At 65.0% G+C, this 114394-nt stretch carries 107 protein-coding genes and 3 tRNA genes (2 of these 110 only partly in view); 28 read left to right on the top strand and 82 right to left on the bottom strand.

All coding sequences use genetic code 11. The annotated features are described in order from the left end of the window. A protein-coding gene (locus QX051_RS03215; protein ID WP_315775028.1) for a ComEC/Rec2 family competence protein crosses the window boundary here: on the bottom strand, nucleotides 1-548 show its beginning. Its footprint begins 1744 nt before the window's first position; 548 of the gene's 2292 nt are visible here — the first part of the coding sequence; its start codon is at nucleotides 546-548; its stop codon lies beyond the left edge, outside the window. A 139-nt stretch (nucleotides 549-687) separates the two neighbouring features. Here QX051_RS03215 and QX051_RS03220 point away from each other — a divergent pair, with 139 nt between their 5' ends. Continuing rightward, nucleotides 688-900: a hypothetical protein gene (locus QX051_RS03220; RefSeq protein WP_315738219.1), complete on the top strand. Its 213-nt coding sequence runs from the start codon at nucleotides 688-690 to the stop codon at nucleotides 898-900. Nucleotides 901-921: 21 nt separating this feature from the next. On the opposite strand, the gene QX051_RS03225 is transcribed toward QX051_RS03220, so the two are convergent. Further along, entirely contained in the window at nucleotides 922-2610 is a 1689-nt protein-coding gene (locus QX051_RS03225; protein ID WP_315775030.1) for a glutamine--tRNA ligase/YqeY domain fusion protein, read from the bottom strand. A 136-nt stretch (nucleotides 2611-2746) separates the two neighbouring features. Here QX051_RS03225 and gltX point away from each other — a divergent pair, with 136 nt between their 5' ends. Next, nucleotides 2747-4171: a glutamate--tRNA ligase gene (gene gltX, locus QX051_RS03230; protein WP_315775032.1), complete on the top strand. Its 1425-nt coding sequence runs from the start codon at nucleotides 2747-2749 to the stop codon at nucleotides 4169-4171. Between the two features lie 303 nt (nucleotides 4172-4474). Next, entirely contained in the window at nucleotides 4475-5779 is a 1305-nt protein-coding gene (gene gltA, locus QX051_RS03235) for a citrate synthase (protein WP_315738222.1), read from the top strand. Nucleotides 5780-5893: 114 nt separating this feature from the next. Here gltA and QX051_RS03240 read toward each other — a convergent pair whose 3' ends face one another. Then, complete coding sequence (locus QX051_RS03240) at nucleotides 5894-6259, bottom strand: response regulator (protein WP_315775033.1); 366 nt, start codon at nucleotides 6257-6259, stop codon at nucleotides 5894-5896. A gap of 136 nt (nucleotides 6260-6395) precedes the next feature. Between QX051_RS03240 and QX051_RS03245 the strand changes: the two genes are divergently transcribed. Continuing rightward, complete coding sequence (locus QX051_RS03245) at nucleotides 6396-7634, top strand: GAF domain-containing sensor histidine kinase (protein WP_315775034.1); 1239 nt, start codon at nucleotides 6396-6398, stop codon at nucleotides 7632-7634. On the opposite strand, the gene lpxB is transcribed toward QX051_RS03245, so the two are convergent. From lpxB to QX051_RS03345, 20 genes are all read right to left on the bottom strand, one after another. Next, on the bottom strand, nucleotides 7635-8822 hold the full coding sequence (lpxB, locus tag QX051_RS03250; protein ID WP_315775035.1) for a lipid-A-disaccharide synthase: 1188 nt from the start codon (nucleotides 8820-8822) through the stop codon (nucleotides 7635-7637). Beyond that, complete coding sequence (locus QX051_RS03255; protein WP_315775305.1) at nucleotides 8819-9676, bottom strand: LpxI family protein; 858 nt, start codon at nucleotides 9674-9676, stop codon at nucleotides 8819-8821. Before QX051_RS03255 ends, lpxB begins: the two co-directional genes overlap by 4 nt. Nucleotides 9677-9681: 5 nt before the next feature. Then, nucleotides 9682-10491, bottom strand: a complete 810-nt coding sequence (lpxA, locus tag QX051_RS03260) for an acyl-ACP--UDP-N-acetylglucosamine O-acyltransferase (RefSeq protein WP_315775036.1) — start codon at nucleotides 10489-10491, stop codon at nucleotides 9682-9684. Nucleotides 10492-10520: 29 nt separating this feature from the next. Beyond that, entirely contained in the window at nucleotides 10521-10979 is a 459-nt protein-coding gene (gene fabZ / locus QX051_RS03265; RefSeq protein WP_315775037.1) for a 3-hydroxyacyl-ACP dehydratase FabZ, read from the bottom strand. Continuing rightward, a complete protein-coding gene (gene lpxD, locus QX051_RS03270; RefSeq protein ID WP_315775038.1) occupies nucleotides 10979-12046 on the bottom strand; it encodes a UDP-3-O-(3-hydroxymyristoyl)glucosamine N-acyltransferase in 1068 nt (355 codons plus the stop codon). The genes fabZ and lpxD overlap by 1 nt, the downstream gene beginning before the upstream one ends. Nucleotides 12047-12163: 117 nt before the next feature. Beyond that, a complete protein-coding gene (gene bamA, locus QX051_RS03275) occupies nucleotides 12164-14710 on the bottom strand; it encodes an outer membrane protein assembly factor BamA (RefSeq protein WP_315738228.1) in 2547 nt (848 codons plus the stop codon). A 174-nt stretch (nucleotides 14711-14884) separates the two neighbouring features. After that, nucleotides 14885-16036, bottom strand: a complete 1152-nt coding sequence (gene rseP / locus QX051_RS03280; protein WP_315775039.1) for an RIP metalloprotease RseP — start codon at nucleotides 16034-16036, stop codon at nucleotides 14885-14887. A 39-nt stretch (nucleotides 16037-16075) separates the two neighbouring features. Beyond that, nucleotides 16076-17299: a 1-deoxy-D-xylulose-5-phosphate reductoisomerase gene (gene dxr, locus QX051_RS03285; protein WP_315775040.1), complete on the bottom strand. Its 1224-nt coding sequence runs from the start codon at nucleotides 17297-17299 to the stop codon at nucleotides 16076-16078. A 42-nt stretch (nucleotides 17300-17341) separates the two neighbouring features. Further along, nucleotides 17342-18208 carry a phosphatidate cytidylyltransferase gene (locus QX051_RS03290; protein ID WP_315775042.1) on the bottom strand — a complete coding sequence of 289 codons (867 nt, stop codon included), beginning with the start codon at nucleotides 18206-18208 and terminating at the stop codon, nucleotides 17342-17344. Further along, the gene (locus tag QX051_RS03295; RefSeq protein ID WP_315775043.1) at nucleotides 18205-18963 is read right to left on the bottom strand and encodes an isoprenyl transferase; all 759 of its coding nucleotides are present in this window, start codon (nucleotides 18961-18963) and stop codon (nucleotides 18205-18207) included. The genes QX051_RS03290 and QX051_RS03295 overlap by 4 nt, the downstream gene beginning before the upstream one ends. 12 nt (nucleotides 18964-18975) lie before the next feature. After that, on the bottom strand, nucleotides 18976-19539 hold the full coding sequence (frr, locus tag QX051_RS03300; protein WP_315738233.1) for a ribosome recycling factor: 564 nt from the start codon (nucleotides 19537-19539) through the stop codon (nucleotides 18976-18978). A 159-nt stretch (nucleotides 19540-19698) separates the two neighbouring features. Continuing rightward, a complete protein-coding gene (gene pyrH / locus QX051_RS03305; RefSeq protein ID WP_315775044.1) occupies nucleotides 19699-20415 on the bottom strand; it encodes a UMP kinase in 717 nt (238 codons plus the stop codon). A gap of 72 nt (nucleotides 20416-20487) precedes the next feature. Then, entirely contained in the window at nucleotides 20488-21411 is a 924-nt protein-coding gene (tsf, locus tag QX051_RS03310) for a translation elongation factor Ts (protein ID WP_315711597.1), read from the bottom strand. 128 nt (nucleotides 21412-21539) lie between these two features. Further along, entirely contained in the window at nucleotides 21540-22532 is a 993-nt protein-coding gene (locus tag QX051_RS03315; RefSeq protein ID WP_315738235.1) for a 30S ribosomal protein S2, read from the bottom strand. A gap of 154 nt (nucleotides 22533-22686) precedes the next feature. Beyond that, nucleotides 22687-23070, bottom strand: coding sequence for a hypothetical protein (locus tag QX051_RS03320; protein WP_315775045.1), 384 nt, complete (start codon nucleotides 23068-23070; stop codon nucleotides 22687-22689). Nucleotides 23071-23296: 226 nt separating this feature from the next. Beyond that, nucleotides 23297-24259 (bottom strand): FHA domain-containing protein, encoded by a 963-nt coding sequence (locus QX051_RS03325; protein WP_315775046.1) that lies wholly within the window; start codon nucleotides 24257-24259, stop codon nucleotides 23297-23299. Beyond that, on the bottom strand, nucleotides 24256-25548 hold the full coding sequence (locus tag QX051_RS03330) for a S1C family serine protease (protein WP_409998056.1): 1293 nt from the start codon (nucleotides 25546-25548) through the stop codon (nucleotides 24256-24258). The genes QX051_RS03325 and QX051_RS03330 overlap by 4 nt, the downstream gene beginning before the upstream one ends. Nucleotides 25549-25728: 180 nt before the next feature. Next, on the bottom strand, nucleotides 25729-28038 hold the full coding sequence (locus tag QX051_RS03335) for a caspase domain-containing protein (RefSeq protein ID WP_315775047.1): 2310 nt from the start codon (nucleotides 28036-28038) through the stop codon (nucleotides 25729-25731). A 171-nt stretch (nucleotides 28039-28209) separates the two neighbouring features. Beyond that, entirely contained in the window at nucleotides 28210-31740 is a 3531-nt protein-coding gene (dnaE, locus tag QX051_RS03340) for a DNA polymerase III subunit alpha (RefSeq protein ID WP_315775306.1), read from the bottom strand. Between the two features lie 465 nt (nucleotides 31741-32205). Further along, complete coding sequence (locus tag QX051_RS03345; protein WP_315770845.1) at nucleotides 32206-32919, bottom strand: outer membrane protein; 714 nt, start codon at nucleotides 32917-32919, stop codon at nucleotides 32206-32208. A gap of 268 nt (nucleotides 32920-33187) precedes the next feature. Here QX051_RS03345 and QX051_RS03350 point away from each other — a divergent pair, with 268 nt between their 5' ends. Beyond that, nucleotides 33188-33523 carry a DUF3551 domain-containing protein gene (locus QX051_RS03350; RefSeq protein ID WP_315738242.1) on the top strand — a complete coding sequence of 112 codons (336 nt, stop codon included), beginning with the start codon at nucleotides 33188-33190 and terminating at the stop codon, nucleotides 33521-33523. 106 nt (nucleotides 33524-33629) lie between these two features. Here the strand turns inward: QX051_RS03350 and QX051_RS03355 are convergent, their stop codons facing one another. Then, the gene (locus tag QX051_RS03355) at nucleotides 33630-34403 is read right to left on the bottom strand and encodes an outer membrane protein (RefSeq protein ID WP_315711586.1); all 774 of its coding nucleotides are present in this window, start codon (nucleotides 34401-34403) and stop codon (nucleotides 33630-33632) included. Between the two features lie 57 nt (nucleotides 34404-34460). Between QX051_RS03355 and QX051_RS03360 the strand changes: the two genes are divergently transcribed. Next, complete coding sequence (locus QX051_RS03360; RefSeq protein WP_315738243.1) at nucleotides 34461-34598, top strand: hypothetical protein; 138 nt, start codon at nucleotides 34461-34463, stop codon at nucleotides 34596-34598. A gap of 250 nt (nucleotides 34599-34848) precedes the next feature. Here the strand turns inward: QX051_RS03360 and QX051_RS03365 are convergent, their stop codons facing one another. Beyond that, on the bottom strand, nucleotides 34849-35619 hold the full coding sequence (locus tag QX051_RS03365) for a helix-turn-helix transcriptional regulator (protein ID WP_315775048.1): 771 nt from the start codon (nucleotides 35617-35619) through the stop codon (nucleotides 34849-34851). 141 nt (nucleotides 35620-35760) lie between these two features. On the opposite strand from QX051_RS03365, the gene QX051_RS03370 reads away from it, so the two are divergent. After that, nucleotides 35761-36840, top strand: a complete 1080-nt coding sequence (locus tag QX051_RS03370) for a zinc-binding alcohol dehydrogenase family protein (protein WP_315775050.1) — start codon at nucleotides 35761-35763, stop codon at nucleotides 36838-36840. A gap of 12 nt (nucleotides 36841-36852) precedes the next feature. On the opposite strand, the gene QX051_RS03375 is transcribed toward QX051_RS03370, so the two are convergent. From QX051_RS03375 to QX051_RS03420, 10 genes are all read right to left on the bottom strand, one after another. Continuing rightward, nucleotides 36853-37554 carry an ABC transporter ATP-binding protein gene (locus tag QX051_RS03375; protein ID WP_315738246.1) on the bottom strand — a complete coding sequence of 234 codons (702 nt, stop codon included), beginning with the start codon at nucleotides 37552-37554 and terminating at the stop codon, nucleotides 36853-36855. 7 nt (nucleotides 37555-37561) lie between these two features. After that, nucleotides 37562-38845, bottom strand: a complete 1284-nt coding sequence (locus QX051_RS03380) for a lipoprotein-releasing ABC transporter permease subunit (RefSeq protein ID WP_315711581.1) — start codon at nucleotides 38843-38845, stop codon at nucleotides 37562-37564. Nucleotides 38846-38939: 94 nt separating this feature from the next. Continuing rightward, on the bottom strand, nucleotides 38940-40274 hold the full coding sequence (gene proS / locus QX051_RS03385) for a proline--tRNA ligase (protein ID WP_315775052.1): 1335 nt from the start codon (nucleotides 40272-40274) through the stop codon (nucleotides 38940-38942). A 209-nt stretch (nucleotides 40275-40483) separates the two neighbouring features. After that, complete coding sequence (locus QX051_RS03390; RefSeq protein ID WP_315775053.1) at nucleotides 40484-40981, bottom strand: TlpA disulfide reductase family protein; 498 nt, start codon at nucleotides 40979-40981, stop codon at nucleotides 40484-40486. Further along, nucleotides 40978-42159, bottom strand: a complete 1182-nt coding sequence (locus tag QX051_RS03395) for a sialidase family protein (protein WP_315775307.1) — start codon at nucleotides 42157-42159, stop codon at nucleotides 40978-40980. The genes QX051_RS03390 and QX051_RS03395 overlap by 4 nt, the downstream gene beginning before the upstream one ends. A gap of 53 nt (nucleotides 42160-42212) precedes the next feature. Further along, the gene (locus tag QX051_RS03400) at nucleotides 42213-44603 is read right to left on the bottom strand and encodes a TonB-dependent receptor family protein (RefSeq protein ID WP_315775054.1); all 2391 of its coding nucleotides are present in this window, start codon (nucleotides 44601-44603) and stop codon (nucleotides 42213-42215) included. A 91-nt stretch (nucleotides 44604-44694) separates the two neighbouring features. Further along, nucleotides 44695-45138 carry a DUF2946 family protein gene (locus tag QX051_RS03405; RefSeq protein WP_315775055.1) on the bottom strand — a complete coding sequence of 148 codons (444 nt, stop codon included), beginning with the start codon at nucleotides 45136-45138 and terminating at the stop codon, nucleotides 44695-44697. A gap of 63 nt (nucleotides 45139-45201) precedes the next feature. Further along, nucleotides 45202-45720 (bottom strand): copper chaperone PCu(A)C, encoded by a 519-nt coding sequence (locus QX051_RS03410; RefSeq protein WP_315738252.1) that lies wholly within the window; start codon nucleotides 45718-45720, stop codon nucleotides 45202-45204. A gap of 138 nt (nucleotides 45721-45858) precedes the next feature. Continuing rightward, nucleotides 45859-46224, bottom strand: coding sequence for a DUF2946 family protein (locus QX051_RS03415; RefSeq protein ID WP_315775056.1), 366 nt, complete (start codon nucleotides 46222-46224; stop codon nucleotides 45859-45861). A gap of 533 nt (nucleotides 46225-46757) precedes the next feature. Next, nucleotides 46758-47603, bottom strand: a complete 846-nt coding sequence (locus QX051_RS03420) for a metallophosphoesterase family protein (protein WP_315775058.1) — start codon at nucleotides 47601-47603, stop codon at nucleotides 46758-46760. A gap of 197 nt (nucleotides 47604-47800) precedes the next feature. Here QX051_RS03420 and QX051_RS03425 point away from each other — a divergent pair, with 197 nt between their 5' ends. The 3 genes from QX051_RS03425 to QX051_RS03435 are packed head-to-tail and all read left to right on the top strand — an operon-like array spanning nucleotide 47801 to nucleotide 51388. After that, nucleotides 47801-48823 (top strand): sugar ABC transporter substrate-binding protein, encoded by a 1023-nt coding sequence (locus QX051_RS03425; protein WP_315711569.1) that lies wholly within the window; start codon nucleotides 47801-47803, stop codon nucleotides 48821-48823. 11 nt (nucleotides 48824-48834) lie between these two features. Beyond that, entirely contained in the window at nucleotides 48835-50340 is a 1506-nt protein-coding gene (locus QX051_RS03430) for a sugar ABC transporter ATP-binding protein (RefSeq protein WP_315775059.1), read from the top strand. A 10-nt stretch (nucleotides 50341-50350) separates the two neighbouring features. Then, nucleotides 50351-51388, top strand: coding sequence for an ABC transporter permease (locus QX051_RS03435; protein WP_315775060.1), 1038 nt, complete (start codon nucleotides 50351-50353; stop codon nucleotides 51386-51388). A 231-nt stretch (nucleotides 51389-51619) separates the two neighbouring features. Here the strand turns inward: QX051_RS03435 and mtnK are convergent, their stop codons facing one another. The 21 genes from mtnK to QX051_RS03540 form a co-directional block, all read right to left on the bottom strand. Beyond that, nucleotides 51620-52921, bottom strand: coding sequence for an S-methyl-5-thioribose kinase (gene mtnK / locus QX051_RS03440; RefSeq protein WP_315775062.1), 1302 nt, complete (start codon nucleotides 52919-52921; stop codon nucleotides 51620-51622). 102 nt (nucleotides 52922-53023) lie between these two features. After that, nucleotides 53024-53299: a DUF1467 family protein gene (locus tag QX051_RS03445; RefSeq protein ID WP_315738259.1), complete on the bottom strand. Its 276-nt coding sequence runs from the start codon at nucleotides 53297-53299 to the stop codon at nucleotides 53024-53026. Nucleotides 53300-53314: 15 nt separating this feature from the next. Beyond that, nucleotides 53315-53719, bottom strand: a complete 405-nt coding sequence (gene mce / locus QX051_RS03450) for a methylmalonyl-CoA epimerase (RefSeq protein ID WP_315738260.1) — start codon at nucleotides 53717-53719, stop codon at nucleotides 53315-53317. Between the two features lie 45 nt (nucleotides 53720-53764). Next, nucleotides 53765-55435, bottom strand: a complete 1671-nt coding sequence (locus QX051_RS03455; protein ID WP_315738261.1) for a ribonuclease J — start codon at nucleotides 55433-55435, stop codon at nucleotides 53765-53767. Beyond that, the gene (locus tag QX051_RS03460; RefSeq protein ID WP_315775063.1) at nucleotides 55436-56239 is read right to left on the bottom strand and encodes a biotin--[acetyl-CoA-carboxylase] ligase; all 804 of its coding nucleotides are present in this window, start codon (nucleotides 56237-56239) and stop codon (nucleotides 55436-55438) included. Beyond that, nucleotides 56240-57667: an NADH-quinone oxidoreductase subunit NuoN gene (gene nuoN / locus QX051_RS03465; RefSeq protein ID WP_315775064.1), complete on the bottom strand. Its 1428-nt coding sequence runs from the start codon at nucleotides 57665-57667 to the stop codon at nucleotides 56240-56242. It lies immediately after the preceding gene. Between the two features lie 25 nt (nucleotides 57668-57692). Continuing rightward, complete coding sequence (locus tag QX051_RS03470; protein WP_315775065.1) at nucleotides 57693-59201, bottom strand: NADH-quinone oxidoreductase subunit M; 1509 nt, start codon at nucleotides 59199-59201, stop codon at nucleotides 57693-57695. Then, nucleotides 59198-61270, bottom strand: coding sequence for an NADH-quinone oxidoreductase subunit L (nuoL, locus tag QX051_RS03475; protein WP_315775067.1), 2073 nt, complete (start codon nucleotides 61268-61270; stop codon nucleotides 59198-59200). Before nuoL ends, QX051_RS03470 begins: the two co-directional genes overlap by 4 nt. 65 nt (nucleotides 61271-61335) lie before the next feature. Beyond that, a complete protein-coding gene (gene nuoK, locus QX051_RS03480; RefSeq protein ID WP_284418728.1) occupies nucleotides 61336-61644 on the bottom strand; it encodes an NADH-quinone oxidoreductase subunit NuoK in 309 nt (102 codons plus the stop codon). Then, nucleotides 61641-62279, bottom strand: a complete 639-nt coding sequence (locus tag QX051_RS03485; RefSeq protein ID WP_315738266.1) for an NADH-quinone oxidoreductase subunit J — start codon at nucleotides 62277-62279, stop codon at nucleotides 61641-61643. Before QX051_RS03485 ends, nuoK begins: the two co-directional genes overlap by 4 nt. A gap of 9 nt (nucleotides 62280-62288) precedes the next feature. Next, the gene (gene nuoI / locus QX051_RS03490) at nucleotides 62289-62777 is read right to left on the bottom strand and encodes an NADH-quinone oxidoreductase subunit NuoI (RefSeq protein ID WP_006611003.1); all 489 of its coding nucleotides are present in this window, start codon (nucleotides 62775-62777) and stop codon (nucleotides 62289-62291) included. A gap of 7 nt (nucleotides 62778-62784) precedes the next feature. Continuing rightward, a complete protein-coding gene (nuoH, locus tag QX051_RS03495) occupies nucleotides 62785-63855 on the bottom strand; it encodes an NADH-quinone oxidoreductase subunit NuoH (RefSeq protein WP_315738267.1) in 1071 nt (356 codons plus the stop codon). Nucleotides 63856-63865: 10 nt separating this feature from the next. Beyond that, complete coding sequence (nuoG, locus tag QX051_RS03500; RefSeq protein ID WP_315775069.1) at nucleotides 63866-65935, bottom strand: NADH-quinone oxidoreductase subunit NuoG; 2070 nt, start codon at nucleotides 65933-65935, stop codon at nucleotides 63866-63868. A gap of 103 nt (nucleotides 65936-66038) precedes the next feature. Further along, entirely contained in the window at nucleotides 66039-67364 is a 1326-nt protein-coding gene (nuoF, locus tag QX051_RS03505; RefSeq protein WP_315738269.1) for an NADH-quinone oxidoreductase subunit NuoF, read from the bottom strand. Between the two features lie 22 nt (nucleotides 67365-67386). Next, the gene (locus QX051_RS03510) at nucleotides 67387-67602 is read right to left on the bottom strand and encodes a hypothetical protein (protein ID WP_257165730.1); all 216 of its coding nucleotides are present in this window, start codon (nucleotides 67600-67602) and stop codon (nucleotides 67387-67389) included. Then, entirely contained in the window at nucleotides 67599-68210 is a 612-nt protein-coding gene (nuoE, locus tag QX051_RS03515) for an NADH-quinone oxidoreductase subunit NuoE (RefSeq protein ID WP_172236403.1), read from the bottom strand. The genes QX051_RS03510 and nuoE overlap by 4 nt, the downstream gene beginning before the upstream one ends. 14 nt (nucleotides 68211-68224) lie before the next feature. Further along, on the bottom strand, nucleotides 68225-69184 hold the full coding sequence (locus QX051_RS03520) for an FkbM family methyltransferase (protein WP_315775071.1): 960 nt from the start codon (nucleotides 69182-69184) through the stop codon (nucleotides 68225-68227). Continuing rightward, the gene (locus QX051_RS03525; protein ID WP_315711546.1) at nucleotides 69184-70380 is read right to left on the bottom strand and encodes an NADH-quinone oxidoreductase subunit D; all 1197 of its coding nucleotides are present in this window, start codon (nucleotides 70378-70380) and stop codon (nucleotides 69184-69186) included. The genes QX051_RS03520 and QX051_RS03525 overlap by 1 nt, the downstream gene beginning before the upstream one ends. A 14-nt stretch (nucleotides 70381-70394) precedes the next feature. Continuing rightward, nucleotides 70395-71000 (bottom strand): NADH-quinone oxidoreductase subunit C, encoded by a 606-nt coding sequence (locus QX051_RS03530; protein ID WP_315756759.1) that lies wholly within the window; start codon nucleotides 70998-71000, stop codon nucleotides 70395-70397. Between the two features lie 13 nt (nucleotides 71001-71013). Next, nucleotides 71014-71598: a NuoB/complex I 20 kDa subunit family protein gene (locus QX051_RS03535; RefSeq protein ID WP_284418856.1), complete on the bottom strand. Its 585-nt coding sequence runs from the start codon at nucleotides 71596-71598 to the stop codon at nucleotides 71014-71016. After that, a complete protein-coding gene (locus tag QX051_RS03540) occupies nucleotides 71595-71960 on the bottom strand; it encodes an NADH-quinone oxidoreductase subunit A (protein ID WP_008964559.1) in 366 nt (121 codons plus the stop codon). The genes QX051_RS03535 and QX051_RS03540 overlap by 4 nt, the downstream gene beginning before the upstream one ends. Nucleotides 71961-72561: 601 nt before the next feature. Here QX051_RS03540 and QX051_RS03545 point away from each other — a divergent pair. Beyond that, nucleotides 72562-72759, top strand: coding sequence for a hypothetical protein (locus tag QX051_RS03545; RefSeq protein WP_315738273.1), 198 nt, complete (start codon nucleotides 72562-72564; stop codon nucleotides 72757-72759). A 189-nt stretch (nucleotides 72760-72948) separates the two neighbouring features. Here QX051_RS03545 and QX051_RS03550 read toward each other — a convergent pair. Then, nucleotides 72949-73025 (bottom strand) — tRNA-Asp (locus tag QX051_RS03550). A gap of 489 nt (nucleotides 73026-73514) precedes the next feature. Between QX051_RS03550 and pepT the strand changes: the two genes are divergently transcribed. Continuing rightward, complete coding sequence (gene pepT / locus QX051_RS03555; RefSeq protein ID WP_315775072.1) at nucleotides 73515-74771, top strand: peptidase T; 1257 nt, start codon at nucleotides 73515-73517, stop codon at nucleotides 74769-74771. 6 nt (nucleotides 74772-74777) lie between these two features. On the opposite strand, the gene QX051_RS03560 is transcribed toward pepT, so the two are convergent. Both QX051_RS03560 and QX051_RS03565 read right to left on the bottom strand, forming a co-directional pair. Further along, a complete protein-coding gene (locus QX051_RS03560) occupies nucleotides 74778-75635 on the bottom strand; it encodes a class I SAM-dependent methyltransferase (protein ID WP_315775073.1) in 858 nt (285 codons plus the stop codon). 64 nt (nucleotides 75636-75699) lie between these two features. Further along, the gene (locus QX051_RS03565; RefSeq protein ID WP_315775074.1) at nucleotides 75700-76302 is read right to left on the bottom strand and encodes a hypothetical protein; all 603 of its coding nucleotides are present in this window, start codon (nucleotides 76300-76302) and stop codon (nucleotides 75700-75702) included. A 206-nt stretch (nucleotides 76303-76508) separates the two neighbouring features. Here QX051_RS03565 and QX051_RS03570 point away from each other — a divergent pair, with 206 nt between their 5' ends. Further along, entirely contained in the window at nucleotides 76509-77336 is an 828-nt protein-coding gene (locus QX051_RS03570; RefSeq protein ID WP_315775076.1) for a metallophosphoesterase, read from the top strand. Here the strand turns inward: QX051_RS03570 and QX051_RS03575 are convergent. The 7 genes from QX051_RS03575 to QX051_RS03605 form a co-directional block, all read right to left on the bottom strand. Continuing rightward, nucleotides 77275-77760: a cyclic nucleotide-binding domain-containing protein gene (locus QX051_RS03575; protein ID WP_315738278.1), complete on the bottom strand. Its 486-nt coding sequence runs from the start codon at nucleotides 77758-77760 to the stop codon at nucleotides 77275-77277. The genes QX051_RS03570 and QX051_RS03575 overlap by 62 nt on opposite strands. A gap of 337 nt (nucleotides 77761-78097) precedes the next feature. Further along, nucleotides 78098-78174, bottom strand: a tRNA-Val gene (locus QX051_RS03580). Between the two features lie 185 nt (nucleotides 78175-78359). Continuing rightward, nucleotides 78360-80783 (bottom strand): endopeptidase La, encoded by a 2424-nt coding sequence (gene lon, locus QX051_RS03585; RefSeq protein WP_315738279.1) that lies wholly within the window; start codon nucleotides 80781-80783, stop codon nucleotides 78360-78362. 328 nt (nucleotides 80784-81111) lie between these two features. Beyond that, the gene (clpX, locus tag QX051_RS03590) at nucleotides 81112-82386 is read right to left on the bottom strand and encodes an ATP-dependent Clp protease ATP-binding subunit ClpX (protein WP_012044595.1); all 1275 of its coding nucleotides are present in this window, start codon (nucleotides 82384-82386) and stop codon (nucleotides 81112-81114) included. A gap of 444 nt (nucleotides 82387-82830) precedes the next feature. Then, complete coding sequence (locus QX051_RS03595) at nucleotides 82831-83463, bottom strand: ATP-dependent Clp protease proteolytic subunit (protein ID WP_315738280.1); 633 nt, start codon at nucleotides 83461-83463, stop codon at nucleotides 82831-82833. A 298-nt stretch (nucleotides 83464-83761) separates the two neighbouring features. Then, nucleotides 83762-85120, bottom strand: a complete 1359-nt coding sequence (gene tig / locus QX051_RS03600; RefSeq protein ID WP_315759189.1) for a trigger factor — start codon at nucleotides 85118-85120, stop codon at nucleotides 83762-83764. Nucleotides 85121-85292: 172 nt separating this feature from the next. After that, nucleotides 85293-85377 (bottom strand) — tRNA-Leu (locus QX051_RS03605). A gap of 174 nt (nucleotides 85378-85551) precedes the next feature. On the opposite strand from QX051_RS03605, the gene QX051_RS03610 reads away from it, so the two are divergent. After that, a complete protein-coding gene (locus QX051_RS03610) occupies nucleotides 85552-86856 on the top strand; it encodes a multicopper oxidase domain-containing protein (protein WP_315775308.1) in 1305 nt (434 codons plus the stop codon). A 27-nt stretch (nucleotides 86857-86883) separates the two neighbouring features. Further along, the gene (locus QX051_RS03615; RefSeq protein ID WP_315775077.1) at nucleotides 86884-87966 is read left to right on the top strand and encodes an enolase C-terminal domain-like protein; all 1083 of its coding nucleotides are present in this window, start codon (nucleotides 86884-86886) and stop codon (nucleotides 87964-87966) included. Between the two features lie 144 nt (nucleotides 87967-88110). On the opposite strand, the gene QX051_RS03620 is transcribed toward QX051_RS03615, so the two are convergent. Continuing rightward, entirely contained in the window at nucleotides 88111-89610 is a 1500-nt protein-coding gene (locus QX051_RS03620) for an NAD(P)H-hydrate dehydratase (RefSeq protein WP_315775078.1), read from the bottom strand. A gap of 539 nt (nucleotides 89611-90149) precedes the next feature. On the opposite strand from QX051_RS03620, the gene QX051_RS03625 reads away from it, so the two are divergent. From QX051_RS03625 to QX051_RS03635, 3 genes are all read left to right on the top strand, one after another. Further along, nucleotides 90150-90488 carry a P-II family nitrogen regulator gene (locus QX051_RS03625; protein WP_009027873.1) on the top strand — a complete coding sequence of 113 codons (339 nt, stop codon included), beginning with the start codon at nucleotides 90150-90152 and terminating at the stop codon, nucleotides 90486-90488. 222 nt (nucleotides 90489-90710) lie between these two features. Then, nucleotides 90711-92120, top strand: coding sequence for a type I glutamate--ammonia ligase (gene glnA / locus QX051_RS03630; protein ID WP_315738286.1), 1410 nt, complete (start codon nucleotides 90711-90713; stop codon nucleotides 92118-92120). Between the two features lie 219 nt (nucleotides 92121-92339). Continuing rightward, on the top strand, nucleotides 92340-92732 hold the full coding sequence (locus tag QX051_RS03635) for a hypothetical protein (protein ID WP_315738287.1): 393 nt from the start codon (nucleotides 92340-92342) through the stop codon (nucleotides 92730-92732). 426 nt (nucleotides 92733-93158) lie between these two features. On the opposite strand, the gene QX051_RS03640 is transcribed toward QX051_RS03635, so the two are convergent. The 3 genes from QX051_RS03640 to QX051_RS03650 all read right to left on the bottom strand — a co-directional run bounded on the left by QX051_RS03640 (nucleotide 93159) and on the right by QX051_RS03650 (nucleotide 95255). Next, nucleotides 93159-93758: a hypothetical protein gene (locus QX051_RS03640; RefSeq protein WP_315775309.1), complete on the bottom strand. Its 600-nt coding sequence runs from the start codon at nucleotides 93756-93758 to the stop codon at nucleotides 93159-93161. A gap of 34 nt (nucleotides 93759-93792) precedes the next feature. Beyond that, nucleotides 93793-94401, bottom strand: coding sequence for a hypothetical protein (locus QX051_RS03645; protein ID WP_315775079.1), 609 nt, complete (start codon nucleotides 94399-94401; stop codon nucleotides 93793-93795). An 83-nt stretch (nucleotides 94402-94484) separates the two neighbouring features. Further along, nucleotides 94485-95255, bottom strand: coding sequence for a gamma-glutamyl-gamma-aminobutyrate hydrolase family protein (locus QX051_RS03650; RefSeq protein WP_315775081.1), 771 nt, complete (start codon nucleotides 95253-95255; stop codon nucleotides 94485-94487). Nucleotides 95256-95489: 234 nt separating this feature from the next. Here QX051_RS03650 and QX051_RS03655 point away from each other — a divergent pair, with 234 nt between their 5' ends. Further along, nucleotides 95490-96638, top strand: a complete 1149-nt coding sequence (locus QX051_RS03655) for an AI-2E family transporter (RefSeq protein ID WP_315775082.1) — start codon at nucleotides 95490-95492, stop codon at nucleotides 96636-96638. A gap of 18 nt (nucleotides 96639-96656) precedes the next feature. On the opposite strand, the gene QX051_RS03660 is transcribed toward QX051_RS03655, so the two are convergent. From QX051_RS03660 to QX051_RS03675, 4 genes are all read right to left on the bottom strand, one after another. Next, nucleotides 96657-97826, bottom strand: a complete 1170-nt coding sequence (locus QX051_RS03660; RefSeq protein WP_315775083.1) for a M20 aminoacylase family protein — start codon at nucleotides 97824-97826, stop codon at nucleotides 96657-96659. 161 nt (nucleotides 97827-97987) lie between these two features. Beyond that, a complete protein-coding gene (locus QX051_RS03665; RefSeq protein WP_315775084.1) occupies nucleotides 97988-98536 on the bottom strand; it encodes a phosphohydrolase in 549 nt (182 codons plus the stop codon). A gap of 35 nt (nucleotides 98537-98571) precedes the next feature. Next, nucleotides 98572-98874: an antibiotic biosynthesis monooxygenase family protein gene (locus tag QX051_RS03670; protein ID WP_315711517.1), complete on the bottom strand. Its 303-nt coding sequence runs from the start codon at nucleotides 98872-98874 to the stop codon at nucleotides 98572-98574. Nucleotides 98875-98942: 68 nt separating this feature from the next. Next, the gene (locus QX051_RS03675) at nucleotides 98943-100160 is read right to left on the bottom strand and encodes a GGDEF domain-containing protein (RefSeq protein WP_315738293.1); all 1218 of its coding nucleotides are present in this window, start codon (nucleotides 100158-100160) and stop codon (nucleotides 98943-98945) included. A gap of 390 nt (nucleotides 100161-100550) precedes the next feature. Here QX051_RS03675 and QX051_RS03680 point away from each other — a divergent pair, with 390 nt between their 5' ends. Further along, nucleotides 100551-102650: a LamG-like jellyroll fold domain-containing protein gene (locus QX051_RS03680; protein ID WP_315775086.1), complete on the top strand. Its 2100-nt coding sequence runs from the start codon at nucleotides 100551-100553 to the stop codon at nucleotides 102648-102650. 95 nt (nucleotides 102651-102745) lie between these two features. On the opposite strand, the gene rpsI is transcribed toward QX051_RS03680, so the two are convergent. From rpsI to QX051_RS03695, 3 genes are all read right to left on the bottom strand, one after another. After that, complete coding sequence (gene rpsI / locus QX051_RS03685) at nucleotides 102746-103228, bottom strand: 30S ribosomal protein S9 (RefSeq protein WP_172109671.1); 483 nt, start codon at nucleotides 103226-103228, stop codon at nucleotides 102746-102748. 1 nt (nucleotide 103229) lies between these two features. After that, a complete protein-coding gene (gene rplM, locus QX051_RS03690) occupies nucleotides 103230-103694 on the bottom strand; it encodes a 50S ribosomal protein L13 (RefSeq protein WP_315711511.1) in 465 nt (154 codons plus the stop codon). A gap of 158 nt (nucleotides 103695-103852) precedes the next feature. Next, nucleotides 103853-104281 (bottom strand): PaaI family thioesterase, encoded by a 429-nt coding sequence (locus QX051_RS03695; protein WP_315775087.1) that lies wholly within the window; start codon nucleotides 104279-104281, stop codon nucleotides 103853-103855. Nucleotides 104282-104365: 84 nt separating this feature from the next. Here QX051_RS03695 and QX051_RS03700 point away from each other — a divergent pair, with 84 nt between their 5' ends. From QX051_RS03700 to QX051_RS03710, 3 genes are all read left to right on the top strand, one after another. Next, complete coding sequence (locus QX051_RS03700) at nucleotides 104366-105187, top strand: enoyl-CoA hydratase (RefSeq protein ID WP_315775088.1); 822 nt, start codon at nucleotides 104366-104368, stop codon at nucleotides 105185-105187. Between the two features lie 317 nt (nucleotides 105188-105504). After that, nucleotides 105505-106089 (top strand): CoA-binding protein, encoded by a 585-nt coding sequence (locus QX051_RS03705; RefSeq protein WP_315738297.1) that lies wholly within the window; start codon nucleotides 105505-105507, stop codon nucleotides 106087-106089. 225 nt (nucleotides 106090-106314) lie between these two features. Beyond that, nucleotides 106315-107598: an O-acetylhomoserine aminocarboxypropyltransferase gene (locus QX051_RS03710; protein WP_315775089.1), complete on the top strand. Its 1284-nt coding sequence runs from the start codon at nucleotides 106315-106317 to the stop codon at nucleotides 107596-107598. A gap of 329 nt (nucleotides 107599-107927) precedes the next feature. Here QX051_RS03710 and QX051_RS03715 read toward each other — a convergent pair whose 3' ends face one another. Beyond that, entirely contained in the window at nucleotides 107928-108200 is a 273-nt protein-coding gene (locus QX051_RS03715) for a hypothetical protein (RefSeq protein ID WP_315775090.1), read from the bottom strand. 240 nt (nucleotides 108201-108440) lie between these two features. Between QX051_RS03715 and QX051_RS03720 the strand changes: the two genes are divergently transcribed. Then, nucleotides 108441-108779, top strand: coding sequence for a hypothetical protein (locus tag QX051_RS03720; protein WP_315738300.1), 339 nt, complete (start codon nucleotides 108441-108443; stop codon nucleotides 108777-108779). A 111-nt stretch (nucleotides 108780-108890) separates the two neighbouring features. Here the strand turns inward: QX051_RS03720 and QX051_RS03725 are convergent, their stop codons facing one another. Further along, complete coding sequence (locus tag QX051_RS03725; protein WP_315775091.1) at nucleotides 108891-109523, bottom strand: RraA family protein; 633 nt, start codon at nucleotides 109521-109523, stop codon at nucleotides 108891-108893. 129 nt (nucleotides 109524-109652) lie between these two features. Between QX051_RS03725 and QX051_RS03730 the strand changes: the two genes are divergently transcribed. Then, a complete protein-coding gene (locus tag QX051_RS03730; protein ID WP_315775092.1) occupies nucleotides 109653-110552 on the top strand; it encodes a LysR family transcriptional regulator in 900 nt (299 codons plus the stop codon). A 172-nt stretch (nucleotides 110553-110724) separates the two neighbouring features. Then, a complete protein-coding gene (locus QX051_RS03735) occupies nucleotides 110725-111633 on the top strand; it encodes an amino acid ABC transporter substrate-binding protein (protein ID WP_315775093.1) in 909 nt (302 codons plus the stop codon). A gap of 268 nt (nucleotides 111634-111901) precedes the next feature. On the opposite strand, the gene QX051_RS03740 is transcribed toward QX051_RS03735, so the two are convergent. From QX051_RS03740 to QX051_RS03750, 3 genes are all read right to left on the bottom strand, one after another. Beyond that, nucleotides 111902-112138, bottom strand: a complete 237-nt coding sequence (locus QX051_RS03740) for a transcriptional regulator (RefSeq protein WP_409998057.1) — start codon at nucleotides 112136-112138, stop codon at nucleotides 111902-111904. Nucleotides 112139-112255: 117 nt separating this feature from the next. Beyond that, nucleotides 112256-112456, bottom strand: coding sequence for a hypothetical protein (locus QX051_RS03745; RefSeq protein ID WP_315775095.1), 201 nt, complete (start codon nucleotides 112454-112456; stop codon nucleotides 112256-112258). Nucleotides 112457-112525: 69 nt separating this feature from the next. Continuing rightward, nucleotides 112526-112747 (bottom strand): BrnT family toxin, encoded by a 222-nt coding sequence (locus QX051_RS03750; protein WP_315775096.1) that lies wholly within the window; start codon nucleotides 112745-112747, stop codon nucleotides 112526-112528. A gap of 1202 nt (nucleotides 112748-113949) precedes the next feature. On the opposite strand from QX051_RS03750, the gene QX051_RS03755 reads away from it, so the two are divergent. Both QX051_RS03755 and QX051_RS03760 read left to right on the top strand, forming a co-directional pair. Next, nucleotides 113950-114351 carry a helix-turn-helix transcriptional regulator gene (locus tag QX051_RS03755; protein ID WP_315775097.1) on the top strand — a complete coding sequence of 134 codons (402 nt, stop codon included), beginning with the start codon at nucleotides 113950-113952 and terminating at the stop codon, nucleotides 114349-114351. Further along, on the top strand, nucleotides 114348-114394 hold the beginning of the coding sequence (locus QX051_RS03760; protein WP_315775098.1) for a DUF6941 family protein. The gene runs 409 nt beyond the window's last position; only the first 47 of its 456 coding nucleotides appear in the window; its start codon is at nucleotides 114348-114350; its stop codon lies beyond the right edge, outside the window. The genes QX051_RS03755 and QX051_RS03760 overlap by 4 nt, the downstream gene beginning before the upstream one ends.

Here is a 114394-nt window from a genome sequence, read left to right on the forward strand (position 1 = left end):
ACCGCGAGCCTGACACGCGCGATGGTGACGGCGTTGCGCGGGCTCTCCATCGACGTCACCCGCAGCACGATCCGATCGCTGCGCTCGCGGACGTCGCGCGCCTCGACGAAGCCGGACAGCGCCACGGAGTACAGCGGCCGCGCCAGCACCGGATGTGCGACACGCGCGGTCTTGATGGTCGCCGCGGCAAAGCCGCACGCTGCAGCCGCGATCATCACGGCAGCCGGAAACATCCGATGCCGCCGCATCATGATGGCAACGATGCAGAGCAGCGCCGCGGTGGTGGCGGCGATCCAGAGCACCGGCTCGTGATCGGCGGTGAAGTACAGCGCGATGCCGGCCCCGAACGCCACCGGCACCCAGGGCAGCAGCCGGCCCGCCCCGGCCTCCTCGACCGCCCAGCTCTTCAGGCGGGCGGCGAATGCCGACGACGCGCCGGACCCGATCGCGGGCCAGCCGCCGGCCAGCGCGCCGCGCGGCGGCCAGACATCGGCCATCGCGCCCGCGATCCCGCGACGCCCTCCCGGCGGCCTGACCGGCTCCGCCATTGCCCACACCACCCGTTACTTCACGGGCATGGAGGCTAGCGAAACCACGGGGAATCCGACTAGCGGAACGGAACGAGAATCCAATCCCGGTGCCGGGAACGTCATTGGAACTTTCGGCACCGCACGGGCTTATGCGGGTATGGACCACCATGACAATGACGATCCCTTTGCCGACCTCGCGCTCGACACGGCGATCCACCTGCGCTGGACGTTGCGGGACATCAAGGCCCACCGGCTCACGCTCTCCCCCGTCGCCGACGATGATCTCTCGCTCCTCGCGGAGCGCGGCCTGGTGGAGGTCAGCGATGGCGTGCCAACGCTGACCGAGGCCGGCCTCGCAGCGATCAATTGAGCTGCGGCTGCGGTCCCCATCTCATCCCTTCGCGACCTCCTTCGCAAAGGTGTCGCGCAGGCCGATGGTGCGGTTGAACACGAGCTTGTCGGGCGTCGAATCCGGATCGCGGACGAAGTAGCCCTGGCGCTCGAATTGCATCGGCGCGTCCGAATTGCTCTCGGCGATCGCCGGCTCGATGCGCGCGTCGGTCAGGACCTCAAGCGAGTTGGGATTGAGATCGGCGGTGAAGTCGGCCGCATTGGGGCTCGGATTGGCGAACAGCTGGTTGTAGAGGCGGATCTCGGCGGTCAGCGACTGCGCAGCGGGCAGCCAGTGCATCGTCGCCTTGACCTTGCGTCCATCCGGTGCGTTGCCGCCCCTGGTCGCCGGATCATAGGTACAGCGCAGCTCGACGATCTCGCCGGCGTCGTTCTTGATGACGTCGCGGCACTTGACGAAATAGGCGTAGCGTAGCCGCACCTCGTTGCCCGGCGACAACCGGAAGAACTTCTTCGGCGGGTTCTCCATGAAGTCGTCCTGCTCGATATAGAGCTCGCGGCCGAAGGCGACTTTGCGCGTGCCGGCTGCGGGATCGTCGGGGTGGTTGATCGCCTCGAGCTCCTCGACCTGGCCTTCCGGATAATTCTCGATCACCACCTTCAGCGGCCGCAACACGGCCATCCGACGCAGCGCCGTGCGGTTCAGCTCCTCGCGGATGCAGAATTCGAGCATGCCGACATCGACGACGCTGTTGGCCTTGGCGATGCCGATGCGCTTGATGAACTCGCGCACCGCCGCCGGCGGCACGCCGCGCCGCTTCAGGCCGGCGATGGTCGGCATGCGTGGATCGTTCCAGCCTGAGACATGGCCGTCCTGCACCAGCCGCGTCAGCACGCGCTTCGACAGCAGCGTGTAGGTCAGGTTGAGCCGCGCGAACTCGTACTGGTGCGGATGCGACGGCACCGGCAGCTTGTCCAGGAACCAATCGTAGAGCGGCCGGTGGTCCTCGAACTCGAGCGTGCAGATCGAGTGCGTCACGCCCTCGATCGCGTCCGACTGCCCGTGGGCGTAGTCGTAACTCGGATAGATCTTCCAGGCGTCGCCGGTGCGCGGGTGATGGGCGTGCATGATCCGGTACAGCACGGGGTCGCGCAGGTTGATGTTGCCGGCGGCCATGTCGATCTTGGCGCGCAGCACGCGCGCGCCGTTCGGGAATTCGCCGGCCTTCATGCGCCGGAACAGGTCGAGATTCTCCTCGACCGTGCGGTCGCGGAACGGGCTGTTCTTGCCGGGCTCGGTGAGCGTGCCGCGCGACAGGCGGATCTCCTCCTGCGACTGGTCGTCGACATAGGCGAGCCCGGCCTTGATCAGCCCTTCCGCCCAATCGTAGAGCCGCTCGAAATAATCCGAAGCGAAGAACAGGTTGTCGCCCCAGTCATAGCCGAGCCAGCGCACGTCGGCCTGGATGGAATCGATATATTCCTGCTCTTCCTTGGTCGGATTGGTGTCATCGAAGCGCAGATTGCAGCGGCCGCCGAACTCCTGGGCAATGCCGAAGTTGAGACCGATCGACTTGGCATGGCCGATATGCAGGTAGCCGTTCGGCTCCGGCGGGAACCGGGTGACGATCGTCTTGTGCCTGCCGCTGTCGAGATCGGCCTGGACGATGTCGCGGATGAAGTCGCGCCCTGCCTCTGCCGTCGTCGCCATGTCTGTCGTCGTGGTCATCAAGAATATCCTGCTCCGGAATTTGGCAGCCTATCTGCCAAATCCGCTTCCCCCAAGGAAGGCTTTAGTTATGCGATAGGCCTGCTATACACCCCCCGCCCTTCATAGCCCCTGCCTGGATTTCGTGCTGCCGCCCATGACCTCCCCGATCGTCACGCGCTTTGCCCCCTCCCCGACCGGCTTTCTCCACATCGGAGGCGCCCGGACGGCCCTGTTCAACTGGCTGTATGCGCGGGGCCGCGGCGGCAAGATGCTGCTGCGGATCGAGGACACCGACCGTGAGCGCTCGACCACCGCGGCCATCGACGCCATCCTGGACGGCCTGAAATGGCTCGAGCTCGATTGGGACGGCGAGGTCATCTACCAATATAGCCGCGCCGCGCGCCATCGCGAGGTCGCCGAGCAACTGCTCGCCAGCGGCATGGCGTATCGCTGCTATGCCACCGCCGAGGAGCTGGCCGCGATGCGCGAGAAGGCGCGCGCGGAAGGCCGCACCCGGCTCTACGACGGCATGTGGCGCGACCGCGATCCAAAGGAGGCGCCCGAAGGCGTCAAGCCGACGATCCGGCTGCGCGCGCCGCTGACCGGCGAGACCGTGATCGAGGATCAGGTGCAGGGCCGCGTGGTCTGGCAGAACGAGAACCTCGACGACCTCGTGCTGCTGCGAGGCGATGGCAATCCGACCTACATGCTGGCGGTGGTCGTGGACGACCACGACATGGACGTCACCCACGTCATCCGCGGCGACGACCATCTGATCAACGCCGCGCGCCAGAAGCAGATCTACGATGCGCTCGGCTGGACGGTGCCGTCGATGTCGCACATCCCGCTGATTCACGGGCCGGACGGCTCGAAGCTGTCGAAGCGCCACGGCGCGCTCGGCGTCGACGCCTACCGTGCGATGGGATATCTGCCGTCGGCACTGCGCAATTACCTGGTGCGGCTCGGCTGGAGCCATGGCGACCAGGAGATCTTCTCCACCGAGGAGATGATCAAGGCGTTCGACCTGCCGGCGATCGGCCGCTCGGCGGCGCGGTTCGACTTCGCCAAGCTCGAAAACCTCAACGGCCACTATATCCGCCACAGCGACGATGCGGCGCTGGTGCGCCAGTTCGAGGACGTGCTGAATTACGTGCCGAACGGCGCGGCTCTCAAGGCCAAGCTCAACGACGCCACGCGCGCGCAGCTCACCCAGGCGATGCCGAGCCTCAAGGAGCGCGCCAAGACGCTCTTGGAGCTGATCGACGGCGCCGCCTTCATCTTTGCCGACCGGCCGCTTCCGATCGACGCCAAGGCCGCCGCCCTGCTGACGCCGGACAGCCGTGCCTTGATCGGCCGGCTGCATCAGGCGCTGGCCGTTGTCGAGTCCTGGAGCGGACCGGCCACGGAAGCCGCGCTGCGTGCGTTTGCTGAAGCCAACAATCTCAAGCTGGGCGCGGTGGCGCAGCCGCTGCGCGCGGCGCTCACCGGCCGAACCACCTCACCCGGTATTTTCGACGTTCTGGCGATCCTGGGGCGTGATGAATCCTTGGGCCGTCTGGAGGACCAGACCACCTCATAAGGTCGCATTGCTCCCCATCTTGCAGCGCACAGGGCAATACGATACGCATTTGCGCGGCACCCACTGGTTTTCCCGGCTCGGACATTCTTCATACGTTGCGGCGGGCTCGTTGACGGATGTTAGGGCCGAAGGACACTAGTAAGTATAAGATTCCAGTACGGTTTCGGATTTGACCCTCGCTTAAGCTGTTGGCAGCGACAGTGACGCGAATGTCAAAGCCACCGCACTAGATAAAGTCCACCTGCCCTGCCATCTCTCAAAAAGAACAAGGGCCAAGCCTAACGATCTCATCGGGGACAAACGATGGACGCAAAATCCGCAAGCAAGACCGCGACCCTCACCGTCGGCAACAAGAATTTCGATCTTCCGATCCTGAGCGGCACCGTGGGTCCCGACGTCATCGACATCGGCAAGCTCTACGCCCAGACCGGGATGTTCACCTATGATCCGGGCTTCACCTCGACCGGCAGCTGCCAGTCCAAGATCACCTATATCGACGGCGACGCCGGCGTCCTGGAATACCGCGGCTACCCGATCGAGCAGCTCGCCGAGAAGGGCGACTTCCTGGAAACCTGCTATCTGCTGCTGTACGGGGAGCTTCCAACCAAGGCCCAGAAGCAGGATTTCGACTATCGCGTGACCCATCACACGATGGTGCACGAGCAGATGTCGCGCTTCTTCCACGGCTTCCGCCGTGACGCGCATCCGATGGCGGTCATGGTCGCTTCGGTCGGCGCGCTCGCCGCGTTCTACCACGACTCCACCGACATCAACGATCCGAAGCAGCGCATGATCGCGTCGATGCGGATGATCGCGAAGATCCCGACCTTGGCGGCGATGGCCTACAAATACACCATCGGCCAGCCCTTCGTTTATCCGAAGAACTCGCTCTCCTTCGCCGAGAACTTCCTGAACATGTGCTTCGCGGTGCCGTGCGAGGAGTACAAGCCGAACCCGGTTCTCGCCGACGCGCTCGACAAGATCTTCATCCTGCACGCCGATCACGAGCAGAACGCCTCGACCTCGACGGTGCGCATCGCCGGCTCCTCGGGCGCCAACCCGTTTGCCTGCATCGCCGCCGGCATCGCCTGCCTGTGGGGTCCGGCACACGGCGGCGCCAACGAGGCGGCGCTGAACATGCTGGCCGAGATCGGCACCGTCGACAAGATTCCGGACTTCATCGCCAAGGTGAAGGACAAGAACAGCGACGTGCGCCTGATGGGCTTCGGCCATCGCGTCTACAAGAACTACGACCCGCGCGCCAAGATCATGCAGAAGATGTGTCACGCGGTGCTCAAGGAGACGGGCCACGCCGACGATCAGATGCTCAAGGTCGCGATGGAGCTCGAAAAGATCGCGCTCAGCGATCAGTACTTCATCGAGCGCAAGCTCTATCCGAACGTCGACTTCTACTCGGGCATCACCCTGAAGGCGATGGGCTTCCCGGTGTCGATGTTCACGGTGCTGTTCGCCGTCGCCCGCACCGTCGGCTGGATCAGCCAGTGGAGCGAGATGATCGAGGATCCGCAACAGAAGATCGGCCGTCCGCGCCAGCTCTACACCGGCGTCACGACGCGCAACTATGTCGACATGGACAAGCGCGGCTGAGCGCAGCGCAATTCCGCTCTCGAACGGCGCCGTCGATCCCGACGGCGCCGTTTCGTTTGTGAGGTCGCACCTTCCTGAGCACCTTTCTAACTCGCGGCACCAGTCGGGAGTGCATCAGGCCAGCGCCTCGAGATGAGACCTGAGCTGCTCGGCCAGATATGGCTTGGCAAGGAAGCGCGCGCCGGACGGCAATTCCGAAGGCGTCACCTGACCTGACGTCACCAGGAGCGCGACCGGAGGCCAGCGGTCCCTGATGACGGCGACCAGCCGCAGGCCATCCATCGACCCCGGCATTTGGACGTCCGTGAAGACCACCGATATGCGGTCATATCGTTCGAGAAGCGAAATGGCCTGATCGGCGTCAGCGGCCTCGATGACGTCGAAACCGAGGTCTTTGATCATGTCGACAGCGTTCGCGCGGATCAGACCCTCGTCCTCAACGACCAGAACTGTCTTTCTTGTGAGCCGAACGCGGGACACTCTGTCTCCTGTCCAATCTCATTCAATCGCACGACGATCATTTTGTTCCGGCGAACGTTCCGGGGCTCAATGCGTTGAACGGTGCAAATTGAAGACACGACTTGCATCCTGGAGCAGGGACCAGCTCGAGCATACGATGACGACCAATCCCAACCCGGACGTCGATGCTGTCCAGCAGCTCGACGCCGTTCCCAAAATTCTGGACTCGGTGAGCAGGATCACCGGGATGGGATTCGTTGCGGTCGCGCGCGTGACCTCGGATCGATGGGTCTGTTGTGCGGTCCGCGACGACATCAATTTCGGCCTGAAAGAGGGCGGCGAGCTGCGCGTCAAGACGACGATCTGCAGCGAGGTCCGGGAGCGAGGCGAAGCTGTCGTCATCGGTGACGTCGAGACGGATCGCATGTTTCGCGATCACCCGACGCCAAAGCTCTACGGCTTTCGCAGCTACATCTCCGCTCCGATCACCCTGTCCGACGGGACCATCTGGGGCACCCTGTGTGCGATCGATCCAGCGCCGCGCGAGCTGGACCGGCCCGAAATCGTCAGCACGTTTCAGCTGTTCGGGGAGTTGATCGCGGCCCAGCTGGAGCTTCATCAGCGCTTCGCGCTCAGTCAGGCCAGCCTCGGCCTCAGCGAGAAGAGCCGGTTTTCGACCGAGCAACGGCTCAAGATCACCGAGGCCAATCTGCTCGACGAGCGCCGGACCGCCGAGCTGAGAGAGCAATTCATCGGCGTTCTCGGCCATGACCTCCGCAATCCGCTGGCCTCGATCGACGCCGGAATGCGCGTGCTGCTGCGCAACCAGGACAGCGCCAGAGCGCCCGAGATCATTTCCATGATTCAGAAATCAGTCATGCGCATGGCCGGACTGGTCGACAACATCATGGATTTCGCCCGGGGGCGCCTCGGCGGCGGCCTGACGATCAAGCCCGACGCGCGGCAGCCGCTGGCGCCGGTGATCGAGCAGGTCGTCTCCGAGATCCGGCTGGCCTGGCCCGATCACGAGATCGAGACCCGGATCAACATCGCGGAGCCGGTCAAATGCGACCGCAGCAAGATCGGACAATTGTTCTCGAACCTGCTCGGCAATGCCATCTCCTACGGCGACAAGAACAAGCCGATCCAGGTCTCCGCAACGACGAGCGAGGGCTGTTTCGTGCTGGATGTCACCAATCACGGGCCGCCGATCTCGGACAAGGCGATGCAGAATCTGTTCAAGCCCTATATGCGCGGCGAGCGTCCAAGCCAGCATGGTCTCGGGCTTGGACTCTACATCGCTTCCGAGATCGCGCGAGCGCATGACGGCACGCTGCAGGCCACCTCGACCGAGGACAGAACGACCTTCGAATTCAAGATGCCGCTTCAGGCCTGATCAGCGCCGTCCGCTGCGCATCGTCGCCAGCACGATGTCGGCCGCGCGCACGCTCGGCGAGGCCGCGCCCGTGGACATGATCGCGTCGAGGCGATCGAATGCCTCGACCTGGCGCGCTCGTATCGGACCGTCGCCCAGGAGATCGGCGAGAACGGGCGCGAGATTGTCGGCGGTGCAGGCTTCCTGAAGGAATTCCGGAATGACGTTCTCGCCGATCACGAGATTGGCGAGAATGACCGATTGCACGTTGACGACTCGCCGGAGAATGAACGCCTCGATCTCGCCGACGCGATACGCGGTCACCATCGGCACGCCGGACAGCGCGAGCTCCAGGGTTACCGTGCCGGACTTGGCGAGCGCGGCGCGCGCGCGCCTGAAGGCTGCCCGCTTCTCGGACTCGCCCGTGACGATCTCCGGAACGAGCGGCCAGTTTGCGACTCCGGCCCGCACCGCGGCTTCGAGATGCGGGGTGGTGGGCAGCACGGCTTCGAAGGCCAGGTTTTGGGCGCGCAGCCGCGCCAATGTCTCGCCGAACACGGCGATGTGGCGAGCGACCTCGCTGCGCCGGCTGCCAGGAAGCACCAGCAGAACGGGAGGGTCGGCATCTCGGCGCGCCTGCTCTGCCGCATTGGGGCGCAGGCTGGCGAGCTGCTCGATCAGGGGATGGCCGACATAGGTGCAGGGCGGACCATTGAGCCTTCGGAACGCCTCCGGCTCGAATGGCAGCAGGCCCAGCACGTGATCGACGTAGCCGCGCATCGCGCGCGCCCGGCCCGGGCGCCACGCCCATACGGTCGGTGCGACGTAGTTCACGATCGGAATCTCGGGATCGCGCGCGTGAACCCGCTTCGCCACGCGCTGGGTGAAGTCGGGACTGTCGATGATGACAAGCACGTCGGGCTGGGCCGCAACGATCGCGTCAACCGTGCCGCGGATCAGGCCGAGGATCTTGGGCAGTTGCTTCAGCACCGCCGCGAAGCCGACGATCGAGAGCTCCTCGATCGGAAACAGCGAGGCGAGCCCCTCGCGTGTCATGCCGCGGCCGCCGACGCCGGAGAATTCGACGCCGTCGCCGAGCCGCTGGCGCAGCACCTTCATCAGGCTGGCGCCGAGGCGATCCCCGGACTCTTCGGTCGCGACCAGGCAGATCCTGCGCATGGCCGCGCCTGCCAGAGGCCGCGCCGTCACGCAATGACGCCCGTGATGAACACGCCTGCCCGATCGGCGGCAGCCACTGTCTCCTGGGGATCGGCGAGCAGCGTATAGGCGGCCGCGACGGCGACTCCGGCGAGACCCGCGGCTGAAAGCCCCTCGACGGTGCGCGGGCCGATGGTCGGCAGGTCGTAGCGAAGATCCTGGCCGGCCTTGGGCGCCTTCACCAGCACGCCGCGCCCGGCCGCAGCACGAATACGGCGATCGGCACGCAGCCGCGCCACGCGGGCCAGCAGCCCGTCGGTGCCCTCGATGTCCTCGAGCGCAACGACGTGGCCGTCGATCACGACCACCGCCTGCCCGACATCGAACGGCGCCATCGCGCGCAGCACGGCGAGCCCCTTGGCGATGTCACCGGTCACCAGATCGTTGGGCCCACTCCGCGTCAGCCGCCCTTCGGGCACGAGCAGATTGGGGGCGACGTCCTTGACGCCGATCATGTGAAAGCCGTGGCGCTCGAAGATGCGGCCAACGCCGGACAGCAGATGATCGTCGCCGCCGCGAAAGGCCGACCAGATGTAGGGCAGCTCGCGCAGCGTCCCCCAGTCGAAGCGGATCTCCGACACCGCCGGACGAACGAGGTTGCCGATGAACATCAGGTCACGGACACCCTCGGCCTTGAGCAGCTTCAGGGCATTGCCGAGCTGGCCGAGGCCGATCCAGTGATGCCGGAAACGCGCCAGCGGCTTCGGATCGCAGATGCCCTTCAGGGCGAACAGCACCGGCGTCCGGCCGCGCGCGACGATCTCGTCGGCGACCGCAAAGGGCAGCACCCCGCCCGCGGCGATCATGCCGATCGGCGGCGTGGTCTCGGCAGCCGGCGTCCCCATCGCGCTCAAGGCTCGATCGTCGGCCTGCCGATCTCGGGCAGGCACAAGGCGCGATGTCGGCCGCCGTCGATGAAGGCGAGGATCTCGGCAATGGCGGGATCCTCGCCGGCGAGCGGCCGCACCGCCGCGAGGCGGTCGGCGAGCACGCCGGGACCGTGGAACAGCTTCTGGTAGAAGGCACGCACCGTGGCGAGGCGCTCGCGGGTGAACTTGCGGCGCTTCATGCCGATGACGTTGAGACCTTCGAGCGCGGCATACTGGCCGTTGACCAGGCCATACGGAATGATATCGCCGCGCACGCCGCAGACGCCGCCGACCATCACGCCATGGCCGATGCGGGTGAACTGATGCACCGCCGAGAGACCGCCGATGTAGACGGAATCGCCGACCTCGACATGGCCGCCGAGTGTGGCCGAGGTCGCGAAGATCACGTTGTCGCCGACGACGCAATCGTGGGCGACATGGGCATTGTTCATGAAGAACCCGGCATTGCCGACCCTGGTCAGGCCGCCGCCCTTGGTGGTGCCGATGTTCATCGTCACGCCTTCGCGGAAGGTGCAGCCGGAGCCGATCTCAAGCCGATGCGGCTCGCCGCGATAGCTGAGATCCTGCGGCGCGCCGCCGAGCACGACGAAGGGCGAGATCACGTTGTCGTCGCCGAGCGTGGTGTGGCCCATGATCTGGACGTGGCTGATCAGTCTGCAGTTCGACCCGATCACGACGTTGGGGCCGACGATGCAGTAAGGACCGATCACGGTCCCCTCACCGATGACGGCGCCATCCTCGACGCGTGCGGTGGGATCAATCTTGCTCATGTCGACGCAATCAACTTTCTACCAGCCCGTCAGTCGGTCAGCATCGCGCCGACATCGGCCTCGGCGACGACGACGCCGTCGACCTTGGCATCGCCGTGGAACCACCACATCGTCTTGCGCCGGCCGATCGAGCGCATGTGGTACTCGATGGTCTGGCCGGGCAGCACCGGCTTGCGGAACTTGCACTTGTCGATGGTGAGGAAATACACCGCGCGCGGCTTTTCCGTGCCCTCGACCGACTTGATGCCGATCACGCCGGCGGTCTGGGCCATGCCCTCGATCATCAGCACGCCCGGATAGACCGGCCGCTCCGGAAAGTGTCCCTGGAAGCAGGGCTCGCCGATCGAGACGTTCTTGACACCGATGCCGCTGTAGTCGGCCCGGATGTTCTTCACGCGGTCGATCAGGAGAAATGGATAACGATGCGGCAGCGTCTTGAGAATCTCGTTGATGTCGACGTCCGCAAACTTGATGGGTGACTCCTCCATCACTCCCGTCCTTCGTCCCTGTTCATCGCGGTCGAATCCCGCACCAGCCGTTCCACCGCAACGATCTCGCGGAACCACTGCTTGGTCGGCTTGGCGAAGAAACCGCCCCACCGGCCGTTCGGCGGAATGTCGTCCTTGACGCCGCTCATCGCGGTCACCTGCGCACCATCGCCGATCGTCAGGTGATTGTTGATGCCAACCTTCGCCCCGAGCGCGACGTTGTCGCCGATCGTGAGACTTCCTGCCAGCCCGATCTGGGCCGCCAGCAGGCAATGCCGCCCGATTGTGACATTGTGGCCAATCTGCACCTGGTTGTCGATCTTGGTGCCTTCGCCGATGACCGTGTCGCGCAGGCTGCCCCGGTCGATCGTCGTGCCGGCGCCGACCTCGACATGGTTCTGGATCAGAACCCGCCCGGTCTGCGGCACCTTGGTGTGCCCGTCCGCGCCGAAGAAGATGAAGCCGTAGCCGTCCTGGCCGATGCTGCAGCCGGGATGGATCAGAACGTCATTGCCGATCAGCGCGCACTGGATGACGGTGCGGGCGCCGACATTGCAGTCGCGACCGATCTTGACGTGGGGGCCGATCACGGCACCCGCGCCAACGATCGTCCCCGAGCCGATCTCGACATGGGCGCCGATCACCGCCAGCGGCTCGACGATGACGCCGTCCTCCAGGCGCGCGGTGGGATCGATGATGGCTTGGGGCGAGATTCCGTCGTCGCCGAACCAAGGCTGCGGCCGCAGTGCGTCGGCATGGAACTCACGCGCGAGCTGCACGAAGGCGCGGAACGGCTGATTGGCGCGAAGCACTGCGACATGGGACGGCACGCGCGCCTCGAATCGCGGACTGACCAGGCAGGCGCCCGCTTTGGTCCCGGCGAGCTGGTCGGCGTATTTGAGGTTGTCGAAGAATGCCAGATGCATCGGACCGGCCTCGTCGAGCGACGCCAGTCCCTTGACGACCTGCTCGCCGCGGGATGGGTCGACCAGGGTGGCCTTGGCGGCGGCGGCGATCGCCGCCAGGGTCGTGGGCGGCGGCGATTGGAAGAAGGTCGGCTGGGCCATTCCGTCGTACTCTCAAGACAAAAAGTCAGAGCCCGGCTCCGGTGTCCCGGAACCGAGCTCCCATTTCTTACACCGGCGAGGTTGGTCGATGCCAACCCGGATTCGATCGGCCCAGGCTCAGAACGAGGTACCGCCGCCGAACCGGAATTCCTGCGTCCGGTCGAACTGACCCTTGGTGAGCGGGATCGCGTAGTCGAAGCGCAGCGGACCGAACGGCGACGCCCACACCAGACCCACGCCGACCGAGGTCCGAACCTTGTTCTGGTCATCGAACTGCAGACCAAGGCAGGTGCCGGCGTTGTTCGGGTTGCGCGTCGGCTTGATACAGCCGGGGGTATTAACCTCGCCCGTCGCAGCCCAGGACGTCGGCCCCTGATAGCCCCACAGGCCGCCAGCGTCGGCGTAAACGGCACCCTTCAGGCCCGTCTCCTTGGGCAGGAACCAGAACGGCATCTGCAGTTCGAGCGAAGCGCCCCAGTACTTGGTGCCGCCCAGCGCGTCCTGCGTGCCGAACGGATTGATATCGCGCGGACCAATGCCGTTCGGAGCGAAGCCGCGCACCAGGTTCGGACCCATCTGGAAGTGATCGAGCATGCGCAGCTGCGTATTGCCGATCTTGTTCAGGATGCCGCCCTGGAGGTGAACGATGCTGACGATGTCCGACACCAGCGGAGTGAAGTACTTCGCATCGAACGCGGTCTTCAGGTACGACACGTCGCCGCCGACGCCCGCGAAGTCCTGCTTGAAGTCGACCAGCAGGCCGTCGGTCGGGTTCTTGTTGTTGTCGAGCGTGTTGTAATTCAGCGTGTAGCCGAGCGCCGAGGTCAGCGTTGCGCCCTTCGCCAGCTCCTGACGGACCGGCAGCGACGCCTCGCCATTGGCGAAGCAGCCCAGGCCGTTATTGCCGGTCGGATCGACGCCGCCATTGGCGTTGATGAAGGCCGGGGTCGGGTTGAACGGCACGAAGCGGTTGCCGATCAGGGTGCCGGCGGCCAAGTTGTTACAGTCCGACAGCGTCGCCGGCAGTGAGATCTCCTGGCGGTAGATCGAATAGCGCAGCTGCAGCGACAGATCCTCACGCAGCTGGAAGCCGAGGCGCGGGCTGAAGCCGAGCGTCTTGGTGCCGTAGGAGATGAAGTTGTTGGCGAGCTGCTGGCGCTGGTAGAGGTCGAGGCCGAGCGCGACCCGGTAGTCGAGCAGATAGGGCTCGACGAAGGACAGCGAGTAGCCGCGGGCGAACTGGCCGTAGGTCACCGACGCCTTGGCGAACAGGCCGCGGCCGAGGAAGTTACGCTCGGAGATCGAGACCTCGGCAAGCGCACCGTCTGTGGTCGAATAACCGCCGGAGATCGAGAAGTCGCCGGTCGACTTCTCTTCCAGGATGACGTTCAGGACCACGCGGTCGCTCGAAGAGCCCGGCTCGGTCACGATCTTCACGTCCTTGAAGAAGTCGAGGTTCTTCAGGCGGCGCTCGGCACGGTCGACCAGGGCGCGATTGTAGGCGTCGCCCTCGGAGATGTCGAACTCGCGGCGAATGACGTAGTCACGGGTGCGGGTGTTGCCGCGAATGTTGATGCGCTCGATATAGGTGCGCGGGCCCTCGTCGACGGCGAAGACGACCGACACGGTGTGGGCCTCGAAGTTGCGATCGCCGCGCGGACGGACCACCGCGAACGCGTAGCCGCGCCGCGAGGCCTCGATCTGCATTTCCTCGACCGACTTCTCGATGTTCTCGACGTTGTAGAGCGAGCCGACGCTGACGCGCGAATAGCCGCGCAGCGTGGTGGCGTCGAGCGTTGCGATCGACGACTGGAAGTCGACCGAACCGACCCGGTACTGCTGGCCTTCCTCGATCTTGAAGGTCACGAGGAAGCCCTTGCGCTCCGGATCGTACTCGCTGAGCGCAGCCACAACCTGTACGTCGGCATAGCCATTCTTCAGGTAGAAGCGGCGAATGAGGTCGCGGTCGGCCTCGACACGGTCCGGATCGTAGACGTCGCCCGAGCCGAGGAAGCTCAGGAGGTTGGTCTCGCGGGTCTTGATGACGTCCTTGAGGCGATAGGACGAGAAGGCGTTGTTGCCGACGAACTCGATCGACTTCACGCCGGTCTTGGCACCTTCCTCGACCGTGAAGATCAGGTCGACGCGGTTGTTCGGCTGCTCGATCATTTCCGGCGTGACGCGCACGTCGTAACGGCCCGAGCGGCGGTAGATCTCCGCGATGCGCTGGGCGTCGGACTGCACCATCGGACGCGACAGCGTGCCGCGCGGCTTCGACTGCACTTCCGCCTGGAGCTGCTCGTCCTTGACCTTCTTGTTGCCCTCGAAAGCGACGCGGCCGATCACCGGGTTCTCGACGACCGTGACGATCAGGCGCCCACCCTGGCGATTGATCTTCACGTCGGAGAACAGGCCGGTCTCGATCAGCGCCTTGAGGCCGTCGTCGACCCGGCCGGCGTCGAGCGTCCCGCCGGGGCCCGGCTTGAAGTACGAGCGGATGGTCTCCAGCTCGACGCGGCGGTTACCGACCACTTCGATCGAGTTGACCGTCTGAGCCGCAGCTGGCGACGAAAGAACCACGCTCGCCAGCGGCAAAGCCACCGGTCCGGCGAACATGATAAAGGCGGCCGCCAAGCCCCCCCGCACCCGCAATCCGAACTTCATGCGCTACGCGCCCTTATATTCCGTTGCCGGTTCCGTACCCCTACGAACCCGACAGATTCCCATTTGTCGTTCGCTTGTAGCCAATTTGGACCCGACGGCAAACGCCGGATCTCTCTGAATTTTCAAATTCGTTTCAAAACGTTGCCCAACGGCCACGTCGTAAAAAAGCCGCGCTCAGGACCCGGCGAGGTGAAGGATATCGTTATAGGTTGCAAAGACCATGAGCATGAGGACCAGCCCGAGGCCGATTCGGAACCCCATCTCCTGCGCCCGCTCGGATAGCGGCCGACCGCGGACGGCCTCGACCCCATAGAACAACAGGTGCCCGCCATCGAGCAGCGGAACCGGGAACAGGTTCAGGAGCCCGATCGAGACCGAAAGCGTCGCGCACAGTTGCACAACGAACTGGAAGCCGAGGCTGGCCGCCTGCCCCGAGAGTTGTGCGATTCGGATCGGTCCGCCGACGTCGCCGGCACTCCCGGCGCCCGCGAACAGCGAGGCGATGAACTTGAAGGTCGTGGAGATGATGAACCAGACCTGCTCGAAGCCGATCTTGATCGATTCGAGGAACCCGACCGGGATCGACCGCGATTCGTCCGGCTTGGCGTTGTACTGGATGCCGAGCACGCCGATGCGGTGGCTGTTGCCGAACAGGTCCTTGACCTCCTTCAGCGCCGGCGTCGCCTTCAGGGTGAGTTCCGTGCCGTCACGCTTGATCAGGAAGGACAATTCCGTGCCTGCGCTGACCGAGACGACCCGCTGCATGTCGGCGAAGGTCTCGATCGCGCGGCCATCGATGGCGGCGATGACGTCACCGTCCTTGAAGCCGGCGGCGGCCGCGACGCTGTCCGGCTGCACCGCATCGACCCGCGGGGTCGTGTTCGGCTTGCCGAAATACAGCGCCATGCCAGCGAAGATGATGACCGCCAGGATGAAGTTGGCGATCGGGCCGGCCGCGACGATCGCAGCACGCTGGCCGACGGTCTTGTGGTGGAAGCTGTCGGCGCGCTCCTCGGCCGTCATCTTGGCGAGCACCTCGGCCGACGGCGTCGAGGCCTCGGATTCGTCGCCGAAGAACTTCACGTAGCCACCGAGCGGGATCGCCGAGATCTTCCAGCGGGTGTTGTGGCGGTCGTTGAAACCGATCAGTTCTGGGCCAAATCCGAGCGAAAACGTCAACACCTTCACGCCGGCCCAGCGCGCGATCAGGAAATGGCCGAGCTCATGGAAGAACACCACGATCGTCAGCACGAACAGGAACGGGACGATGTAGCCGAGAAGGCCATGGCTCAACGTATTGAAGATATGGTGGAAAAATTCCGACATCGATGACCTTCCCGATGGGCCAGTGGCCCGTCCAACCCTTTAAGATGCTTTTGCGGCGATTTGAGGCAAGAGGCCGGAGGCCCTTTTTCGCGCGTCATGGTCAATGGCGATGGCGTCGTCCGCCGAGGTCAACGGTGCCAGATTACCTGATCGGGCCCATGCTTCGAGGGTTGCCTCGACCAGTCGGGCAATAGCACCGAACCGGATATGACCAGCGATGAAGGCCGCGACGGCGACTTCGTTGGCCGCATTGAACACGGTCGTCGCGCCGCGGCCGGTGCGCAGCGAATCATAGGCCAGCCGCAGACCGGGGAACCGCTCGAAGTCCGGCGCCTCGAAAGTCAGGGTGCCGATCTTGGCGAGATCGAGCCGGGCCGACGGGCCCTTGATACGCTCCGGCCAGCCAAGGCAGTGGGCGATCGGAATGCGCATGTCGGGCGCGCCGAGCTGCGCCACCACCGAGCGATCCGAGAACTCGACCATGCCGTGGACGATGGACTGCGGGTGGACCAGGACGTCGATCTCGTCGGGCGACAGCGCGAACAGGTAGGACGCCTCGATCACCTCGAGGCCCTTGTTCATCATCGAGGCTGAATCGATCGTGATCTTCTGGCCCATGCTCCAGTTCGGATGCTTCAGCGCCTGCGCCAAGGTCGCCTGCTCGATGTCACCAGCCGCCCAGGTGCGGAACGGACCGCCGGAGGCGGTGATGATCACCCGCACCAGCTCCTCGCGATTGCCCGAGGACAGCGCCTGGAAAAGCGCGTTGTGTTCCGAATCGGCCGGCAGGATGCAGGCGCCGGCCCGGGCGGCCCGCTCCATGAAGAAGTCGCCAGCACAGACCAGGCATTCCTTGTTGGCGAGCGCCACGGTCGCGCCGCGGTCGACCGCGGCGAGCGCCGGCTTGAGGCCGGCGGCGCCGGAGACGGCGGCCATGACCCAGTCGGCGGGACGGGCTGCCGCCTCGATGATGGCGCTCTCCCCTGCCCCGCATTCGATCCCGGTGCCCGCCAGTGCGTCACGCAGCTCATCGAGCCCCGCCGGATCGGCCACCGCGACGAAGCGCGGGCTGAACTCCCGGGCCAGCTTCACCAGGCCCTGGACGTTGCTGTTGCCGGTCAGCGCCTCGACCCGGTAGCGCTCCGGCGCGCCGCGCACGAGATCCATGGTCGAATCGCCGATCGAGCCGGTGGCGCCGAGCACGGTGATGCTGCGCACCTCCGCGAGACCGGCCTTGTTGTTCCGCAATGGCACTGCGCTCATGTTCTCACCAAAACATTATCGACCGGTCAGCCGCGCTGCCGATCACCAAACCAGAAGACCGCGGCCGACGCCATCGAGGCCGCCGCGCAGCAAACCGAGCAATGCGGCGACAACGATTGCCGCGACGTAGCCGTCCAGGCGATCCATTAGGCCGCCATGGCCGGGAATGATGTGACTGGAGTCCTTGACCCCGAAGTGCCGCTTCACCGCAGATTCGAGCAGGTCACCGAGCTGCGAGACCACCGACAGCACTGCTGCCAGCACGAGAATCGTCACCAGTCCGCCGGCGCCCGCCAACGACCAGCCGGCCGCGGCAGCAAGGCTGGCCGCGAAGCCGCCGATCGCGCCGGCCCAGGTCTTGTTCGGGCTGATCCGCGGCGCGAGTTTCGGCCCGCCGATGCTGCGGCCCGCAACGTAGCCGCCGATGTCGCTGGCCCACACGACCAGAAACACCAGCACCAGCGCATGCCATCCCTCGGCGGCATCGAAGCGCACCAGCACCGAGCCGAGCTCGGCAGCGGCGGCGTAGGCGAAGCCGGCGGCCGCCCAGGCGCGGCGTCCCGCATCAGCCAGCGCCGTGACCACGACGAGGCCAAGGGCGAGCACGACGACGGCGAAGTCGATCAGGCCGAATGCGCAGCAAATGCCGGCAACGCCGATGGCCAGGGCTCCGGCCGTGCCGACGCTGGCCTTGCGGACCTCGCCCACCACCATCAGCCATTCGAGATACAGGCCGACCGCGACCACCGTGACCAGTGCGGTCCAGAATACGCCGCCGGCATAGGCGGCGCCGAGCGCCAGCGGCACCAGCACCAGCGCCGCCGCAACCCGCATCACCAGATTGCTGGGCGCAGCCTGCTTCGGCTGCCCGCCGGCGTCTCCCACGGCTGCGGTATCCGGTTTGGTCACGAGGCGGTTTTCGCCACGAGGCCGCCGAAGCGGCGTTCACGCCGGCCGAACTCGGCGATGGCGCCTTCGAGTGCGGCCTTGTCGAAATCGGGCCAATGGATCGGCACGAACACCAGCTCGCTATAGGCCGCCTGCCACATCAGGAAGTTCGACAGCCGCTGCTCGCCGCTGGTGCGGATGATGAGATCGGGATCGGGAACATCGGGCGCATCGAGATGGGCACCGATCGCGTCGGCATCGATCGAGGACGGATCGCGCCGGCCCTCGGCGACCTCGCGCGCCAGAAGCTGGGCCGCGCGCGCGATCTCCTGGCGCGAGCCGTAGTTGAACGCCACCACCAGCGTCAGCTTGGTGTTGCCCCGGGTCAGCTCCTCGGCTTCGCTCAGGAGCGCGCAGATATCGGGCTCCAGCCCATCGCGCTCGCCAATCACCCGGACCCGAACGCCATCGCGATGAAGCGTGGCAAGATCATTGCGGATGAAGCGGCGCAGCAGGCCGAACAGGTCGCCGATCTCGCTCGCCGGGCGCGACCAGTTCTCGGACGAGAACGAGAAGATGGTGAGATAGCGAATGCCGAGCTCGGGCGCCGCGCGCACCACGCGGCGCAAAGCCTCCACGCCGCGGCGATGCCCTTCCGCGCGCGGCAGCCCGCGCGCCGCAGCCCAGCGGCCGTTGCCATCCATGATGATGGCAACGTGGGCCGGGCCGTCGGAGCGTTCCGGCGCCTCCGTCACGGGGGCCGCGGCATTGGACATCAAAAACATCCTTCAGACGGTGAGGATTTCCTTTTCCTTCGCCGCCAGCAGCTGGTCGATCTCCGAAATCACGCTGTCGGTCGCCTTCTGCACGTCGGCAGCGAGGCGCTCCTGATCGTCCTCGGACATCTCGTGATTCTTCTCGAGCTTCTTGAGGGTATCGAGACCGTCGCGGCGGACATGGCGGACAGCGACGCGCGCGGCCTCGGCATATTTGTGCGCGACCTTCACCAGCTCCTTGCGGCGTTCCTGGTTGAGCTCGGGAATGCGAAGCCGGATCACCTGACCTTCGGTCGCCGGCGACAGGCCGAGATTGGAATCCACGATCGCCTTCTCGACCGCCTTCACCATCGACTTGTCCCAGACCTGCACCGACAGCAGACGCGGTTCGGGCACGGAGACGGTGGCGAGCTGGTTGAGCGGCATGTGCGAGCCATAGGCCTCGACCTGGACCGGCTCCACCATCGACGCCGAGGCGCGGCCGGTGCGCAGGCCGCCGAGCTCGTGCTTCAGCGCCTGGGTCGCGCCCTGCATGCGGCGCTTCAGTTCGTTGAGATCGAAATTGCCCGTGGACATCACGCTTTCCTTTCTGCAACCCGGTCGCTGCGGCCGTTCTGCCGGGCCTTGGAGGGCCGGCGGCGGGACTCGCGCAACTCCCGGACGAATTCCTGTTTCGCTTACGCTTCTACCGCAGGCTGGGGATCGGTCCAACACCGGCTGCCGACGGTGCCGGGCTCACCCCGCGACGATGGTGCCGCGCCCTTCGCCCCGCAGCATCGCACCGATCGAGCCGGGTTCGGCAATGGAGAAGACAATGATAGGCAGCGATGTTTCCCGGGCAAGCGCGAATGCAGTCGCGTCCATGACCTTGTAGCCGCCCTCGATGGCCTGCGAATGGGTCAGACGGTCGAAGCGCTTGGCAGCCGGATCCTTCTTGGGATCGGCACTATAGACGCCGTCGACATTGGTGGCCTTCAGCACGGCCTGCGCGCCGACCTCGGCCGCCCGCAACACGGCGGTGGTATCGGTGGTGAAATAGGGATTGCCGGTGCCGCCCCCGAGCACCACGATGCGCCCTTCGGCCAGCGACTTGTGCGCTGCAGCGCGCGTGAACAGCTCGCAAACCTCCGGCATCACGAAGGCCGAGAGCGCCTGCGCCGGGGTACCTTTGCGCTGAATCGCGGCTTCGAGCGCCAGGCAGTTCATGACCGTCGCGAGCATGCCCATCGTGTCGCCGGTCGGGCGCGATACGCCCTGCGACGAGACCTCGACCCCGCGCACCATGTTGCCGCCGCCGACGACGACGGCAATCTCGACGCCCAATTTCTGAGCCGCAATGAGGTCGTCGGCGATGCGGTCGATGGTCGGCTGGTCGATGCCGAAGGAATGAGGGCCCGCGAGATATTCGCCGGACAGCTTGACCACGACGCGACGATAGACCGGCTCAGCCATGTGCCAATGCTTCCCTGTCTCGCGCGTTGGGATCCGGCGCACGCATGCGCCGGATCGAACCAGGTTCAGTCGTTACTTCTTGCCGCTGGCGGCGGCGACTTCGGCAGCGAAGTCGGTCTCTTCCTTCTCGATGCCCTCGCCGAGGGCATAGCGGACGAAACCGGCGACCTTGATCGGACCACCGACCTTGCCTTCGGCTTCCTTCAGCGCCTGCGCGACGGACTTGCCGCTGTCGTGGATGAAGGCCTGCTCGAGCAGGGTGACTTCCTTGTAGTAGGTCTTCAGACCGGACTCGACGATCTTCTCGATCACGTTTTCCGGCTTGCCCTGCTGACGATATTTGTCGGCGAGCACGTCCTTCTCGCGCTTGACGAGTTCCGGATCGAGACCGGCCGCATCGATCGCCTGCGGATTGGCCGCGGCGACATGCATCGCGAGCTGGCGGCCGAGCACGGCGAGCTCGTCGGTCTTGCCGGGCGACTCCAGCGCCACGATCACGCCGAGCTTGCCGGCACCCTCGATGACGGCGCCATGGACGTAGCTCGACACGACGCCCTGGCTCACTTCGAGCGAAGCCGCACGCCGCAGCGTCTGGTTCTCACCGATGGTGGCGATCGAATCGGCAATCGCGGCCTCGACCGTGATGCTGCCCACCTTGGCGGCCTTGATCTTCTCCACGTCGGCACCGACGTCGAGCGCGACCTGGGCGATCATCTTGACCAGGCCCTGGAAGTGCTCGTTGCGGGCGACGAAGTCGGTCTCGGAGTTGACCTCGACGACCACGCCCTTCTTGCCCGAGGTCAGCGCGCCGATCAGGCCCTCGGCCGCAACGCGACCGGCCTTCTTGGCGGCCTTCGACAGGCCTTTCTTGCGCAGCCAATCCTGCGCGGCCTGCATGTCGCCGCCGTTCTCGGTGAGCGCGGCCTTGCAGTCCATCATGCCCGCGCCGGTCGACTCGCGCAGGTCCTTCACCATCGCTGCGGTGATGTTAGCCATTGTTGAACGTCCTTTTGCCTGTCCAAAGCGCGACGCAGCGGATGGCTGGTCGCCGCCCGCTGCCAGGAAAAACCTATCTCAGTCGCGATGGCCGGCGTGAGACGCCGGCCAGATTCTCTTGCGTCGTCTTAGGCGTCGGCGAGCGACTTGGCCTGGGCAACCCAGGCATCGGCCCGGCTCGGCAGACCCACTTCTTCGCCGATCTGGTGCGCCGTGTCGTGATCGAGCTCGGCGAGCTGCCAGTAGTGGAAGATGCCGAGGTCGTTCAGCTTCTTCTCGACGGCACCCGAAACGCCGGTGAGCTTCTTGAGATCGTCGGCGGTGCCACGCGGACCGGGCAGCCCCTGGAACTTCGAGGCGACCGATGCTGCCGGAAGCTCTTCCTCCAGCGGGGCGGCGGAAGCCCCGACGTCGATCCCGAGCTCGCCCTGCGCCCGCGAGATGCCGTCGATCGCGGCACGCGCGATCAGGTCGCAATACAGCGAGATCGCACGGCCCGCATCGTCATTGCCCGGCACGACATAGGTGATGCCCTTCGGGTCGCAATTGGTATCGACGATCGCGGCAACCGGGATCTTGAGGCGCTGGGCCTCCTGGATCGCGATGTCTTCCTTGTTGGTGTCGATCACGAAGATCATGTCGGGCAGACCGCCCATGTCCTTGATGCCGCCGAGCGAGCGATCGAGCTTGTCGCGCTCGCGCTGCAGGGTCAGCCGCTCCTTCTTGGTGTAGGAGTTGGCTTCGCCAGAGGACAGCACCTCGTCGAGATGACGCAGGCGCTTGATCGAGGCCGAGATCGTCTTCCAGTTGGTCAGCGTACCGCCGAGCCAGCGCGAATTGACGAAATACTGCGCGCAACGCTTGGCCGCATCGGCCACGTTGTCCTGCGCCTGGCGCTTGGTGCCGACGAACAGGATGCGGCCGCCCTTGGCGACGGTGTCGCTGACAGCCTGCAGCGCAGTGTGCAGCAGCGGCACGGTCTGGGCGAGATCGATGATGTGGATGTTGTTGCGGGCTCCGAAAATGAAATCGGCCATTTTCGGATTCCAGCGGTGAGACTGGTGACCAAAGTGCACGCCAGCTTCGAGCAGCTGACGCATCGTGAATTCAGGTAGCGCCATTGGATATTCTCCGGTTGATTCCTCCGGAAACGCGTGAGCAAAGACAGACCGTTAAGGCCCGGCTTGCCACCGGACGCCCTCTAGGAGAGCCAAGTTTCCGTGTGAGATGGCGCGCTATATAGCCGGATTTTGGCGCAACGCAAGGAAAATGGGCCTATTCGGCCTGCAGAAGCTCCGCCAGCGCCGCCCTCGCCTGCCCTTCCTGGAGCGGAACGAAGTCGACCGGGCCCTTGTTGCCGGCGCCCGACGAGGCCGCCGCCATCACGCCCATGCCCAGCAGGCCAAATGCCATGCCGCCGCCCTGCATGGCCCTGGACCGATCGCTGGGCCTGATCGAGAAGAAATAGGTCCGCCCCGGTTCGGTATTGAAATCGAGCACCGAGTCGCCCGGGAACAGGGTCTGGGTGGCGACGAGGTGGTGCGGACCGGCCGGCCGGTCGAGGTAGACGTAGGTACCGGGGATCAGGCGGCTCAGCGCGACGCCATCGACCTCGGCGTCGCAGGTGGTCCTGTCGAGCCAGGCATCCTTCAAACTCATGATGACGATGCGGGAGTGTCCGGAACGCGGCGCCCCGATCTTCTGTGACACCACCGCATACTCGGTGCCTTCTTTGCCTGTTAGGCACCCTGATACCATAAGTGCCGCCCCCAATCCCAGCAGCGCCCGCCTGTTCATTGCCCTCTCCCCGTAAAAACCCGGATAGAGGCTATGATGGGAACCGGGGAACTTTGAATCTGCTGGAGCAAAGACGGTGGAACTGTGCTCAGCGCTCCACACCGGCCGGCGTCAGCGCGGCCCGATCGGCGTCGAGATTTGCCCTCAGCCGCGCAGCGTCGTCGGAGAAGACCTGCTCGTCCTGTACTGGAACCAGGCGCAAGGACGGCGGCATCAGCACGTGGCTGACATTGGGACGGCCGGAATTCGCCAGCGCCTCCGACCGCTGCACGGTCTGGACCGCGATCGCGACCACGAGCAGCAGCCCGACTACCATGCCCTTGGCGACCATGTGGGTGCGCCCGACCTCGCGCAGATGCAGGAAGCATGTCGCCGCCAGAACGATCCACGACACGACATAACCGTAGGTGAAGACGGCGGTCCAGGTCAGGGCGAACGAGGCAATCTGGGCGAACTCGCTGTAGATCCAGAATGCGATCAGACCCGCCTGCGCGATCAGGAGGTGGCGCAGAAAATGCGAGCGACCGGAAAACAGCCGCGCCAGCAGCGCCCAGACGCCGACCCAGGCAACGACGACCCCGATCATGGTGAGGGTCGGCACGAGATAATCGGACAGATGCGCCTCGGTGGTCTGCGCAAACCAAGTCATCAGCGCATTGATCGCGAGCAGGACGACGCCGAGCGCGATCGCCGCAATGATCGGCAGCGCCCCGCGTTCGGAGCCCGCGAGCCGCTCCGGCTCGACGGCATGGCCGGCGTCGCGGATCCGAAGCAGTGTCTGGCCGATCCGGATCGGCTTGATGCCATCGAGGACGAGCTGCGGCTTCCGGCTCTTGCCGCGATCGAGAAAGAGACCGTTGGCGCTGCCGAGATCCTCGGCGACGAGGCGCCCCTCGCCGTCACGGAAAATCCGCACATGGCGCGCGGCGACATAGGGATCGTCAAGGATGACGTGATTGTCATAGCCACGGCCGATGCTGATCTCGGTGGCATCGACGCGGAAGCGGCCGGCGACGTCGCGATGCTTGGAGAGGATCTCGATCCAGATCATCGTGCGACCTGCAGGCGTTCGAGGAAGCTCTTGCCGAGGCGCAAGGCGTCGTCGTAGGCGATCGCTTGCAGGTTCAGCCGCGACACCAGCGCCTCGTCGGCGTGGTCCTGCGTGACCGCGACCAGCACGACGTCGTAGAGGCCGTCGAACTCACGATAGCCTTGCGCGCACCACAATACGCGCAGCGGCGGATGAGCGGCCGCCGGCGCGACGCCGACGAAATCCGCATGGCAATGCTGCGGCGTGTACCATTTGCGGAACGAGCCACCCATGGTCAGCCGCGGCTGCGCCAGTTGCGTCAACACGGTCGCGAACTGGAATTGATTGAGGTCGATCGATTTCGCGTAGGAGTGGCTGACCTCGACCACACCGGTGTTGAGGTCGGAGGCGACATACACGCTCGCCTCGGCCTTGCAACTGGTCGAATTGATGCTGGCGCGCGGCTTCGGCGACGCGCTGGCATTCGTGCTCGCCCAGCATTCGAACCAGCCCGCGCGCGTCTCCGGCGCCTGATAGGACCCAAATACGCGGTCGCGGAAGCCCTCCTCGCCCAAGGATTTGTAGAGCGCTCCGCGCCAGCTGGTGAGCTGCGCGACCACGTCCTTGCGCAGATCGGCCGCCGCCGGCCTGGCATCCTGACCGCGTGCCAGCAGCGCGGCGGCGAAGCGCGCCGGCACCAGGAAGCTGATGAGCTGGCCGCCGCGGCGGGTGGCGACGTTGACGCCCACCACCTGGCCTTGCGCATTGACCGCCGGCCCGCCGCTCATGCCGGGATTGAGCGCGCCGGTGAAGTGGATGTGATCGTTGTAGCTGTGCTCGACGAGACCGTTGTAGGTGCCCTCGATGATGGTGAAGCCGAGATCGAGCGGGTTGCCGAGCGAATACAGCCGCTCGCCTTTCGGCAGGCTGCCGTCGAGCGCGGCCTTGTCGAAGGAGAAGAACGGCGCGTTCTGCTTGTCGACGCGAACGAGCGCGAGATCGTTGGGCAGGTCGACGGCGAGCAGCGTCACGCCGCCTTGTGTGCCATCGGCTCCCGTATATTCGAGCCGGTAGGTCTTCGGCTCGAGCGCGGCGTCCGACACGACGTGATAGTTCGTGACCGCGAGCCCGTCGGCGGAGACCAGAAAGCCGGAACCGGTCGAGGTCTGGCGACCGGCATCGGCCACGAGCGTGCGGATCTGAAGCAGGCGCGGCGGCGCCGAGGCATATACGGCTTCGGCGCCCGGCAGCGCCTGCGCATTGGCATAGGACGGGACGCCCGCAACCCCAGCACTGCCAAGAGCTGCCATGATCGCGCCTCGCCACAGCAGCGCGCGCACGGTGCCAACAAACGCTGATATCAATGGTGCCCCCGCAACACGTCGTCGACTGCCGACGTCGCGCGCCCACGATCGATCAGTCCGGCGGTCCGGCCAATATCGAAAACGGGCCTGCGATGCAACCGGCGCGCCGCGGCTGCGCCGGCCGGCTCAGCAATGCGGCACGTTCGGCGGACACCGCTTGCCCGGGGCCTGCGGCGGAGCAGGTCGCGGCGGTGGTGCTGCCGGTCTTGCCATCGGCGGCGGTGCGGCGGGCCGCGCCATCGCGGCCACCGGCGGCGGGCTTGGACGTGCCATCTGCGGCGGCGGGCTCGGACGCGCCATTGGCGGCGGCGGAGCCGGCCGCATCATCGGCGGCGGAGCGGGCCGGGCCATCGGGGGCGGCGCCGGCCGGGCCATTTGTGGCGGAGGAGCTGGGCGCATCACAGGCGGCGGCGCGGGCCGCGCCGGCGCCGCTCGAAGCACGGGCGCAGCCGGCGGCCGTGGCGGCGGCGGACTCGGCCGCGCAGCCGTCGGCGGCGCTGCGCGATGCTGGATCTGGTCGGGCACGGCCGGCTGCAGCCGCGGTCGCGCGTCCGGTGCGTGTGGAATGGCCGCCGGCGCAACCGGGCGAGGAGCCACGGCCGCGGGAGGTGCGGCGGGTACGCCGGGCGGCGTGCGGTTCGCCCGCATGTCCGGCCGGATCGCAGGCGTCTGCACCGCAGCGGGAAGCCCCGGCGCGCCACGTTGGCCCGGCACCGGAAGCGCATTCGCGTTTGGCGGGCCCTGCCCCGGCCGGCCGGCCTGATTTGGAAGCGCAGCCTGCGGAACGCCAGCAGGCAACGGTCCGCCCGGTCCGGCGGGTCGCGCGGCAGGATTGGCGACCGGTGCGGGCGGCGGCACCTTGCCCTGCTGGATCAGGGTCGCGCGCTGCATCACCGCGGGCGGCAATGCCGGCGCCGTCGCCACGGCCGGCTGGGTTGCCGCAGCGGGACCGGTGGACATCGGACCGGCAGGTGCGGGACGATTGATCACGGTGTTGATGACCGCGGTGTTGTGGATGTTCTGGTAGATGATGTTGTTCGGCGGCGGCGCAACGAAAGCCGGCGGCCGGACATAGACCGGGATCGGCACGAACACCGGCCGCGGCAGGATGAACAGGCCGACCGGCGCGAACGGCGGCGGCAGCTCCACGAACTCCGGCGGAGGCGGCGGCAGGATGTAGACCGGCGGCGGGGGCGGCGGCACGAAATCGAATTCGGGATCCGAGAACAGCAGCACCGGACGTTCGACATAGATCACCTCGTCGAGCGGCGGCGGCGGCACGTCATATTCGATCATCGCGAAGGTCGGCGGCGGCGCCGGCGCTGCCGACAACATCGCCAGCCGCCGCCGGGCGTCCTCGGCATGCGCGCCATAGGGATAGCGCTTCAGATAGGACCAATAGGCTTCCGGGCTGTCGGTGCGAAACGTCCGCCGCCAGGTCAGCGCCTCGCGGCGAGCGGCGACCAGGGCGCGCACGCGCCGCGCCAGCGGATCGCTCGGATAGGCGGCGATGAAATCCTCATAGCCCTGCAGCGTGTCGCGCTCCAGCGCGGCGGCATAGGCCTCCTGCACCGGCAGTTCGCGGATCGGCCGCGCGCGCAGCGCCGCGGTCTGCTCGGGCGAATCCGGCGTGGCCGGCGCGTCCGGCGCCCGCTCGAAGAAGGTGAAGGCGGCCTGGATCTTCTGCGCATCCCACGGCACCTGCGCGCCCTTGGTCTCCTCGTTGACGCGCAGCCGCAGCCTATCGAACACCTCCGGCAGCGACAGGCCGCCGGTGCGGATCATCTCGGCGAGCGAGCGCGCGTAGATGCCATAGGCGCCGGTCTCGTTCGGCGCGATCGTGCCCGGCGCCGCATTGAAGGCGATCAGCATGTTGGCATCGGGCTCGACCAGCGCCAGGCCGCCGGCGATCGCCGGGCCGCCGGCAATGAAGGGCTGCTGGCGCGCGGCATCGAGCACCACGACGCTGGCCTTCACCGGCGTCGCCGCAAGCTGGCGGATGTAGTCGCTGAGGCGCAGGCCCTCGGTCGGAATGTCGACGTCGCTGCCGATGTTGGCGTCGACGGGAAGAAAATAGTTCTCGCCGGCGAGCTGCATGCCGTAGCCGGCGAGATAGACCATCGCGACGGTGTTGGTGTCGGCTGACTGGGCCTTGTGAATGAAATCGCGAAAGCTCTTGCGCAGCGTGTCGGCATCGAGGTCGCGGGCGCCCACCACGTCGAAGCCCGCCGCCTGCAGCGTCTGCGCAATCAGGCCAGCATCGTTGGCCGCCGTGGCCAGCGGACCCTTGGCATAGGCCCCGTTGCCGATCACCAAAGCGATGCGCTTTTCGGCGCCGGGCTGCTGCGCTGCAGCAAGCCACGGCAAGCCCGCCAAGGCGAGCAGGCAGAGCGAGACACTCAGGACGATCTTCGCGGTGATCTTGGCCAAGCGCATGGTTCAAGCCCCTTCGAGGCACCCGCCGCGGATTCAGCGGGAGAATGGCTGAACCGCGGTTGAACGGAGGCATGTCCGTACAGCCCACGCGCAGCTTTTTTGTTCCTCGTCCCCCCCGTTCGACCAGCAAGATCGCCGAACGCAGCCGTTCCAGCGGAACGATCGCCCCGATTATAGCTGCTGCACGTCGACCACGCCGGTCACCGCCTTGATGGCACCTGCGATTTGTGGCGAAACCTTGAAGCGCCCCGGCAGCTTCATCTCCACCTCGGTTTCGAGGTCCAGCATCATGACCAGCGACACCTCGCCTTCGCCTGCGGCGGTGCGGGGCGCCAACGGCGGCGCGGCGCTCTTGGCGATCGCCCCGTTGCCATTGGCCGCGACACCTTCCGGCCCCTGCAGGCGCTTGACGATGGAGTCGAGCGGCTTGGTGTCGCGCAGGAAGATGCGCAGGCCACGCTGCGTCTTGGCGGCGGCATCATCGAGCGGCTCGGCATGGAGCACGCGCGCGCGCACATCCTCGCCCTGCAGCTCGGCGCCGAGCTGCAGCAGCACCGCCGCGCCCGGCTCGAGCACGTCGCGATATTGTGCGAGGCCTTCGGAGAACAGCACCGCCTCGAAATGGCCTGTCGGATCCGACAGGCCCATGATGCCCATCTTGTTGCCGGTCTTGGTGCGCCGCTCCATGCGCGACACCACGGTGGCGGCGACCTTGCCCGCGGTCGCGCCGGTCTTCACCGCGCGCGAGAACTCGGCCCAGCTCTGAACGCGCAGGCGCTTCAGCGCCGCGGCGTAGTCGTCGAGCGGATGGCCCGACAGGAAGAAGCCGATCGCATCATATTCGCGCCGCAGACGCTCGGCCGGCAGCCAGTTCTCGATGTTGGGCAGGATGATCGCGGGCGCGTCGGCGGCGTTGCCGAACATGTCGTTCTGGCCCGAGGTCGCGGCCTCGTGGGCGCGCTGGCAGGCGGCGACGATGGCGTCGGCGCCGGCGAACACGCGCGCGCGGTTCTTGTCGAGCACGTCGAACGCACCGGCGGCAGCCAGCGTCTCGATGATGCGCTTGTTGATCGCGCGCGGATTGACGCGGGAGGCGAAGTCGGCGAGCGAGGTGAACGGCCCGCCCTTGTTGCGGGCCTCCACGATCATCTCGATCGCCTGCGGACCGACGCCCTTTAGGGCCGCCAACGCGTAGAAGATGGTGTTGCCGCTGACCTCGAAGGTCGGGCCCGAGCGATTGATCGACGGCGGCTCGACCTTGATGCCCAGGCGCTGCGCCTCGGTACGAAATTCCGAGAGCTTGTCGGTGTTGTTGAGATCGAGCGTCATCGACGCTGCGATGAACTCCACCGGATAATGCGCCTTCATGTAGGCGGTGTGGTAGGACACCAGCGCGTAGGCGGCCGCGTGCGACTTGTTGAAGCCGTAGTCGGCGAACTTGGCGAGCAGGTCGAAGATCGTGTCGGCCTGGTCCTTCGGCACGCCGTTCTGGGTGGCGCCCTCGACGAAGCGGACACGCTGCTTGTCCATCTCGGCGCGGATCTTCTTGCCCATGGCGCGGCGCAGGAGGTCGGCTTCGCCGAGCGAATAGCCGGACATCTGCTGCGCGACCTGCATCACCTGCTCCTGGTAGATGATGACGCCGAAGGTCTCCTTCAGGATCGGCTCCAGGATCGGGTGCAGATATTCCGGCTCCTCCTCGCCGTGCTTGCGGGCGCAGTAGGTCGGGATGTTGGCCATCGGACCGGGACGATACAGCGCCACCAGCGCGATGATGTCCTCGAAGCGGTCCGGGCGCATGTCAATCAGCGCCCGCCGCATGCCCTGGCTTTCAACCTGGAACACGCCGACCACGTCGCCTCGCGCCAGCATCTGATAGCTCGGCGCGTCGTCGATCGGCAGAGTCGCGAGATCGACGTGGACGTCGCGCTGCTTCAGAAGCTTCACGGCGACGTCGAGCACGGTCAGCGTCTTCAGGCCGAGGAAGTCGAACTTGACGAGGCCGGCGGGCTCGACCCACTTCATGTTGAACTGGGTAACCGGCATGTCCGATTTCGGATCGCGATACATCGGCACCAGCTCGCTCAGCGGCCGGTCGCCGATGACGATGCCGGCAGCGTGGGTCGAGGCGTGCCGCGTCAGGCCTTCGAGGCGCATCGCGATATCGAAGGCGCGGGCCACCACCGGATCCTCGTCGCGGAACGCCTGCAGCTTCGGCTCGCCCTCGATCGCGGCGGCGAGCGTCACCGGCGCGGCCGGATTCTGCGGCACCAGCTTGGTCAGCTTGTCGACCTGGCCGTAGGGCATCTGCAGCACACGGCCGACGTCGCGCAGCACGCCGCGCGCCTGCAGGGTGCCGAAGGTGATGATCTGCGCCACTTGGTCGCGGCCGTAGCGCTGCTGCACGTAGGAGATCACCTCGCCGCGGCGGTCCTGGCAGAAGTCGATGTCGAAGTCCGGCATCGAGACACGCTCGGGATTGAGGAAGCGCTCGAACAGCAGCGCGAACCGCATCGGATCGAGGTCGGTGATGGTCAAGACCCAGGCGACCAGGGAGCCGGCACCGGAGCCGCGCCCCGGTCCCACCGGGATGCCGTGTGCCTTGGCCCATTTGATGAAGTCCGACACGATCAGGAAGTAGCCCGCGTACTTCATGCGCATGATGACGTCGAGCTCGAAGGCGAGCCGCTTCTGATAGTCCTCCTCGGTCATGCCCGGCGCCATGCCGTGCACCTTGAGGCGCCGCTCCAGCCCCTCCTCCGCCTGTCGCTTCAGCTCGGCGGCCTCGGCGCTCGCGGCGTCCACGGCATCGCTGCCGGTGCCGGCGCCGACCGTGAAAAACGGCAGGATCGGCTTGCGCGTCCGCGGCCGGTACGAACAGCGCTCTGCGATCTCGACCGTCGAGGCCAAGGCCTCCGGAAGGTCGGCGAACAGCACCGCCATCTCGGCACGGGTCTTGAAACGATGATCAGGCGTCAGCTGCACGCGCTCGGTGTCGGCGACCAGATGGCCGCCGGCGATGCACAGCAGCGCATCATGCGCCTCGTAGTCGTCGGCGGTCGCGAAATACGGCTCGTTGGTCGCGACCAGCGGCAGGCCCTTGCCATAGGCGATATCGATCAGGCCGCCTTCGACGCGGCGCTCGCGGTCGACCCCGTGGCGCTGCAGCTCGATGTAGAGGCGGTCGCCGAACAGGCTTGCCAGCCGCTCGCAGCGCTGCGTCGCAAGTGCCGCCATGTCGTGCTGGATCGCGAGCGAGATCGGCCCATCGGGCCCGCCGGTGAGCGCAATCAGACCATCGACACCCTCGTTCAGCCACTCGAACTTGATGTGCGGCGCCTGATGCGTCGGCGTGTCCAGGAAGGCGCGCGAGTTCAGCCGCATCAGGTGACGGTAGCCCTCCTCGCGTGCGGCCAGCAGGACGATTCGCGAGGGCTGCGCGACCGCACCGGCATTGCGGGCATTCGGGTCCATGTCGCCGAAATCGATAGCGAGCTCGCAGCCGGCGATCGGCTGGATGCCATAGCTCGCCATCTTGTCGGAGAATTCGAGCGCACCGAACATGTTGTCGGTGTCGGTCAGCGCCAGCGCGGGCTGGCGATCGGCCTTGGCGAGCTCGCCGAGCTTGCCGATCTTGATCGAGCCCTTCAGCAGCGAATAGGCGGAGTGAACGTGGAGATGGACAAATCCGGCGCTGGACATGCTCGCTTTGCAACTTCCTGGGGCTTTTCCGAGATCGATCACGGTGTCGGGCCGGCTTCCGGGCTTGCTCGGGTCACGACCCGGCGCCATGCCCTATCTCCCGACCGACTCGCTCCGCATCATATCGGACGCCCTCCGGCGAGTCCGGCGCCCTCGCCTGCCTTGTCCCCAGCCGCTGCGCTCGGAAAACTAAAGCTGTGGAATGATTTGCGCCCAGAGCGCGATCATGCCGACGAACAGCGTGATCGACGCCAGCGCGGCGGCTTCTTGAACGAAAACCTTCAGCATCGGGACCTCCCTGAGTCAGAACATATGAAGAACAATGTTCCTTTTCTGTTCTCAGGTCAAGCGCGCTGATCGACCCGTTGCCGCGCCCGCGCCGCAGATGGTTAATCCGGCCCACAAACAAGAAGCCCCGGCGCGAACGCCGGGGCTTTGCAATCCGCCGATCGTGCGCGGAGCGACTCAGTACCGCGTCGCGACCGGGCCGCCGAAGCGGTAGTTCAGGCGGGCGGTGAACAGATCGACGTCCTGCTTGATGCTGTCGGAGCCGAGCGCGCCGAAGCTGACGGTCTGGCGATCCATGAACAGATGGTCGTACTCGACGCCCAGCGACCAGTTCGGCGCGAAGCCGTATTCGAGTCCGGCACCGACCACGCCGCCCCAGCGCGTGTCGTCGTTGGAGGCGAGGAACGCGCCGGTCGCCGCGTTGGTGATCGTGTACTTGTTGCTGGTCACGGCCGCGCCGCCCTTGGCGTAGAGCAGCACGTTGTTGATGGCATAGCCGACCTGGCCGGTGAACAGGCCGAACGCATCGGTCTTGGTGCGGTTACGCGTTCCGAACAGCGCGCTCTGATTGTCGCCGGTGAGGTCGGCCCAATTGCCCTGCGCCTCGACGCCGAACACGATCTGGCCCATCTGCCAGCGATAGCCGACCTGGCCACCGACGGTGCCGCCGGATGCATCATGCGAACCCTCGCGGCCGCCGCCGACCAGATCCCAGGTGTTCTCGCTCCAGCCGCCGCCACCGTTCACGCCGATGTAGAAGCCGCTCCAGTCATAGATCGCAGCCATCACCGGCGGCGGTGCCTTCGTGTAGGGACGCGCAGCGAGATCCGCGGCAAGCGCCGGCGAGGCCAGCACCACGAGCGCCGTCGTCGTCAACAGAAGTTTCTTCATCACAGGTCCAGTCTCGTCTCATTTGGCCCCCAGGCCAGCCGCATCTCTTAACGATCTGCGCCACAATTGCTGTAGCCGCTCGGTCACAGCTCGCTGCTGAAAGGCCACGAGACATGTTGGGAAATTAATCTTTAATCACAGTGTGTTGATGGAACTTTCCAGCTTGCAATCGAGGGCCGACCGACTACACACGCGTGAGGCCGTCGCGCCGGTGCTTCGCCATGAAGCGCGCGCGTTCTGGTCATCAAGGGATGAAGGGAGATCGTTGATGCGTGAGGTTTTATTTGCGGCCCTGGCTGCAGCCGGCCTCGTGGTCGCAACCCATGCGCCGGCTCACGCCGTCGGTGTCAGGCATGCGTTCTGTCTGCAGGGTGATGAGTTTCCGGGCTTGAGCCACTGCACCTTCGACACTTACGCGCAATGCCAGGCGACGGCGTCGGGACGCCTGCTCAACTGCATCGCGAATCCCTATTTCGCCGGCGTCAGCAATGACCCGCGCGCGACGCCTTATCCGTATCCGCACAGGCAACGGATCAAGCCGCGTCCGCCGGCGCCAAATCCCTACGCGCCGTTCCCCAACCCATTCGTGTTCGAAGAGGACTGACCCGTCCCCGCCTTCGACGCAGCGAGCTGTCGTCTCAGGCCATACCATCGAAGGTTCGTCGAAGCCGTGGCTCCGACGAACCGAAGCAATCGAAGATGTCGTTGCGTCAGCGCATCATCCCGAAACCCGGACCGAACTTGTAGTTCAGCTTCACGAGCCCGATGTCGACATCCTGCTTGATGCGATGAGTCATCGCGGGCGCGCCGGCCGCGGCGACGAAGTTCAGGTTCTTGTTGCCCAGGAAGATGTGGTCGTACTCGACGCCGACCGACCAGTTCGGCGCGAAGCCATATTCGAGGCCGGCACCGATCGTGCCACCCCAACGCGTGGTGTTGGCGCGATCGAGCATCACGTTGGTGCCCGTGGTGAAGGTGTCGTAGCGATCGCCGACGACCGCGGCACCGCCCTTGATATAGCCGAGAATGTTGTCGAAGGCATAGCCGACCTGGCCGGTGAACAGGCCGAAGCCGTTGGTGCGTGAACGGTCGCTGACATTGGGAAGAATCAGGTTGCGATTCGTGCCTTTGAAATTCGCCCAGTCGCCCTGCGCCTCGACGCCGAACACCCAATTGGCCATCTGATAGCGGTAGCCGACCTGGCCGCCGACGGCCGCGCCGCCGCCGCCGGAGCAGCCTTCGCGGTTGGCTGCCGGGTTCACCGCCACACCGGCGTTCGAAACCAGATTCCAGCAATCCCGACTGGAACCTCCGCCGGCGTTGAAGCCGACATAGAAGCCGCTCCAGTCGTACACCGTCGCCACGACGGCGGGCGGCGCCTTGGTGTACGGCCCCTTCTTCATTGGAAGATCAGCTGCGAATGCAGACGTCGCCGCGGCGATTGCGCCGAGCCCCACCGTTGCGCCGAAAAGCGTCTTCATCATCGAACTCCGTAGCTTCTGTCCCAAAGTCCCCAGGCCCTCTGGTTTCGTGCGAAAAACATGCAGCGCGACGAAGCGATCCTGCCACCCGCATTCGCTCCGCCGACATCAACCGATGTGCAGATCAGAACCATTCTTTCCGGCTTTTATGGGATTGGGCGCAAAGGCCTGTTTTCCAAGGCTTTGCCCGCAACATGAACAAACAACTAATAAGATGTAAGGAGGAGTCGTGGCCGGCGTCCATCCATGGCCACAATACGCGCGACGGCAAAATCGTGATCGGGAAACTCCCGGTCACGGAACGAACCCTGTCACGTCTCAGTCGTGAATTCTTCAGGGCAGCACGACGAGTCTTGCGAATGCGTAGCATCATCATGCGCAAAGCGGACGAATGTGTGGTGCTTCCCGGCCCATGCTGAACGCACGCTCGTCCGGAGCGGCATTGTCATCACGTGTAGTAGATCGCCAATTTCAGCGCGGGATCGTCATTGGACTGGAACGTCGCGTATCGCAGCCTCACGCGGCCCTTCTTCGGATGCTCGAGCAGCTTCTCGCCGGCAGCAAGCGCATTGACGTCGTGCGCCGCCCACAAGCCGTCGAACTCACGGCTGCCGCGCCGTAGCCGCACGATCAGATCGACGAAGGCGGGATCGCCCGCCCAAAGATCGTAGGTCGCGCGAAACTGCGCGACCATGCGTTGCGCCAGCTCCTTCCATTGCGCGCCGAACAGCCGGCGCACGCCGGGCTTGCACAGCATCAGCACCAACGTGTTGCGCTCATCGTCGGCGAGTTGAGAGAAGCCGAAGATCTCGTCCGCCGCGGCATTCCAGGCCAGCACATCCCATCGCCGTCCTGAGATGTAGGCCGGCTGGTTCAGACTCTGCACGAGCTCGCGCAGCCGGACCGGCACCTGCTCGCGCACGAACGGCTTGCGCGTAGGATCGCGCACCAGCGCCTTGAGATGAGCATGCTCGGTTCGGCTCAGGCGCAGGGCGCGCGCCAGCGCATCGATGGTCGAGGAGGACGGCTTCACGGCCCGGCCCTGCTCGATTCGGATGTACCAGTCGACGCCGATGCCAGCGAGCTCGGCCACTTCCTCCCGTCGCAGGCCTGCGGTGCGTCGCCGCCGCCCGGCCGCGAGTCCGACCGCTTGCGGCGTCAGCTTCTCGCGCCGCGAGCGCAGGAAGTTGCCGAGCTCGGCATGTCGCGGATCACTCATGTGCTGGATCCCTCATGGTTCGCTCCCGCGGGAGGTGTGGCCAGCGTGGGCTTGCCTAATCCCAGGATAATACCAGGCCTTCCTGCGCGGAGCATAGACCGGCAGGCTGGAGCCTCGCCACCGCGAAAATGGAGAAGGACCATGAGGGCCGCCGTGCTCAAACGATTTGGATCGCCGCTCGAGATCGAGCATGTCGAAGACCCCGTGCTCGGCACCGGCGAAATCATCGTCGACATCGCCGCGGCCGGCGTGCTGTCCTATGCGAATGAAGTGTTCAGCGGCGAACGGAAGTACCTGCTGGACCTGCCGGTGATCCCCGGCACCGGAGGGGTCGGCCGGGTCAGCGCCCTCGGCCCCGACGCGACGCATCTCGCCATCGGCGACTGGGTGTTCTGCGATCCAACCGTGCGCTCGCGTGACGCAGCCTTCGCCCCCGACATCACCCTGCAGGGCTTGAGCGCGCGCGGACCGGGCGGGCTGAGGCTGCAACAATATTTCCGGCACGGCTCGTTTGCCGAACGGATGCGCGTGCCGACGGAGAACGCCAAGCCGATCGGGGCCATCGACACTGATGACGCTGCGCGCTGGTGCGCGCTCGGCACCCTGCTCGTGCCCTATGGCGGCTTTATTGCCGCCAATCTGCACGCGGGCGAGACCGTCCTGGTCAGCGGCGCCACCGGCAGGTTCGGCAGCGCCGCGGTCGCGGTGGCGCTTGCCATGGGCGCCGCTGCGGTCGTGGCGCCCGGCCGCAACGAGGTCATGCTGGCGGAGCTGAAGCGCCGGTTCGGATCCCGCGTCCATCCGGTCAGGCTCTCGGGCGACGAGGGCGAGGACATCGCACGCATGAAGCGCGCGGCGCCGCGCCCGATCGACTGCGTGCTCGACATCATGCCGCCGTCGGTCACCGCCCAGGTCGTGCGGTCGGCCGTGATGACCGTGCGTCCCTATGGGCGCGTGGTGCTGATGGGCGGCGTCGGGATGCTGGGCGGAGCCGGGCTCGAGCTGCCCTATCCCTGGATCATGCGCGAGTGCGTCACGATCCACGGCGTCTGGATGTACCCGCCAAGCGCGACGGTCAGGATGGTGGAGCTGATCAGGGCCGGGCTGCTCGACCTTGCGCAGTTCGAGCCGACCTGTTTCGACCTCGATCATGCCAACGACGCGGTCGCCCATGCCGCCGCCCATCGCGAGCCGTTCAAGATGACGGTGATCAGGCCCTGACTGCGGCCGGACTCAGTCGAGCTCGACGACCTTGCCGCCGACGATGGAGACGCGCCGGTCCATGCGGCCCGCCAGCTCCATGTTGTGGGTCGCGATCAGCATCGCGACCCGCGTTGCCTTCACGAGCTGCATCAGCGCGTGAAAGACGTGATCGGCGGTGCCAGGATCGAGATTGCCGGTCGGCTCGTCCGCCAGCAGCGCACGCGGCGCATTGGCGACCGCACGCGCGATCGCGACGCGTTGCTGCTCGCCGCCGGAGAGCTCGGCCGGACGGTGCTTGATGCGCTCGCCGAGCCCGAGATAGGCCAGGATCTCGGTCGCCCGCTTCACGGTCTCCGACCGCTTGAGGCCGCGGATCATCTGCGGCAGCATCACGTTCTCCAGCGCCGTGAACTCCGGCAGCAGCCGGTGCGACTGGTAGACGAAACCGATATCGGTCCTGCGCATCTGGGTGCGCTCGATGTCAGTGAGCTGCGACGTCGGCACGCCCCCGACATAGACCTCGCCCTCGTCGGGGCTCTCGAGGAGGCCCGCGATGTGCAGCAATGTCGACTTGCCCGAGCCCGACGGCGCCACCAGCGCCACCGACTGCCCCGCCCACAACGCCAGCTTGGCGCCGTCCAGGATGGTCAGCTGCTGCTCGCCCTGCATGTACCGCCGCTTGATCTCGTGGAGATAAACGACCGGCACATCCTCTGCCCCCTGCTCTTCCATCAGCGCCTCACTCGTAGCGAAGCGCTTCGACCGGGTCTAATCGGGCCGCGCGCCATGATGGATAGAGCGTAGCCAGGAAAGACAGGGTCAAGGCCATGATCAGAACGGCCGCGGTCTCGCCGGCATCGATCTCAGCCGGCAGCTTCGACAGGAAATAGAGCTCATTGGGAAACAGATCGGTGCTCGTCAGCCAGGACAGAAACTTCCTGATCGAATCGATATTCATCGAGATCAGGAGGCCGACGACGAATCCGGTGAGCGTGCCGACCACCCCGATCGAGGCGCCGGTGATCAGGAATATCCGCATGATCGCCCCCTGCGAAGCCCCCATGGTGCGCAGCACGGCGATGTCCTGGCCCTTGTCCTTGACCAGCATGATCAGTCCCGAAACGATGTTGAGCGCCGCGACCAGGACGATCAAGGTCAGGATCAGGAACATCACGTTACGCTCGACCTGCAACGCATTGAAGAAGGTCGAGTTGCGCTGGCGCCAGTCGACGAGAAAGATGGGTCGGCCGGCCGCCTCGGTCACCGTCTTGCGAAACTCCTCCACCTTGTCGGGATTGCTGGTGAAGATCTCGATCGCGGTGACGTCGTTGTTGCGATTGAAATAGGCCTGCGCTTCGGCCAGCGGCATGAAGACGAAGCTGGCGTCGTATTCCGACATCCCGATCTCGAACACCGCCGCGATCTTGTAGGGCTTGATGCGCGGCGTGGTGCCCATCGGCGTCACGGCGCCCTTCGGGGCGACCAGGGTGATGCTGTCGCCGGCATGCAGCGACAGCTGGTCCGCGAGCCGGCGCCCGATCGCCACGCCCTGCCCCTCGTCGAAACCTTCCAGCGAGCCCTGCTTGATGTTCTTGGCGATCGACGTCAGGTTCGTGAGGTCCTGCGCGCGAATGCCGCGGATGAACACGCCTGACGCATTGAATGGCGACGAGCCCAGACCCTGTCCGTCAACCACCGGCGCGGCAAGGCGGATGCCCTGCACCTGCGCGATCCGCTCGGAGACGTCCTTCCAGTCGGTGAGCGGCGACTCCAGCGGCTGCACCAGCAAATGCCCGTTCAGACCGAGGATCTTGTCGAGCAGCTCCTTGCGGAAGCCATTCATCACCGCCATCACGATGATCAGGGTGGCAACGCCGAGCATGATGCCGAGGAAGGAGAACCCGGCGATGACGGAGATGAACCCCTCCCGGCGGCGCGCACGCAGATAGCGCCCCGACAGCATCCACTCGAAGGGAGCGAAGGGGGTGGTGGTCTGCACCGGTTCGGTCATGGCGTCATCCATTGTGCGATCATCCCATGATTCGGGCCGAATGTGGCCGGATTGGCCTGAAGGGACGGGCAGCCCCGGTGGATAATCCGATGATCGAACGCGCGTCTCAGCCAGCCAATGTTCCGCCGCCGAGCCGTGCCACGACGTCCGCGGGGGACATCATCTGGCGGGCGCCGTCGCTGCGGGTCTTCACCTCAACCTTGCCCTCGGCAAGGCCCTTGGGGCCGACCATGATCTGCCAGGGGACGCCGATGAGGTCGGCCGTGGCAAACTTGCCGCCGGCACGCTGCTCGGTGTCGTCGTAGAGCACGTCGACCCCCTTGGCGAGGAGATCGCGATAGAGCTGCTCGCAGGCAGCATCGGTGTCGGAGCCGCCCTGCTTCAGGTTGAGGATCACGGCGCGGAACGGAGCGACCTCCTCCGGCCATCTGATGCCGGCGTCGTCGTGACAGGCCTCGATGATCGCACCAGCCAGCCGTGACACGCCGACGCCATAGGAGCCGCCGTGGATGGCCAGCTCCGCCCCATCGGGGCCCGCGACCAGCGCCTTCATCGGCTCGGAATATTTGGTGCCGAAATAGAAGATCTGGCCGACCTCGATGCCGCGGGTATGGACCCGCCGCTCAGCCGGCACCTCGGCTTCGAAGCGGGCGGCGTCATGGACGTCCTCGGTCGCCGCATAGAGCGACGTCCATTGCTTGATGATCGGCGTCAGGTCGCCGTCATAATCGACGGAGGCCGGAGGGATCGGCAGGTCGAGCACATTGCGGTCGCAGTAGACGCCGGATTCACCGGTCTCCGCGAGCACGATGAACTCATGGCTGAGATCGCCCCCGATCGGACCGGTCTCGGCGCGCATCGGGATGCCCTTCAGGCCCATCCGCGCAAAGGTGCGCAGATAGGCGACGAACATCTTGTTGTAGGCGCGCCGCGCGCCGGCCTCGTCGAGGTCGAACGAATAGGCGTCCTTCATCAGGAATTCGCGGCCGCGCATCACGCCGAAGCGGGGACGCTGCTCGTCGCGGAATTTCCATTGGATATGATAGAGATTGAGCGGCAGGTTACGGTAGGACTTCACATAGGCACGGAAGATCTCCGTGATCATTTCCTCGTTGGTCGGCCCGTACAACAACTCACGCTTGTGGCGGTCGCTGATGCGCAGCATCTCCGGACCGTAGGCATCGTAGCGGCCACTCTCGCGCCAGAGATCGGCGAGTTGCAATGTCGGCATCAGCAGTTCCAGCGCGCCGGCGCGGTTCTGCTCCTCGCGCACGATCTGCTCGATCTTCTTCAGCACCTTGAAGCCCAGCGGCAGCCAGGCATAGATCCCGGCCGCCTCCTGCCGCAGCATGCCGGCGCGCAGCATCAACCGGTGCGAGACGATCTCGGCTTCCTTCGGATTTTCTTTCAGAATGGGCAGGAAAAACCGCGACAGACGCATGGGCGAGGCCTTCGAGATTCGGTTCGGGCTGGCGCAGTCAAACCGGATCAGGCGGCAAAACACAAGGCTGGGTTTGAGAAAAAGCGGCTAAGCCGCCGGATTCCCAATCAATTTACCGGTTTCCCTGAAGTGGAGGATGAACCCCGCCGCGGCGCCATCTCAAGGCTGGCCGCGGCGCGGCCAGCCTTGATCCCCTCGCCCGGACCGTCCTAGCGCGACCGTCCCTGCTCCGAGGACCATTTGTCGAGATCGCTGAGCTCGGCGCTGCCTTCGATGGTCGAGACGACGCCCTCGCGGGTCACGAGCATCGTGCGCGGAATGTCGCCCTGCCAGGACGGATCGATCTCGAACCGGAGGCGCTCCACATAGCCGTCGGCGAAAATGAAGTTCTCCGCCGTGGAGAGACCGGCCTTGTCCAGCATGGCCTGGGTCGCGGCATTCAGATTGGGCACGAGGTCGGCGCTGACCGTGACCACGTCGATCTCGGGATGATCGAACATGAACTTGCCGAGCTGCGGCAGCTCGATCTTGCAGGGGCCGCAGGTGACGCCCCAGAAATGGATCAGGGTCGGACGACCCGCATGGGCCCGCAGCACCTCGCGCCACGTGCCGCGCTCGAACGGCTTGAGCGATGGCGGCGCTGCGGTGCTCGACGCCGTCAAGGCGACGAGGCCAAAGATCGCAAGGGCAGCGAATGCGCGTTTCATGACTCATCTCCGATCGGCTGCAACCGATAGCCGTCCGACTTGGTCATCCAGGACAGGAATATCTGCTTGCCACGGGCGACCAGCAGCGGATGATCCGACGCATTGTCCGTGCTGGCAACGGCGCGCGGCTTCGACCACGTCTCGCCATCGTCCCGCGATTGCATTCCCATCACCGTGGTCCGCTCGCCGTCGAACTCCTTCCACACCAGCGTTGTGCTGTCCTGGGTCGCGAGCACATAGGGCCGCGTGGGATTGCGATCGGCCTGACCGATCGACATGGGCTCCGAGAACGTTCGGCCACCGTCGCGCGAATGCGCATAGAACAGCCCCTTGCGAGCCTTGCCGTTGGTGAACCAGGCGACGTGATAGGTGCCGGTCGGCGCCACGGCCAGGCTCGGCCCTTGATGCGGGCAGGCCTTGATCTGCCAATCGTCGGTGCTGACCCGGTAGACCTCGCCGGGCGTGCCGAGATCACTGAACGTGATCACGGCATGGTCGCGCACGCTGCCATCAAAAATGTTGCGGAACATCACGACCGGACGACCCGGCCCCGCGAACGCAAGCCCGAGCCGGCAACATTCGCAGGTGTTGTCCTGGGCGAGCGTCGCTTCGGCGTAGGTGGCACCGCCATCGCGCGACGACGAGAAGAACAGCCCTGCGCCCTCATAGGAACGCCCGGCGGCCTTCGCCGGCGCCCGGTTGCGCTTGTCGAGCCAGGCCACGAAGACGGTGCCGTCCTGGTCCAGCGCCAGCGCCTCGAAGCGTTGGCTTTCGTTGTTCGACGTGATGGGACGGAGTGCCGCGAAGCTTTTGCCGCCGTCCTCCGACCTGGAGTACAGCACCTGCCCGTTGAAGGCTTGGTCGCGGAAAATCGAGAACGCGACCGCAACCGCGCCCTTGCCATCGACCACCAGCTTCGGCCGAGCATCGGGCCCCCAGTCGAGGTTGAGCTGCTGCTCGGTGACCGGCACGGTGGCGGAATACGTTTTCCCGCCGTCGGACGAGCTCGCAACCGAGATCCGTCCCCCGGCCATCCAAACGAGCCAGAGCTTGCCGTCGCCAGCGAAGAACGGCGTCACCTTGGTTGCGCATCTGAGTTCGGTGCCCTCGCATGCGGCGTCCGATCCGTGCTGATGTGCCATCTGGGCCTGCACGGACAGCGGCCACATCAGGGCCATGGCGAGTCCGATGACGCAGCCTCGAAGCAATGGCGTCCTTGTCATGTTGTGCCTCATCGGAATGCCACCTTCATGCCAGCCACGAAGGCGCGCGGTGAGCCGGCGTAGATCGTTCCCGTGCCCGCCAGTCCCTGCACGCCGGCGCCCGTCACCGTATTCTGCAGGTTGTTTGCGGAGGCGATGTAGGTGCGGTCGAACACATTGCGGACCTCGAAGAAGACGTTCATCGACTTGAACGTGTCCGAGGCAAGCTCGGTCTTGTAGTGGACGTTCAGATTGACGAGCTCATAGCCCGGTGCCTTCAGCAGATTGGCGTTGTCCATATAGAAGGAATCCTTCCACTGGACCTCGACGAAGGCACCAAGCCCCGCGAGCCTCCCGCTATGGTGATCGTATCCGAGCCGTGCGGTCAGCTCGTTCGGCGAGATGCCGGGAATCTTGTTGCCAACGCGGTTGAAGCTGAACAGCTTCGAGCCGCCCGCAAGGTTCTCGGTATATTCAGTGTAGACTTGGTCGAGATAGGTGTAGGCAGTGGTGAACCGCCAGCCCGGCAGGAACCGCCAATCGGCCGCCAATTCGACGCCGCGATGCTCCGAGCGCGGTGCATTGAAGGTGTACGACGTGTTTTGCGTACCTGTGACGGCCTGGGTGACGATCTCGTTGCGAAAGAACTCATAGAAGCCCGTCGCACTGAAGGTCAGAGACCGGTTCGGCGTCCAGTCGAAACCGACGTCGTAGCCCAGATTGGTCTGCGACTTCAGCTGGGTGTTGTTGCCGAAATCGCCGGTTGGCAACACGAACAGGTTCGAGACCTGCGGCGTGCCATAGCCGGTGGCAACGCGGGCGCGCAGCAGCCAGTCGCTGTTCACGCGGTAGAGCAGCGCCAGCTCGGGAGCGAGATTGTCGAACTGCCGGTCCGCCGTCGTGATCGTCGTCGTTGTCGTCGCGCCGTAGGTATAGGCGGTGTTCACGCCGCGCAGATGGGTACGCTCCCAGCCGAGACCGGCCACCGCCGTCAGTGCCGCTGTCAGCTTGAGCTCCTCGCGCGCCCGCAGGCCGTAGTTGGTGGTCTCGCTCCAGGTGTTGGCCGAGAGGCCGCCGAGCGCCGCGTTGCCGCCGGGCACGACGAAGCGCGTATCTCCGGATGCGGTCAGCGTGTTGTAGAATGCGCCGAAGAAGGCGGTCGATTCCAGCCCGAAGATCTCACCCCGCCTGGTGATGTCGCTCATGTAGTTGTAGGACGGATAATCGCCGATCGCACTGGTCGAGCCGGTCGGCTGGCTGATGTTGCGGTCGTCGAACACGAACTGATTGCGCCAGCTCGTGTTGTTGTCGAAGTCGTGCTCCCAGCGCCCGCCCACGATGGTGCGGCGGTCGTTGCGGCCGAACCCGGCTTGCAGCGCGGTCTCCTGGTCCACCCCGCCGAGCGTATTGAGGCCGTTCTTGTTGAGCCCGACGGTCGCGCAGCCGGCTGCTCTGGACGCCCAGGTGGTGCAGCCCTGCTGGTACGGGTTTTGATAGTATTGGCTCAGCGTGTAACGGAGCGGCAGCCGCGTGACCAGGTCGTTGTTGATGATCTTGACCGTGAAGCGGTCGTCGGGCGTCGCCTTGTAGGTGCCGAGGAAGTTGACGGTCTGGGTGTTGAACCAGCTGTTGCCGAGATAGCCGTCGCCGCGGACGTCGCTGGTGAACAGCGAGCCCTCGAAATTGCCGACCTTCTTGCCGAACGTCATGTAGTTGCTGAGATAGCCGAAGCTGCCGCCTTCGCTGCCGATCTCCGCGCCGTCGATGCTGCCGCCCGGACGGGTGCGGAAATTGATCGCGCCTCCGGTCGCATAGTTGCCGTAGAGCGCCGAGGACGGCCCGCGGATCACGTCGACCGCACCGTAGGCGTGGGGATCGATCAGGTCGCTGCGCGACAGCCCGTCCGGCTGCGTGACGGGAAAGCCATCCTCGAACAGCGCGATGTTGCGGATGCCGAAGCCGTTGCGGGCATTGGAGCCGCGGATCGAGATGCCGAGATCGCGCGGTCCGTTGCCCTGCTTGAGCGAGACGCCGGGGCTTTCGCGCAGGATGTCGCCGACGGAAAACGCAGGCCGGTCATCGTAGCGGCTGCGGTCGATCGTGGTCGCGGTCTGGCCGGACGGCGACTGGCTGAGCTGGCTGCGAGCGGCGCCGGCACCCGAGGCTGGGTCGGACACCGCTCCTCCCTGCCCGGAGCTGCTGGCCACGGATGCGGCAGGCGGCTTCGGCACGTGAGTGCGGACGGATGTTGCCTGCGCGATCGGCTTGCGCACGGCCCGTTGTGGCGCGGCGCGCGGCGCGTCGACGGTGACGGACGGCAATTCCTTCTCGGTCTCGGCGCTCGCGATCGTGGCCGATTGCAGCAGCATGAGCTGCAGGGCGAGCACGCTCACACCACCAAGGGCATGACGACGGAACATGTTTGACTTCCCCGATGCCGGCTGCACGGCCGGTCTTCCTGGTTCAGAACGGATTGGCGCGCTGCTGCGGCGCCGATGACGATTTCTGTGCTCAGGAAAGGAAGGGAGGTCCTCTTGGTTGCGCCTGTGCCCGGGCGAGCAGATGAACGAGGCGGAGCTCGCGCGCAGTCCAGACGATGGACGCCGTCAGACGCAGCGGAGCCGCATCGAATGGCGCGGGCGGCGCATCGAGCGCCGCGGCAGCGTGCAGCACGCAGCACATGACGCAGTCGAGGCCGCAGGCGGTGCGGTCGGTATCGCCATTCGATGGCGCCGCATCCGTCTCGGCATGACAGATCACCACCCCGCCAAACGGATCGGCCGTCGCGATCGTCACAGCCGTCATGGCGGACGCCGCCACTGGCGCTAGCACCTGCAACAGCATTGCTAGCAGAGCGACCGGCAGATATCGGCCGAGCTTTCGACGGAAGCGGGCGGCAGGCCCCCGAGCACGGCCGACCGCCACCAGCCGGCTCGCGAGCGAACCGGCTGTCATGGCAGCGTTCACCACCCGTTGCATCGAGGCCGGCCTCTCCGTCGGAGTCGCAGTGCGCCCGGCCTACATCTTCATGCCGGAATGATCGTGCTGCTTCATCATGCTGCCGCCCTCGCCGCCCGGCCCCTTGGCGCCGACCGCCTGCACCTCGAGCGTCACGGCGACCTTGCCGGCCTTCTCGAACTCCAGCGTGACCGGCAGCTTGTCGCCCTGCTTCAGCGGGCTCTTCAGATCCATCAGCATCAGGTGATAGCCGCCCGGCGCCAGCGCGACGGTCTTGCCCGGCTCGATCGTGAGTCCCTTATCCAGCGGACGCATGGTCATGACGCCGTTGGTGACAGCCATCTCGTGAATCTCGACTCGCCCGGCGACGTCGCCCGTCACTGCGACGAGGCGGTCCGGCGCGCTGCCCTTGTTCTCGATGGTCAGATAGCCGGCGCCCGTCTTGGCGCCGCCCGGCGTGGCGCGGCTCCATGGCTGGGTGATGACGAGGTCACCGGCCTTCACGTCCGCGGCGAAGGCGGCAGAAGATCCGCCCAACAGGAGAGCGAATGCAAGCAGAGAGCGTCCGAGGAAGGTCATGTCGGTTATCCTTTTCTTGGCGGCAATGCGCCAGCAGCTCGATCGATTGGCACGTGTCCGCGCGCCAGTTACGGCCGAGCAGACAACGCACGGTGGTTATGCGATTTGGGAGATAACGGCCGCACAGCAGCCAGCGCGTCACGCTGCGGGCGGAGCCCTTGCCTGCGCGTTCGAGAAGGCCTTGGTGATCCGGCCGGCCGGATCACCGGCGCGCCACACGACCTCGCCCGATTCCCGTTGCGGCGTGGCGATGGCGGACAGCTCCGGCCCATCCAGGGTGACCGGCTGCGCCAGGCAGCACAGCGAACAGCCGTGGAGCGCGGGCTTCGCCGGCGACTCATCGTCCACCGACTGGGAACCAGACTGGCCGTGGCAGATTTCGAGGCCGCGCAGCGGATCAGCCGCGGCTGAAGCCGCCGCCCAGGCAGCACCGATCGGCGCCAGGATCTGCACCATCAGTGCGATCAGCATGATCGGGAGAAACGCCTGCAGCCGCTGCCGCATCAAAGCCTGCCAAATGAACTGAATTCTTGTGCCCGAGCGCACGCCAGGAGTCGAGGTCGCGCAAGGCACAGTCGGCACATTTCGCCAGCGGTCGTTGATTAAGAACAATCCCGCCGCAACCGATGGGCCGACCGCTTTCACGGTAATTCAGCACCCATCACGAGAAAACACGAAAATAAAACTCGTCAATTGCAAGCACTTACCGATCATTTCAGAGAGTGCGCGAATTTTGAACAATCGTTGCCGAAAAGGATGACAAACGCAAAAAGATCGTCTACGAATTTGGGCCTCAGGCTAACGCTTGCGGAAGTCTGGTGGTCCAAGTCTCGGGAGGAGCCCTGGCGCGCAACAAGCAGCGTCACCCCGCTTAACAAGATCAAATCTGAACTTGCGGGATATCTAAAGGGTCGACACAATTTCCGAGCAGGGCCCGCTGCCCTGCTCTATTTTTTTGCAGTCGTCGCAGCGCGCCACAATATTTCCCGTTAACGGTATCGCGGGCCGGATGAACGCCGCCTGAACACGCAATCACATCAGGCCACCGCAGCCGTCGCAAAGCGCGCCAATGGATCACGCCACCGCGCCTTGGCCGCTGGCCAGGGCAGCGTCACCGACAGCGGCTCGCGGCCGGTCACGGTCCAGCGCAGCACACCATCATCGATCGCGAGAATGCCCGCCGCCTCGGCCGGATCGCCCGAGATGAACGTCTCGGTCAACGACTGCAAGGTCAGATGCGGTGTGCCATCGACCGTCGTCAGGGTATTCCAATGAACATGGCCGGCGAGCGCGACGATCGGGCACGGCGCGTTCGCGATGGCCGTGCGGATTGCGTCGGTCTCGACATAGGCCGCGTGTCCCTGATTGGCTTCGAAGTAGTAGTTGCCGATCTGAGCATGCCCTGACAATGGCACGTGGCTGACGAGCAAGGTTGGACGATCATCCTGCGCGAGCAGTTCGACCAGCGCGTCGAGATCGCCCGCGGAGAGGCGAAGGCCGCGCGTCGGCGTGAGAGTCACGTCGGGTTGCCAGAACACGCATCTGACATCGCCGATGATCAGGGCGCGCGACCCGCTCGGACGATCCATGATCGCTTCATTGTCGGCGAGACTGAGCAATGCGACATCATGATTGCCGCTGACGTGATGATGCGTCGGCGCAAGCTTTGCAAAACACATCGCGACATCGCTTTGCAGCAGACGATCGCGCTCGGGATCTTCGTCAGAAATCCGGTCGCCGAGATCGATGACCGCATCGATGTTTTCGGCGTTCACCTCCGTGACGAAGCGCTCGAGCAATTGCAGCGCCACCGATCCCCGCTTCGTTGGTGTATCCCGGCCGTGATGGATGTCGGCGATCACGGCAATGCGTGTCGTGGCCAAAGGCTCTCTCCCAAAGCTGCGCTGCCGCGTACCACGAGCACATCACGGTTTTCTGACATCGCGCGTGCGGCGCGACAGTCGCTCGGTGCAACGCACAACATCCGGCTGTGGCGTGATCAATGGGGTTGTGAAACACTGCTGCTCTCGGCGGCGCGATCAATGACGCCGCCGGACAACGATGGGACAGGGAGCACGGGATGTCCGGCACTAAAAAAACGTCCACGACGAGGCGCGATCTTCTCCAGGCGGCAACGGCCGCGGGCTCTGCGGCGGCCCTTCTCGCCGGCTTCGGCATCAATCCGGCGATGGCCGCCGAGATGGGCCGCTCCGAAAAGCCCCTCAAGGCGGCCTTCTCCAATGCCGGCCTGCAGGCGACCTGGTGCGCCCAGGGCAAGCAGGCCGCGGAATGGTGGGGCAAGCTGCTCAATGTCGAGGTCACCTGGTTCGACGGCCAGCTCGATGCGGTGAAGCAGCGCGCCGCAATCGACAACATGGCGTCGCAGAAGTGGGATTTCGTCGCCATCCAGGCGTTCGGCATCGGAACGCTGACGCAGCCGGTGCAGAAGATGATCGATGCCGGCATTCCCGTGATCGACATGGACACGCTGATCGCGCCGCTGGATCAGATCAACGTCCATTCGTTCCTGGCACCCGACAACGAGTTCATGGGCGCATCGGTCACGCAGGCTCTGGCGACTGCGATGGGCGGCAAGGGCAAGATCATCATGACGCAGGGCGCGCTCGGCCACACCGGCGCGCAGGGCCGCGCCAAGGGCTTCAATTCGGTGATCAAGCAGTTCCCGAACATCGAGGTGCTGGACACGCAGCCGGCCGACTGGGACGTGTCGAAGGCGGCACGGCTGTGGGAGACTTATCTCACGAAATATCCGCAGATCGACGCGGCGTTCTTCCACAATGACGACATGGCGCTCGCCGCCTACAACATCATGAAGGCGCGCAACCGCACCAACATCCTGATCGGCGGCGTCGACGCCATGCCGCCGGCGATCCAGGCGGTCAGCGAGGGCCGCATGTTCGCGACCGTCCGCAATCCGTCCTGCCGTATTCATGGCGGCGCGATCGTCGCAGGCGTCGCCGCGGTCACCGCCGGCGAGAAGAGCGGCCAGGGCATTCCGAAGCACGTCATCACCGATGGGCCCGTCGTGACCAAGGCCAATGCCGCCGGCATGCAATGGATGGAGGATCACTTCCTGATCTGAAGTCCCTCCCCATGTCGAGCAGCCGCCCGCCTCTTCTGGAATTGCAGGACATCACCAAGTCGTTCGGCGGCGTCACCGCGTTGCGCGGCGTCGACTTCACGCTTCGCCCCGGCGAGATCCATGGTCTCGTCGGGGAGAACGGCGCCGGCAAGAGCACGCTGATGAAGATCATCGCCGGCGTGCACACCGGCTTCTCCGGCCGTTTCCTGCTCGACGGCCGCGAGGTTCATTTCAACTCCGTGCGGGACGCCCGTGCGGCCGGCATCGCCATGGTGCATCAGGAGCTCAGCGTCGCACCTGATCTCACGGTTGCCGAGAACGTGTTTCTCGGCAACCAGCCGACCAATGCCCTCGGTATCGTGCAGTGGCGCCGGATGGCGCGCGAGGCCGCCGAACAGCTCAAGAAGCTCGGGATCGACGCCGATCCGATGAGCCGGCTCGGCGATCTCCCGATCGGACTGCAGCAACTGATCGAGATCGCGCGTGTGCTGTTCTCCGGCGCGCGCATCATCATCCTGGACGAGCCGACCTCGGCGCTGTCACCGCCCGAGGTCGAACGGCTGTTCGCGACCTTGCGCGCGCTACGCGAGCAGGGCACCGGAATCATCTTCATCTCGCACTTCATCGAAGACATTCTGCTCATCTCCGATGAGGTGACCGTCTTCCGCAACGGTCGCAAGATCATGGAGACACCTGCGGCCGATACCAGCAAGGCGGCGCTGATCGAGGCCATGATCGGCAAGGGCCGCGATGCGCTGGAGGACAGCTACACCCACGACATCACCCTGCCCGCGCCGCCGGCCGACAAGCCGGTGGTGGTCGAGGCCGCGGGCTTGTCGCTGGCGCGCAATTTGAAGCGCGTCTCATTTTCGGTGCATGCCGGAGAGGTGCTCGGCATCTACGGCTTCATGGGCTGCGGCCAGCTCGAGCTGGCGCGGATCCTATTCGGCAAGCTCGCGCCCGACGCCGGCGAGCTGCGCGTCTCGGGCGAGCGCAACCGCTTCAAGAGCACGGCGGATGCGCGCCGCGCCGGCATCGCCTTCGTGCCGGAGAGCCGCCGCGACATGCTGTTCCTGCAGGAGCCCGTCTACAAGAACGTCTCGATCAGCATCCTCGACCGCATCAACGCGGTGCTGCTGAAGCCGGCCCGCGAGCGCGCGCTTGCGAAGCGCCAGGTCGAGCAGTTGCAGATCCGTCCCGCCGACGTCGAGATCGACCTTGGCCTGCTCTCGGGCGGCAACCAGCAGAAGGTCGCGCTGGCCAAATGGCTCAGCCACCCGCCCCGGCTCCTGGTGCTGTGCGAGCCGACCCGCGGCATGGATGTTGGCGCCAAGAGTGACGTGATCCAGATCGTGCGGAAACTACGCGACCAGGGCATTGCCGTCATCGTGCTCTCGACGGAGCCGGAGACTGTCCTGTCACTGGCCGATCGCGTCATTGTGCTCAAGCGCGGCGAGGTCGTGCGTGAATTCGCCGGCGAGACCATCAGCAAAGACCGTCTGCTCGAGGCGGCGTAGGGAGATTGTCATGGCGCATGGCGAGACCGTTCCGATGCCGGAGGCGCAACCGCGACGCGCCGGCGGGGTCGCAGCGCTGCTACGCTCGCAGATGCGCAACATCGCGCCGTTCCTGACGCTGATCTTCCTCACCGCGTTCTTCGCAATCGCGAGTCCATCCTTCGCCACGCTCGACAATGTCGGCAACATCCTGACCCAGGTGTCGGTGACCGGCATCATCGCGGTCGGACTGACCTTCGTGATCCTGTGCGCCGAGATCGACCTGTCGATCGCTGCCATCGCCAACGTGACCGGCATCGCCGTGGCCTATTTCACCTTGCAGGAGTCCTACGTCAACATCGCCAATTTGCCGATGCCCGGCTTTGCCGCCATCCTGCTCGCGCTGGCGCTGTGCGCGCTGCTTGGCGTGGTCAACGCCTTCGGCCTGACCGTGATCGGCATTCCCTCGTTCATCATGACGCTCGCGATGATGCAGATCGCCGCAGGCATTTCGGCCATGCTGGTGCGCGGCCAGATCGCCTACAAGGTGCCGCCCATCATCACGACGCTCGGCTCCGGCTCCTTGGCGGGGGTGCCCTGGATCGTGATCGTGGCCGCCCTCATGCTGCTGCTGGGGCACCTCGTGCTGACCTACACGCGGTTCGGCCGCTACGTCTACATGGTCGGTGGCAACCGCGAGGCAGCGGAGTATTCCGGCCTGAACGTCAAGCTGATCCTCGGCAGCGTCATGGTGATCTCGGCGGTGTGCTCGGGAATTGGCGGCATGCTCGGCGTGGCGCATTTCGGCAGCGCGCAGCAGAACGAGTTCGACACCTACCTGCTGGATTCGATCGCTGCCGTCGTGGTCGGCGGCACCAGCCTGTTCGGCGGCCGCGGCGGCATCGGCAACACCATCGTCGGCCTGTTCGTGCTCGGCGTGCTCAACAACGGCCTCGACCACGTCAACATCGACAGCTTCCTGAAGATTCTGATCCGCGGCCTGATCCTGCTCGCCGCGCTGGTGATCAACGTCTACGCGCAGCGGCTGCGCGCCAAGGCGGCGGATTGAGCGTGTGTCGTAGGGCGGTCGCGTGCCCACCATCGAGCTACGTGGCACGTGAGACATGGTGGGCACGGCGCGATCTGACAGTGCAAACGACGACAGACCGTCGCCGCGTGCCTTTGCCCACCCTACGCATCTGTTTCCGTCATTGCGAGCGAAGCGAAGCATTCCAGAGGCTTGCGAAGATTCTGGATTGCTTCGTCGCTTTGCTCCTCGCAATGACGTTGACCCCGTGAATCAAAAACCAGGCTGCCAGTGACGCAGCTCGCGCGCGGCGCGTGTCACGGCCTCGATCGACGTGAACGATGCCGTCTCCACCATCAGCGTTCGGGCCAAGCGCAATGCCCGCGCCTCGCAGGTCGCGCGCCGCTTCTCATCCTCGATCAGCTCGAAATCGATGTTGTGCGCCAGGCCGAGAATACGACGGATGATCTTCGCGGCTGCAAATCCGACGGCATCCTGGAACAGGCGCGCCATGAAGGCCTGACGTTCGGCCTCAAGCCGCGCAGTTCCTGCTTCACCGGGAAACAGCGAGAGCGGATAGGCATCGCCGATGGCCTCGCTGCGCCACAGCGCCAGGAACTTGCCCGAGAACGCGCTCCACACCTGGTCCACGGTGATCAGCACCCAGCTCTCGAATGCCGCCCTGTCGCCGGGCGCGCGCTCGTGTCCGGCCGATGCAAAATAGGCCATCAACAAGTTGGCCAGGACAGCACCGACGTCGAAGCCCATCGGGCCGTAGAAGGCGAATTCCGGATCGATCACCCGGGTCTCGGTGTCCGTGACCATGATCGATCCGGTGTGCAGGTCACCATGGATCAGCGCCTCGGCGCTCGACAAGAACTTCAGCTTCAGCCGGGAGACCGCGACATGAAGATCGAGATCGGCACGAATGTCGGCCGCGGTCGCGTCGAGCCATGGTGAGGTCCAGCGGTTCTGCTCAGCGATCCGATAGGGATCGGTGAAGATCAGGTCCTCCGTGATCTTGCACAGCGCGTGATTGCCGGCGAAGCTCGCGATCGCCTCCTTCTTCGCGGCGGCAGAGAGCGCGAGGTCGGACGAGAAGAACAGCGTCCGCGCCATGAAGGTCGTGATGTGATCGACGAAGGCCGGATAGATCGTGCCCGCGACCAGCCCCTTGCGCATGATGATGTGCGGCTCCAGCAGCTCCATCGCCGTCAGCGCCAGCGCCGGATCATGATGAACGATGGCCGGCACGAGGCCCGGGGCAAGGCGGTTCTGATGCGTCAGCGCCAGATGCTCATAGTGGGCGCGTGACAGCGGCAGCGGCCAGCTCTCGCCGACCAGCCGCACGTAAGGCAGCGCCTGCTTCACCGCGAGTCCGCCGGACGATCCCTTGACGATGAAGACTAGATTGAGGTTGCCATCGCCGACCTCGGTGATCGACCAGCGCTCGGCCGGTCCGCCGAGTTGCCCTGCAACTGAAGGGATCCCCGCGAGATAGTTTCGAAGATCAGTCTCGTTCAGAATGCGATAGCCCGATGGCGTCCCGTTCCGGGCCTCGGCCGATGTCGTCACGCGCAACCTCCCTATCGAACTTGTTTTGACCTCCTATAGCAAAAAAGCCGACGCGCGTCCGCGCATCGGCTTCGAGAGAACGTTGTGCGATGCGAGCGGCAGCTAGAACGGAATCCCCATCAGCCGCGACAGTCGCTCGATGCTGAGATACCCGGCCTGATAGGCCACGAGTGCCAGGCCGAACACGACCGCCGACAGCAGCGTCGTCCAGATCAGGCGGCGTCCCATCAGGCTGATGGTCGGCGCCCCGGGATCGGTGCCGGGCGAGCCGCCGCCCGTCTCGTGCTGGCTGCGCACGCCGAACGGCAGGGTCACGAACAGCATGACCCACCACAGCACGAAGTAGATCGCGAGCCAGGTAGAGATCGTATAGGCCATGATCGCCCCGCTGCCTCAGGCCTGCTCGATCTCGACGAGCGCGCCGGAAAAATCCTTCGGATGCAGGAACAGCACCGGCTTGCCATGGGCGCCGATCTTCGGCTGGCCGTCGCCGAGCACGCGGGCGCCCTCCTTGATCAGCGTGTCGCGCGAGGCGATGATGTCGGCCACCTCGTAGCAGACGTGATGGATGCCGCCATCCGCATTGCGCTCGAGAAACTTCGCGATCGGCGACGCTTCGCCCAGCGGCTGAATGAACTCGATCTTGGTATTGGGCAGGGTCACGAACACGGTGATCACGCCGTGCTCAGGCAACGGGACGGCTGGGGATATCTCGGCGCCGAACGCCGCGCCGTAGATCTTGGCGGCCTTTTCGGCGTCCTTGACCGCGATGGCGACGTGGTTGAGCCGGCCCAGCATGACATCCTCCACTTTTCTTTTGAACCGCCGTTTGATCGGCCTGCGTCAGACTTCCAGGACGTGAACCAGACAGATCGGCTTCTTGCCCCATTGCTCATTGACCGCCGAACGCACCGCCCGCCGCACGGATTCTGCCGCTGCGTCCGGATCGCGCCGACGCGCCCGCGGCAGACCTTCGAAGGTCGAGACGACAGCATCGAAGACGATGTCGTCCATCTCCTCGCCCGCCGCATTCTTCTCGGGGATGCCGACCATGTCGACTTCCGGATCGTCGGCCAGCTCGCCCTTCTCGGTGATGGCGAGCGCCACGAAGATGCAGCCGGCAAAGGCCATCTTGCGACGCTCGACCACGGCGCGCGACTTCGAATCCTCGACGATGCTGCCGTCCTTGTAGAGGCGCCCTGCCGGCAGCTGGTCGATGATTCCGGGATCGCCGGGACCGAGCTTGACGAGATCGCCGTTGCGGCAGGTGATCACCTTGGGCACGCCGCAGGCGCGCGCCAGCCTCGCATGCTCGTGGAGATGCAGCGCCTCGCCATGGACGGGGATCAGGAGCTGCGGCCGCGTCCACGCGATCATGTCGCGCAGCTCGTCGCGGCGCGGATGGCCGGAGACATGAACCAGATGATTGCGGTCGGTGATGATCTCGATACCCTGCTGCACCAGCCCGTTGATGACGGCGCCGACCGCCTTCTCGTTGCCGGGGATGGTGCGCGACGAGAAGATGACAGTGTCGCCCTTGTTCAAGGTGACCAGCGGATGATCGTCATTGGCGATGCGCGAGAGCGCGGCGCGCGGCTCGCCCTGGCTGCCCGTGCACAGCGCCAGCACCTTGTCGGCCGGAAAGTGCCCGTAGAGGTCCATGCCGCGGAAGTTCTGCACGCCATCGAGATAACCGGTCTCGCGCGCGACCTGGACCACGCGCTCCATGGCGCGGCCGACGATGACGACCTCGCGCTCGGCCGCGCGCGCCGCTTCGGCGACGGCGCGGATACGCGCGACGTTGGAGGCGAAGGTGGTCACGGCCACGCGGCCGCGCGCCTCCTTGACCAGGGTCGTAATCGTCTTGGCAACCTCGGCCTCCGACGGCGAGCGTCCCTCGCGCACCGCGTTGGTGGAATCCCCGATCAAGGCGAGAAGTCCGGCGTCGCCGAGCTCGCGCAGCCGCTTCTCATCCGTCGGCGCGCCCAACACCGGCGTCGGATCGATCTTCCAGTCACCGGTGTGCAGGACGGTGCCGACCTCGGTGTGGATCGCCAGCGCGTGCGATTCAGGGATCGAATGCGCGACCGGAATGAACTCGACGTTGAAAGGACCGATGTCGACGCGGCCGCCGGAGGGGATCACCTTGACCGGTATCTTGGCCGGGAGGCGCTCAGCCTCACACTTGGCCTCGAACAGCGCGGCGCTGAACTTGGTCGCGTAGATCGGGCATTTCAGCCGCGGCCACAGATCGATGATGGCGCCGAAATGGTCCTCATGCGCGTGGGTCAGCACGAGGCCGACCAGGTTGTTGCGCTCCTTCTCCAGGAAGGCGACGTCGGGCATGATCAGGTCGATGCCCGGCAGATGCTCCTCATCGCCGAAGGAGACGCCAAGATCGATCGCGAGCCACGAGCGCTGGTGGCGATTGCCGAGCCCGTAGATCGACAGGTTCATGCCGATCTCGCCGACACCTCCGAGCGGCGCAAATGTCAGTTCGTCGGGACGTGCCATCTAGACCGCTCCTTTGGATGCGACCGAGCCGAAATGAACATCACCGGCCGTGATCGGCTCCAATCGTCCCTCCGCGGTCCGCACCAGCATACAACCCTGTTCGTCGATCGTGTCGAAAATCCCCTCGATGATAGCATGTCCGGACCTGATGGCGACCGGCTGGCCGAGGCCTGCCGCCCGCTCCAGCCAGAGCCTGCGGATATCACCGAAGCCCCGCCCCTCGTTCCAGATGCCGAAATATTCGACCCAGGCATCCGACAGCGCCGAGAACAGATCCTCGGCGGTCACCTGGATGCCGAGGTCCGCCAACGATACCGCCGGAGTCGGGGTATCCGGCGGCGCCGCCACCACGTTGGTTCCGACGCCGACAACCACCGCCAATCCGCCAGCCACCTGCTCCGCCTCGAGCAGCATGCCGACGATCTTGCGGCCGTCAACGAGAACGTCGTTCGGCCATTTCAGCGCAAATGACGCGTGTGCTCCGGACCGCAGCGCAGCCTCGATGCTCACCTGGCGCAACGCGCTCTCGATGGAGAGGCCTGCGGCAAAGCCGAGTGTGGCTGCGATCGCAGGAGCCACGTTCAGCACTTCCAGCACGCTCGAGGCCAGATTGCCACGCGGGGCGATCCACGGACGCTGGCGCCGGCCGCGCCCGGCCGTCTGCTCCGATGTGACGAACCAGCAGGGCGCTCTGCCGCCCTCTCGGGCTGACTTCAGCGCCTCGACATTGGTCGAGCCGGTCTGGTCGAACGTGACGAGTCCGTAGCCAGCCTTGGCGGCCTGGGACCCTAGCGCAAACGTCATCTAGAACAGCGATTTCGCCGCGGCCGCCGCCGCGCTGACGAGCGGGCCGGGATAGGCGAAGAACAGGATGTTGAAGATGCCGGAGATCGCGAGCACGGTGCGCAGCTCGATCCTGACGGGATCGAGCGTAGGCAGCGGCTCGTCGAAATACATCGTCTTGACGATCAGCAGATAATAGTAGGCGCCGACCACGCTGGTAAGGACGCCGATCACCGACAGTGTGAACAGCCCGCCCTTGATCGCGGCGACGAACACGTACCATTTGGCGAAGAAGCCCGCGAGCGGAGGAACGCCGGCCAGCGAGAACAGCAGCATCGCGAAGAAGAAGGCGAGCAGCGGATTGGTGCGCGAAAGTCCCGAAAAATCGCTGATCTTCTCGAACGACTGGCCGTTGCGCTTGATCGCCATGATCACGGCGAAGGAGCCGAGCGTCATCGCGACGTAGATCGCGATGTAGGTCAGCACGCCCTGCGCGCCTTCCACCGTACCGGCGGCGAGACCGACCAGCGCGAAGCCCATGTGGCCGATCGACGAATAGGCCATCAGGCGCTTGATGTTGGTCTGGCCGATCGCGGCGAACGAGCCGAGCGCCATCGAGGCGATCGAGACAAACACGATGATCTGCTGCCACTGGAAGGTGATGCCGGGGAACGCGGTCAGCGCGACGCGCGCGAACACGGCCATCGCTGCGACCTTGGGCGCGGAGGCGAAGAACGCCGTCACCGGCGTCGGCGCGCCTTCATAGACGTCCGGCGTCCACATGTGGAACGGCACCGCCGAGATCTTGAAGCACATGCCGGCAAACAGGAACACCAGGCCAAATATGATGCCGACGCTGCCGGCCTTCGTGGCCGCCGCGATCCCGGCAAAGCTCACCGTTCCGGTAAAGCCGTAGATGAGCGATGCACCGTACAGCAGCATGCCGGAGGACAGCGCGCCCAGCACGAAATACTTCAGGCCGGCTTCCGTCGACTTGGCATTGTCGCGATGGCTCGCCGCGACGACATAGAGCGCGAGCGACATCAGCTCGAGGCCGAGATAGAGCGCAATCAGATCCCCGGCCGAGATCAGCACCAGCATGCCGAGCGTCGAAAGCAGCACCAGGATCGCATATTCGAAGATGCGGCGGTCCGGCGCCGACAGGAACTCCACCGACATCACCAGCGTCGCGATCGAGCCGATCAGCATCAGGATCTTCAGGAACCTCGCATAGCTGTCGGCGATGAAGCTGCCGCCGAAGGCCTGGCCCGCCGGCTGGCGCAGCACCAGGATGCCGACCACGATCAGCAGAACGATCGCAAGGCCGGTGACGATGCCCGTTGCCCCCTGCCCGCGGAACGCGCCCAGCATCAAGAGCGCCATGGCCCCCACGGCCAGCAGCAGCTCCGGCAACACCACCCAAAGCTGAGCCCCAAGATTCTCGATCATCGTCTTTGTCCCGACCTCTGGGGTCTCATTGGAGCAGCGCAGCGGCCTTCACGGCCGTCACGGCTGTATTGTAATTGGTCACGAGCTGCTGCACCGACGCCGCCGACATGTCGAGGATCGGCTTCGGATAGACGCCGAACAGGATGGTCAGCGCCACCAGCGGAAACAGGATGATGCCTTCACGGAAGGTCAGGTCCTTGATGCTAGCGAGCGATGGCTTGGTCAGCGCGCCGAACACCACCTTGCGGTACAGCCACAGCGCATAGCAGGCCGAAAGGATGACGCCAAAGGTCGCGAAGAACGCGGTCGGGATCGACACCTTGAAAGTGCCGAGCAGAGTCATGAACTCGCCGACGAAGCCGGAAGTGCCGGGCAACCCGACATTGGCCATCGTGAACACCATGAACACCAGCGCGTAGACCGGCATCCGGTTCACGAGGCCGCCATAAGCCGCGATCTCGCGGGTGTGCATGCGGTCATAGACCACGCCGACGCAGAGGAACAGCGCGCCCGAGACGATGCCGTGGGAGATCATCTGGAACACGCCGCCGGCCACACCCTGGATGGTCCCGGCGAAGATGCCCATCGTGACGAAGCCCATATGCGCGACAGAGGAGTACGCGATCAGCTTCTTTATATCCTCCTGCATCAGCGCCACCAGCGAGGTGTAGATGATCGCGATCGTCGACAGCGTGAAGATCAGCGGCGCGAAATCATGCGAGGCCAGCGGGAACATCGGCAGCGAGAAGCGCAGGAAGCCGTAGCCGCCCATCTTCAGCAGGATCGCGGCGAGAATCACCGAGCCCGCGGTGGGCGCCTCGACGTGCGCATCCGGCAGCCAGGTGTGAACCGGCCACATCGGCATCTTCACCGCGAAGGAGGCGAAGAAGGCAAGCCATGCCCAGGTCTGCAAGGAGCGCGGCACCGCCGTATGCATCAAGGTCGGAATGTCGGTCGTGCCGGCGTTCCAGTACAGCGCCATGATGGCGAGCAGCATCAGCACCGAGCCAAGCAGCGTGTAGAGGAAGAACTTGAACGAGGCGTAGACCCGGCGCGGACCGCCCCAGACCCCGATGATCAGGAACATCGGAATCAGGCCGCCCTCGAAGAACAGATAGAACAGAACGAGGTCGAGCGCGGAGAACGTGCCAACCATCAGCGTTTCCAGGATCAGGAACGCCATCATGTATTCGCGCAGCCGGTTGGTGACCGACTTCCAGCTCGCGATGATGCAGAACGGCATCAAAGCGGTGGTCAGGATCACGAACGGCAGCGAGATGCCGTCGACGCCCATGTGATAGCTGATGCCGGCCGCCAGCCAGTTCGACTTCTCGACGAATTGGAAGTCGGTCTGTGCCGGATCGAAGCGCAGCACCAGGATCACCGACACCGCGAAGGTGATCAGCGTGGTCCACAGCGCGATCCAGCGCGCGTTGCGCCGGGCCGCCTCGTCGTCGCCGCGCACCAGATAGATCAGCAGCGCGCCGACGATGGGCAGGAAGGTGACGACAGAGAGAATTGGCCAGGTGGTCATTGCTGGCCCCCCATGAACATGAACCAGGTGATCAGGCCGGCGACGCCGATCAGCATGGCAAAGGCATAATGATAGAGATATCCGGTCTGGATCTTGACGACGTTGCGCGTGATGTCGAGCACCCGCGCCGAGACACCATCCGGACCGAACCCGTCGATGACGAAGCCGTCGCCCTTCTTCCAGAGGAAGCGGCCGAGCCACTTCGCAGGACGGACGAAGATCACGTCATACAGCTCGTCGAAGTACCACTTGTTGAGCAGGAACTTGTAGAGCAGCGGCTGCTGGGCCGCCAGCTCCTCCGGGATGTCCGGACGACTAATGTAGAAGAAGTAGGAGACCGCAAAGCCCAGCACCATCATGATGAACGGCAGTTGAGCGAGCCAGAACGGCATATGCTCCATGTCCTCCAGGATGTGCGGGTTCATCTTCAGCGACTCGCCGAAGAAGTGCTCGACACCATGGGGATCGGTGAACACGCCCTTGAACGGGAGGCCGGCCAGGATCGAGCCTGCCGCGAGCACGCCGATCGGGATCAGCATCCAGATCGGGCTCTCATGTGCGGCATCGTAGTGGTGCTGGTCGTGCGGCGTACCGAAGAATGTCTTGAACACCAGGCGCCAGGAATAGAACGAGGTCAGGCCGGCGGCGACAATGGTGAGGAAATACGCGTAGGTCGCAAACGGATTGTGTGCGGCGTACGCAGCCTCGATGATCGCATCCTTGGAGAAGAAGCCTGCGAAGCCGGGGAAGCCGGTGAGCGCCAGGGTGCCGACCGTCATCACCGCGAAGGTGTATGGGATCTTGCGCCACAGGCCGCCCATGTTGCGGATGTCCTGCTCGTGGTGCATCGCGTAGATCACCGAGCCTGACCCTAAGAACAGCAGCGCCTTGAAGAAGGCGTGCGTGAACAGGTGGAACATGCCGACCGAGTAGGCCCCTGCTCCCATCGCCACGAACATGTAGCCGAGCTGTGAGCAGGTCGAGTACGCGACGATGCGCTTGATGTCGTTCTGCACCAGGCCGACAGTCGCGGCGAAGAACGCCGTGGTCGCGCCGAAGAACATCACCACGGCCTGCGCATTGGGCGCGAGCTCGAACAGCGGCGACAGGCGCGCCACCATGAACACGCCGGCGGTGACCATGGTCGCGGCGTGGATCAGCGCCGAGACCGGGGTCGGACCTTCCATCGCGTCCGGCAGCCAGGTGTGCAGCAGGAACTGCGCCGACTTGCCCATCGCACCCATGAACAGCAGCAGGCAGGTCAGCGTCAGTGCGTCGGCATTCCAGCCGAGGAAGTTGATGGTCTTGCCCGCGAAGCTCGGCGCGGCGTTGAAGATGGTCTCGAAGTCGGTCGACTTCGCCAGCAGGAACACGGCGAAGATGCCGAGCGCGAAGCCGAAATCGCCGACGCGGTTGACGACGAAGGCCTTGATCGCGGCAGCGTTGGCCGACGGCTTCTGGAACCAGAAGCCGATCAGCAGGTAGCTGGCGAGACCGACGCCCTCCCAGCCGAAGAACAGCTGCACGAGGTTGTTCGCCGTCACCAGCATCAGCATCGCGAAGGTGAACAGGCTGAGATAGGCGAAGAAGCGCGGACGGTTCGGATCCTCGTCCATGTAGCCGATCGAATAGAGATGCACGAGCGAGGACACGCTGGTCACGACGACGAGCATCACCGCCGTCAGCGTATCGACGCGCAGCGCCCAGGAGACCTGCAGCTCGCCGGAATTGATCCAGGGCAGCAGCTCCTTGACCCCGGCCTCATGATGCATGAAGCCGACGCTGATCAGCATCGCCCAGGATAGGCCGGCCGACACGAACAACAGCGCCGTCGTGATCACCTGCGCGGCCCAGGTGCCGGCCGCGGGCGGCTCGGCGACATGATGGTCATCGTGCCCATGACCGTGATCGTCATGTGCCTGCGCGTCGGCGGCGCCGTGGTGATGGCCGTCGTCGTGATGATGCTCGACCACATCGCCGCTCGGATGGCGTCCATGCGCCCCCAGCAGCGCGATCAGGCCGGCCAGGATCGCGCCGAGCAGCGGCAGAAAGACAATGGCCTGGATCATTCGCCCGTCCCCTTACGCATGACCTTGCCGGCAAGCCGGCCCCCATCTGTGCGGATCATGCGCCCTTAGCCCTTCATCAGATTGACGTCTTCAACCGCAATCGAGCCGCGGTTGCGGAAGTAGACCACCAGCACGGCGAGGCCGATCGCGGCTTCCGCCGCCGCAACGGTCAGAACCAGCAGCGCGAACACCTGCCCGACGATGTCGCCGAGGAAGGTGGAGAACGCCACCAGGTTGATGTTCACCGCGAGCAGGATCAGCTCGATCGACATCAGGATGACGATGATGTTCTTGCGGTTCAGGAAGATGCCGAGGATGCCGAGCGTGAACAGCATCGCGGCGACGGCGAGGTAATGTCCCAGTCCGATGGTCATTTCACCCACTCCGCGGCGTCCGTATCCTGCAGCCCCTGCCCGACCGCAACCTTGCGGACGGCCATCGCCATCTCGGGCGTGCGCGCGTTCTGGACGTTGATGTCCTGGCGCTTGACGCTCGCCTTGTGGCGCAGGGTCAGCACGATCGCGCCGATCATCGCCACCAGCAGGATCATGCCCGACAGCTGGAAGTAATGGATGTATTTCGTATAGAGCACGAGGCCGAGCGCCTCGGTGTTGGTGACGTTGGTCGGGATCGCCGCGGTGATCGCCTTCGGCGCCGTCGGGTTGATGACCCAATACGACACCGTCAGCAGCAGCTCGAACAGGAAGATGCCGCCGATGACGAGGCCAATCGGCATGTACTGCAGGAAGCCCTCGCGGAGCTCCGTGAAGTCGACGTCGAGCATCATGATCACGAACAGGAACAGCACCGCGACCGCGCCGACATAGACGACGACCAGGATCATCGCCAGGAATTCGGCTCCCATCAGCACGAACAGGCCGGAGGCGTTGACGAAGGCGAGGATCAGATAGAGCACCGAATGAACGGGGTTCTTCGAGACGATCACCATCACCGCGGAGGCCACGCAGACCGCCGCGAACAGGTAGAAGAAGAGCGCAGGAAGGATCATCGGACGGCCTCAGCGGTACGGCGCGTCGAGCGCGATGGCTTTGGAGATCTCGCGCTCCCAGCGGTCGCCGTTCGCGAGCAGCTTGGCCTTGTCATAGTAGAGCTCCTCGCGGGTCTCGGTCGCGAACTCGAAGTTCGGTCCTTCGACGATGGCGTCGACCGGACAGGCCTCCTGGCAGAGGCCGCAATAGATGCATTTCACCATGTCGATGTCGTAGCGCACCGTGCGGCGGGTGCCGTCGTTGCGACGCGGGCCGGCCTCGATCGTAATCGCCTGCGCAGGGCAGACGGCCTCGCAGAGCTTGCAGGCAATGCAGCGCTCCTCGCCATTGGGATAGCGGCGCAGCGCGTGCTCGCCGCGGAAGCGCGGCGAGATCGGGCCCTTCTCGAACGGATAGTTCAGGGTCGGCTTGGGCTGAAAGAAGTAACGCATCGCGAGGAAGAACGCGGAGACGAACTCCTGCAGCAGCAGCGACCGTGCGGTGGCGGAAATGTTCATGACAGCCTCATTTCGGCGCGATGCCGGCGAAGTGCAGCACGCCCGCGACGATCACCACCATGGCCAGCGACAGCGGCAGGAAGACTTTCCAGCCCAGACGCATCAACTGGTCGTAGCGGTAACGCGGCACGATCGCTTTCGCCATCGCGATCAGGAAGAACATGAAGAACAGCTTGAGCGAGAACCAGATGACGCCCGGCACCCAGTTGAACGGCGGCAGGTCGATCGGCGGTAGCCAGCCGCCCAGAAACAGGATCGTCGCCAGCGCGCACATCGTGGTGATCGCGACATACTCGCCGAGCATGAACAGCAGGTACGGCGTCGAGCCGTATTCCACCATGAAGCCGGCGACGAGTTCCGATTCCGCCTCAACGAGATCGAAGGGCGGACGGTTGGTCTCGGCCAGCGCCGAGACGTAGAACACCACGAACATCGGGAACAGCGGCCAGACGTACCAGTTCAGGATCGTCAGCTGCGGCAGGCCGATCAGGCTCGCAAGCCCGCGGGCATGCTGCGCCTCGACCACCGCCGAGAGGTTCAGAGTGCCGGCGCACAGCAGCACCGTGATGATCACGAAGCCGATCGAGACCTCGTAGGACACCATCTGCGCCGCCGAGCGCAGCGCCGCCAGGAACGGGTACTTCGAGTTCGACGACCAGCCGGCCATGATGATGCCGTAGATCGACAGCGACGAGATCGCGAAGATGAAGAGGATGCCGACATTGATGTCGGCGATCGCCCAGCCGAGATTGGTCGGGATCACCGCCCAGGCCGCCAGCGCCAAAACGCAGGAGACCAGCGGCGCCAGCAGGAACACGCCCTTGTTGGCGCCGGCCGGAATGATCGGCTCCTTGAGCACGAACTTCAGCAGGTCGGCGAAGGACTGAAACAGGCCCCAGGGCCCGACCACGTTGGGACCCCGGCGGATCTGCACCGCCGCCCAGATCTTGCGGTCGGCCAGCAGGATGTAGGCAATCGCGACCAGCAGGACGACGAGGAGCAGGACGCTCTGCGCGACCATGACGATCAGCGGCCAGAGGAAGCCGGTCCAGAACGAGCTTGCAAAGAAATCAGCCATCAGGTCACGCTCACTCCGCTGCCGTCAGCATCTGCCCGGAGGCCAGGCGGGAGCATTCCGCCATGACCGCCGATGCGCGCGCGATCGGGTTGGTGAGATAGAAGTCGTCGATCAGCGGCTTGAACGGCGCCTTCTCGAGGTTGCCGCCCTTGCCCGCCAGGGTCTTGATGTCGGCGATCTTGCCCGCCTCGATCTGGTCGATGCGGCCAAGATGCGGCACGGCCTTGATGATCGCAGCGCGCAGAGCGGCCAGCGAGTCGTAGCCAAGCTTCTTGCCGAGCACGTCGGACAGCGCGCGGATGATCGCCCAGTCCTCGCGCGCCTCACCCGGCGGGAACGAGGCGCGGCCGGCGACCTGAACCCGGCCCTCGGTGTTGACGTAGAGGCCGGACTTCTCGGTGTAGGCTGCGCCCGGCAGGATCACGTCGGCGCGATGCGCGCCACGGTCGCCGTGGGTGCCGATGTAGACGGTGAACACGCCCTCGGGCACCTCGACCTCGTCGGCGCCGAGCAGGAACATCACGTCCATCGTGCCGAAGGTGGTCATCTGGGCGCCGGTCAGTCCGGTGCCGTTGAAGCCGATGTCGAGCGCGCCGACCCGCGAGGCGGTGTCGTGCAGCACGGCAAAGCCGTTCCAGTCATCGCGCACGGCGTTGACGTCCATCGCGATCTTGGCCGCCAGCGACAGGATCGCCGCGCCGTCGTGGCGCGCTGCGGCGCCGGCGCCGACCAGCACGATCGGGTTCTTGGCGTTACGGAAGGTGGTCGCGAACGAATGCTTGCCGGCAGCGACGTCGCTCAGGGAGTCGGTGCCAGCGCCGATGTGCTCGTACGCATAGGTCAGATCGGCCTTGGGACCGACGACGCCGACCTTGAGCTGACCGGAGCGCCAACGCTTGCGGATGCGGGCGTTGAGCACAGCCGCTTCCTTGCGCGGATTGGCACCGACGATCAGGATCGCATCGGCCTGCTCGATGCCGGCGATGGTCGGATTGAACAGGTAGGACGCACGGCCGAGCTTGGCATCGAAGCTGTCCCCGCCCTGCACCCCGACATTGGTCGAGCCGAGCTTTGCGAGCAGATCCTTGAGCGCGTACATCTCCTCGACTGCGGCGAGATCGCCGGCAATCGCGCCGATGCGCTTGCCGTCGATGCGCGACAGCTTGGTCGCGATCGTCTTGAACGCCTCGGGCCAGGAGGCCGGGCGCAGCTTGCCATCCTCGCGGACATAAGGACGATCGAGCCGCTGCGTGCGCAGGCCGTCGACGACGTGCCGCGTCTTGTCCGAGATCCACTCCTCGTTCACGGCATCGTTGATGCGCGGCAGGATGCGCATCACCTCGCGGCCGCGGGTGTCGACCCGGATCGCCGAGCCGAGCCCATCCATGACGTCGATCGACTGCGTCTTGCCGAGCTCCCAAGGGCGTGCGGCGAAGGCGTAGGGCTTCGAGGTCAGCGCACCGACCGGGCAGATATCGACCAGATTGCCCTGCAGCTCCGAGCTCAACGCCTGCTCGAGATAGGTCGTGATCTCCATGTCCTCGCCACGGCCGATCGCGCCCATTTCCGGCACGCCGCAGACTTCCGCCGAAAAGCGCACGCAACGGGTGCACTGGATGCAGCGGTTCATCGAGGTCTTGACCAGCGCGCCGAGATACTTGTCCTCGACCGCGCGCTTGTTCTCGGCGAAGCGGCTGGTGTCGACACCATAGCCCATCGCCTGGTCCTGCAGATCGCACTCGCCACCCTGGTCGCAGATCGGGCAGTCCAGCGGATGGTTGATCAGAAGGAATTCCATCACGCCTTCGCGCGCCTTCTTGACCATCGGCGACCGCGTCGAGATCTCCGGCGGCTCGCCCTTCGGGCCCGGCCGGCAGTCGCGCACGCCCCAGGCGCAGCTCGCGACCGGCTTCGGTCCGCCCTTTACCTCGACGAGGCACATCCGGCAGTTGCCGGCGATCGACAGCCGCTCATGATAGCAGAAGCGCGGGATCTCGGCGCCAGCCGCCTCGCACGCCTGCAGCAGCGTGTACTCCGGCGGCACATCGATCTCTTTGCCATCGATGATGATCTTGGTCATTGCCTCACATCTCTCTCAAACCACGAACCACCGCGCCGTCGCGCACCGGAAAGGCGCGACAGGCGCGAAGGAAAACCTTGCTGGCAGGTCGGCCTGCCATCGCCTACTCCGCCGCCACCATATGCGCGGGATCGCGCACGCCGACGTCGTCGACATCGGCCTTGTGCGAATACTGGTCGATGCGCGCTTCGATCTCGTGACGGAAATGAGTGATCAGGCCCTGGATCGGCCACGCTGCGGCGTCACCCAGCGCGCAGATCGTGTGCCCCTCGATCTGCTTGGTGACCTCCAGCAGCATGTCGATCTCGCGCTTGTGCGCCCGGCCCTCGGCCATGCGGGTCAGCACGCGCCACATCCAGCCGGTGCCCTCGCGGCACGGCGTGCACTGGCCGCAGCTCTCGTGCTTGTAGAAATACGAGATGCGCGCGATCGCCCGGATCAGGTCGGTCGACTTGTCCATCACGATCACGGCCGCGGTGCCGAGGCCCGAGCGCAGCTTGGACAGGCTGTCGAAATCCATCGGCGTGTCGATGATCTGATCGGCCGGCACCATGCGCACCGACGAGCCGCCCGGAATCACCGCCTTCAGATTATCCCAGCCGCCACGGATGCCGCCGCAATGCTTCTCGATCAGCTCGCGGAACGGGATGCCCATCGCCTCTTCGACGTTGCAGGGCCGCTCGACGTGACCGGAGATGCAGAACAGTTTTGTGCCGACATTGTTCGGACGGCCGATGCCGGCAAACCACGCCGCGCCGCGACGCAGGATGGTCGGCGCCACCGCGATCGACTCGACGTTGTTGACCGTGGTCGGGCAGCCATAGAGGCCGACATTGGCCGGGAATGGCGGCTTCAGCCGCGGCTGGCCCTTCTTGCCCTCGAGGCTCTCCAGCAGCGCGGTCTCCTCGCCGCAGATATAGGCGCCGGCGCCGTGGGCGACGTAGACATCGAACGGCCAGCCGTGGATGTTGTTCTTGCCGATCAGGTTGGCCTCATAGGCCTGATCGATCGCCGCCTGCAGCCGCTCGCGCTCGCGGATGAACTCGCCGCGCACATAGATGTAGCAGGCATGCGCGTTCATCGCGAAGCTGGCGAGCAGACAGCCCTCGACGAGATGATGCGGATCATGCCGCATGATCTCGCGATCCTTGCAGGTGCCGGGCTCGGATTCGTCGGCGTTGACCACGAGATAGCTCGGCCGGCCGTCGGTCGATTCCTTCGGCATGAACGACCATTTCAGGCCGGTCGGGAAGCCGGCGCCGCCGCGGCCGCGCAGGCCCGACGCCTTCATCTCGTTGATGATCCAGTCGCGGCCCTTCTCGATCAGCGCCTTGGTGCCGTCCCAGCTGCCGCGCCGGCGTGCGCCTTCGAGGCCCCAATCGTGCAGGCCATAGAGGTTGGTGAAGATGCGGTCCTTGTCGTCGAGCATGATCAGACGGCTTCCTCGGATGTCAGCGGTTCGACTGCATGGTGGCGATGAAGGCGGCGCAGCCGCCGAACACCAGCGCCCACAGCAGACTGGACTCCAGCGTCGCGTTGAGCGCGAACCGCTGCAGCACGAAAATGAAAGCGGCGGCCGCGAGTGTATGCAGCGCCACGTAGCGCCAGTTCTTCATCGCGGCGCCCTCTTGGCTCAGGGCCGCAACGCGGGTGCGGTTGCGGCTCATGTCTTCTCCTTCAACGTGGTCGGACCGCCGGCGGGCGCCGAGAACTGGCGGCCGTTCTGCGGACCAGGCGTCGGCAGGTTGCCGGTCGCGAAGCCGTCGAGCACCTTGCCGAAGCTCTCCGGCGTCAGGTCCTCATACGTGTCCTTCCAGACCTGCACCATCGGCGCATTCACGCAGGCACCCAGGCACTCGACCTCTTCCCAGCTGAAGTCGCCATCCTTCGACAGATGGAAGGGGTCGTGATGAATGCGGTGCTTGCAGACCTCGATCAGCTCCTCGGCGCCGCGCAGCCGGCATGGCGTCGTGCCGCAGACCTGGACGTGGGCCTTCTTGCCGACCGGCTGCAGCTGGAACATGGTGTAGAAAGTCGCGACCTCGAGCACGCGGATGTAGGGCATGCCTAGCATGTCGGCGACGACGCGGATCGCAGCTTCGGACACCCAGCCCTCGTTCTGCTCCTGGGCGCGCCACAGGATCGCGATCACCGCCGAGGCCTGCCGGCCTTCCGGGTATTTCGCGATCTGAGCCTTGGCGAAGGCGAGGTTTTCCTCCGTGAACGCAAAGCTCGCGGGCTGGACTTCCTTCGGGGCAAGACGGCGGACGGACATGGCTCTTCAGTCTTTCATTGCATGCGGCGCGCGGCACTTGCATTGAGCGCTGCGACGCGATTCTGCCAGAAGGCACTTGCAGTTCCGAACACGTTGTAGCCGACGTGAGCGGACGCCTTGATGCGGTCGAGGATCGACAGCTCGGTCACGATCTCGAAGCGGCCGCTCGCGGGGTCGTAGACCATCAGTTGCATCGGCGTTTCATCGAGGATGTAGCGCGACACCGTATGATTGCGATCCTGGCCGTGCTCCTCGCACAGGACCATGCTGTCGGTCGCAAGCAGCCGCGCCCCACCCTTGATCGCCTCGATCTCGACGCCCTCGACGTCGAGCTTGATCAGGTACTTGCCGGAAGCGGCGACGTTGCCGTCGTCGATGAGATCGTCGAGCGCCATCACTGGCACCTGCTCACCGCCAGCGCTGTCGCCGGCGATACTGAAGGCCTCGTGCTTGGTACCGGTGAGATGCGCGACGCCGCGGCGTTCGCCGATGGCGCACTTGATCACTTCGAAGCGGCCGCCGTTGATCTGCGCATTGTTCGCAAGCTTGGCGAAGTTCGCCGAGGACGGCTCGATCGCGATCGCCTTGTGCGAGCCGTAGGGCGTGCTCGACACCAGCACCGACCAGTAGCCGTAATTGGCCCCGCCATCGATGAAGGTGTAGTCGACATCGACAGTGCCGAGGAACAGGAGCTCGAGCTCGTCCTCATAGTGATAGGCGCGGTTGAGCAGCTTGCTCCAGTAGCCGTCGCCATAGGGGAACTCGAACACGGCGTCCGGGTTGAGCTTCACCGCGATGTCCCGCTCGGGCAGCGCCAAGCGCAGCAGGTTGGCGCAGCGATTGTAACCGCGATGCGAGAAATGCGACGAGATCTTCGAGCCGGTCGACAGCGCCAATGCAGCCGTGCGCTCCCAGAGGTTCGCTCCTTCGAGCGCTCCAGAAGCACGATCGAACTGGATCGGCGCATGGCCCATCAACGGTCCACCTCTCCGAACACGATGTCGAGCGAGCCGAGAATGGCCGAGACGTCGGCGAGCAGATGGCCGCGGCAGATGAAGTCCATCGCCTGCAGATGCGCGAAGCCCGGCGCGCGGATCTTGCACTTGTAGGGCTTGTTGGTGCCGTCGGCCACCAGATAGACGCCGAACTCGCCCTTCGGCGCCTCGACCGCCGCATAGATCTCACCCGCGGGGACGTGCACGCCCTCAGTATAGAGCTTGAAGTGGTGAATCAGCGCTTCCATCGAGCGCTTCATCTCACCGCGGCGCGGCGGCGCGATCTTGTTGTCGGTGATCATCACCGGGCCCTGCCCGTCCGGTGCGCGCAGCTTCTGGATGCACTGCTTCATGATACGCACCGACTGGCGCATCTCTTCCATGCGGATCAGATAGCGGTCGTAGCAGTCGCCGTTCTTGCCGATCGGAACGTCGAACTCCATCTCGGCATAGACATCGTAGGGCTGCGACTTGCGCAGGTCCCAGGCCGCGCCCGAGCCGCGCACCATCACGCCGGAGAAGCCCCACTCCCAGGCCTGCTTCAGGGTCACGACGCCGATGTCGACGTTACGCTGCTTGAAGATGCGGTTGCCGGTGAGAAGCCGGTCGAGATCGTCGACCACCTTCAGGAACGGATCGCAGAATGCGTCGATGTCGTCGATCAGCTTCGGCGGCAGGTCCTGGTGGACGCCACCGATGCGGAAGTAGTTGGCGTGCATGCGCGAGCCGGAGGCCCGCTCATAGAACACCATCAGCTTCTCGCGCTCCTCGAAGCCCCACAGCGGCGGGGTCAGCGCGCCGACGTCCATCGCCTGGGTGGTGACGTTGAGCAAATGCGACAGCAGCCGTCCGATCTCGGAGTAGAGCACGCGGATCAGTTGGCCGCGGCGCGGCACCTCGATGCCGAGCAGGCGCTCGGCGGCGAGGCAGAAGGCATGCTCCTGGTTCATCGGCGCGACGTAGTCGAGCCGATCGAAATAGGGCATCGCCTGCATGTAGGTCTTGGTCTCGATCAGCTTCTCGGTGCCGCGATGCAGAAGGCCGATATGCGGATCGACGCGCTCGACCACCTCACCGTCCAGCTCCAGCACAAGGCGCAGCACGCCGTGTGCCGCCGGATGCTGCGGGCCAAAGTTGATCGTGAAGTTGCGGAGTGCCGGGCTCTGCTCGTTCATGCTCGCGCTCCCACTCACTTCGTCGCTTTCTCGTCGCCGGGCAGCGGATAGTCCGCGCCTTCCCAGGGCGACAGGAAATCGAACTTGCGGAATTCCTGGTTGAGCCTGACAGGCTCGTAGATCACCCGCTTCTCCTGGTCGTCGTAGCGCACCTCGACGAAGCCGGTGGTGGGGAAGTCCTTGCGCAGCGGGTGGCCGTCGAAGCCGTAATCCGTCAGCAGGCGGCGCATGTCGGGGTGACCGACGAAGATCACGCCGTAGAGGTCATAGGCCTCGCGCTCGAACCAATCCGCCCCCGGGAAGACGTCGATCAGCGACGGCACCTGCGTCGTCTCGTCGGCCTCGGCCTTGAGCCGGATGCGTGCGTTCAGGGTCGGAGACAGGAAGTGGTAGACGACGTCGAAGCGCTTGGCGCGCTCCGGGTAGTCTACCGCGGTGATGTCGGTGATGTTGACGAACCGGAGAGCCGGATCATCACGCAGATACTTCACAACCTCGACGATCCGACCCGGCTCCACGCTCACCGTGAGCTGATTGAAAGCGACCGAATGGCCGATCGCCGCGCCCGGAAGCGCGCTCACGATCGTCTGCCCAAGGGCGTCGAGCCTGCCGTCGTCCATAACGAAAAAACCTTCAGCGTTCGATGGTGCCGGTGCGCCGGATCTTCTTCTGCAGCAGCAGAACACCGTACAGCAGCGCTTCCGCGGTCGGCGGACAGCCGGGCACATAGATATCAATGGGAACGATGCGGTCGCAGCCGCGGACCACCGAATAGGAATAGTGATAGTAGCCGCCGCCATTGGCGCACGACCCCATCGAGATGACGTAACGCGGCTCCGGCATCTGGTCGTAGACCTTGCGCAGCGCCGGCGCCATCTTGTTGGTCAGGGTGCCGGCGACGATCATCACGTCCGACTGGCGCGGCGAGGCGCGCGGCGCGAAGCCGAAGCGCTCGACGTCGTAGCGCGGCATCGACACCTGCATCATCTCGACGGCGCAGCAGGCCAGGCCGAACGTCATCCACATCAGGGAGCCGGTGCGGGCCCAGGTGATGAGATCGTCAGCCGTGGCAACGAAAAATCCCTTGTCCGACAGCTCGTGCCTGACCTCGAGGAAATACGGGTCGTTGGCACCGATCGGCCTGCCGGTCGCGGGATCGAGAATGCCCTTCGGGGCCGGTGCGATTACCGGACCGGTCGAGGACGTAGTCGGGCTCAATCCCATTCAAGCGCGCCTTTCTTCCATTCGTAGGCAAACCCGACCGTCAGCACGGCCAGGAACACCAGCATCGACCAGAAGCCGGCCGCGCCGAGCTTGCCGAATGCCACTGCCCAGGGGAACAGGAAGGCGACTTCGAGGTCGAAGATGATGAAAAGGATGGCCACCAGATAGAAGCGGACGTCGAACTTCATGCGCGCGTCGTCGAACGCATTGAAGCCGCATTCGTACGCGGAGAGCTTCTCGGGATCGGGCTGCTGGTAGGCGACCAGGAAGGGCGCGATCAGCAGAACCACCCCGATGATGGCTGCGACACCTATGAACACGACGAGGGGGAGATAGTTCTGGAGGATGCCGGTCATCGGCGCCACTTTCCTCTGCGGTTTCGGTGCAAACCGCAGATTCGTTGCATTGGAATTGGTCGAAGCCTTAGCGCAGCGCACCAAGCCGCGCAAGACAAGCCGTCTCACCGGTGTCATCCCTCCCCACATTGCGGAAACCTGGACACACCGAGCCACGGATGACGCGTGCAGGAGCCGCATTGCAGACCCGCAGCATTACGGTGTCGCACGGACCGGCGCGGGATGCTGAGGTGGTCAGCGATCGCGAGCACGCACGCCGCCGTGCGCAGGCTGGGCGGGGTCGGAGACGGATGCGGATCAGCGTTCGATCGAGCGATCCAAGCAAGGCGACTGGACCGTCACCCGATAGGCGTCCGTTATCACATGAGATGGTCACGAAGGGCCGCCGGATCAAGATCACCCGCGGCGGCCGGCGCGGCCGCGGTCACCGCCGATGCCGGCATGGGTGCCGATCACGGGCTCCGGCCGCATACTCCCGATTGCCGGCGCGCCGACTGCAACCGATGAAACCATTTTGAGGAAACGAGGAAACCGGATCGAAACAAAGCGAAGGTACATGTCCAGGCAACAAAGTGGCGCTCTGAGACGCCGGGAGGCTGACATGAACCACTCGCTGCATTCCGCAGACCGATCGACTCACCTGAAGATCGTCGTCGTTGCCCTGATCGCAGGCATCGCGGTAACCGCTTTCGGTATCGCGACCCGCGCCAATGTGGATTACAGCCAGACGGCATCGCACGTCGTGAAGGCCGGCAAGCCTGTGACCGTGACGAGTTCCAGCGACTCGATGGTCCGCTGAGCCGTCGGTCCGCTGCTGACAGCGGTCGCAGGCCACCCGCTGGGTGGCCTTTTTCGTGCCCGATCGGAAAGATTAGCGACGGAGAGCCTGCAGTTCGGCGAAGCGTCGGATGGTGGCCGGGGAGAGATCACGCGGTCGCACGGCTTGCGGCGGCAAAGGATCAAATCGAAAGCTAAGCCATTGAAAACATGGCGCGAGAGACGGGGCTCGAACCCGCGACCTCCGGCGTGACAGGCCGGCGCTCTAACCAACTGAGCTACTCCCGCGTGATCGCGAAATCCGCGGAGGAGTGCGACTTAAAGGGGCGATGTTTCGAAGTCAAGGACAATGAACCGATAGCTGTGCGAAGTCCTTGATGAGCGGTCAATCGAGGACGCCGGAGCGCGGTCTCTCTGAGTGGCGTCGGGCATCCGCCGTAACTCGCGCATGATGATGGGCCAAGTCGATGATCCGTCTTTTTTCTTCGGGACCGCAACGGCACGACCGCAAAGGAAGATGAGTTTCGAATCGCCGGACTGGGTATCCTTTAGGTCCCATGCGCGCGCAGGAGCGCGCAATTCAGCCGCCGGCGGGCGGTACCGATCACAGCGGGTCGCGACGTCGCATTCCGCAGCAAAGGAGCCGGCGGATGCGCTTTGATCGGGGGAACCACTGATAGCCTGATGAACCCTGGTATCTGGCATGCAATAACTGATATATTAGTATACCGATGCATACGGTAACATATTGTTCCCTCTCCTGTCCTTGTGGTGCACATGTCCGATCCGCTTCGCAGCTACACCCACTCCGTCACCGAGCGTCTGCTCCGCTATGTCGTGATCGATACCCAGTCGGACCCGACATCGCCGACCTGCCCTTCGACGCTCAAACAGAAGAATCTCGGCCGGTTGCTCGCAGCCGAGCTGCAGGCGATGGGCCTCTCGGACGCCCATCTGGACGACCACGGCTACGTCTATGCGACCATCCCGGCCACCACCGACAAGGCCGTGCCGGTGATCTGCTTCTGCTCGCACATGGACACGTCGCCCGACTGCTCCGGAGCCGACGTGAAGCCGCAGATCGTGCGCAACTACCAGGGCGGCGACATCGTGCTGCCTAAGGACCCGAGCCAGATCATCCGTGCCGCCGAGCATCCGGCGTTGAGGGACCAGATCGGCAACGACATCGTCACCACGGACGGCACCACGCTGCTGGGGGCCGACAACAAGGCCGGCATCGCCGAGATCATGGACGCGGCGCAGTTCCTGATCAGCCATCCGCAGATCAAGCACGGCACCATCAAGATCCTGTTCACGCCGGACGAGGAGATCGGCCGCGGCGTCGACCGGGTCGACCTGAAGAAGCTCGGCGCCGATTTCGGCTACACGATGGATGGCGAGACCGCAGGCAACATCGAGGACGAGACCTTTGCCGCCGACGGTGCCACCATCCTCATCAACGGTGTCAGCGCCCATCCCGGCTTTGCCAAGGGCAAGATGGAGCATGCCATCAAGATCGCATCTGCGATCATCGAGCGGCTCCCGAAGGATAGCTGCTCGCCGGAAACGACGGAGGGCAAGGAAGGCTTCCTGCATCCGGTCGGGATCTCCGGCGCACTCGAACAGGCGCGACTCGACTTCATCGTGCGCGATTTCAGCGAGCAGGGCTTGCGGCAGAAGGAAGCGCTGCTCGAGGACATCGTCAGGGACGTCCTGAAGGACTATCCGCGATCAAACTATCGGATGGAGGTTCGGCAGCAATACCGCAACATGAAGGAGGTCATCGATCTGCATCCGGAGATCGTGACCTATGCCGAGGAGGCGATCCGCCGCGCCGGCCTGACGCCGGTCAGGACATCGATCCGCGGCGGGACCGATGGTTCGCGGCTGTCGTTCATGGGCCTGCCCTGCCCCAACATCTTCGCCGGCGAGCATGCCTTCCACTCGCGTCTCGAATGGGTCAGCGTTCAGGACATGGAGAAGGCGGTGCAGACCATCGTCCATCTGGCGATGATCTGGGAAGAGCAGTCCTGAGCGCCGTCAGGCGCGCGCCGTCACCAGCCAGATCGAGCCGGCGAGCGTCACGCTGTCGCCGCGTCCATACTGCGTCAGCAGCTCGCGGACCGACTGCCGCGCCGCATCGCGCGTCTCCTGGGGATGCCCCTCCAGCGCGCGGCTGGCGGGGCCGATCTCGAAGGCCGATTGTACGGCCGCATCGAGCCCCTTGCCGATCGCGACGTCGAGCGACAGCGCATGTGCCTCCAGCGCGACGTCGCTGAAGCCGGCCTCGCCCAGGATGCGCGTCACCCGCGCTTCCGATGCGAAGGCAAATGGACCGGGATCGTCGGGCGCCATCTCCGGCAGCTTCGGGACGTGGCGATAGACCGCCTGCAGCGGCGCGATCATCCAGGGATTGGCCTTCGGCTCGCGCCAGCAGGCGAATACGACCCGGCCGCCCGGCTTCAGCGCGCGGCGGATGTTGGCGAACGACGCCACCGGATCGGCGAAGAACATCACGCCGAACCGCGACACCAGCAGATCGAAGCTCGCCGGCGCGAACGGATGCACGGTCGCGTCGGCCAGCACGAACTCAGCGGGAAGCCCGGCCGGCGCCACCGCGCGCGCCCGCTCCAGCATCGGGGCGGAAATGTCGACCCCGAGCACATGCCCGCCAGGCGCCACCTGCCCGGCCAGCGCGATCGACAGGCCGCCACAACCGCAGCCGATATCGAGCACACGATCTCCCGGCTTGGCCGCAATGCGGTCGATCAGGATCTGCGACACCGGTGCGAGCAGGATGTCCTGCGCTTCCTGGCGATCGGACCAGCGCTGGCCGCCCGGCCCGTTCCAATAGGCGATCTGGTCGGCGTTGCGCTCGTCCCCTGCCGGCAATTGCATGATGTGCCCTGTCTGATTGAGGTCATCGCAAGAGCCGGCATGGCGCATGCAGCCGCCTGTCCTGTCAAGGCACGAGGCCGCGATGCGCTCGGGGAAGAAAGTGGGCCGGTTCTGACCACGGTTCGGAGAGACTTTCGCCGACGGCGAGAGCGCTCCAACGTCGGCTCAGCCGCGCGAACTCCTGTCGGATGGCGTCGCGCCGCACCGGCGTGTAGGCCGCGCGCTCCTCCGCTGACGTCCCACCCAGCAGGCTGCGCGCCGACGGTGCCATCTCGGCCCCGCGCGCCCGCAGCGCCGGATCGTCAGCCTGCTGCAGCCAGTCCTGCCAGCACACATAGGTGGCGCGCTCGGAGCGGGCATAGTCCTCGCTGCGTTCCGGCATCAGGCGCTGGTCCCTGGCCTCATGCCTGCGACGCAGCCGCGCGGTCTCGCGGGACGAGGTCGCATGCGGGACCAAATGAAAAGTCCCGGCCGTGCCGCCGGCCGCGAGCCGCCCGAACACGGCGCCGTCAATCCCGAGATGCTTCTCGACGATGAAGTGTTGCAGATCATGCGGCATCCAGGGATCGAAGCCTGGCGCCGGGCTCATTTCGAGGGTGCGTCCGTCGCCGAGCGTCGCGCGCACCGCGTAGCGGCGCTCGCCTGTGCGGACGAAGGAAACAGTCATGGGCGGTCGCGGACGACGAGACATGGGACACTCGCAATTAGCAGCTGCGGCTGAAAAACGGCCCCATCATACCGCCGCGGGCGAGGGATCGATAGATGCGCGCGGACCTGCTGGCGAGCGCAGCAGCGCAATGCAATAGCGGGACAGCCTCTGGTCTCGCTGGTTCTGGTCTCGCTCTTGCTTCGATCAGGCGCGTCAGGAGCCACATGCGCACTCTTATCGTTGCCGATCTTCATTACTCGCTGCCGCAGTTCGACTGGCTGGTGGCGGCTGCCGATCATTTTGATGCGGTGGTGTTCGCCGGCGATGCGCTCGATCTCGCCTCGATCGTCGACATTCGCGCCCAGATCGTGGTCGTGAAGACATATCTCGTGCTCCTGGCGGCCAAGACGCGGGTCATGATCTGCTCGGGCAATCATGACCTGGAGGAGCGCAGCCCGGATGGCGAGAAGATCGCGGCCTGGATCGGGACGGTCCGCGAGCTCGGCATCGCGGCCGACGGCGATGACGTCCTGATCGGCGATACGCTGTTCTCGCTTTGCCCGTGGTGGGACGGTCCGCTGGTCAAGGCCGCGATCGGACGCCAGCTCGATGCCGCCGCGACGCGCGACGCAGCCCGCTGGATCTGGGTGCATCATGCGCCGCCGGCCAACTCGCCGGTGAGCTGGGGCGGCAAACGCTTCTTCGGCGACACCGAGCTCGAAGGCTTCATCGCGCGGCACCGCCCGGCAATGGTGATCTCCGGCCACGTGCACCAGTCGCCGTTCATCAAGGACGGCTCCTGGTTCGATCGCGTCGGTGAGACTTGGGTCTTCAACACCGGACGGCAGCCCGGGCGACCGCCGGCCTACATGGTGCTCGACACCGATGAAGGGCGCGCCTTCTGGCTGGCGGCGGGGCAAGCCGAATGGGTCGATCTCGCCGGTCCGCTGCAACGCCCGGCCCAGCCCGTGACGGCGGCGCCGGACTGGCTCAGAGTCGTGGATCGGATTCCAGATCCGTTCCTGGCGAAACCTGCTGCGGCGGCAGGTTGATCATGCTCTGCAGCACGTCGCCGACCATCGCCAGATGCGTGCCATGGCCGGCATATTGCCGCTTGAGGTCGGCGAGATAGCTGTTGGCGACGTTCAGGCGCTGCGCCAGCATGCGCGCAATCGCGAGCGTCGCCTCGGGATTTTCAGCCAGGAAGCGCCGAGCGTCGGGAATTTCGTAGATCAGGCAATCCGCGGCGGCGCGCACGGTCGCCGTGTGAGGCTGCTCAAGCAGCAGCGACATTTCACCGAACAGCGCGCCCGGCTCCGACACGACCGCCACCGTGGCACCGGCCTTGATCACCTCCAGCCGCCCCTCGAGCAGGATGTAGAGATGCCCGGTGCTATGCCCCTCCTCGAGCAGCATGGTGGCCGCCGGAATGGCGCGCTCATGTCCGCCGGTGCAGTGGCGCAGGAAGTCGGTCATCGGTTCGCCCGCGATGTTTCACTCCGCGCGCCAAGCTAGCCGAAGAACGGTTCATCGCCACGCGAAATCGTCCGGGCGCTTCGCACCAGCTGTCGCAAAGGATTTTAAACCCCTGTCCGAATTGAGCACTCGGCGGCGCCATCATCGTGATCGGGACGTGGGTTGGGCTCAGCCGCCGAGGCTCGATGGCAAGGTGGCTCAGCTCTACGAGAGCAGCAGATCGATGAAACCCGACGCACAAACGCGCTTCTGGAGAGCATCGCCATCAGCTTGGAAAATCGACACGCACGACAATAGCAGCGTCACCATTGCGAGGGTGCGTCCCAGCGGATGCTAATGGTAGGCGGCGAGAGATTCGAACTCCCGACCCTCTCGGTGTAAACGAGATGCTCTAACCAGCTGAGCTAGCCGCCCTCACGTCGCGCTTCTTTACCCCCTGCCCGATCCTCAATCAACGCCGGAACCACGCGGCGGCAGCGAGAAACCGCCGCAGCGAGAACGGTGGGGGCAGACCACGCACGCTCGAAGGGTCGGTGGTTCGATCTCCCAAACGAAAACGGCGCCCTTACGGGCGCCGTTTCCTTGCATCAGTTCGGACCTCAGTGGGCGGTCAGGCCGCCGGCGGCTTCGTCGCCGTCGGCCTTCACCGGCACCTTGGTGTCCTCTTCCCAGACGATCGGCACCGGCTTGCGGACCAGGGCCCGGGCGACGACGTCGTCGAGACGGGACACCGGGATGATGTCCATGCCGCCCTTGATCGCATCGGAGATCTCCGTGAGATCCTTGGCGTTGTCCTCGGGGATCAGCACCGTCTTGATGCCGCCGCGGGCCGCAGCCAGCAGCTTCTCCTTCAGACCGCCGATCGGCAGCACGCGACCACGCAAGGTGATCTCGCCGGTCATCGCCACGTCGTGACGGATCGGAATGCCCGTCATGACCGAGATGATTGCGGTTGCCATCGCGACGCCCGCCGACGGACCATCCTTCGGGGTCGCCCCCTCCGGAACGTGGACGTGGATGTCGCGGCGGTCGAACATCGGCGGCTCGATGCCATAGACGATCGCCCGCGAGCGGACGTAGGACGCCGCCGCCGAGATCGACTCCTTCATGACGTCGCGCAGATTGCCCGTCACCGTCATCTTGCCCTTGCCGGGCATCATGACGCCTTCAATGGTGAGCAGCTCACCGCCGACATCGGTCCATGCCAGACCCGTGACGATCCCGACCTGATCGTCGCTCTCAATCTCACCGAAGCGATACTTCGGCACACCCAAGAATTCCTCGACGGCCTTCTCGGTGACCTTCACCGACTTCTTCTTGGACATCATGAGCTCCTTCACGGCCTTGCGGGCCAGTGTGGAAATCTCACGCTCCAGGTTACGCACGCCCGCCTCGCGGGTGTAGCGCCGGATCACGAGCAGCAGCGCGTCATCGTCGATCGACCACTCCTTCGAATCCAGGCCGTGCTTCGACAGCGCGGACGGGATCAGATGCTTGCGGGCGATCTCGAGCTTTTCGGTCTCGGTGTAGCCCGCGATGCGGATGATCTCCATGCGGTCCATCAGCGGGCCGGGAATATTCAGCGTATTCGCGGTCGTGATGAACATCACGTTCGACAGGTCGTAGTCGACCTCCAGATAGTGGTCGTTGAACGTCGTGTTCTGCTCGGGGTCCAGAACCTCCAGCAGCGCCGACGACGGGTCACCCCGGAAGTCCGAGCCCATCTTGTCGATCTCGTCCAACAGGAAGAGCGGGTTCGAGGTCTTGGCCTTGCGCATCGACTGGATGATCTTGCCGGGCATCGAACCGATATAGGTCCGGCGATGACCGCGGATCTCCGCCTCGTCGCGCACGCCGCCCAGAGACACGCGAACGAACTCGCGGCCGGTGGCCTTCGCGATCGACTTGCCGAGCGAGGTCTTGCCGACGCCGGGAGGTCCGACCAGGCACAGGATCGGGCCGGTCAGCTTGTTGGCGCGCGACTGCACCGCCAGGTACTCGACGATGCGATCCTTGACCTTCTCCAGCCCATAGTGATCCGCATCCAGAACCGCCTGCGCGGCCTCCAGATCCTTCTTCACCTTGGACTTCTTGTTCCACGGGATCGACAGCAGCCAATCCAGATAGTTGCGCACGACGGTCGCTTCCGCAGACATCGGCGACATCTGGCGCAGCTTCTTCAGCTCGTGCTGCGCCTTCTCTCGCGCTTCCTTGGAGAGCTTGGTCTTGTTGATGCGCTCTTCCAGATCGGCGAGCTCGTCGCGGCCGTCCTCGTCACCCAGCTCCTTCTGAATGGCCTTCATCTGCTCATTCAGGTAGTACTCGCGCTGGGTCTTCTCCATCTGGCGCTTGACGCGCGAGCGGATGCGCTTCTCGACCTGCAGCACCGAGATCTCGCTCTCCATCAGGCCCAGCACCTTCTCCAGGCGCGTGGTGACGGACAGCGTCTCCAGGATGCCCTGGCGATCGGCGATCTTGACGGCGAGATGCGAGGCGACGGTGTCGGCCAGCTTGCCGAAATCGGTGATCGACTGAACGACGCCGACGACTTCGGCGGAGATCTTCTTATTCAGCTTCACGTAGCTTTCGAAGTCCGACACGACGGACCGCCCGAGCGCTTCGGCCTCGACCGACTTCGCATCGGTATCCTCGAGCGCAACGGCAGTGGCTTCGTAGTAGTCGGCACGATCGGTGTACTTCTCGACGCGCGCTCGCTCCAGACCCTCGACCAGCACCTTCACGGTGCCGTCGGGCAGCTTGAGGAGTTGCAGCACGCTGGCGAGCGTCCCGGTCTCGTAGATAGCATCCGCAGCTGGATCATCGTCGGACGCGTTCTTCTGCGTCGCCAGCATCACCAGCGCGTCGTTCTTCATCACCTCTTCGAGCGCGCGGATCGATTTCTCGCGGCCGACGAACAGCGGAACGATGTTGTGCGGGAAGACGACGATGTCGCGGAGCGGCAGAACCGGATACGCGTGGCTCTCGCCGTAGACGATGGTCGGCCGGGGTTTGGGGGTCGTCATGGCCTGTTCCTTTTGTTTAGCCCCCTTGCACGCAGTCCGCCATCGTGCGCAACCGCCACAAGGTGCGATCTGATCCGGACATCACTGACGCGTCGATATCGCCCGCTTGTTTCGGATCGTTTGTTGAGGCGAATCCCGGGATTGAGATTTGTATCGCCACGCGACATTAGGTGGCTATCGACCCGGGGGGTGTCAAGTATCGGTAAACACCCGCCAAAAATGGCTCTACGCGGCGGGACGCTGAAACGCTGCGATGCCGCGGACATGATGTCCGCAGCGATCGCCGATCTAACAAATCGAGGTCTTCTGTCTCTCGTGCCAGCGCGCCTCACGCGCTGGCGCTGCTTTCCACCGCACGATCGGACCGATCGGCGTAGATGTAGAGCGGACGGGCCGTGCCCTCGACCACTTCGCGCGAGATGACCACTTCCTCGACGCCCTCGAGACCCGGCAGGTCGAACATCGTCTCGAGCAGGATGCTCTCGAGGATCGACCGCAGGCCACGCGCGCCGGTCTTGCGTTCGATGGCCTTGCGCGCCACTGCGCCCAGCGCCTCGTCGGCGAAGGTGAGCTCGATGTTCTCCATCTCGAACAGCCGCTGATACTGCTTCACCAGCGCGTTCTTGGGCTCGGTCAGGATTTTCTTCAGCGAGTTCTCGTCGAGATCCTCGAGCGTCGCCACGACCGGCAGACGGCCGACGAACTCGGGGATCAGGCCGTACTTCAGGAGATCCTCAGGCTCGACGTGACGGAAGATCTCGCCGGTACGGCGGTCTTCCGGCGCCAGAACCTGGGCGGCGAAGCCGATCGAGGTCGACCGGCCGCGCGCCGAGATGATCTTCTCCAGTCCGGAGAACGCACCACCGCAGATGAAGAGGATGTTGGTGGTGTCGACCTGCAGGAACTCCTGCTGCGGGTGCTTGCGGCCGCCCTGCGGCGGAACCGACGCAACCGTGCCCTCCATGATCTTGAGCAGCGCCTGCTGGACGCCCTCGCCCGACACGTCGCGGGTGATCGAGGGATTGTCCGACTTGCGACTGATCTTGTCGATCTCGTCGATGTAGACAATGCCACGCTGCGCGCGCTCGACATTGTAGTCGGCCGCCTGCAAGAGCTTCAGGATGATGTTCTCGACGTCCTCACCGACATAGCCGGCCTCGGTCAAGGTCGTCGCATCCGCCATCGTGAACGGCACGTCGAGAATGCGCGCCAGCGTCTGCGCCAGCAGCGTCTTGCCCGAGCCGGTCGGACCGATAAGCAGGATGTTCGACTTCGCGAGCTCGACGTCCGAGTGCTTGGTCTGATGGTTCAGCCGCTTGTAGTGGTTGTGGACGGCGACCGAGAGCACCTTCTTCGCATGGTTCTGGCCGATGACGTAATCGTCCAGGACCTTGCAGATCTCCTTCGGGGTCGGAATCCCGTCGCGCGACTTCACCAGCGAGGACTTGTTCTCCTCGCGGATGATGTCCATGCAGAGTTCGACGCACTCGTCGCAGATGAAGACGGTTGGACCTGCGATCAGTTTGCGGACTTCGTGCTGGCTCTTGCCGCAGAACGAGCAATATAGCGTGTTCTTCGAGTCGCTCGTGCCGACCTTACTCATTCCTGTCTCCGTCCGCGGTTCGCTCTTGTCCGCTCGTTCGTTCCGATCCGGCACGGGCCGGACCAGACTGGTGAAAGAGCAAATTTCGTACCAAAATTAACACCTTGTTCTTCACCCGTCGTGCACCGACGACCTACGCGAATCCCCCACGATCCATAACTGGACACTCTAGCCAATCATGCTGTCATCCGACTATCAAGAATTCGCTAATCGGAGCACAGACCCTAGACCGTGACATTACCGTGATTTTGGGGCTTGACACGGTAAGAACACGCGAAATCAGCGAAGCGTTGCGTGTTTGCCACGCCTATTTGCCGGCCGCACGGCAGGGTTGCGGCCCTTTTGGGACCCCCACCTTGGTACCTTTGCCGACCCGAGCCGGCAAAGGCGATGCTGTTGCGTTCCGAGGCCCGTCAATCGGACCCCGCCTCGATCACGGACGGCTCACTTGCCCATCGCCGCCGGATCTTCCGGCCGCTTGTCGAGAACCTTGTCGATCAGGCCGAACTCCTGGGCCGCTTCCGCCGTGAGGAATTTGTCGCGCTCCAGGGCGTCCTCGATCGCCTTGTAAGACTGGCCGGTGTGCTTGACGTAGATCTCGTTCAGCCGCTTCTTCAGGTTCAGGATCTCCTGGGCGTGCAGCATGATGTCGGTCGCCTGGCCCTGGAACCCGCCGGACGGCTGATGCACCATGATGCGCGAGTTCGGCAGCGAGAAGCGCATGTCCTTGTGGCCGGCACAGAGCAGCAGCGAGCCCATCGAAGCCGCCTGGCCGGTGCACAGCGTCGACACCGCCGGACGGATGAACTGCATCGTGTCGTAGATCGCGAGGCCCGACGTCACCACGCCACCGGGCGAGTTGATGTACATCGCGATTTCCTTCTTCGGGTTCTCGGCCTCGAGGAACAGGAGCTGCGCGACGATCAGGGTCGCCATGCCGTCCTCCACCGGGCCGGTCACGAAGATGATGCGCTCCTTCAGGAGGCGCGAGAAGATGTCGTAGGCGCGCTCACCGCGGTTGGTCTGTTCGACCACCATGGGCACAAGGTTCATATAGGTTTCGACGGGATCGCGCATGAATCACCCAAGGGTTGGACCAGCAGTTGAGACGACCGGCCGCCGCAGGTGAGGCTCATTTCAACGAGCAGCGACGGACAGGTGTCCCGTGATGCAGAACTTCAAGACCAAACTCACAGATATGGACCAATTCGCCGGTGACAAGACCGGGTCCCCTGGCCAGCCGCGAGCAAGGTCATTGCGCTGTTCAAGCTGATTCCCGCGGCGGCGGCCAGCGCCTGAACCGGGCCGACCGGCGCTTTCGCCGGTCAACCTTAATCACGCGCTTATGTCGCGAACCCTACGATGGGCGACCTGTTCAGGCCGCCTTGTCGCTGTCGTCGTCCTTGAACAGCTCGTCCTTGGAGACCTTCTTCTCGGTCACGTTGGCGAGCTCGAGGATGAAGTCGACGACCTTGTCCTCGTAGATCGGCGCGCGCAGCTGCGCGAGCGCCTGCGGGTTGTTGCGATAGAAGTCCCAGACCTCCTTCTCGCGGCCCGGCATCGAGCGCGCGCGCTCCATCACGGCGCGGCCGACCTCGTCGTCGGTCACGGTGATCTTGTTCTTCTCGCCGATCTCCGACAGCACGAGGCCGAGACGGACGCGGCGGTCGGCGATGGTGCGGTACTCCTCCTTCGCCTTGTCCTCGGTGGTGTTCTCGTCGGCGAAGGTCTTGCCGCTGGAGTCCATCTCGGCCTTGACCGAGTTCCACATCAGGTTGAACTCCTCGTCGATCAGCGACGGCGGCGCATCGAACTTGTGGGTCTCGTCGAGACGGTCGAGCAGCGCGCGCTTGACACGTTGGCGGGTCGCCTGGCTGAACTCGCCGGCGAGGCGGTCGCGCATCAGCTGCTTCAGCTTGTCGAGCGACTCGAGGCCGAGCGTCTTGGCGAACTCATCGTCCACCACCTTGTCCTCCGGAGCCTCGACCGCGGTCGCCGTGGTCTCGAACTCCGCGGCCTTCCCCGCGAGCTCGTTGTTGAGATAGTTGGTCGGGAACGTCACCTTGAGCGTGCGGGTCTCACCGACGCCGATCCCGATCAGTTGGTCCTCGAAGCCGGGAATGAAGGTGTTCGAGCCGATCACGACATCGATGCCCTCACCGGTGCCGCCCTCGAAGGCGACGCCATCGATCGTGCCCTTGAAGTTGATCTTCACCCGGTCGCCGCTCTCGGCCTTCGCGCCCTCGGCCTTCGCGGCGTAGCTGCGGTTGGCATCGGCCAGGCGCTTGATCGCCTCGTCGACATCGGCGTCGGTGATGTCGGCCACGGGCTTCTCGACCGAGAAGGTCTTGAAGTCGGCGAGCGCAATCGCCGGCACGACCTCGACGGCCACGGTGTAGGTCAGGTCGGACTGGCCAGCGAGGATCTTCTCGACCTCGGCCTCCTCCGTCGGCATCGTCACCTTCGGCTCGGTGGCGAGGCGGAACCCGCGCTCGGTGAAGATCTGCGTGTTGGTGTCGCGGATGGTCTGGTCGATGGTCTCGGCCATGACCGACTTGCCATAGATCTTCTTCAGATGCGCCACCGGCACCTTGCCGGGGCGGAAGCCGTTGATGCGGACCTTGTCCTTGAGATCGACCAGCTTGGCATCCGCCTTGGCGTCGAGATCCGCCGCCGGAACGCTGATCTGGAACTCGTGCTTCAAGCCTTCCGACAAGGTTTCTGTGACCTGCATGGCGTCAATCTTCTTCCGCTTCGGTCCGAACCCTTGCGATCCGGACACATCTGACTCAATTGTGGACGACGCGCGGCAAAGGGCCTTGCGTCGGTGGGATCGGCGGCCCCGCTTCTCTGTCCGAGAGGGCGGGTCTGCCGGTAAAACTTGGGGCAAACGCCGGAGAAGCGCTTGGTGCGGGCGGAGGGACTCGAACCCCCACAACTTTCGTCACTGGAACCTAAATCCAGCGCGTCTACCAGTTCCGCCACGCCCGCGTGAACTGCATCGATAGCCCGGCCGCGGTGCCGCGGGCGGCGCGGCTTATACCACGCACGAAACCGTCCGCAGCAAAAAAATGGGCTGTCGAAAGCACCACCGGCAGGCCGATCGACCGTGTCGCACGCACAGATAAGGGAAAACAACATGATCCGCATCCCCCTCATCGCACGATGTTTTGTCGCATGACGGAACCGTCGGAGGGGCTCAGCCGCCGCGCCCTGCTCGGCGGCCTCGCCGCGGCCGGCGCGGCCTCGTTTGCTCGCCCGGCTCCGGCCGCTGGCCGAAACTCGGTTTCCTTGGACGCTCGCGGCGAATCTCTCGCGCTGAGCCCGGGACGTTCACCGAGCCCGCTATGGCGGCTGGCTGCACCGGCTCCGGTGGTCCGGCTCGCACGCGGCACGGCGCTCGATCTGGATCTTTCGAATGGCCTTTCGATCCCGGCCGCGCTGTCCAGCCGCGGCCTCACTTTGCCCGCCCCGCTGCTGGCGCAGCCGGAGATCGGCCCCGGCGGCCGGGCCACCATCCCAGCCTTGGCGTCGCGCGCCGGGACCGGCCTGCTCGACCTGCGGCTGCTCGCCGACGCCGTGCCGATCCGGCCGCTCCCTGTCATCGTCGACGAAGCTGCGACGGTAACTGTCGACCGCGACGAAATTTTCCTGGTCGAGGATTTCAGGCTCAAGGCGGACGGCACCGCGGTTGCGCCAGGAGCCGAAGCGCAAGACACCGAGCTCATCTACACCGTCAACGGGCACACCCAGCCCGAGATCGCGCTGCGAACCCATGCGCGGGTCAGGCTGCGGTTCATCAATGGCTGTCAACGCGCTGTGATCGCGATCAAAATCGCCGACCTCGACGCCGTCCGCGTGATGGCCATCGACGGCCAGCCGGCCGAGCCTTTCCTGGCTCGAAACGGCGCGGTGGTGCTGCCGCCCGGCGGCCGCACCGACGTCTTCCTCGACATGCCCGCCGCCAAGACAACGCTGGCCGTGCTGCTGCACGACGGCAGCAATGCGCGTCCCCTCGCCCGGCTGGTGGCGTCGAGCGAGCCGCCGCTCCGTGCCGCCCCGTTGCCGCCGGCGCCGCCTTTGCCTTCGAACGGTTTGCCGGAAAAGCTGGACCTGAGGACCGCCGCTCGGGCCGAGCTCACGCTCGACGGCGCCGGCTGGCAACCGCCCGCCGCGTTCAACGCCGCCGGCGCCCCCACCTTCCAGGCCAAGGCCGGCCAAGCGGTCGTGCTGGCATTGGCAAACAAGACCGCCGGCACCCATGTGGTCCACCTTCATGGCCAGCCGTTCCGGCTGCTCGACCGGCTCGACGATGGCTGGAAGCCCTATTGGCTCGACACGCTGGCGCTGGAGGCCGGCCAGGCCCAGCGCATTGCATTCCTTGCCGAGCAGTCCGGCCGGTTCCTGGTCGAAGGCATGGCGACGAACTGGGCGGCGCCGCGCCTGCTGCGGTGGTATGAGATCCGGTGAGGAAACGAACCTGAGGGAACAGTCCCCATGATCACTGCCGCCATCACCGGGGTCACGGCGCGTGCCGTGATCACGCCCATGAAGCGTCCCCTGCGCAACGCGTTCGGGATCATCGACTCCGGACCGCTGGTGCTGATCGACGTCGCAACCGATCAGGGGGTTACCGGCCATTCCTACCTGTTCGCTTACACCAGGCTCGCGTTGAAACCGCTGCTGCATCTGGTCGAGGAGATCGGCCGCGAGCTCAAAGGCCAAGCCCTGGTCCCGTTCGACCTGATGAAACTCATGGACGCCAAATTCCGCCTGCTCGGCTGGCAGGGTCTCGTCGGCATGGCCGTCTCGGGCCTCGACATGGCGTTCTGGGACGCGCTCGGTCGGCTCGCGGGCAAGCCCGTGGTCGAGCTGCTCGGCGGCACGGCGCGACCAATTCCGGCCTATGACAGCTATGGCGTGCTCGATGCCAAAGACGACGAGCGCACCTTGCGCACCGCGCGCGACGAGCACGGCTTCCGCGCCATCAAGACCAAGGGCGGTCATGGCGATCTCGCCACCGACGAAACGATGATCAAGGGCCTGCGCGCCCTGCTCGGCCCGGACATGGCGCTGATGCTCGACTTCAACCAGTCGCTCGATCCCACTGAAGCCACGCGCAGAATCACGCGCCTTGCTGCCTACGACCTGACCTGGATCGAGGAGCCGGTGCCGCAGGAAAACCTCTCCGGCCATGCCCGGGTGCGCGAGCGCTCGGAGATCCCGATCCAGGCCGGCGAGAACTGGTGGTTTCCGCGCGGCTTTGCCGAGGCGATCGCCGCCGGCGCCTCGGACTTCATCATGCCCGATTTGATGAAGGTCGGCGGCATCACCGGCTGGCTCAACGTCGCCGGGCAAGCCGATGCGGCCTCGATCCCGATGTCGAGCCACATCCTGCCAGAAGCGAGCGCGCATGTGCTGGCGGTGACGCCGACCGCGCATTGGCTCGAGGTGCTGGACTTTGCCGGCGCCATCCTCGCCGAGCCGCTGCAGGTCATCGACGGCAAGGTGACCGCGCGAGGTCCGGGTCTCGGCCTCGCCTGGAACGAGAACGCGGTCGCGAAGTATCAGGTGCAGTGAGCCCGAAACACGCGCTGCCGCCCTGCCCTGAGCCGTCATCGCCCGGCTCGACCGGGCGGTCCAGTACGCCGAGACGCTGATTGTCACGTCGATGGGCCGCGCAGTACTGGATGCCCGCCTCCGCGGGCATGACAATCTTTGCCGTCAATACTCGACGCCGAACCGGTCAAACAGCCGCCGGAACACCGCAGGCAAGGTCTCCGTCAGATCCTCCGCGATCAGCCCCGGCCCCGCCTCGTTGCCCGCCTCGCCATGCATCCAGACGCCGATGCAGGCGGCTTCGAACGCCGGCACGCCCTGCGCCAACATTCCGGCGATGATGCCGGCGAGCACGTCGCCGGCGCCGGCGGTGGCGAGCCAGGGCGGCGCATTGGCGGCGATCGCGGCGCGGCCGTCGGGCGCGGCCACTGTCGTGTCGGCCCCCTTCAGCAGCACCACGGCGCCACAGCGCGCGGCAGCCGCGCGCACGCGCTCCAGCTTGGAGCGGCCGGGATGCTTGTTGCTGAGATCCGAGAACAGGCGCGGGAATTCGCCCTCGTGCGGCGTCAGCACGATCTGCGCGTCGGCCATCGCCCTGATCTGCTCGAACAGCCGCTCCGGCGCATCGGCGAAGCTCGTCAATGCGTCTGCATCGAGCACGAGATGACGCTGCGCCGACAGCGCGGTGAAGACGAGGTCGCGCGTGCGCTCATTGACGCCCGTTCCGGGCCCGATGATGCAGGTGTTGTAACGCCTGTCGCCGAGCAGCTCGCCGAACTCGATCGCGGTGTCGGCGGCGCGCACCATCACCGCCGTCAGCGCCGCCGCATTGACCGCGAGCGCATCGCGCGGCGAGGCCAGCGTGACCAGACCGGCGCCGGCCCGCAACGCGGCGCGCGCGGCCATCCGCGCCGCGCCTGTCGCGGCGACGTCGCCAGACATCGCGAGCACATGGCCACGCGCGTATTTGTGGCCGTCGATAACAGGCACGGGAAAGCGGCCCTGCCAGAGTTCGGGTTCGTTCTCGAAGGCCTGCGGCCTGATCTCAGCGAGCACCTGGGGATCGATGCCGATGTCGGCGAGCCGGACGCGCCCGCAATGCTGGCGGCCCGGCAGCAGCAGGTGCGCTGGCTTCTTGCGGAAGAAGGTCACCGTCTCGGTGGCGCGGACCGCAATGCCCATCACCGCAGCCGTGGTGCCGTTGATGCCGCTCGGCAGGTCGACGGCGAGCACCGGCGCGCCATTGCCGTTGATCGCTGCGATGACGTCATGGGGCTCGCCGGTGACGGGCCGGCTAAGACCGGCGCCGAATAGCGCGTCGATGATCAGCGCCGGCTTGCCGATCGCCTGCGGCGTGAACGGCAGCACCGGAAACTTCCAGCCCTTGGCGGCGGAGGCCGCATCGCCATGCAGCGCGTCGCGCTCGCACATCAGGATGACCGACACGTCCCTGCCCTGCGCGGCGAGCTCGGCCGCGGCAACGAAGCCGTCGCCGCCATTGTTGCCCGGCCCGCACACGACCACGATCGGCCCGGTCTCGACCAGGTCCATGGCCGCCTCGGCCACCGCCTGTCCGGCACTCAGCATCAGCGAAAAGCCCGGCGTGCCGGCCGCGATCGTCAGCCGGTCGGCGCGCTCCATTTCGCTCGTGGTCAAGATTTCCATAAACCGCTCTCGTCTCCAGCCGCCGTCTTGCGCCGGCAGCCTGATGTCGTCCCCATGGCCTCGCAGGGGACGTCGGCGCCCCGTTCCTCGGAGCCGGTGCGCGCGAATCCCGCGCTTCCTATTGCCGCGCCGGCCCGCAACTTCCAAGGGCGCTGCACATCTGGCAAGGCGCGACGAAACCCGGCACGTCGCCTTTTCCCTGGGCATTTCGGACAGCGCCCGGCTCCGCCGTCAAGACCTGCACAACGTTTGATCTGTTTGCCTAATCTCAAGGCTCCGGTATTCTAGACGTTCCTTGAGGGAATCGTCGGGTGCTCGTGAAATGCCTGATTATCGGCTCGATTTGGGCCCGTTAACGACTTGGCATAGACCCTGCTTTTGTGGAGCCACTTCGGCACGGGGCAAGTCGGGCAGTCAATCACCGGGCCTCCGCCGGAGAGTGTCGGGCCCGGTAACGAAATGATCGAACGACCTGCGCGTGCGCGCAGCCTGACGATGACCCACCTGTTGTTTATAGCGGAATGCCCGGGAGGCGCTCAGTGAAGAAGATCGAAGCCATCATCAAGCCGTTCAAGCTCGACGAGGTGAAGGAGGCGCTTCAGGAAGTGGGACTTCAGGGCATCACCGTCACCGAAGCGAAGGGTTTCGGCCGGCAAAAAGGCCATGCCGAGCTCTACCGGGGCGCCGAATACATCGTCGATTTCCTGCCCAAGGTGAAGATCGAGATCGTGATCGGCGACGACCTGGTCGAGCGCGCGATCGAGGCAATCCGTCGCGCTGCCCAGACCGGCCGCATCGGCGACGGCAAGATCTTCGTGTCCAACATCGAGGAAGCCATCCGCATCCGAACCGGAGAATCCGGGCTGGACGCGATCTAGCCCGACCGCAGGCCTGGAACGGACCGTCCGCTCCAGGCCCCGCACGGAACGTTTGCTGCGCCAGCAGCCCCTATGGCAGCTCAAGTGTCCTCTGCGAGGCGCTTGCACGCGGCCGTTTTGCCGTTTCCGATGTTGTCTTGGCCCCCGCACGAGGCTATGGAGCATGACCCGCGGACGCCGTCCCGCGCCGGGCCGTGACGTTATAAGCCAAGAGGGGTATTCATGAAGACCGCCAAGGACGTCTTGAAAGCAATCAAAGACAACGACGTCAAATACGTCGACCTCCGCTTCACCGACCCGCGGGGCAAGTGGCAGCACGTCACCTTCGACGTCAGCATGATCGACGAAGACATTTTTGCCGAAGGCACGATGTTCGACGGCTCCTCGATCGCCGGCTGGAAGGCGATCAATGAATCCGACATGTGCCTGATGCCCGACCCGGTGACCGCGACGATCGATCCGTTCTTCGCCGAAACGACCATGATCATCACCTGCGACGTGCTCGAGCCGACCACCGGCGAGCCGTACAACCGTGATCCCCGCGGCATCGCCAAGAAGGCCGAGGCGATGGTGAAGTCGATGGGCGTGGGCGACAGCGTGTTCGTCGGTCCCGAAGCCGAGTTCTTCGTGTTCGACGACGTGCGCTACAGCTCCTCGCCCTACAACACCGGCTTCCGCCTCGACTCCTCGGAGCTGCCGACCAATTCCGACACCGAGTATGAGGGCGGCAATCTCGGCCACCGCATCCGCACCAAGGCCGGCTACTTCCCGGTGCCGCCGCAGGACTCGGTGCAGGACATGCGCTCGGAGATGCTCGGCGCCATGGCCCGCATGGGCGTCAAGGTCGAGAAGCACCACCACGAGGTCGCTTCCGCCCAGCACGAGCTCGGCATGAAGTTCGACACGCTGACCCTGATGGCCGACCAGATGCAGATCTACAAGTACTGCATCCACCAGGTCGCGCACATCTACGGCAAGACCGCCACCTTCATGCCGAAGCCGGTCTATGGCGACAACGGTTCGGGCATGCACGTCCACCAGTCGATCTGGAAGGACGGCAAGCCGGTGTTCGCGGGCAACAAGTATTCCGACCTGTCGGAGACCTGCCTGTCCTACATCGCCGGCATCATCAAGCACGCCAAGGCCATCAACGCCTTCACCAACCCGTCGACCAACTCCTACAAGCGTCTGGTCCCGGGCTATGAGGCGCCGGTGCTGCTCGCCTACTCCGCGCGCAACCGCTCGGCGTCCTGCCGCATCCCCTACACCTCCTCGCCGAAGGCCAAGCGCGTCGAGGTCCGTTTCCCCGATCCGCTCGCCAACCCCTATCTCGGCTTTGCCGCGATGCTGATGGCCGGTCTCGACGGCATCAAGAACAAGCTCGATCCGGGCCCGGCGATGGACAAGGACCTCTACGACCTGCCGAAGGAAGAGCTGAAGCAGATCCCGACCGTCTGCGGCTCGCTCCGTGAGGCGCTCGAGAACCTCGACAAGGACCGCGCCTTCCTGAAGGCCGGCGGCGTGTTCGACGACGACTTCATCGACAGCTACATCGCGCTGAAGATGACCGAGGTCGAGCGCTTCGAAATGACCCCGCACCCGGTCGAGTTCGACATGTACTACTCGGGCTAAGGCCCGATAAGATCGGCGGATGACGACACCAGGGCGCCCCTTGCGGGGCGCCCTTTTCGTTGGTGTCGCAGTGCCGTGCTGGCGAATGCCAAGGCCGGCATGAGCGCCAGAACGGCGGTACGACATTCCGCCCAATGACGAATAGGGACAGGCGCAAGGAATAGATCGGGCCGGAATGAGTTTCTATCCCTGTGATCCACATGCATTGGGAGATTTCGAATGACCAAGCTTTCGATCTCGCGCCTCTTCCTGACCGCCGCAATCTCACTCGCGGCGATCTCGTCCGCCAGCGCGGCGCCTCCAACCAAGAGCGGCAGCAGCACGAAGGGCGACATCCTCACCGACAACAAGGGCATGACGCTCTACACGTTCGACAAGGACGTCGACGGCAAATCAGCCTGCAACGGTCCCTGCGCGACCAACTGGCCGGTCCTGAAAGCCGAAGCCAGCGACAAGGCCGACGCCAACTACACCATCATCACCCGGGACGACGGCTCCAGGCAGTGGGCTTACAAGGGCAAGCCGCTCTACACCTTCGCCAAGGATCAGAAGCCCGGCGACATCACAGGCGACGGCTTCCTGAACAACGCCTGGCATCTCGCAAAGCCCTGATCGCAGCCGCGCTCTCGCCACGCGCGGGACGAGCTGTACGGATTGGGCTTGGCCGTAGGAGACGGCCACTCTCGGAGAATCCGCCGGACGCGCCTGCGACCGGCGCCCATTGACGAGCGCTGCGTTGTCGTGGCTATCGAGAAATGCGGCAAGCTTTCCTGATGGAGATCTTGCCGCACCACCCCTGCCCCCAGCGCCCTTCACCGGGCGCCTTTTGTTGGTGGCTGCTCATCTGCGATGATCCAACGGGACTCGTCCTTCGAGACGCTTGGCTATCGCCAAGCTCCTTAAGGATGAGGAGATGGAGGTCGCGCGCAAGGCCGCGGTTTCTCCTCGTGGTGAGGAGCGCCCGTGAGTCAATGAGATCATCCGACAGAAGTGCGCGCGCCGTCTCGAACCATGAGGCCCGAGGGCGCAACTCAGCCGCTATTTCTCGGGAAAGCTCACCACGATCTGCTCGACCACCGGTCCCCATTTGCGCAACTCCGCCTTGTCGGATGCGATGCGATCACCGATCGGATTTCCCTCGTGGTCGTCACTGCCGAAGCGAACGCTGACGGAGCATCCACCCGGCAAAGGACGGCTCAGCGTGCCGCCTTTCCAGTCGACAACGAAGCCGCCACCATCGGTGAAGAACTCGCGGATCAGAAACGGCCTGCCATTGATCTTCTGCACCTCGGCCAAGGTCGAGCCGAGCGTCACGCCGGCAACATTCCAGTGACTCGTCTTGGAGTCGATCAAGGTGAGACGTGACACCCGCTGCATCGTCTCGTCAGCAAAGCCGATCTCGATACGCCGGTCCGGCGCTTTTGGCGACAGCACGACGCCTTGATAAGTGATGTCCTCCACCCCGGTGAACAACTGGTCGTCTGTCACCGCCTCCTGGCCGTAGCGCTGCATCAGGCTCTTGGCGGAGTCCGTGACCGACACCGGCGAGGTGCAGGTGATCGGCCCATCGGCAGGCGGCGCGGTCTGTGCCGATGCCGGCGCAGCCAGAAGCATCAACAACAAGCTCGTTCGGCGCATGCTCGTCCCGGTCAGTCCTGCGACCATGAAGCCATCACTTCGCGGCGAAATTGATGCCGATCTCCGTGACGACGGGCGCGAATTTGACGAGCGCCGGATTGTCGGACGACACCTTCACACCATCGCCCGAAAGCGCCCGCGGCGCGTCCTTGTCCTTGCCGAACCGCACCGTGATCGAGCAGCCGCCCGGCAACATGCGCCCCAGCGTGCCGTTCTTGAAGTCGGTGACGAAGCCGCCATAGTCCCAGCCGAAGCCGCTCACGACGAACGGCTTGCCGTTGGCCTTCTGAACCGCGGCGAGGCTGGCGCCGATGCTGACGCCGCCGACGCTCCAGCGGCTGGTCTTTTCCGTATCGCGCAAGGTCAGCCCGGACACCGTCGCCAACTTGTCGTCGATGAAGCTGACCTCGATGCGGCGGTCCATCGCTCGCGGAAACAGCACGAGGCCCTTATAGGTCTCGCCTTCGGCGCCGGGCAGATCCTGCAGCACCGCCTCATCGCCATAGCGCTGCTTGAGACTCTTCACGGTGTCGGTGGCCGCCACCGGCAGCGTGCAGGTGATCGGTCCCTCGGTGGGCGCCGCATTCTGGGCCAGCGCAGGAGCGGCGAGGAGCAGAGCTGCAGCAGTCAGGACGTGGCGCATCCGGGCTTCCTTGTGACGAGCTCACGATGAGGCGTCTCTGCAGCTTCGTCTGCCGCGCCGGAAATCCGGTTCAGTCCCGGCCTTCAGGATGACAGATGGCGCTTCTTGACTGCCGCCCCGAACGCCTCGAACAGTTTGCGGTTGATCGGGTTCTTCTGCGGGTCATATTCGGCGTGCCATTGCACGCCCAGCGCAAAGCTCGGCGCGTCGGCGATGCGAATGGCCTCGATGGTGCCGTCCTCGGCGATGCCCTCGATCACGACGCGGGCGCCCGGCTCCAGGATGCCCTGACCATGCAGCGAATTGACCTTGATAATGTCGCAGCCGAGGATGCCGGCGAAGGCGCCGCCCGGCGTCAGCTTGACCTCGTGGCGATCGGCGAAGATGACGGTCGGATCGGGATGGATCTCGCCGTTCTCCAGCCGGGGCATGCGATGATTCATGCGGCCGGGAATCTCGCGGATCTCCGGATGCAGCGAGCCGCCGAAGGCGACGTTCATCTCCTGCAGGCCGCGGCAGATGCCGAACAGCGGAATGCCTCTGGAGACGCAGGCCTCCGACAGCTGCAGCGCGACCTCGTCGCGGTGGATGTCGTAGGGCTCGTGCTTGAGGCTCGGCTCGGTGTTGAAACGGGTCGGATGCACATTGGCGCGGGCGCCGGTCAGCACCACGCCATCGACGACATCGAGCAGTGCGGCGATGTCGGTGATCTCGGGAACGCCGGCAAACATCAGCGGCAGCGCGCCCGCGACCTCGGCCACGGCGCTCAGGTTGCGCTCGCCCACCATCTGCACGGTGAACCTATTCTCGACGCGATGGCTGTTGCCGATCACGCCGACCACCGGACGTTTCATTGCTTTCGTTTCTCTCCCTTTTGTCCGGCCTTCGGCTGCCGCATCCGCCAGTCCGGCAGGCACAAATCATGCCTGCGTCGCACGGCAGGATCAACATATGGCCACGCGGGTCCCCAATGCCAATTGCGGACACCCCCGCAAGCGTCCTGCAGCGCCCCACTTCCCCAAGCCTGCGCTTGATCCGCCAGCCGTTTTCGCCAATGTGTGGGGGCCGATCAGCACAGAGGATGCCTCATGACCGCCCCCGCCGACCCACGCCTCCAGGCCCGCAGCGACCTGGCCTGGGCCATTGCCGTGGGCGGCATCGGGGTAACCCTGTTCATGGCCGGCATGGCCTTCACCTGGTATTACGCGGCTGCGATCTTCCTGTTGTTCGCGGGCATGCTGCTCGGCGTCGCGCTCAACGCGATGACCAGCCTGCTCGGCCGCGTGCTGCCCTGGCCGCATCCGGCGCGGCTCGTCATCGTCTGCTTGGCGCTCGCGGCCGTGCTCGTCGGCATCGTCTTCCTCGGCGGCACCACCATCGCGGACCAGGCCAAGGTGCTGAGCGATACGATCAAGTCGCAGCTCGGCAACATCAAGGGCTTCCTCGACCGCAACGGCATCGACACCAGCTTCTTCGACTTCAACGCCGCGAACACGGCCACATCCGCGCCTGATGGCGGCTCGACCACACCGACCCAGACGCCGTCCCATGGCCTGCCGGGCGGCCTGCCCTCGCCGAGCGCGCTGGCCTCCTCCGGCGGCGCCATCGTCAGCCAGACCTTCAAGCTGCTGCTGGGCACCGTCAGCGCCGTCGGTAACTTCTTCATCGTGCTGTTCTTAGGGTTGGCCTTCGCGGCCCAGCCGGCCGTCTACCGCAGCGGATTGCTTTTCCTGGCGCCGGCGAAGTACCGCGACCAGGCCACCGTGATCGTGGACCGCATCAGCTATACGCTGGAGCGCTGGCTGATCGCCCAGATCACGACGATGTTCGCGGTCTTCCTCGTCACCTGGATCGGCCTCGCCATCATCGGCGTGCAGAGCTCGTTCATCCTCGGCATCCAGGCCGGCCTGCTGGCGTTCATTCCGACCGTCGGCGCCATCATCGCCGGCGTCATCGTGGTGCTGGCGAGCCTCGCCTCGGGCTGGGTCGCGGCCGTCTCTGCCTTCGTGCTGTTCCTCGGCGTGCACGCGATGGAGAGCTATGTGCTGACGCCCTTGATCCAGCGCCAGGCGCTGGACATCCCGCCGGCCACGCTGTTTGCGTTCCAGATCCTGCTCGGCATCGTGTTCGGCGTCTGGGGCCTGACCCTGGCGCTGCCGCTGATGGCGATCGCCAAGGTCATGATCGACTATTTCAAGAGCGACCGCCGCACCGAGGACGCCGCGGCCGCGATCTGAGAGATCGGTTGTGGCGGTTCAGCCGGCCGGCATCGCGGTCTCGACGAGCTTGGCCCAATAGCTGATCCCGTGCGGGATCACGTCGTCGTTGAAATCATACTCGGGGTGATGCACGCCGGCCCCATCGCCGATGCCCATGAAGACGAACGCGCCGGGCCGCGCCTGCAGCATGTAGGCGAAATCCTCGCCGCCGAGCCGGGGCGGCATATCGGTGATGACCTTTTCCGGCCCGACGACGCTGCGCGCCACGTCGGCTGCGAACGCGGTCTGCTCCGCGTGATTGATGACGACCGGATAGCCCCATTCATAGTCGATCTCCGCCTCGACGCCCATCCCGCTCGCGAGCGCCGTCACGAGGCCCTTGAAGCGCTCGTCCATCAAGCGGCGGATGTCCTCGTCGAGCGTGCGCACGGTGCCGCCGATGATTGCGGTCTGCGGAATGATGTTGTCGGCGGTCGTCCCCGCGTGAAAGCGCGTGATCGACAGCACCGCGCTTTCGACCGGATCGACGTTGCGCGCCACGATCGTCTGCAGCGCGGTCACGATCTGCGCGCCGGCGATGATCGGATCGACGCATTTGTTCGGCCGCGCGGCATGGCCGCCGAGGCCCTTCAGGCGCACCTCGAAGGTGTCGGCGGCGGCCATCACGGCGCCGGTGCGCGTCGCGACCGTCCCGAGCGGCAGGCCCGGCGCGTTGTGCAGGCCGTAGACCTCCTCGATGCCGAAGCGCTCCATCAGGCCGTCGTCGACCATCGCGCGGCCGCCGGCCCCGCCCTCCTCGGCCGGCTGAAAGATGACGATGGCCGTGCCGGCGAAGTTGCGCGTCTCGGCGAGATAGCGCGCCGCGCCCAGCAGCATCGCGGTGTGGCCGTCATGGCCGCAGGCGTGCATCCGGCCCGGAATGGTGGACTTGTGCGGGATGTCGCTGATCTCCTGCAGCGGCAGCGCGTCCATGTCGGCACGCAGGCCGATCACACGCTGCGACGGCTCGCGCCCGCGGATGACGCCGACGACGCCGGTCCTGCCGATACCGCTGACGACCTCGTCGACACCGAACGAGGCCAGCAGCTCGGCGACACGCGCGGCCGTCCGATGCACCTCGTAGAGCAGCTCGGGATGCTGGTGGAAATCGCGGCGCCAGACCTTGGCGTCTTCCGCCAGCTCGGCGGCGCGGTTGATGATCGGCATGACGGAGTTCCAGAAAATGAGGAGCACGCCATGGCGACGCGCATGTCATCTCATTGCATGTCGAGCCGCAGCAAAAGACAAGCCACATTCGCTCATGCGATGCTGCGCAGGCTGCATTGCCGCAGCGATGCGGCCGCTCGAAATGCCTGAGCTGATCCTGCCTATGATCGAAGACCGCTCAGCTCGCGCGCGAGGTTGGCCCGCGCCTTCTGGTCGAGGGCAGCGGCAAAGCCCGCATCCGGATAGATCACGGGGCGCCCCGCGAACCGCTCCAGCACGGCCGCGCGCCCGGCGCGGTAGGCGTCGTCCGGCACGTGCGCATATTCGCGCCGGATCGCATCCGCATAGGCGTCGTAGCCGGCCTCATCGGTGCCGAGAATGGCGAGATCGATCGAGACGAGCAGCGCGCCCAGCCGATCGCCGGGCGCGACATCGTGCGTCCGGGTCAGCCGGATCAGGCGTCCGACCTCGTCGCGCAGCTCGGGCGCGACGTGACGCTCGGCAAGGATGGCGCTCTGCTCCTCGTTGTCGGAGCGCGTGGGATCATACACGACGTCGTGCCACCAGATCGCGAGGGTCAGGATCTCGCGGTCGCGGACGCTGAGGTCCGCGACGCGATCGAGCTGGGCCAGGCAGTCCCGGACGTGGCGAAGATCATGGTAGTGCCGTCCGGCGGCAGCGTAGGCTTCGACCAGATCGTCATGCGTCATGATGGTGTTCCGCGGCGAGCAGCGCTGGCGCGGCCTCAGCCGGCCGAAGTCAGCACCGTCTCGGTGTGCTCGACATCCGGAGGATTGGCAAAATACTGCCCGACCAGGCCGCGCCATTCGGTGAAGTTCTCCGAGCCGCGGAAATCGACCGTGTGGTTTTCGAGCGTCTCCCACTTCACCATCAGGCGGTAGCGCTGCGGCTTCTCGATCGATTTGTGCAGCTCGAAGCCGTGAAAGCCCTTGGAGCGGCCGAAAGCAGCGCGTGCTTTCGCGACCGCGGCCTCGAAATCCTTCTCCGTGCCCGGCTTGACGTCGATCTGGGCGATTTCCGTGATCATGTTCTGTCGGCCTCCCCTGGTGTGGGCCGCTTGTCTAGCCCAGACCTCGGGAGAGCGAAAGCCGCGCCTCAGCTGGACAACACCGCCTGTCCCGACTGCGGCAGGCTGGCAGCGGCGCGCTGGCGGCGGTAGCGGTCGAGCGACAGTGGCAGCTCCGCCGACGCTTCGACCCGGTTGCGCCCGGAACGCTTGGCCTTGTAGAGGGCGGTATCGGCGGCCGCGAGCAGCACGTCGAGATCGGTCCCGCCCGGCCCGCCGGCGACACCGATGCTGACGGTGGTGTCGACCGGCTTGTCCTCGCACACCACGCCGGAGGCCGCGAACGCCTCACGGACACGCTCGGCGGCGACCATGGCCTCTTCGATCGAACAGGGCAAAAGTGCTGCGAACTCCTCGCCACCGATCCGCCCCGAGAGATCGGTGAGGCGCAGATTGTTGACCACGACGTTTGCGAACAGCTTCAGGACCTCGTCGCCCTCGGCGTGGCCGAAGCGGTCGTTGATCGACTTGAAATGATCGATGTCGAAGATCAGCACGCTGACCGGGCGCTGCTCGCGCGCCTCGCGCTCGATGAGCTGCGCGGAGGACTCGGCAAAGCCGCGGCGGTTGAGCAGGCCCGTCAGCGGGTCGGTGGTCGCCGCGCGCTTGTGGGCGCTGACGATGCGCTCTGACACCAGCATGAAGATCACGAACACGGTGCCGACCGCATAGAGCACGAGCTCGATCGAAAAGATCGTGACCCAGGCCGCGGCGAAGGCGCCGTCGGAATCGCGCAGCATGTTGCCGAGCAGGATCGGCAGCATCAGGACGAAGCCGTGCATCACCGGCACGATCAGCGCCGGCCAGCGCTTGTGCAAGGTCCGCCGCCGCTCCTGCCACAGCTCGGCCGCGGTCAGCATGGCGTAGATCACGACGATCGCGGCGCCGATCGTCAGCCGCAGCGCCTGCGCCGACGCATCGAGCAGCATGCCGCTGGCGATCCAGACCGTCGCGCCGAGCACGAGCCCAAGCACGCTCGGCGGCTTGCCGTGGAACACGCGCGCGGCATTCCACACCATGGCGGTGGCGATCAGACCGATGGAGCTCAGGAACAGCGACACCACCTCACCATAGAGCTCGCCGATCAGCGTCCACAGCGCGATCGCGACGGCGCCGAGAATATAGGCCGCCCCCCACCAGCGCAGCGCCGGCGTGTTCTCCTGTCGACCGAAATGGAGCAACATGGCGCCAAGCAGCGCCGCGACCATGGTCGCTACGATGTCGAGCGTCATGCTATCAAGCGCCATCGATCACCTCGGTTGCTGCGGCGGCGCGGGAAGTCAGGGTTAGCGCGGCCTTATCGCGATCAACCTAGCGGGCGGTTTGTTGGAAAGAGGTTTGCCTGGGATGCCAAGTTTTCTCGAAAAGCCCGGCGCAACTCGTCAACAAATTGCTGCGCAAGAAATCTGCAAACAGGATTCAAAAATGCCGAGGCAATCCGCGCGACCGCCCGCCCAGATTGCACACGGCACACACCCCTTCATTGATAGTTGTGCGCCCCCGCGTGCGGAATCAATGGTTTCCCGTCCTGCGGCGAACACTCATCGAAACGATAAGAAACCTTCTCAAATTTGAGATCATCTCTCCCTAACACGTCCCGACCGCGGCGCGATCCGCCGCTCGAGGTGGGGACGAGGATGTCTTTCGACGACGATTCATCGAACAACAAGCCGGCCGCAGGCCATCATCCGTCGCGCGGTCCGGAGCCGGTGCAGGGCGTGGACCGCCGCACGCTGCTGCGCAACGCGATGGGCGTTTCGGCGCTCGGCCTCGGCGCCAGCCTGCTGCCCGGCCAGGCGGCGCACGCGCATTGGCGCATGCATCATCACCATCGTCACGTGACGACCAGCTTCGCGCTCGCCGTCCTCCCCGATACGCAGTTCTACTCGCGCTATGCAACGTCGGAAGAAGGCCAGGCCTATCAGCGCCAGTATGGCAGCACGCCCTATCCGGCGCAGACGCAGTTCATCGTCGACAACGCCGCGAAGTATCACATCCCGTTCACGATCCATCTCGGCGACGTCGTCGACCAGTCCAAGCATCCGCAGCAATGGGCGGTCGCCGATGCCGCGATGAAGCTCTTGGAGAACGCCGGCCGGCCGTATTCGGTGCTCGCCGGCAATCACGACGTGCTGTCGGCGCTGGAGTTCGAAAGCGCGGCAAGCCAGAGCGCGGGCACCGATGCGCAGCGCGGCTCATCCGAGCCCTATCTCTCATGGTTTCCGACCAGCCGCGCGGCGAAGCAGCGGACCTTCCTGGAGCGCCATCCGACCGGCTGGCACGAGGCGCATGTGTTCCACGCCTGCGGCGTCAGCTTCATGGTGCTGTCGCTGTCCTGGCGCGCCTCGGATGATGCCATCGCCTGGGCGCGCAGCATGATCGCGCGCCATCCGATGCTGCCGGTCATCCTCGCCAATCACCAGTTGCTCAACATCGCCAATGACGGCACGAGCCCGCTCGAGGTCGCCTACGGCCAGTATCTCTGGGACAAGCTGATCCGCAGCAACGACCAGATCTTCATGACCCTCAACGGCCACTATCATGGCGGCGCGCTGCTGACGAAGATCAACGACTTCCACAATCCGGTCCACCAGATGGTGGTCGACTATCAGATGGCCTATCAGGGCGGCAACGGCCTGATGCGGCTCTACGAGTTCGACTTCACCCGCAACAAGATCGACGTCGCCTCGTTCTCACCGTGGGTGGTCGCGAAGCCGAAGGACAGCCTCAAGCAGTTCGACCGCGCCTGGCTGACCGAGGACAATCACGAGTTCACCATTCCCATCGACTTCCGCCGCCGCTTCGCCCGCTTCACCAATTTCTGCCATCTGCCGGCCTTCGCCGGCACGCCGATCCTGCCGCGCGTCAAGCAGGATCTCTACGCCAACTACACCGAGGCGCCCGAGCCGGTGGTGGTGCCGCCGGCGAACGAGCAGGACTATCCGCTGATCGCCGAGACGGTTGCGCATTGGCGGATCGCCTCGTCGGCGATCGGCAAGGCGGTGGCCGCCGGCACTGCACTGCCGGACCTCACCGCCGCCAACCCGATGCAGCGCGCCTCGCTCACGGGCGCAGCTCAAGTGGCTGACGTCGCCTTCACCGCCGACAAGCATCGCCTGTCCTCGGCGCCGGGCAGCATGCAGTTCCTCAACACGACCAAGCAGGGCGCCGGCCGCTTCAGCTGGTTCACGACCGCGGCCAACGCGCCGATCAACGCGGCAACGTTCGCATCCGGCTATACCGTCGAAGCCTTCATCAAGATCGATCCGAACTGGAAAGCCAGCGACCACGCCTGGTGCAACATCCTCACCCGCTTCGGCAACCGCGGCTGGCTGCCCGGCTATGCCGGCGGCGACCCGGAATCGCCGCCGATCCTGTTTGCGATCTCGAACCTGCGCGAGGTGCAGTGGGAGATCGTACCGTCGAGTGCGACGCTGCAGCCGCAGACCGACTGGTCCGGCGAGATCATGCTCGACACGTGGTACCACCTCGCCATCGTCAACGATCCCAAGGACAATTCGACCGTGCTCTACATCGAGGGCGCGCCGGTCGTGCGCAGCGTCATCGGCGGCAACGGCATCGCCTCGACGGCGGCGTCGCAGCCCTGGGCACTCGGCTGCGGCTGGTGGGATCGCGCACCGGCGGACGGCTTCATCGGCAGCATCGGCGAGGTCCGCGTGGTGTCGAAGCCGCTGGCACCGAACCAATGGCTGACGGCGCGCCGCGCCAGCGCCTGATCCGCACAGGCCTCACGCAAAACAAAACGGGCGCCCGCGAGGGCGCCCGTTCGTATTGGAGAGCAAGGGATCCGGCCGCAGCCGGAGCCAGGAGATCAGCGCTTCGAGAACTGGAAGGAGCGGCGGGCCTTGGCCTTGCCGTACTTCTTACGCTCGACGACGCGCGAGTCGCGGGTCAGGAAGCCGCCCTTCTTGAGGACGCCGCGCAGCTCCGGCTCGAAGTTCGTCAGCGCCTTGGACAGGCCGTGACGGACCGCACCGGCCTGGCCGGACAGGCCGCCGCCGGCGACCGTGCAGATCACGTCGTACTGGCCCTTGCGGGCGGCGACGACCATCGGCTGCTCGATCATCATGCGCAGCACCGGACGGGCGAAGTAGACCTCGATGTCGCGGGTGTTGACGGTGACCTTGCCGGAGCCCGGCTTGATCCAGACGCGGGCGACCGCGTCCTTGCGCTTGCCGGTGGCATAGGCGCGGCCGAACTTGTCGACCTTCTTCTCATACTTCGGAGCGTCGGGAGCCGTGACGGCGCCCTTGAGCTGCGACAGCTGATCGAGAGACTGGATGCTTTCGGCCATCTTATGCGGCCCTCGTGTTCTTGCGGTTCAACTTGGCGATGTCGATCTTCTCGGGGTTCTGCGCCTCGTGCGGATGATCGGGTCCGCCATAGACACGCAGATTGCCCATCTGCACGCGGCCGAGCGGCCCACGCGGGATCATGCGCTCGATGGCCTTCTCGATCACGCGCTCGGGGAAGCGACCCTCGAGGATCTGGCGCGCGGTGCGCTCCTTGACGTGACCGACATAGCCGGTGTGCTTGTAGTACACCTTCTGCTCGCGCTTGCGGCCGGTCAGGACGGCGTGCGCGGCATTGACGATGATGACGTTGTCGCCGCAGTCGACGTGCGGCGTGTAGATCGGGAGGTGCTTGCCGCGCAGCCGCATGGCGACCAGCGTAGCGAGACGGCCGACGACCAGACCCTTGGCGTCGATCACGACCCACTTCTTCTGGACCTCGGCCGGCTTTGCCGAAAAGGTTTTCATGAGAGATATCCGTGACAGGGAGAATGCGGCGCGGATGACGCGCCGAACTGGTCGCAGCTTCTAGAGAAGCGCCCCGCATTCGTCAACGCCATCGGCGCAAAATTACGCCAACGAAAACATGGGGTTATAAATATGGTGCAATAATACCCTCGAAAACCTCACGCATTCGGAATGGAATAGGTGGCCGTGACGTGGGCGATCGGATCAGGCGATTCCCCTGACAATAGCGTGACTTCGCCGACCGCGAGCCGCTTGCCGAGCTTGAGCAGCCGCGCCTCGGCCAGCACGTCGGCGCCGGCCGCGCCCTTGCGCAGGAAGTTGATGTTGAGATTCGTGGTCACGGCAAGACCGACCGGGCCGATCGCCGACAGCAGCACCACGTACATCGCGAAGTCGGCCAGCGCCATCAGGGTGGGCCCGGAGACCGTGCCGCCGGGACGCAGCATGCGCTCGTTGAAGCGCTGGCGCATCCGGCAGCTCCGGCCGTCGGCGCTCTCGATGCTGATGTCGCCGCCGGTGCGGAAAGCCTGGGGAAATTCCGCGTGCAGGAACGTTTCGAGTTCCGCGATGGTCATCTTCGCCGTCATGTCTCCCCCTGCTCTGTCGCGTTGCCTTCTGTTACATTAGCCGCGATCCAGCGCCCAAACGGAAATCGCCAACCGGAAATCGCAATGTCCGCCCCTGCCCCCGCCAATGCCGCCGACGCGCCGATCCTCGCGCGCGAGATGGCCGGCGCCGTCGCCGTGCTGACGCTGAACCGGCCGGCACAGCGTAACAGCCTGTCGGAGCCGCTGATCGCGGAGCTGCATCAGGCGCTGGCCGAGATCGGTGCCGACAAGGCCGTGCGCGCGGTGGTGATCGCGGCCAATGGTCCGGCATTCTGCGCAGGTCACGACCTCAAGGAGCTCACCGCCCGTCGCGGCGATGCCGACCGCGGCCGCGCCTTCTTCGCCAAGCTGATGAACGCCTGCAGCGCGATGATGCAGCGAATCGTGCATCTGCCGAAACCCGTCGTCGCCTCCGTGCAGGGCATCGCCACCGCAGCCGGCTGCCAGCTGGTCGCGAGCTGCGATCTCGCCGTCGCCTCCGAGCGCGCGTCGTTCGCGACGCCCGGCGTCGACATCGGCCTGTTCTGCTCGACGCCGATGGTGGCCTTGTCGCGCAACGTGCCCCGCAAGCAGGCGATGGAGATGCTGCTGACCGGCGAGCCGGTTCCGGCGGAACGCGCCCGCGACATCGGCCTCGTCAACCGCGTGGTCGCAGCCGGAACGGAACGCGACGCGGCGATTGCGCTGGCACAACAAGTGGCGCGCAAATCCGCCTATACAATCAAGCTCGGCAAGGAAGCATTCTACCGCCAGGCTGAGATGAGCCTTGCCGACGCCTATCGTTATGCGGCAGAGGTGATGACGCAGAACATGCTCGCCCGCGACGCGGAAGAAGGCATCGGCGCCTTCATCGAGAAGCGGACTCCGACCTGGCGGGATGAGTGACGCCCGCCGCTCTCTCCTCCGTCATTGCGAGCGCAGCGGCGTGTCGGCCGAAGCCTGCAAGGCGAAGGCGGACGCAATCCAGAGTTCCACCCGAGCCCCTGGATTGCTTCGTCGCGGAGCCTGTCATCGGGCCGCGCGTTCGCGCGGACCCGTTGGCTCCCTCGCAATGACGGCATCAATAACTTCGTCATTCCGGGGCGATGCGAAGCATCGAACCCGGAATCTCGAGATTGCTGAACTCAGCTCGGGATTCCGGGTTCGCCCTTCGGGCGCCCCGGAATGACGATGCCCGATATAACTAATAGAAACGTGCCCCCATGAATCACGACACCTATCCCGACGACTACATCCGCGGCATCCTCAACGGCGTGAAGGTCATCGCGATGGTCGGCGCCTCGCCGTCCGAGATCAGGCCGAGCTTCTTCGCCTTCAAATATCTGGTGCAGCGCGGCTACGACATGATCCCGGTCAATCCCGGCCATGTCGGCAAGAGCCTGATGGGCCGGCCGTTCGTCGCCTCGCTCGCCGACATCGGCCGTCCCATCGACATGGTCGACATCTTCCGCAGCTCGCAGCACATCATGCCCGTGGTCGACGAGGCGCTGAAGCTGCAGCCCTTGCCGAAGGTGATCTGGATGCAGCTCGGCGCGCGTGACGATGCGGCGGCCGAAAAGGCCGAGGCCGCTGGGCTGAAGGTCGTCATGAATCGCTGCCCCAAGATCGAATATGGCCGGCTGTCGTCGGAGATCTCCTGGATGGGTGTCAACTCGCGCACCATCAGCGCCAAGCGCGCGCCGATCCCGACCCAGGGCATGCGGCTGTCGCTAAACCGCACCAGCGTCGGCGGCGGCACGACGGCAGCGGCCGACCGCGCCGCGAAGGACAGAAGCGATCCCTCCTGACGCATCTGCGAAAGGATCGTGTCGCGACGACGGCGCGACACAGCAACGCATTTCAAATCCGACTGATTATCGCCGCCAGCCTTGACGGCATCCTGGCTGGTGGCAAATGTCCCCGCCGGGATGACGCGGAGGCGCACGACGGCGCGCTATCGACACCGTCTCCCATCATCCATCCCTGCATCAGCCGGCGCCGCTGCGCGAGGGATCAAGCCAAGAGGAAACATCATGACCGACCGTGCCCCGGGATTTGCCACCCTCGCCATTCACGCCGGCGCCCAGCCTGACCCCACCACCGGCGCGCGGGCGACGCCGATCTATCAGACCACGTCGTTCGTGTTCAACGATGCCGACCACGCCGCCTCGCTGTTCGGGCTGCAGGCGTTCGGCAACATCTATACCCGCATCGGCAACCCCACCAACGCCGTGCTCGAGGAGCGCGTCGCAGCTCTCGAGGGCGGCACCGCCGCGCTGGCCGTGGCCTCTGGCCATGCCGCGCAGGTCGTGGCGCTGCAGCAGCTGCTGTCCCCCGGCGACGAGTTCATCGCCGCGCGAAAACTCTACGGCGGCTCGATCAACCAGTTCACGCATGCGTTCAAGAGCTTTGGCTGGAACGTGGTGTGGGCCGACACCGATGACGTCGCGAGCTTCGAGGCGGCGGTGAGCCCACGCACCAAGGCTGTATTCATCGAGTCGATCGCCAATCCCGGCGGCACCATCACCGACATCGAGGCGGTCGCGCAGGTGGCGCGCAAGGCGGGCGTGCCGCTGATCGTCGACAACACGCTGGCCTCGCCCTATCTGATCCGCCCGATCGATCACGGCGCCGACATCGTGCTGCACTCGCTGACCAAGTTCTTAGGCGGCCACGGCAACTCGATCGGCGGCGTCATCGTCGATGCCGGCACCTTCGACTGGGCCGGCAGCGGCGACAAATATCCGATGCTGACGCAGCCGCGTCCCGAATATCACGGCATCCGGCTCCACGAGACGTTCGGCAATTTCGCCTTCGCCATTGCCTGCCGCGTGCTGGGCTTGCGTGATCTCGGACCGGCGCTGTCGCCATTCAACGCCTTCATGATCCTGACCGGCATCGAGACCCTGCCGCTGCGCATGCAGAAGCACTGCGACAACGCCAAGGCGGTCGCAGAATTTCTCAACCGCCATCCGGCGGTCGCCGCGGTGAACTATGCCGGCCTGCCCGAGAATAGATATCACACGCTCGCCCGCAAATACTGCCCGAAGGGCGCCGGCGCCGTGTTCACCTTCTCGCTCAAGGGCGGCTACGACGCCGGCGTCAAGCTGGTGTCGAACCTGAAGCTGTTCTCGCATCTCGCCAATGTCGGCGACACCCGCTCGCTGGTGATCCACCCGGCCTCGACCACGCACAGCCAGCTCGACGACGCAGCGAAGATCAAGGCCGGCGCCGGCCCCGACATCGTTCGCATCTCCGTCGGCATCGAGGACAAGGAAGACCTGATCGCCGACCTCGAGCAGGCGCTGAGCGCGTAAGGCGCGTTTCGCTCCACGGATCGCGCCGCGCGTCGACATGCGGCGTGACGAGCGCATCCCTCACCACGTCATGGCCGGGCTTGTCCCGGCCATTCATGTCTTTGCCCCGGCAATGACGACGTGGCTGCCCGGGCCGTCGCCGCGCCGAAGGGGCTTCGGCCCCGCAGGCGGGACAAGCCCGCGCATGACGAGTAACTGACGGCTGAGACAGCAAGCGGCCCCGAAAACAAAGAGAGCGCGGGCGGCCCCCTGGGCTTCCGCGCTCTCCTTCGTCCCACGGCCGGGCCGTTGCCGGCTTCTCGGACCGCGCCCTCGTTAACTCCAGGTGATCATCTCATCAGCCGCAACAGGCGCGCGTGCATCTGGCCGGCCAGTGGCAGCGCGGAGGCCGCGATCAGCCGGCTTGCCGACAGCGCCTGCAGTCCTGCGGCGCCCTCGTCGATGGCAGCGAGTTCAGCGTTGACTGAGCCGGTCCGTGATTGGAGATTTTGGCGCGCCGACGCCGAAAACATGATCACCGACATGCTCGAAACCTTCTGGTCTGAGACTCTGATGAAATGCAGCAGAGATTTTCGCGCCCGGACGCAGCGGCCGGGCTGCATTCGGCCGACCTTCAAAATCGCCGGCAGCAGTAAGCTTGCACCCGCAGAACTTAACAAAAGCTGAAAATGCCCGTCCTTCTACGGATGATTGCAGCCAACTGTCGGACGCCGGAAGGATTTCGTTAACCATACCCGGCTCATCCTGCCGCCCATGGAATCGCCTTCCGGACCCGCGTGAAAGCAGCGGTGGATGTATCGCGAAGCGCCGACGCCACCCGAACAGAAGTCGAGGAGAGCAGGATGCGAACGTTGGTGATCATGATGCTGCTGGCGGCCATCGCGGCGAACGGCGTCGTGCTCGCAGCCGACCTGCCGGCCGTCCACGACAAGATCGTCCACATCAAGGCCCGCCGCGCCGTGAGAGCGCCGCCGCCGACGGTCGTCGTCGTCAGGGACCAGGACTCGCTCATCTCCCCGATGTGGCCCTCGACGCCGCTGCTGTTCGGCCGCCAGGAGCTGCCCGGCTATTACGGCCGCGCCTTCTCCTACGACTACCAGGGCCCCTATTACGGCGGCGAAGGCTACACCAACTACATGTTCCGCCTGCCCTACGCGTGCGGCGTGTACGGGTATTGCTGAGCGAGGTGCCGTCGGCATGTAAGTAGTCCGGATGAGCGAAGCGACATCCGGGACGACAAGGACGAGGTCCCGCATACCGCCGAGGCTCGTGCGGACGACCGCAATGGACGCCTATTTTGCGTAGGCACCGGCATAGCGCCCTGCGCGGATGCTCGCCAGGATCTCTGCTTCACGCTGTTCCTGCGCGCGAGCGGACTCGAGCAGTTCGGATGCGATCGCCGGCGCGAAAGCGACCACTCCGTCGGCGTCGGCAACCACGAGATCGCCTGGCGTGACGATCATGCCGCCAATCGACACCGGCACGTTGATCGCACCCGGACCGTTCTTGTAGGGGCCCCGGTGATTGACCGCACGCGCGAACACGGGGAAGTCGGAATTCATCAGCACGCCGGAATCCCTGATCGCGCCGTCGACGACGATCCCGGCCGCGCCGCGTTCCCTCGCGATGGCGGCGATGATCTCGCCGACCAATGCCCGCGTCTCGTTGCCGCCGCCATTGACGACGAGGACGTCGCCAGGCGTGATGAGATCGAGCGCGCGATGAATGAAGAGATTATCCCCCGGCGCCGTATTCACGGTCAGCGCGATCCCGGCCATCGGCGAGCCCGTATAGAATGGCCGTAGACTGGCTGCACCAGGCAACCGCTGAAGGTTGTCACTGATCACGGCCGTGGAAACGCTCTTGAACGCGGCGACGACCGCCACATCGATCGGCGCACCAGGCTGCGCTTGTCCCTCACCCATTCTCGCTCCCCGTCTTGCACAGTCCAGATCGTCGCTCGATGGCGCCCCGCCTCGGCGGTGTAGGACTCGTCTTGAATTCAGAAAACCGATAAATGGAGATATCGATCCATCTCTTTTTTGAATGCGAACATGGTCACCCTGAAGCAGCTAGAAGCTTTGAACTGGATCGCGGAGCTCGGCACGTTCGAACGCGCCGCAGCCAAGCTGAACACGACGCAATCGGCGATCTCGAAGCGCATCCAGGAGCTCGAGGCCTCAGCGCGCGTTCCGCTGTTCGATCGCAGCCAGCGCGGGGCTCGTCTGACCGAACGTGGCGAGCAGATCCTTGCTCTTGGCCGACAGATGTTGGCGTTGCAGGACCAGATCCTGGAGTTGAAGGACGGCCGGCAGTCACCGGCGCGCCGTCTGCGGCTTGGGGCGACGGAGCTGTCAGCGCTGACATGGCTGCCGCGTCTGGTTTCGGCCATTCGCGAAGCCCATCCGGCGGTGATGATCGAGCCTGAAGTCGAAACCTCGCGAAGCCTCTACGATCGGCTGATCGAGGGCAGCCTCGATCTCGTCGTCATCCCGGACGTCTTCTCTGACCCGGAGGTGACGTCAGTGCGGCTTGCCGAAGTGCAGAACGTGTGGACGGCGCGCCCCGGCCTGGTCAGATCGCGCCGGAGCCTCGATTTCGACGAGCTTGGTCATCATACGATTCTGATGCAGGGCCGTCGCTCGGGCTCCGGCCTCTTCGTCAACAAATGGCTCGCGGCCAACGGCGTCTCCTTCAAGCGCGCCATCTCAGTCGACAATCTGACTGCGCTGGTCGGGCTCGCCGTGGCCGGCCTCGGCATCAGCTATCTTCCGCAACGCTGTTTTCGTCCTCTCTTCGAGCAGAAGAAGCTGGTCATCCTGCCCGTCAAGCCGACGCTGCCGGCCGTGCCCTATGCGGCCATGTATCGCAACGACAGACCCTCGGCCTTCGCGGCCGCCGTAGCGGATCTGGCGCGCCAGACCTGCGATTTCGGCCGTCAACTCGAAGGTTAGACAGGACAGGTGAACCCGGCGACGACGCCCGGCGCGGCGATCCATCACCTCCAGGAATGAGAAAGAAGGCGGTTTTATCCCTTTTCATCCAGGCCGGACGCAGCGAGGCTGCATAGTCGCTGCGCGTGCAACGCTGCACGCGCAAAGAGGATTGCTGCGAGGAGAGGTTTTGATGCGCATTTGGGGACTTCTGCTGACGGCAGCGCTCGCTGCAAACGCCGCCGGCGCCGAGGAACTGACGGGCACGCTCCAGAAGGTCAAGGAGACGAACAGGATATCGATCGGCTTCCAGGAATCGTCGGTGCCGTTCAGCTATCTCGACGGCAACCAGAAGCCGGTGGGCTACGCGCTCGACATCTGCGCCCGGATCGCGGATGCGGTCAAAAAGGAGCTTGGGCTTCCTAACCTCACGATCGAAACCGTTCCGGTGACGTCATCCAATCGCATCCCGCTGATGACCAACGGCACGATCGACCTCTTGTGCGCATCCACCACCAACAACGCCGAGCGCCAGAAGCTCGTGGCCTTTGCCAATACGCACTTTCTCAGCGCCACGCGCTATGCGGCCAAAAAATCGCTCGCGCTCCAGACGATCGACGACCTCAGGGGAAAGACGGCCGTCGCGATCGCCGGATCGACCAACATCGCACAGCTGAACAAGGTCAATGTCGAACGCAAGCTCGGCATCAACATCGTTCCGGCCAAGGACCAGGCCGAGGCGTTCCTGATGCTGGAGACCGACCGGGCTCAGGCCTATGTGCTCGATGACGTCCAGCTCGCGGTCGCCGTCGCGCGGTCGAAGGACCCGGCGGCGTACATGATCAGCAGCGACGCATTCTCCAAGCCCGAACCTTTCGGCATCATGCTGCGCAAGGACGATGCGCCGTTCAAGGCCATCGCCGATCGCGTCACGGCCGGGCTCTATCAGAGCCCCGCCATCGAGGCGCTCTACAAGAAGTGGTTCGAGTCACCCGTGCCGCCGACCGGGATCAACTTCAACTACCCGATGCCGGCCCCCTTACGCGCCGCGTTCAAGTCGCCCAGCAGCAGTCCCGACCCGGACGCGTATGCGCCCGATTGAAGCTCGCGATATCCGTGCCAACAGCAACGGCGGAGACTAGCCTCATCCGCCGCAGTCGCCTGCGACGGACGGCCCTCGGCTATTGCCAAGATCAGCGGCGGCGGCGCTCCTGATATCTATTTCGCCGCCTTGATCCGCGCGATCTCCTCCTTGAGGAGCGTCGCGACCAGTTCGTTCAACGACGAGCCGCACTCGGCGTTCGAGAAGTCGTATTCGTTCTTCATTGGTTGAGAGCAGCTGTGATCTTGTTGATCCGCGCGCCAGTAACTCACTCCGCGGCCACGACGCGCACGTCGAGCCGCACGCCTGTCTCTGCCTGCAACACGCCGATCACGCCAAGCAGGTTCTCGGCCGTGGGATTGCCGGATGGCCCTAACATGCGCATCAGGCTCTTCGACGGCCGCCCGAGCGCGTTGCTCAACGCCTCGAATCCGATCGTCGCGTTGATATACGCACGCAGGCCGGCGCGGCCGTCATCGACCTCTCCGCGCAGCAGCGCACTCACGGCTTCCTGGAACAACGCCTCGCGAAACGCCGGATCGCGGTCCGCGCGCGACCGAACCGTGTCGCGGAAGTCTGGTCGCGAAGGCATCATGAGGTGCTCGCAGAAACTCCCAAAGAGCTATTTCGCAGCCTCGATCCGCTCAATATCCTCCTTGAGAAGCGTGTTGACCAATTCGGTCAACGATACGCCCCGCGCGCTGGCCAGCCCGGTCAGGTGATCGAGCACATCAGGCTCGAGATGCACCGGAGGCAGCATTCGCGCGCCCTTGCGAAAGAACTTGCCGCGCTCAGCGTTCGAGAAGTCGTATTCGTTCTTCATCGTGTCATCCATTCTCATAGGAGCGGATTTCGCGCCGGGTCGGCCGACGAACAGAAATGATACGGATCGCTACGCGATCTGCCGCCAGCTCCATATAGGTATGAACGGCCAACAACAGCTCATGAGCAGCAATACGTCCCATGGTAACCCCTCGCCAGCGCCAGAGTCGTCGTCCAGCAGCGAAAGCGCCAGAGGGTCGCTGAAGATGCTCATCGCCCGCTCAAAGGCAACGCCGTGCTTGCGCAGATTGCTCTCTGCCTTGGCCGGATCCCAATCGAACTCGAATTGCATGGTCCGCCCCACCCGACGATGTCCGCGACACGCCACGCTTGCCAAACGACGCAAATCAGTTTATGTTCTCTTTTTGTTCCTGTCCAGCCGAGGGGCGCTTCCGGATCGTCCAGTTGCGTAGGGCAGGAATGCGGTGGACGTGGCGGGCCGTGCGCGGGCGTATGCTTGCGCGGACGAGCGACCTGTCACGGACGGCGAAGTCGCGTGGTCCTGGCATCAAGGCCATTTTCTCCGGGAAAATCGCATATCGGCGAGGCCGAGGCACCAAAGGAGGCACCATTTCGCGGATCAGGCCCCCCGGACTTCCTGGGTTCGCTTGGGACGGCTTGGGCGGCGCATGCGGTCGGCGCGGAGCCGATCTCCGGCTGATTGGCACACGCCGCGGAACGGCCGCGCCCGACGTCAAGTTGACGACCCGCTCGCTCCCATGATGACGGACACCGGCTGGGGCCGCCCCTTCGATGATCAGATAGTCCTGTCCGATGGCCGCATCCTCCGGACCCTGGGCGATGCCGGCCGCTATGTCGCCACGCTGCCTGCTAAGGTGCGGCACCGGTCCGAATGGGCTCTTCGGAGCACACTGCAATCGATAAAAAATAGTGTAATTTCAAAGTCTTAAAATGGTTTCGCAAGCATTGAAAAATCAAGAAACGCAAAGGTTGTCAACTTCACCTCGGTAGCAATAATGTGACAATGCGCCGCCATCGGTAACCATTGCATCCCCATGTTGTTGACTTAAATGGCAACACTTATAGAGTTATGTCATGCTCAGTTCCTGTTTAAGTTGGATCCCCAATTGGAACCGCAGGAACAGGAATGGCGCACGATATACCTCTCCCCGCGACTTCGGGATTGGTTACGAGATGTTCTTCCGACCCTCAAGGCGAGCTGGGCGTCCGAAATCGACTGTGCCCAACAGTTGGACGCACTCGTGGAAGTCTTCTGCTCTGGAGAGACACTTTACTACAGTTCGCAGTTTCACCCGATCGCCCATGTCAAGGACGGAATTTGGATGCTCAAAACACCCGACCTCCGCGTGTTCGGTTGGTTTCGTGTCCGGGATTGTTTCGTCGGCTGGAGGGCTGAGTTCGCGGATCACGTTAAGAAGCACGACTTGTATCACGGCCTTGCTGGCGAAACCGCCCACTTTCGAGACCAGTTGTCTTTAGATGAGCCGAAGTTCGTCCCAGGAGCAAACCCCAATGACGTCGTTTCAAATTACTCTTTCTCCTAGCAAGCGAGTTGCTGGGCGCTTTGTGAACTCCGTTCGGCGCAAACTACAAAGGGCTTTTGCCGAGGAAACTGCGAAGAGAGGACTTACGCAGACTGAAATTGCGAAGGAAATCGGTGTTCATCGTTCAGTTATCAATCGAGAACTCAAGGGACACAAGGACATTACGCTTGGCCGCGTTGCCGAACTGGCCTTGGCGATGGGCCGCAAAGCGATAATCGAACTTGTGGAGCTAGACCAGCAAGCTGCAGGGCAAAACATTAGCTCTGAGCAGTCGACGCTAAAAACCACGACAGACTATGCTCTAACTGATCAAGCCGCAGAGGCTTGCTCTGATGAAACCGACTATGAACTTGATCTAGAAGCGGCATGATTGAAGGCATAAGCGCATTCGCTCTGTTTTGTGAAGACGTCCG

This window comes from Bradyrhizobium sp. SZCCHNR1053 (assembly GCF_032381235.1).
In the GTDB taxonomy this organism is placed as follows: Bacteria; Pseudomonadota; Alphaproteobacteria; order Rhizobiales; family Xanthobacteraceae; genus Bradyrhizobium.

Coding starts and splice junctions, on each gene's coding strand:
- QX051_RS03635 (WP_315738287.1), top strand. CDS start 92,340: ATGACCAAGCTTTCGATCTCGCGCCTCTTCCTGACCGCCGCAATCTCA.
- QX051_RS03745 (WP_315775095.1), bottom strand. CDS start 112,456: ATGAAGAACGAATACGACTTCTCGAACGCTGAGCGCGGCAAGTTCTTT.
- QX051_RS03675 (WP_315738293.1), bottom strand. CDS start 100,160: ATGGCGCTTGATAGCATGACGCTCGACATCGTAGCGACCATGGTCGCG.
- QX051_RS03540 (WP_008964559.1), bottom strand. CDS start 71,960: ATGACCGGCATCCTCCAGAACTATCTCCCCCTCGTCGTGTTCATAGGT.
- QX051_RS03545 (WP_315738273.1), top strand. CDS start 72,562: ATGAACCACTCGCTGCATTCCGCAGACCGATCGACTCACCTGAAGATC.
- QX051_RS03435 (WP_315775060.1), top strand. CDS start 50,351: ATGGCGCATGGCGAGACCGTTCCGATGCCGGAGGCGCAACCGCGACGC.
- QX051_RS03715 (WP_315775090.1), bottom strand. CDS start 108,200: ATGCAGCCCGGCCGCTGCGTCCGGGCGCGAAAATCTCTGCTGCATTTC.
- QX051_RS03735 (WP_315775093.1), top strand. CDS start 110,725: ATGCGCATTTGGGGACTTCTGCTGACGGCAGCGCTCGCTGCAAACGCC.
- QX051_RS03430 (WP_315775059.1), top strand. CDS start 48,835: ATGTCGAGCAGCCGCCCGCCTCTTCTGGAATTGCAGGACATCACCAAG.
- QX051_RS03700 (WP_315775088.1), top strand. CDS start 104,366: ATGTCCGCCCCTGCCCCCGCCAATGCCGCCGACGCGCCGATCCTCGCG.
- nuoN (WP_315775064.1), bottom strand. CDS start 57,667: ATGATCGAGAATCTTGGGGCTCAGCTTTGGGTGGTGTTGCCGGAGCTG.
- QX051_RS03380 (WP_315711581.1), bottom strand. CDS start 38,845: ATGGATGACGCCATGACCGAACCGGTGCAGACCACCACCCCCTTCGCT.
- QX051_RS03640 (WP_315775309.1), bottom strand. CDS start 93,758: ATGCGCCGAACGAGCTTGTTGTTGATGCTTCTGGCTGCGCCGGCATCG.
- gltA (WP_315738222.1), top strand. CDS start 4,475: ATGGACGCAAAATCCGCAAGCAAGACCGCGACCCTCACCGTCGGCAAC.
- QX051_RS03335 (WP_315775047.1), bottom strand. CDS start 28,038: ATGCGCTTGGCCAAGATCACCGCGAAGATCGTCCTGAGTGTCTCGCTC.
- gltX (WP_315775032.1), top strand. CDS start 2,747: ATGACCTCCCCGATCGTCACGCGCTTTGCCCCCTCCCCGACCGGCTTT.
- QX051_RS03225 (WP_315775030.1), bottom strand. CDS start 2,610: ATGACCACGACGACAGACATGGCGACGACGGCAGAGGCAGGGCGCGAC.
- nuoK (WP_284418728.1), bottom strand. CDS start 61,644: ATGACCATCGGACTGGGACATTACCTCGCCGTCGCCGCGATGCTGTTC.
- QX051_RS03345 (WP_315770845.1), bottom strand. CDS start 32,919: ATGAAGAAACTTCTGTTGACGACGACGGCGCTCGTGGTGCTGGCCTCG.
- QX051_RS03565 (WP_315775074.1), bottom strand. CDS start 76,302: ATGACTGTTTCCTTCGTCCGCACAGGCGAGCGCCGCTACGCGGTGCGC.
- QX051_RS03615 (WP_315775077.1), top strand. CDS start 86,884: ATGATCACTGCCGCCATCACCGGGGTCACGGCGCGTGCCGTGATCACG.
- frr (WP_315738233.1), bottom strand. CDS start 19,539: ATGTCCACGGGCAATTTCGATCTCAACGAACTGAAGCGCCGCATGCAG.
- QX051_RS03415 (WP_315775056.1), bottom strand. CDS start 46,224: ATGCGGCAGCGGCTGCAGGCGTTTCTCCCGATCATGCTGATCGCACTG.
- QX051_RS03330 (WP_409998056.1), bottom strand. CDS start 25,548: ATGGCAGCTCTTGGCAGTGCTGGGGTTGCGGGCGTCCCGTCCTATGCC.
- QX051_RS03405 (WP_315775055.1), bottom strand. CDS start 45,138: ATGACAGCCGGTTCGCTCGCGAGCCGGCTGGTGGCGGTCGGCCGTGCT.
- QX051_RS03360 (WP_315738243.1), top strand. CDS start 34,461: ATGCAGCGCGACGAAGCGATCCTGCCACCCGCATTCGCTCCGCCGACA.
- QX051_RS03710 (WP_315775089.1), top strand. CDS start 106,315: ATGACCGACCGTGCCCCGGGATTTGCCACCCTCGCCATTCACGCCGGC.
- dnaE (WP_315775306.1), bottom strand. CDS start 31,740: ATGTCCAGCGCCGGATTTGTCCATCTCCACGTTCACTCCGCCTATTCG.
- fabZ (WP_315775037.1), bottom strand. CDS start 10,979: ATGGAGGAGTCACCCATCAAGTTTGCGGACGTCGACATCAACGAGATT.
- QX051_RS03370 (WP_315775050.1), top strand. CDS start 35,761: ATGAGGGCCGCCGTGCTCAAACGATTTGGATCGCCGCTCGAGATCGAG.
- QX051_RS03530 (WP_315756759.1), bottom strand. CDS start 71,000: ATGGACGACGGCAGGCTCGACGCCCTTGGGCAGACGATCGTGAGCGCG.
- QX051_RS03410 (WP_315738252.1), bottom strand. CDS start 45,720: ATGACCTTCCTCGGACGCTCTCTGCTTGCATTCGCTCTCCTGTTGGGC.
- QX051_RS03720 (WP_315738300.1), top strand. CDS start 108,441: ATGCGAACGTTGGTGATCATGATGCTGCTGGCGGCCATCGCGGCGAAC.
- QX051_RS03315 (WP_315738235.1), bottom strand. CDS start 22,532: ATGGCGCTACCTGAATTCACGATGCGTCAGCTGCTCGAAGCTGGCGTG.
- dxr (WP_315775040.1), bottom strand. CDS start 17,299: ATGAGCGCAGTGCCATTGCGGAACAACAAGGCCGGTCTCGCGGAGGTG.
- QX051_RS03355 (WP_315711586.1), bottom strand. CDS start 34,403: ATGATGAAGACGCTTTTCGGCGCAACGGTGGGGCTCGGCGCAATCGCC.
- rpsI (WP_172109671.1), bottom strand. CDS start 103,228: ATGGCCGAAAGCATCCAGTCTCTCGATCAGCTGTCGCAGCTCAAGGGC.
- QX051_RS03725 (WP_315775091.1), bottom strand. CDS start 109,523: ATGGGTGAGGGACAAGCGCAGCCTGGTGCGCCGATCGATGTGGCGGTC.
- QX051_RS03470 (WP_315775065.1), bottom strand. CDS start 59,201: ATGACCACCTGGCCAATTCTCTCTGTCGTCACCTTCCTGCCCATCGTC.
- QX051_RS03660 (WP_315775083.1), bottom strand. CDS start 97,826: ATGCCGATCATCAACCGCGCCGCCGAGCTGGCGGAAGACGCCAAGGTC.
- bamA (WP_315738228.1), bottom strand. CDS start 14,710: ATGAAGTTCGGATTGCGGGTGCGGGGGGGCTTGGCGGCCGCCTTTATC.
- QX051_RS03455 (WP_315738261.1), bottom strand. CDS start 55,435: ATGGCACGTCCCGACGAACTGACATTTGCGCCGCTCGGAGGTGTCGGC.
- pyrH (WP_315775044.1), bottom strand. CDS start 20,415: ATGGCTGAGCCGGTCTATCGTCGCGTCGTGGTCAAGCTGTCCGGCGAA.
- QX051_RS03395 (WP_315775307.1), bottom strand. CDS start 42,159: ATGGCCCTGATGTGGCCGCTGTCCGTGCAGGCCCAGATGGCACATCAG.
- QX051_RS03670 (WP_315711517.1), bottom strand. CDS start 98,874: ATGATCACGGAAATCGCCCAGATCGACGTCAAGCCGGGCACGGAGAAG.
- QX051_RS03665 (WP_315775084.1), bottom strand. CDS start 98,536: ATGACGCATGACGATCTGGTCGAAGCCTACGCTGCCGCCGGACGGCAC.
- QX051_RS03695 (WP_315775087.1), bottom strand. CDS start 104,281: ATGACGGCGAAGATGACCATCGCGGAACTCGAAACGTTCCTGCACGCG.
- QX051_RS03520 (WP_315775071.1), bottom strand. CDS start 69,184: ATGGGCCATGCGCCGATCCAGTTCGATCGTGCTTCTGGAGCGCTCGAA.
- QX051_RS03400 (WP_315775054.1), bottom strand. CDS start 44,603: ATGTTCCGTCGTCATGCCCTTGGTGGTGTGAGCGTGCTCGCCCTGCAG.
- QX051_RS03445 (WP_315738259.1), bottom strand. CDS start 53,299: ATGGCCTATACGATCTCTACCTGGCTCGCGATCTACTTCGTGCTGTGG.
- pepT (WP_315775072.1), top strand. CDS start 73,515: ATGTCCGATCCGCTTCGCAGCTACACCCACTCCGTCACCGAGCGTCTG.
- nuoI (WP_006611003.1), bottom strand. CDS start 62,777: ATGAACATTTCCGCCACCGCACGGTCGCTGCTGCTGCAGGAGTTCGTC.
- QX051_RS03350 (WP_315738242.1), top strand. CDS start 33,188: ATGCGTGAGGTTTTATTTGCGGCCCTGGCTGCAGCCGGCCTCGTGGTC.
- lpxD (WP_315775038.1), bottom strand. CDS start 12,046: ATGGCCCAGCCGACCTTCTTCCAATCGCCGCCGCCCACGACCCTGGCG.
- QX051_RS03650 (WP_315775081.1), bottom strand. CDS start 95,255: ATGAAACGTCCGGTGGTCGGCGTGATCGGCAACAGCCATCGCGTCGAG.
- QX051_RS03365 (WP_315775048.1), bottom strand. CDS start 35,619: ATGAGTGATCCGCGACATGCCGAGCTCGGCAACTTCCTGCGCTCGCGG.
- QX051_RS03610 (WP_315775308.1), top strand. CDS start 85,552: ATGTTTTGTCGCATGACGGAACCGTCGGAGGGGCTCAGCCGCCGCGCC.
- QX051_RS03620 (WP_315775078.1), bottom strand. CDS start 89,610: ATGGAAATCTTGACCACGAGCGAAATGGAGCGCGCCGACCGGCTGACG.
- QX051_RS03570 (WP_315775076.1), top strand. CDS start 76,509: ATGCGCACTCTTATCGTTGCCGATCTTCATTACTCGCTGCCGCAGTTC.
- rseP (WP_315775039.1), bottom strand. CDS start 16,036: ATGTCGGAATTTTTCCACCATATCTTCAATACGTTGAGCCATGGCCTT.
- QX051_RS03320 (WP_315775045.1), bottom strand. CDS start 23,070: ATGAGTTTGAAGGATGCCTGGCTCGACAGGACCACCTGCGACGCCGAG.
- QX051_RS03295 (WP_315775043.1), bottom strand. CDS start 18,963: ATGTCCAATGCCGCGGCCCCCGTGACGGAGGCGCCGGAACGCTCCGAC.
- QX051_RS03575 (WP_315738278.1), bottom strand. CDS start 77,760: ATGACCGACTTCCTGCGCCACTGCACCGGCGGACATGAGCGCGCCATT.
- nuoL (WP_315775067.1), bottom strand. CDS start 61,270: ATGATCCAGGCCATTGTCTTTCTGCCGCTGCTCGGCGCGATCCTGGCC.
- QX051_RS03375 (WP_315738246.1), bottom strand. CDS start 37,554: ATGGAAGAGCAGGGGGCAGAGGATGTGCCGGTCGTTTATCTCCACGAG.
- lon (WP_315738279.1), bottom strand. CDS start 80,783: ATGACGACCCCCAAACCCCGGCCGACCATCGTCTACGGCGAGAGCCAC.
- clpX (WP_012044595.1), bottom strand. CDS start 82,386: ATGAGTAAGGTCGGCACGAGCGACTCGAAGAACACGCTATATTGCTCG.
- QX051_RS03425 (WP_315711569.1), top strand. CDS start 47,801: ATGTCCGGCACTAAAAAAACGTCCACGACGAGGCGCGATCTTCTCCAG.
- nuoH (WP_315738267.1), bottom strand. CDS start 63,855: ATGGCTGATTTCTTTGCAAGCTCGTTCTGGACCGGCTTCCTCTGGCCG.
- tsf (WP_315711597.1), bottom strand. CDS start 21,411: ATGGCTAACATCACCGCAGCGATGGTGAAGGACCTGCGCGAGTCGACC.
- mce (WP_315738260.1), bottom strand. CDS start 53,719: ATGCTGGGCCGGCTCAACCACGTCGCCATCGCGGTCAAGGACGCCGAA.
- QX051_RS03755 (WP_315775097.1), top strand. CDS start 113,950: ATGACGTCGTTTCAAATTACTCTTTCTCCTAGCAAGCGAGTTGCTGGG.
- QX051_RS03510 (WP_257165730.1), bottom strand. CDS start 67,602: ATGAGCCGCAACCGCACCCGCGTTGCGGCCCTGAGCCAAGAGGGCGCC.
- QX051_RS03730 (WP_315775092.1), top strand. CDS start 109,653: ATGGTCACCCTGAAGCAGCTAGAAGCTTTGAACTGGATCGCGGAGCTC.
- nuoG (WP_315775069.1), bottom strand. CDS start 65,935: ATGACCAAGATCATCATCGATGGCAAAGAGATCGATGTGCCGCCGGAG.
- nuoE (WP_172236403.1), bottom strand. CDS start 68,210: ATGTCCGTCCGCCGTCTTGCCCCGAAGGAAGTCCAGCCCGCGAGCTTT.
- QX051_RS03525 (WP_315711546.1), bottom strand. CDS start 70,380: ATGAACGAGCAGAGCCCGGCACTCCGCAACTTCACGATCAACTTTGGC.
- QX051_RS03460 (WP_315775063.1), bottom strand. CDS start 56,239: ATGACGTTTGCGCTAGGGTCCCAGGCCGCCAAGGCTGGCTACGGACTC.
- QX051_RS03325 (WP_315775046.1), bottom strand. CDS start 24,259: ATGATCTGGATCGAGATCCTCTCCAAGCATCGCGACGTCGCCGGCCGC.
- QX051_RS03390 (WP_315775053.1), bottom strand. CDS start 40,981: ATGAAACGCGCATTCGCTGCCCTTGCGATCTTTGGCCTCGTCGCCTTG.
- QX051_RS03595 (WP_315738280.1), bottom strand. CDS start 83,463: ATGCGCGATCCCGTCGAAACCTATATGAACCTTGTGCCCATGGTGGTC.
- lpxA (WP_315775036.1), bottom strand. CDS start 10,491: ATGAGCAAGATTGATCCCACCGCACGCGTCGAGGATGGCGCCGTCATC.
- glnA (WP_315738286.1), top strand. CDS start 90,711: ATGAAGACCGCCAAGGACGTCTTGAAAGCAATCAAAGACAACGACGTC.
- QX051_RS03245 (WP_315775034.1), top strand. CDS start 6,396: ATGACGACCAATCCCAACCCGGACGTCGATGCTGTCCAGCAGCTCGAC.
- QX051_RS03705 (WP_315738297.1), top strand. CDS start 105,505: ATGAATCACGACACCTATCCCGACGACTACATCCGCGGCATCCTCAAC.
- QX051_RS03645 (WP_315775079.1), bottom strand. CDS start 94,401: ATGCGCCACGTCCTGACTGCTGCAGCTCTGCTCCTCGCCGCTCCTGCG.
- QX051_RS03255 (WP_315775305.1), bottom strand. CDS start 9,676: ATGGGGACGCCGGCTGCCGAGACCACGCCGCCGATCGGCATGATCGCC.
- proS (WP_315775052.1), bottom strand. CDS start 40,274: ATGCGTCTGTCGCGGTTTTTCCTGCCCATTCTGAAAGAAAATCCGAAG.
- rplM (WP_315711511.1), bottom strand. CDS start 103,694: ATGAAAACCTTTTCGGCAAAGCCGGCCGAGGTCCAGAAGAAGTGGGTC.
- nuoF (WP_315738269.1), bottom strand. CDS start 67,364: ATGCTCGACGACAAGGACCGCATCTTCACCAACCTCTATGGCCTGCAC.
- QX051_RS03750 (WP_315775096.1), bottom strand. CDS start 112,747: ATGCAATTCGAGTTCGATTGGGATCCGGCCAAGGCAGAGAGCAATCTG.
- QX051_RS03655 (WP_315775082.1), top strand. CDS start 95,490: ATGACCGCCCCCGCCGACCCACGCCTCCAGGCCCGCAGCGACCTGGCC.
- tig (WP_315759189.1), bottom strand. CDS start 85,120: ATGCAGGTCACAGAAACCTTGTCGGAAGGCTTGAAGCACGAGTTCCAG.
- QX051_RS03220 (WP_315738219.1), top strand. CDS start 688: ATGGACCACCATGACAATGACGATCCCTTTGCCGACCTCGCGCTCGAC.
- QX051_RS03680 (WP_315775086.1), top strand. CDS start 100,551: ATGTCTTTCGACGACGATTCATCGAACAACAAGCCGGCCGCAGGCCAT.
- QX051_RS03485 (WP_315738266.1), bottom strand. CDS start 62,279: ATGATCCTTCCTGCGCTCTTCTTCTACCTGTTCGCGGCGGTCTGCGTG.
- QX051_RS03560 (WP_315775073.1), bottom strand. CDS start 75,635: ATGCAATTGCCGGCAGGGGACGAGCGCAACGCCGACCAGATCGCCTAT.